Annotated in this window: 97 protein-coding genes and 1 pseudogene (1 of these 98 running past the window's edge); 40 read left to right on the plus strand and 58 right to left on the minus strand. The window is 71.6% G+C overall.

Annotated elements, in window-relative coordinates; translation table 11 throughout:
- Positions 1-131: 131 nt before the first annotated feature.
- A complete protein-coding gene (locus tag ABZ833_RS32535) occupies positions 132-1,496 on the minus strand; it encodes an alkaline phosphatase PhoX (RefSeq protein WP_361054146.1) in 1,365 nt (454 codons plus the stop codon).
- A gap of 93 nt (positions 1,497-1,589) precedes the next feature.
- Positions 1,590-2,681, minus strand: coding sequence for a cell division protein ZapE (gene zapE, locus ABZ833_RS32540; RefSeq protein WP_361054149.1), 1,092 nt, complete (start codon positions 2,679-2,681; stop codon positions 1,590-1,592).
- A 37-nt stretch (positions 2,682-2,718) separates the two neighbouring features.
- Between zapE and ABZ833_RS32545 the strand changes: the two genes are divergently transcribed.
- The 8 genes from ABZ833_RS32545 (at position 2,719) to ABZ833_RS32580 (ending at position 13,087) form a co-directional block, all read left to right on the plus strand.
- The gene (locus ABZ833_RS32545; protein WP_361054152.1) at positions 2,719-3,483 is read left to right on the plus strand and encodes a pyrimidine reductase family protein; all 765 of its coding nucleotides are present in this window, start codon (positions 2,719-2,721) and stop codon (positions 3,481-3,483) included.
- Positions 3,484-3,628: 145 nt separating this feature from the next.
- Positions 3,629-4,102 carry an indole-3-glycerol phosphate synthase gene (locus ABZ833_RS32550; protein WP_249587098.1) on the plus strand — a complete coding sequence of 158 codons (474 nt, stop codon included), beginning with the start codon at positions 3,629-3,631 and terminating at the stop codon, positions 4,100-4,102.
- Between the two features lie 169 nt (positions 4,103-4,271).
- Positions 4,272-5,666: a UDP-N-acetylmuramate--L-alanine ligase gene (murC, locus tag ABZ833_RS32555; protein ID WP_361054155.1), complete on the plus strand. Its 1,395-nt coding sequence runs from the start codon at positions 4,272-4,274 to the stop codon at positions 5,664-5,666.
- 29 nt (positions 5,667-5,695) lie between these two features.
- Positions 5,696-6,103, plus strand: coding sequence for a peptide-methionine (R)-S-oxide reductase MsrB (msrB, locus tag ABZ833_RS32560; RefSeq protein ID WP_361054158.1), 408 nt, complete (start codon positions 5,696-5,698; stop codon positions 6,101-6,103).
- A gap of 100 nt (positions 6,104-6,203) precedes the next feature.
- Positions 6,204-6,590, plus strand: coding sequence for a CU044_2847 family protein (locus tag ABZ833_RS32565; RefSeq protein ID WP_361054161.1), 387 nt, complete (start codon positions 6,204-6,206; stop codon positions 6,588-6,590).
- A 1-nt stretch (position 6,591) separates the two neighbouring features.
- Positions 6,592-8,748, plus strand: coding sequence for a trypsin-like peptidase domain-containing protein (locus tag ABZ833_RS32570; RefSeq protein ID WP_361054164.1), 2,157 nt, complete (start codon positions 6,592-6,594; stop codon positions 8,746-8,748).
- Positions 8,745-9,695: a MoxR family ATPase gene (locus ABZ833_RS32575; RefSeq protein ID WP_361054167.1), complete on the plus strand. Its 951-nt coding sequence runs from the start codon at positions 8,745-8,747 to the stop codon at positions 9,693-9,695. The genes ABZ833_RS32570 and ABZ833_RS32575 overlap by 4 nt, the downstream gene beginning before the upstream one ends.
- A gap of 2 nt (positions 9,696-9,697) precedes the next feature.
- Positions 9,698-13,087 carry an SAV_2336 N-terminal domain-related protein gene (locus ABZ833_RS32580; protein ID WP_361054170.1) on the plus strand — a complete coding sequence of 1,130 codons (3,390 nt, stop codon included), beginning with the start codon at positions 9,698-9,700 and terminating at the stop codon, positions 13,085-13,087.
- Positions 13,088-13,113: 26 nt separating this feature from the next.
- On the opposite strand, the gene ABZ833_RS32585 is transcribed toward ABZ833_RS32580, so the two are convergent.
- From ABZ833_RS32585 to ABZ833_RS32595, 3 genes are all read right to left on the minus strand, one after another.
- Positions 13,114-14,361 (minus strand): M28 family metallopeptidase, encoded by a 1,248-nt coding sequence (locus tag ABZ833_RS32585; RefSeq protein WP_361054612.1) that lies wholly within the window; start codon positions 14,359-14,361, stop codon positions 13,114-13,116.
- Positions 14,362-14,717: 356 nt separating this feature from the next.
- Positions 14,718-15,179, minus strand: a complete 462-nt coding sequence (locus ABZ833_RS32590) for a hypothetical protein (RefSeq protein ID WP_361054173.1) — start codon at positions 15,177-15,179, stop codon at positions 14,718-14,720.
- Positions 15,180-15,272: 93 nt separating this feature from the next.
- The gene (locus ABZ833_RS32595) at positions 15,273-15,683 is read right to left on the minus strand and encodes an organic hydroperoxide resistance protein (protein ID WP_361054176.1); all 411 of its coding nucleotides are present in this window, start codon (positions 15,681-15,683) and stop codon (positions 15,273-15,275) included.
- A 127-nt stretch (positions 15,684-15,810) separates the two neighbouring features.
- Here ABZ833_RS32595 and ABZ833_RS32600 point away from each other — a divergent pair, with 127 nt between their 5' ends.
- Entirely contained in the window at positions 15,811-16,281 is a 471-nt protein-coding gene (locus ABZ833_RS32600) for a MarR family transcriptional regulator (RefSeq protein WP_361054179.1), read from the plus strand.
- Between the two features lie 13 nt (positions 16,282-16,294).
- On the opposite strand, the gene ABZ833_RS32605 is transcribed toward ABZ833_RS32600, so the two are convergent.
- From ABZ833_RS32605 to ABZ833_RS32630, 6 genes are all read right to left on the minus strand, one after another.
- The gene (locus tag ABZ833_RS32605; RefSeq protein WP_361054182.1) at positions 16,295-17,329 is read right to left on the minus strand and encodes an ABC transporter substrate-binding protein; all 1,035 of its coding nucleotides are present in this window, start codon (positions 17,327-17,329) and stop codon (positions 16,295-16,297) included.
- Positions 17,330-17,352: 23 nt separating this feature from the next.
- Positions 17,353-18,132, minus strand: a complete 780-nt coding sequence (locus ABZ833_RS32610; protein WP_361054185.1) for an ABC transporter ATP-binding protein — start codon at positions 18,130-18,132, stop codon at positions 17,353-17,355.
- Position 18,133: 1 nt separating this feature from the next.
- The gene (locus ABZ833_RS32615) at positions 18,134-19,270 is read right to left on the minus strand and encodes an iron ABC transporter permease (protein WP_361054188.1); all 1,137 of its coding nucleotides are present in this window, start codon (positions 19,268-19,270) and stop codon (positions 18,134-18,136) included.
- Between the two features lie 227 nt (positions 19,271-19,497).
- On the minus strand, positions 19,498-20,826 hold the full coding sequence (locus tag ABZ833_RS32620; RefSeq protein ID WP_361054191.1) for an MFS transporter: 1,329 nt from the start codon (positions 20,824-20,826) through the stop codon (positions 19,498-19,500).
- The gene (locus tag ABZ833_RS32625; RefSeq protein ID WP_361054195.1) at positions 20,823-21,650 is read right to left on the minus strand and encodes a DUF364 domain-containing protein; all 828 of its coding nucleotides are present in this window, start codon (positions 21,648-21,650) and stop codon (positions 20,823-20,825) included. The genes ABZ833_RS32620 and ABZ833_RS32625 overlap by 4 nt, the downstream gene beginning before the upstream one ends.
- Positions 21,651-21,718: 68 nt before the next feature.
- Positions 21,719-22,708, minus strand: a complete 990-nt coding sequence (locus ABZ833_RS32630; RefSeq protein ID WP_361054198.1) for a pyridoxal-phosphate dependent enzyme — start codon at positions 22,706-22,708, stop codon at positions 21,719-21,721.
- A 221-nt stretch (positions 22,709-22,929) separates the two neighbouring features.
- Between ABZ833_RS32630 and ABZ833_RS32635 the strand changes: the two genes are divergently transcribed.
- Entirely contained in the window at positions 22,930-23,823 is an 894-nt protein-coding gene (locus ABZ833_RS32635) for a kinase (protein ID WP_361054615.1), read from the plus strand.
- A 28-nt stretch (positions 23,824-23,851) separates the two neighbouring features.
- On the opposite strand, the gene rbsD is transcribed toward ABZ833_RS32635, so the two are convergent.
- From rbsD to ABZ833_RS32680, 9 genes are all read right to left on the minus strand, one after another.
- The gene (rbsD, locus tag ABZ833_RS32640) at positions 23,852-24,241 is read right to left on the minus strand and encodes a D-ribose pyranase (RefSeq protein ID WP_361054201.1); all 390 of its coding nucleotides are present in this window, start codon (positions 24,239-24,241) and stop codon (positions 23,852-23,854) included.
- Positions 24,238-25,191, minus strand: coding sequence for a ribokinase (locus tag ABZ833_RS32645; protein WP_361054205.1), 954 nt, complete (start codon positions 25,189-25,191; stop codon positions 24,238-24,240). Before ABZ833_RS32645 ends, rbsD begins: the two co-directional genes overlap by 4 nt.
- Before the next feature lie 68 nt (positions 25,192-25,259).
- A complete protein-coding gene (locus ABZ833_RS32650; RefSeq protein WP_361054208.1) occupies positions 25,260-27,206 on the minus strand; it encodes a substrate-binding domain-containing protein in 1,947 nt (648 codons plus the stop codon).
- Positions 27,196-28,776, minus strand: a complete 1,581-nt coding sequence (locus ABZ833_RS32655) for a sugar ABC transporter ATP-binding protein (RefSeq protein WP_361054211.1) — start codon at positions 28,774-28,776, stop codon at positions 27,196-27,198. The genes ABZ833_RS32650 and ABZ833_RS32655 overlap by 11 nt, the downstream gene beginning before the upstream one ends.
- Positions 28,773-29,789: a LacI family DNA-binding transcriptional regulator gene (locus tag ABZ833_RS32660; RefSeq protein WP_361054214.1), complete on the minus strand. Its 1,017-nt coding sequence runs from the start codon at positions 29,787-29,789 to the stop codon at positions 28,773-28,775. The genes ABZ833_RS32655 and ABZ833_RS32660 overlap by 4 nt, the downstream gene beginning before the upstream one ends.
- Positions 29,790-29,979: 190 nt before the next feature.
- A complete protein-coding gene (locus ABZ833_RS32665) occupies positions 29,980-30,348 on the minus strand; it encodes a DUF1266 domain-containing protein (protein WP_361054618.1) in 369 nt (122 codons plus the stop codon).
- Between the two features lie 66 nt (positions 30,349-30,414).
- Positions 30,415-31,254 (minus strand): hypothetical protein, encoded by an 840-nt coding sequence (locus tag ABZ833_RS32670; protein ID WP_361054217.1) that lies wholly within the window; start codon positions 31,252-31,254, stop codon positions 30,415-30,417.
- A gap of 111 nt (positions 31,255-31,365) precedes the next feature.
- Entirely contained in the window at positions 31,366-32,670 is a 1,305-nt protein-coding gene (locus ABZ833_RS32675; protein WP_361054220.1) for a cytochrome P450, read from the minus strand.
- A complete protein-coding gene (locus ABZ833_RS32680; RefSeq protein WP_361054223.1) occupies positions 32,667-33,455 on the minus strand; it encodes an alpha/beta hydrolase in 789 nt (262 codons plus the stop codon). Before ABZ833_RS32680 ends, ABZ833_RS32675 begins: the two co-directional genes overlap by 4 nt.
- Positions 33,456-33,657: 202 nt before the next feature.
- Between ABZ833_RS32680 and ABZ833_RS32685 the strand changes: the two genes are divergently transcribed.
- The 4 genes from ABZ833_RS32685 to ABZ833_RS32700 all read left to right on the plus strand — a co-directional run bounded on the left by ABZ833_RS32685 (position 33,658) and on the right by ABZ833_RS32700 (position 39,169).
- A complete protein-coding gene (locus tag ABZ833_RS32685; RefSeq protein ID WP_361054226.1) occupies positions 33,658-35,994 on the plus strand; it encodes a GTPase-associated protein 1-related protein in 2,337 nt (778 codons plus the stop codon).
- A gap of 219 nt (positions 35,995-36,213) precedes the next feature.
- Positions 36,214-36,873, plus strand: coding sequence for a tellurium resistance protein (locus ABZ833_RS32690; RefSeq protein ID WP_249592785.1), 660 nt, complete (start codon positions 36,214-36,216; stop codon positions 36,871-36,873).
- The gene (locus ABZ833_RS32695) at positions 36,870-37,826 is read left to right on the plus strand and encodes a PP2C family serine/threonine-protein phosphatase (RefSeq protein WP_361054229.1); all 957 of its coding nucleotides are present in this window, start codon (positions 36,870-36,872) and stop codon (positions 37,824-37,826) included. Before ABZ833_RS32690 ends, ABZ833_RS32695 begins: the two co-directional genes overlap by 4 nt.
- Positions 37,820-39,169 carry a serine/threonine-protein kinase gene (locus ABZ833_RS32700; RefSeq protein ID WP_361054232.1) on the plus strand — a complete coding sequence of 450 codons (1,350 nt, stop codon included), beginning with the start codon at positions 37,820-37,822 and terminating at the stop codon, positions 39,167-39,169. Before ABZ833_RS32695 ends, ABZ833_RS32700 begins: the two co-directional genes overlap by 7 nt.
- 15 nt (positions 39,170-39,184) lie before the next feature.
- On the opposite strand, the gene ABZ833_RS32705 is transcribed toward ABZ833_RS32700, so the two are convergent.
- Genes ABZ833_RS32705 through ABZ833_RS32745 form a run of 9 tightly spaced genes read right to left on the minus strand, consistent with a single transcriptional unit; the run spans position 39,185 to position 54,618 of the window.
- Positions 39,185-41,299, minus strand: a complete 2,115-nt coding sequence (locus ABZ833_RS32705; protein ID WP_361054235.1) for a hypothetical protein — start codon at positions 41,297-41,299, stop codon at positions 39,185-39,187.
- 3 nt (positions 41,300-41,302) lie between these two features.
- Positions 41,303-41,782, minus strand: coding sequence for a hypothetical protein (locus tag ABZ833_RS32710; RefSeq protein ID WP_361054238.1), 480 nt, complete (start codon positions 41,780-41,782; stop codon positions 41,303-41,305).
- The gene (locus ABZ833_RS32715) at positions 41,779-43,311 is read right to left on the minus strand and encodes a hypothetical protein (RefSeq protein ID WP_361054241.1); all 1,533 of its coding nucleotides are present in this window, start codon (positions 43,309-43,311) and stop codon (positions 41,779-41,781) included. Before ABZ833_RS32715 ends, ABZ833_RS32710 begins: the two co-directional genes overlap by 4 nt.
- A complete protein-coding gene (locus ABZ833_RS32720) occupies positions 43,308-45,122 on the minus strand; it encodes an Hsp70 family protein (protein ID WP_361054244.1) in 1,815 nt (604 codons plus the stop codon). The genes ABZ833_RS32715 and ABZ833_RS32720 overlap by 4 nt, the downstream gene beginning before the upstream one ends.
- Positions 45,119-47,263 carry an Hsp70 family protein gene (locus tag ABZ833_RS32725; protein ID WP_361054247.1) on the minus strand — a complete coding sequence of 715 codons (2,145 nt, stop codon included), beginning with the start codon at positions 47,261-47,263 and terminating at the stop codon, positions 45,119-45,121. Before ABZ833_RS32725 ends, ABZ833_RS32720 begins: the two co-directional genes overlap by 4 nt.
- On the minus strand, positions 47,260-47,721 hold the full coding sequence (gene grpE / locus ABZ833_RS32730) for a nucleotide exchange factor GrpE (protein WP_361054250.1): 462 nt from the start codon (positions 47,719-47,721) through the stop codon (positions 47,260-47,262). The genes ABZ833_RS32725 and grpE overlap by 4 nt, the downstream gene beginning before the upstream one ends.
- Positions 47,722-47,752: 31 nt before the next feature.
- Entirely contained in the window at positions 47,753-48,112 is a 360-nt protein-coding gene (locus tag ABZ833_RS32735) for a hypothetical protein (protein WP_361054253.1), read from the minus strand.
- Positions 48,109-53,889: a CHAT domain-containing protein gene (locus ABZ833_RS32740; protein ID WP_361054256.1), complete on the minus strand. Its 5,781-nt coding sequence runs from the start codon at positions 53,887-53,889 to the stop codon at positions 48,109-48,111. The genes ABZ833_RS32735 and ABZ833_RS32740 overlap by 4 nt, the downstream gene beginning before the upstream one ends.
- Positions 53,890-53,898: 9 nt before the next feature.
- Positions 53,899-54,618: a hypothetical protein gene (locus ABZ833_RS32745; protein ID WP_361054259.1), complete on the minus strand. Its 720-nt coding sequence runs from the start codon at positions 54,616-54,618 to the stop codon at positions 53,899-53,901.
- Positions 54,619-54,678: 60 nt separating this feature from the next.
- Between ABZ833_RS32745 and ABZ833_RS32750 the strand changes: the two genes are divergently transcribed.
- The gene (locus tag ABZ833_RS32750) at positions 54,679-56,178 is read left to right on the plus strand and encodes a hypothetical protein (protein ID WP_361054262.1); all 1,500 of its coding nucleotides are present in this window, start codon (positions 54,679-54,681) and stop codon (positions 56,176-56,178) included.
- A gap of 654 nt (positions 56,179-56,832) precedes the next feature.
- Here ABZ833_RS32750 and ABZ833_RS32755 read toward each other — a convergent pair.
- Together ABZ833_RS32755 and ABZ833_RS32760 are read right to left on the minus strand one after the other, a co-directional pair.
- Complete coding sequence (locus ABZ833_RS32755; protein ID WP_361054265.1) at positions 56,833-57,321, minus strand: hypothetical protein; 489 nt, start codon at positions 57,319-57,321, stop codon at positions 56,833-56,835.
- 124 nt (positions 57,322-57,445) lie between these two features.
- Positions 57,446-58,666, minus strand: a complete 1,221-nt coding sequence (locus ABZ833_RS32760; RefSeq protein WP_361054268.1) for a hypothetical protein — start codon at positions 58,664-58,666, stop codon at positions 57,446-57,448.
- A 294-nt stretch (positions 58,667-58,960) separates the two neighbouring features.
- Here ABZ833_RS32760 and phsA point away from each other — a divergent pair, with 294 nt between their 5' ends.
- From phsA to ABZ833_RS32775, 3 genes are all read left to right on the plus strand, one after another.
- Complete coding sequence (gene phsA, locus ABZ833_RS32765) at positions 58,961-60,847, plus strand: O-aminophenol oxidase PhsA (RefSeq protein ID WP_361054621.1); 1,887 nt, start codon at positions 58,961-58,963, stop codon at positions 60,845-60,847.
- 142 nt (positions 60,848-60,989) lie between these two features.
- Positions 60,990-61,778, plus strand: a complete 789-nt coding sequence (locus ABZ833_RS32770; RefSeq protein WP_361054271.1) for a PDZ domain-containing protein — start codon at positions 60,990-60,992, stop codon at positions 61,776-61,778.
- A gap of 146 nt (positions 61,779-61,924) precedes the next feature.
- Positions 61,925-63,049, plus strand: a complete 1,125-nt coding sequence (locus ABZ833_RS32775) for an aminopeptidase P family protein (RefSeq protein WP_361054274.1) — start codon at positions 61,925-61,927, stop codon at positions 63,047-63,049.
- Between the two features lie 15 nt (positions 63,050-63,064).
- On the opposite strand, the gene treZ is transcribed toward ABZ833_RS32775, so the two are convergent.
- Positions 63,065-64,810, minus strand: coding sequence for a malto-oligosyltrehalose trehalohydrolase (treZ, locus tag ABZ833_RS32780; RefSeq protein ID WP_361054624.1), 1,746 nt, complete (start codon positions 64,808-64,810; stop codon positions 63,065-63,067).
- A 167-nt stretch (positions 64,811-64,977) separates the two neighbouring features.
- On the opposite strand from treZ, the gene ABZ833_RS32785 reads away from it, so the two are divergent.
- Positions 64,978-65,622 (plus strand): DUF1707 and FHA domain-containing protein, encoded by a 645-nt coding sequence (locus ABZ833_RS32785; protein WP_361054277.1) that lies wholly within the window; start codon positions 64,978-64,980, stop codon positions 65,620-65,622.
- On the opposite strand, the gene ABZ833_RS32790 is transcribed toward ABZ833_RS32785, so the two are convergent.
- A complete protein-coding gene (locus ABZ833_RS32790) occupies positions 65,528-66,778 on the minus strand; it encodes a M14 family zinc carboxypeptidase (RefSeq protein ID WP_361054280.1) in 1,251 nt (416 codons plus the stop codon). The genes ABZ833_RS32785 and ABZ833_RS32790 overlap by 95 nt on opposite strands.
- Before the next feature lie 162 nt (positions 66,779-66,940).
- Between ABZ833_RS32790 and ABZ833_RS32795 the strand changes: the two genes are divergently transcribed.
- The gene (locus tag ABZ833_RS32795) at positions 66,941-68,083 is read left to right on the plus strand and encodes a cytochrome P450 (RefSeq protein ID WP_361054283.1); all 1,143 of its coding nucleotides are present in this window, start codon (positions 66,941-66,943) and stop codon (positions 68,081-68,083) included.
- Here ABZ833_RS32795 and treY read toward each other — a convergent pair.
- On the minus strand, positions 68,066-70,507 hold the full coding sequence (treY, locus tag ABZ833_RS32800) for a malto-oligosyltrehalose synthase (RefSeq protein ID WP_361054287.1): 2,442 nt from the start codon (positions 70,505-70,507) through the stop codon (positions 68,066-68,068). The genes ABZ833_RS32795 and treY overlap by 18 nt on opposite strands.
- An 81-nt stretch (positions 70,508-70,588) precedes the next feature.
- On the opposite strand from treY, the gene ABZ833_RS32805 reads away from it, so the two are divergent.
- On the plus strand, positions 70,589-71,875 hold the full coding sequence (locus tag ABZ833_RS32805; protein WP_361054290.1) for an MFS transporter: 1,287 nt from the start codon (positions 70,589-70,591) through the stop codon (positions 71,873-71,875).
- Here the strand turns inward: ABZ833_RS32805 and glgX are convergent.
- Positions 71,850-73,958, minus strand: coding sequence for a glycogen debranching protein GlgX (gene glgX / locus ABZ833_RS32810; RefSeq protein WP_361054293.1), 2,109 nt, complete (start codon positions 73,956-73,958; stop codon positions 71,850-71,852). The genes ABZ833_RS32805 and glgX overlap by 26 nt on opposite strands.
- 158 nt (positions 73,959-74,116) lie before the next feature.
- Here glgX and ABZ833_RS32815 point away from each other — a divergent pair, with 158 nt between their 5' ends.
- From ABZ833_RS32815 to ABZ833_RS32830, 4 genes are all read left to right on the plus strand, one after another.
- Complete coding sequence (locus ABZ833_RS32815; protein WP_361054296.1) at positions 74,117-74,911, plus strand: Tat pathway signal sequence domain protein; 795 nt, start codon at positions 74,117-74,119, stop codon at positions 74,909-74,911.
- Positions 74,912-74,975: 64 nt separating this feature from the next.
- Positions 74,976-76,295: a copper amine oxidase gene (locus ABZ833_RS32820; RefSeq protein WP_361054299.1), complete on the plus strand. Its 1,320-nt coding sequence runs from the start codon at positions 74,976-74,978 to the stop codon at positions 76,293-76,295.
- A 103-nt stretch (positions 76,296-76,398) separates the two neighbouring features.
- Positions 76,399-77,640 (plus strand): SAV2148 family HEPN domain-containing protein, encoded by a 1,242-nt coding sequence (locus ABZ833_RS32825; RefSeq protein ID WP_361054302.1) that lies wholly within the window; start codon positions 76,399-76,401, stop codon positions 77,638-77,640.
- 112 nt (positions 77,641-77,752) lie between these two features.
- Positions 77,753-78,478: a 3'-5' exonuclease gene (locus ABZ833_RS32830; protein ID WP_361054305.1), complete on the plus strand. Its 726-nt coding sequence runs from the start codon at positions 77,753-77,755 to the stop codon at positions 78,476-78,478.
- Positions 78,479-78,505: 27 nt separating this feature from the next.
- Here ABZ833_RS32830 and ABZ833_RS32835 read toward each other — a convergent pair whose 3' ends face one another.
- Complete coding sequence (locus ABZ833_RS32835; RefSeq protein ID WP_361054308.1) at positions 78,506-79,360, minus strand: aminoglycoside phosphotransferase family protein; 855 nt, start codon at positions 79,358-79,360, stop codon at positions 78,506-78,508.
- Between the two features lie 180 nt (positions 79,361-79,540).
- Here ABZ833_RS32835 and ABZ833_RS32840 point away from each other — a divergent pair, with 180 nt between their 5' ends.
- From ABZ833_RS32840 to ABZ833_RS32850, 3 genes are read left to right on the plus strand one after another with little or no spacing between them, the layout of a single operon-like run.
- Entirely contained in the window at positions 79,541-80,464 is a 924-nt protein-coding gene (locus ABZ833_RS32840) for a sugar ABC transporter permease (protein WP_361054311.1), read from the plus strand.
- Complete coding sequence (locus tag ABZ833_RS32845) at positions 80,464-81,297, plus strand: carbohydrate ABC transporter permease (protein WP_249592782.1); 834 nt, start codon at positions 80,464-80,466, stop codon at positions 81,295-81,297. The genes ABZ833_RS32840 and ABZ833_RS32845 overlap by 1 nt, the downstream gene beginning before the upstream one ends.
- Positions 81,297-82,604, plus strand: a complete 1,308-nt coding sequence (locus ABZ833_RS32850) for a sugar ABC transporter substrate-binding protein (protein WP_361054314.1) — start codon at positions 81,297-81,299, stop codon at positions 82,602-82,604. Before ABZ833_RS32845 ends, ABZ833_RS32850 begins: the two co-directional genes overlap by 1 nt.
- Before the next feature lie 61 nt (positions 82,605-82,665).
- Here ABZ833_RS32850 and ABZ833_RS32855 read toward each other — a convergent pair whose 3' ends face one another.
- Both ABZ833_RS32855 and ABZ833_RS32860 read right to left on the minus strand, forming a co-directional pair.
- Entirely contained in the window at positions 82,666-83,424 is a 759-nt protein-coding gene (locus tag ABZ833_RS32855; protein ID WP_361054317.1) for a response regulator transcription factor, read from the minus strand.
- A complete protein-coding gene (locus ABZ833_RS32860; protein WP_361054320.1) occupies positions 83,421-84,629 on the minus strand; it encodes a sensor histidine kinase in 1,209 nt (402 codons plus the stop codon). Before ABZ833_RS32860 ends, ABZ833_RS32855 begins: the two co-directional genes overlap by 4 nt.
- A gap of 215 nt (positions 84,630-84,844) precedes the next feature.
- Here ABZ833_RS32860 and ABZ833_RS32865 point away from each other — a divergent pair, with 215 nt between their 5' ends.
- Complete coding sequence (locus ABZ833_RS32865) at positions 84,845-87,106, plus strand: MMPL family transporter (protein ID WP_361054323.1); 2,262 nt, start codon at positions 84,845-84,847, stop codon at positions 87,104-87,106.
- 88 nt (positions 87,107-87,194) lie between these two features.
- Here the strand turns inward: ABZ833_RS32865 and ABZ833_RS32870 are convergent, their stop codons facing one another.
- Positions 87,195-88,274: a hypothetical protein gene (locus ABZ833_RS32870; RefSeq protein ID WP_361054326.1), complete on the minus strand. Its 1,080-nt coding sequence runs from the start codon at positions 88,272-88,274 to the stop codon at positions 87,195-87,197.
- Positions 88,275-88,355: 81 nt separating this feature from the next.
- On the opposite strand from ABZ833_RS32870, the gene ABZ833_RS32875 reads away from it, so the two are divergent.
- The 3 genes from ABZ833_RS32875 (at position 88,356) to ABZ833_RS32885 (ending at position 91,300) form a co-directional block, all read left to right on the plus strand.
- Positions 88,356-88,802 carry a MarR family transcriptional regulator gene (locus ABZ833_RS32875; RefSeq protein ID WP_361054329.1) on the plus strand — a complete coding sequence of 149 codons (447 nt, stop codon included), beginning with the start codon at positions 88,356-88,358 and terminating at the stop codon, positions 88,800-88,802.
- An 85-nt stretch (positions 88,803-88,887) separates the two neighbouring features.
- Positions 88,888-90,108 carry a macrolide-inactivating glycosyltransferase gene (gene mgt, locus ABZ833_RS32880; protein ID WP_361054332.1) on the plus strand — a complete coding sequence of 407 codons (1,221 nt, stop codon included), beginning with the start codon at positions 88,888-88,890 and terminating at the stop codon, positions 90,106-90,108.
- A gap of 223 nt (positions 90,109-90,331) precedes the next feature.
- A complete protein-coding gene (locus ABZ833_RS32885) occupies positions 90,332-91,300 on the plus strand; it encodes a CDP-alcohol phosphatidyltransferase family protein (RefSeq protein ID WP_249587039.1) in 969 nt (322 codons plus the stop codon).
- 119 nt (positions 91,301-91,419) lie between these two features.
- On the opposite strand, the pseudogene ABZ833_RS32890 reads toward ABZ833_RS32885, so the two are convergent.
- Positions 91,420-91,992, minus strand: a pseudogene (locus ABZ833_RS32890) (MMPL family transporter); the annotation flags it as partial.
- A gap of 382 nt (positions 91,993-92,374) precedes the next feature.
- Between ABZ833_RS32890 and ABZ833_RS32895 the strand changes: the two are divergent.
- From ABZ833_RS32895 to ABZ833_RS32915, 5 genes are all read left to right on the plus strand, one after another.
- A complete protein-coding gene (locus tag ABZ833_RS32895; RefSeq protein WP_361054335.1) occupies positions 92,375-93,583 on the plus strand; it encodes a S8 family serine peptidase in 1,209 nt (402 codons plus the stop codon).
- A gap of 81 nt (positions 93,584-93,664) precedes the next feature.
- The gene (locus tag ABZ833_RS32900; RefSeq protein ID WP_361054338.1) at positions 93,665-94,228 is read left to right on the plus strand and encodes a DUF1697 domain-containing protein; all 564 of its coding nucleotides are present in this window, start codon (positions 93,665-93,667) and stop codon (positions 94,226-94,228) included.
- On the plus strand, positions 94,221-94,604 hold the full coding sequence (locus ABZ833_RS32905; RefSeq protein WP_361054341.1) for a DUF4440 domain-containing protein: 384 nt from the start codon (positions 94,221-94,223) through the stop codon (positions 94,602-94,604). Before ABZ833_RS32900 ends, ABZ833_RS32905 begins: the two co-directional genes overlap by 8 nt.
- Positions 94,605-94,636: 32 nt before the next feature.
- Entirely contained in the window at positions 94,637-95,683 is a 1,047-nt protein-coding gene (locus tag ABZ833_RS32910) for a 2-dehydropantoate 2-reductase N-terminal domain-containing protein (RefSeq protein ID WP_361054344.1), read from the plus strand.
- Between the two features lie 67 nt (positions 95,684-95,750).
- Entirely contained in the window at positions 95,751-96,359 is a 609-nt protein-coding gene (locus tag ABZ833_RS32915) for a DsbA family protein (protein WP_361054347.1), read from the plus strand.
- Here ABZ833_RS32915 and ABZ833_RS32920 read toward each other — a convergent pair.
- The 16 genes from ABZ833_RS32920 to ABZ833_RS32995 form a co-directional block, all read right to left on the minus strand.
- Positions 96,352-96,861: a GNAT family N-acetyltransferase gene (locus ABZ833_RS32920; RefSeq protein WP_361054350.1), complete on the minus strand. Its 510-nt coding sequence runs from the start codon at positions 96,859-96,861 to the stop codon at positions 96,352-96,354. The two genes, ABZ833_RS32915 and ABZ833_RS32920, sit on opposite strands and share 8 nt — an antisense overlap.
- 46 nt (positions 96,862-96,907) lie before the next feature.
- A complete protein-coding gene (locus ABZ833_RS32925; RefSeq protein WP_361054353.1) occupies positions 96,908-97,765 on the minus strand; it encodes a hypothetical protein in 858 nt (285 codons plus the stop codon).
- A gap of 11 nt (positions 97,766-97,776) precedes the next feature.
- Positions 97,777-98,538: a sirohydrochlorin chelatase gene (locus tag ABZ833_RS32930; RefSeq protein WP_361054356.1), complete on the minus strand. Its 762-nt coding sequence runs from the start codon at positions 98,536-98,538 to the stop codon at positions 97,777-97,779.
- A 6-nt stretch (positions 98,539-98,544) separates the two neighbouring features.
- Entirely contained in the window at positions 98,545-99,447 is a 903-nt protein-coding gene (locus tag ABZ833_RS32935) for an ABC transporter permease (protein ID WP_361054359.1), read from the minus strand.
- The gene (locus ABZ833_RS32940) at positions 99,434-100,225 is read right to left on the minus strand and encodes an ABC transporter ATP-binding protein (protein ID WP_249587029.1); all 792 of its coding nucleotides are present in this window, start codon (positions 100,223-100,225) and stop codon (positions 99,434-99,436) included. Before ABZ833_RS32940 ends, ABZ833_RS32935 begins: the two co-directional genes overlap by 14 nt.
- Before the next feature lie 36 nt (positions 100,226-100,261).
- A complete protein-coding gene (locus ABZ833_RS32945; protein WP_361054362.1) occupies positions 100,262-101,392 on the minus strand; it encodes an aliphatic sulfonate ABC transporter substrate-binding protein in 1,131 nt (376 codons plus the stop codon).
- A 230-nt stretch (positions 101,393-101,622) separates the two neighbouring features.
- Entirely contained in the window at positions 101,623-102,996 is a 1,374-nt protein-coding gene (locus tag ABZ833_RS32950; protein ID WP_361054365.1) for a GTP-binding protein, read from the minus strand.
- 2 nt (positions 102,997-102,998) lie between these two features.
- Positions 102,999-103,937 carry a sulfate adenylyltransferase subunit CysD gene (gene cysD / locus ABZ833_RS32955; protein ID WP_361054368.1) on the minus strand — a complete coding sequence of 313 codons (939 nt, stop codon included), beginning with the start codon at positions 103,935-103,937 and terminating at the stop codon, positions 102,999-103,001.
- Positions 103,934-104,527: an adenylyl-sulfate kinase gene (gene cysC / locus ABZ833_RS32960; RefSeq protein WP_361054371.1), complete on the minus strand. Its 594-nt coding sequence runs from the start codon at positions 104,525-104,527 to the stop codon at positions 103,934-103,936. The genes cysD and cysC overlap by 4 nt, the downstream gene beginning before the upstream one ends.
- Positions 104,527-105,240 (minus strand): phosphoadenylyl-sulfate reductase, encoded by a 714-nt coding sequence (locus ABZ833_RS32965; RefSeq protein WP_361054374.1) that lies wholly within the window; start codon positions 105,238-105,240, stop codon positions 104,527-104,529. Before ABZ833_RS32965 ends, cysC begins: the two co-directional genes overlap by 1 nt.
- Positions 105,237-105,416 (minus strand): hypothetical protein, encoded by a 180-nt coding sequence (locus tag ABZ833_RS32970; protein ID WP_249587023.1) that lies wholly within the window; start codon positions 105,414-105,416, stop codon positions 105,237-105,239. The genes ABZ833_RS32965 and ABZ833_RS32970 overlap by 4 nt, the downstream gene beginning before the upstream one ends.
- The gene (locus tag ABZ833_RS32975; protein WP_361054379.1) at positions 105,413-107,110 is read right to left on the minus strand and encodes a nitrite/sulfite reductase; all 1,698 of its coding nucleotides are present in this window, start codon (positions 107,108-107,110) and stop codon (positions 105,413-105,415) included. The genes ABZ833_RS32970 and ABZ833_RS32975 overlap by 4 nt, the downstream gene beginning before the upstream one ends.
- A gap of 116 nt (positions 107,111-107,226) precedes the next feature.
- Complete coding sequence (locus tag ABZ833_RS32980) at positions 107,227-107,310, minus strand: putative leader peptide (RefSeq protein ID WP_323178717.1); 84 nt, start codon at positions 107,308-107,310, stop codon at positions 107,227-107,229.
- Between the two features lie 194 nt (positions 107,311-107,504).
- Entirely contained in the window at positions 107,505-108,068 is a 564-nt protein-coding gene (locus ABZ833_RS32985; RefSeq protein ID WP_361054382.1) for a GNAT family N-acetyltransferase, read from the minus strand.
- 97 nt (positions 108,069-108,165) lie between these two features.
- Entirely contained in the window at positions 108,166-109,458 is a 1,293-nt protein-coding gene (locus tag ABZ833_RS32990) for a GAF domain-containing protein (protein WP_361054385.1), read from the minus strand.
- Between the two features lie 319 nt (positions 109,459-109,777).
- Entirely contained in the window at positions 109,778-111,415 is a 1,638-nt protein-coding gene (locus ABZ833_RS32995; protein WP_361054388.1) for an acyl-CoA dehydrogenase family protein, read from the minus strand.
- 17 nt (positions 111,416-111,432) lie between these two features.
- On the opposite strand from ABZ833_RS32995, the gene ABZ833_RS33000 reads away from it, so the two are divergent.
- On the plus strand, positions 111,433-112,575 hold the full coding sequence (locus tag ABZ833_RS33000; RefSeq protein WP_361054391.1) for a YihY/virulence factor BrkB family protein: 1,143 nt from the start codon (positions 111,433-111,435) through the stop codon (positions 112,573-112,575).
- 84 nt (positions 112,576-112,659) lie between these two features.
- On the opposite strand, the gene ABZ833_RS33005 is transcribed toward ABZ833_RS33000, so the two are convergent.
- The gene (locus ABZ833_RS33005) at positions 112,660-113,520 is read right to left on the minus strand and encodes an NAD(P)H-binding protein (RefSeq protein WP_361054394.1); all 861 of its coding nucleotides are present in this window, start codon (positions 113,518-113,520) and stop codon (positions 112,660-112,662) included.
- 80 nt (positions 113,521-113,600) lie between these two features.
- Between ABZ833_RS33005 and ABZ833_RS33010 the strand changes: the two genes are divergently transcribed.
- Both ABZ833_RS33010 and ABZ833_RS33015 read left to right on the plus strand, forming a co-directional pair.
- Positions 113,601-114,536 carry an AraC family transcriptional regulator gene (locus ABZ833_RS33010; RefSeq protein ID WP_361054397.1) on the plus strand — a complete coding sequence of 312 codons (936 nt, stop codon included), beginning with the start codon at positions 113,601-113,603 and terminating at the stop codon, positions 114,534-114,536.
- Positions 114,537-114,562: 26 nt separating this feature from the next.
- Positions 114,563-115,282, plus strand: coding sequence for a DUF6597 domain-containing transcriptional factor (locus ABZ833_RS33015; protein ID WP_361054400.1), 720 nt, complete (start codon positions 114,563-114,565; stop codon positions 115,280-115,282).
- Positions 115,283-115,317: 35 nt separating this feature from the next.
- Here the strand turns inward: ABZ833_RS33015 and ABZ833_RS33020 are convergent, their stop codons facing one another.
- Positions 115,318-115,343 carry the 3' portion of a VOC family protein gene (locus ABZ833_RS33020; RefSeq protein WP_361054403.1) on the minus strand. Its footprint extends 391 nt past the window's final position, so the window shows 26 of its 417 coding nt (coding positions 392-417); its start codon lies beyond the right edge, outside the window; the stop codon is at positions 115,318-115,320.

A 115,343-nucleotide genomic window follows, 5' to 3' on the forward strand; every position in this document is an offset into this window, starting at 1 on the left:
CACCCGGCGCCACCACCTACACCAACCCCCAACAGCCCCACCAAAACCCCCGCGGGGGGGGGGGGGGCGGGGGGCCCCCCCCCGGGGGGGGGGGGGGCGCCCCCCCCCCCCCCACCCCGCGTCCGGTCGGGTCAGGTCCTGTGCCAGGGCCCCGTCACGGCGAACGTCGTGCCGGGGGTGTAGCAGTTGACGTACATCGTGTCGTGGTCCGGCGAGAACGAGATGCCCGCGAACTCGCCCCATTCGGGCTCCTCCGGGGTGCCGATGTTCTGCCGGCCGCGGGCCATCGCGTAGACGTCGCCGCGGCGCGTCAGGCCGTACACGTGCTGGGCGCCCCCGCCGTCCTCGGCCACCATCAGGCCGCCGCTGGGTGCGAGGCAGATGTTGTCGGGGGACTCGCCGGGCAGCTGGATGTCGGTGCTCGGGCCGAAGACGATCACGAGGGTGAGGCGGCGCTCGGACGGGTCGTAGCGCCAGATCTGGCCGAAGTGGTCGCCCGCCGAGCCCTCCGCGCTGTGCGCGAACGACGACACGAAGTAGACGGACTTCCCACCCCAGTAGCAGCCCTCCAGCTTCTGCGCGTGCGTGATGCCCTTGGGGCCGAAGTCCTGGTCCCTGATGGGCGTTTGGGCGGCCAGCGGGTCAGGTACGTCGACCCACTCGATGCCCTTGAAGCACGCTCCCGTCTCCTGGATCGCGGACAGGTCGGGCACGCCCGGCACCCGCATGGCCTGGAGCTTGCCGCCCGCGCGGAGTGAACCGCGGCCTCCCTCGGGCTTCTTGGGCAGGAAGCGGTAGAAGAGACCGAAGGGCTTGAGGAAGGCGTCCTCGGTCTCGTAGACGACACCGCGCCTGGGGTCGACGGCGATCGCCTCGTGCTGGAAGCGGCCCATCGCGGTGAGCGGCACGGCTCCGGTGCGGTGCGGGTCGACGGGGTCGACCTCGAAGATGAAGCCGTGGTCCTTGGTGTAGCCGTTCGTGCCGGCCTTGTCCTCGGTCTCCTCGCAGGTGAGCCAGGTGCCCCAAGGGGTGGGCCCGCCCGCGCAGTTGACCGCGGTCCCGGCGATCGCGACGCGCTCGCTCAGGACGTTGTTGTGGCGGTCGAGCGAGAGCGCCGTGCAGCCGCCCTTGCCCATCGGGTCGTAGGTGAGGCCCTTGACCGTGGGCACGGGGGTTCTGCCGTTGTGGCGGTTCTCGTGGTTGCGGACGAGGTGGACGCCGCCGTGCTTGCCGCGGAACGCGTCCATGCCGTCGAAGTTGCTCGGCACCTTTCCCTCGCCGGACGGCAGGTCGCCGCCCTCGCGCGAGAGGACCTTGTAGCGGAAACCTTTTGGCAGATCGAGCAGCCCGGCGGGGTCGGGCACCAGCGGCCCGTACCCGGCCTTGCCCTGAGCGGCCGCGCTCCCGGCGAAGAGCTCCGAGAGTGCGCCGGTGAAGGCGATACCCGCACCCACCGCACCGGTGCGGGCGAGTACTTGACGTCGTGTCGTGGACATTACGGTCGACCTCCTGCTGGCGGACAGGAACATGACCGGATGTGTGTACCACGCGCCCAGGCGTGCGGGAACCACGCGCGTAGAGGCGAGTCGCTACGCCCGCACGAGTCCCTTCGCGTCCCGCGCGAGCGCCGTGAGCCGCGAGATCGCCCGGAAGTACTTCTTCCGGTAGCCGCCGTTCAGCATCTCCTCGCTGAACAGCTGGTCGAAGGGGACACCCGAGGCGAGCACGGGGACCTCACGGTCGTACAGCCGGTCGGCGAGCACCACGAGGCGCAGCGCGGTCGACTGGTCGGGGACCGGCGTCACATCGGTGAGGCAGACGGCGTCGAGCCCGTCGGTGAGCGCTCCGTACCGGCTGGGGTGGACGCGCGCGAGGTGGTCGAGCAGCAGCGGGAAGTCGTCGAGGCTCGCGCCCTCGGTCGCGTACGCGGCCTTGGTGACCTGCTCGTCCGAGTACGGGGCGGGAGCCTCCGGAAGGCCCCGGTGGCGGTAGTCCTCGCCGTCGATGCGCAGCGACCGGAAGTGGGTGGACAGACCCTGGATCTCGCGCAGGAAGTCCGCGGACGCGAACCGGCCCTCGCCGAGCTTGCCCGGCAGCGTGTTCGAGGTCGCGGCGAGTGCGACGCCCTCCTCGACGAGCCGCGCGAGCAGCGAGGACACGAGCACCGTGTCGCCCGGGTCGTCGAGCTCGAACTCGTCGATGCAGAGCAGCCGGTGCCCGCTGAGCGTGCGCACGGTCTGCTGGAAGCCGAGCGCTCCGACCAGGTTCGTCAGCTCGACGAAGGTGCCGAACGCCTTCTGCTCGGGCGCGGCGGGCGTCGCGTGCCAGAGGGAGGCGAGGAGGTGGGTCTTGCCCACTCCATAGCCGCCGTCGAGGTAGACGCCGCGGGGGCCCGTGGGGGCGGCCGCCTTCTTCTGGAACCAGCGGCGCTTGCCCGCGCCGGACGCGTGCGCCCCGCCGAGCCCGGCCGCGAAGCCGCTCAGGACCCGCACGGCCTCGGTCTGGCTCGGCTGGTTCGGGTCCGGGATGTACGTATCGAAGCGGACGGAGTCGAAGCGCGGGGGCGGCACCATCTCGGCGACCAGACGGTCGGCGGGGACATGGGGCGCACGGGCGCACAGCGACAGGGGAGCCGCTTCGGCTATGGGGCTCTGCCCGGGGGCGGCGGTGGAGGACGACACGGTTCCTAACTCTAAGCGCCGTGCAAGACTGCTGGACATGCGACGCCTGTTCCCTGTGACCGACCAGACAGACGAAACATCAGTACGAGAGTGGGGGCTGGGGGAGCTGGCCGACGCGTACGCCTATCCCTCGGGCGGCGGCGCCTGGCTGCGCGCCAACATGGTGTCCACGCTCGACGGGGCGGCCCAGCACGACGGCCGGTCGCAGCCCATCTCGAACGCCACGGACATGCGGATCTTCGGCACCCTGCGCGGGATCGCCGACGCCGTGGTCGTGGGTGCGGAAACGGTCCGCCAGGAGGGTTACCGCCCGGCACGCGCGCGTGAGGCCTTCGCCGAGCGCAGGGCCGCCGCGGGGCAGACGGTGGCGCCCGCGATCGCCGTGGTCAGCGCGAGCCTCGACCTGGATTTCACCCTTCCGCTTTTCACCGCGCCGCCGGTGCCCACGCTCGTGGTGACCGGTGCGGCGGCGCCCGCCGAGCGGGTCGCCGCGGCCGAGAAGGCGGGCGCCGTGGTGGTGACCGCGGGGGAGGGGGCGGCGGTCGAGCCCGAGCGGGTCGCACCCGCCCTGGCCGAGCGCGGCCTGACCCGGCTGCTCACGGAGGGCGGGCCCCGTCTCCTTGGCCAGTTCGTGGCGGCGGGGGCCCTGGACGAGCTCTGTCTGACGGTGTCCCCGATGCTCACCGCGGGGGACGCGCAGCGGATCGCCTGGGGGTCCGCGGTGGCGGTGCCGGAACGATTCGCTCTGGCTTCCGTACTGGAGGAGGCCGGGTTCCTCTTCACCCGATACCGTCGAACCTGACAATCAGCGGAATCGACCGTTCCGTTTCGCTTCCGCTGGGCACACTAAAAGTCGCAGACCCCGTGCGGCCACGGGGCAGGATGGTTTCCGCAGGGGCCTGTCGAGACAGACTCTCGGCAGCCCACGGATGAGAAGGGCGCCTGTCGTGTTCACAAGCGTATTGATGATCGAGAAGGCCCTGACCTCCGCCGACGTGGAGTTCGTCACCACCTTGCACGGCGATGAGACGGTCACCTTCCGGGTGCTGCTCCAGCCCCGCGGCGATCAGGCGGACCGCCTGCTGCGGGCCATCGACGACGTGGCTCTCGGGGAGCTCGACGAGGCGGCGAGGGAAGGGGACGTCCCGGAGGGGCAGGACGCGACGGCCCCCGCGCAGAAGGCGCTGGAGGTCTCGCTGATGGCGCTGCACGCGGCGGGCTGCGAGGCGACGGGACAGCTGATCGAGGACCACCCCCTCGACGCGCTCAAGCAGCTGGTCGACGAGGCGGACGCGGACGAGGTCATCGTCCTGACCGACCCGCACTACGTGGAGGAGTTCTTCCACCGCGACTGGGCGTCTCGTGCCCGGCACAAGGTCGGCGTACCCGTCCTGAAGCTGTTCTCGCACACGGAGGACTAGCGTCCCGCTGGGCGCGGTGACGAATCCGCGGGCCCGGTGAGGGCTGGGTGCGCAGCTCCCCGCGCCCCTTACGGGGCACGAGTGTGCCCCCTGTCCGCCCGAGGCAATAGTCTGGGCCCTGCTCAGCAGCTCAGCTGCCGTAACTCTTGGATCTTGGGGAGACACACGTATGGCACCCGGCCTGCCCACCGCCATGGACCGACCGCACTTCATCGGCATCGGCGGCGCCGGAATGTCGGGCATCGCCAAGATCCTGGCCCAGCGCGGCGCCAAGGTCGCGGGCAGTGACGCGCGGGAGTCGGCCACGGCCGAGGCCCTGCGGACCCTGGGTGCCACGGTCCACATCGGCCACGACGCCGCGCACCTCGCCTCCGACGCGACCTGCGTGGTGGTCTCCTCCGCGATCCGCGCCGACAACCCCGAGCTGGCCCGCGCCACCGAGCTCGGCATCCCGGTCGTGCACCGCTCGGACGCCCTGGCCTCCCTGATGGAGGGCCTGCGTCCGATCGCGGTGGCCGGCACGCACGGCAAGACCACGACGACGTCGATGCTCGCGGTCACCCTCTCCACCCTCGGCCTCGACCCCTCGTACGCGATCGGCGGCGACCTGGACGCCCCGGGCTCGAACGCGCTGCACGGCGAGGGCGACATCTTCGTGGCCGAGGCGGACGAGAGCGACCGCAGCTTCCACAAGTACGCGCCCGAGGTCGCCATCGTCCTGAACGTGGAGCTCGACCACCACGCCAACTACGCGTCGATGGACGAGATCTACGAGTCCTTCGAGACCTTCGCGGGCAAGATCGTCCCCGGCGGCACCCTGGTGATCGCGGCGGACCAGTCGGGCGCGGCGGAGCTGACCAAGCGCGTGCGCGACGCGGGCGACCTGAAGGTCGTCACGTACGGCGAGTCCGAGGGCTCCGACCTCCGGATCCACAAGGTCACCCCGCGCGGCCTGACCAGCGAGGTCACGGTCGTCCTGAACGGCAAGTTCCTGACCTTCACGGTCTCGGTCCCCGGCCGTCACTACGCCCACAACGCGGTGGCCGCCCTGGCCGCGGGCATCGCGCTCGGCATCCCGGCGCACAACCTCGCGTCCGCCCTCGGCTCGTACACCGGCGTCAAGCGCCGCCTCCAGCTCAAGGGCGAGGCGAAGGGCGTCCAGGTCATCGACTCGTACGCGCATCACCCCACGGAGATGACCGCGGACCTGGAGGCGATGCGCTCCTCCGCGGGCGACTCGCGTCTCCTGGTCCTCTTCCAGCCCCACCTCTTCTCCCGCACGCAGGAGCTGGGCAAGGAGATGGGCCAGGCCCTGGCCCTCGCGGACGCCTCCGTGGTCCTCGACATCTACCCCGCCCGCGAGGACCCGATCCCCGGCATCACCAGCGCCCTGATCATCGACGCGGCCGTGGCGGCGGGCGCCGACGTACGGGCCGTGCACGACAAGACGGAGGCCGCGGCGGTCGTCGCGGGAATGACGAGGCCCGGCGATCTCGTTCTCACCATGGGAGCGGGCGACGTCACGGACCTCGGCCCGCAGATCCTGACCGAGCTGTCGAAGTAGCAAGCCGAAGCATTAAGGGGTTCAGTCTCATGTCGTACGACGTCGAGAAGCCGGACGAGCAGTGGCGCGCGGAGCTGAGCCCCTCGGAGTACGCGGTCCTGCGCCAGGCCGGCACCGAACCGGCCTTCGTGGGTGAGTACACCGACACGAAGACGAAGGGCGTCTACTCCTGCCGCGCGTGCGGATCGGAGCTGTTCACCTCACAGGAGAAGTTCGAGTCGCACTGCGGCTGGCCGAGCTTCTTCGACCCCAAGGACACGGACGCGGTCGAGCTGCTCCAGGACTCCTCGCACGGCATGGTGCGCACGGAGGTCCGGTGCGCGCGGTGCGGGTCGCACCTCGGTCACGTCTTCGAGGGCGAGGGGTATGCCACGCCGACGGACCAGCGGTACTGCATCAACTCGATCTCTCTGACGCTGGCGCCCGAGGAGGGCTGAGCCACCAGGTCGTCGCCCGCTCGGGAGCCGAGAACCGCGGCGACTGCTCCGCTTCCGCCGAACCCGGTACGCCGTCGTCGCTGATCGGCACAATGTGAAGGTGCCCAACTTCACTGAGCTCGAACTCGCCGACGGGACCGCCATCCGTTTCGAGGTGTTCCCCGCCCAGGGGCAGCCGCCCGTGCCGGGACCGGAGTCGGACGGGGACCTGCCCGACGGCATGGGCCACAGCGTTCCGGTGTCACGAGGCGGCGACGCGGTGGCCGCGTTCGCCGTCGAGGCGCTGCGCACCACCCTGCGCCCGCTGGGCCCCCTCATCCGCGAGGTCCATGACGCGGTGATGGAGTCCGAACGGCCCCCGCAGGAGGCGAGCGTGACGTTCGGCGTGCAGGTCGGGCAGGACCTCAAGCTCGGCATCGTCGGCGGCAGCGCGCAGGCCCACCTCACCGTCTCGGCGACGTGGCAGCGCCCTGCGTCGGCCGGCTGACATGGGCTGGTTCCTGACCGAGGCCGGGTCCCCCTCGGCCGACCCGCGGCACTGCGTCGTCTCGGTGCTGCGCACCCGCGACGTCAAGGCCGCGGGAGCCGGGGTGTTGTTGACCCCGACCCGGCTGCTGACCTGTGCCCATGTCGTCAACGACGCCTTGGGGCGCAGGCCGTTCGAGACCCGGCACCCCGGTCGCGAGACGGTGCACGTGACCCTGCGCGGGCCGTCCGCCTCCGTCAACCACGAGACCAGAGTGGCCCATTGGGTGCCGCCACGCCGTCTCGACGGCGCGGCGGAGGTGCAGGAGAAGAGCGATCACGAATGGCTCGGCGACCTCGCGGTGCTGCGCCTCGACTCGATGCCCCACGAGGCCGTCCCCTCGCCGTTGTGGCAGCCCATGGCGCAGGGGCAGTCGCTGCGGGCCTGGCACGGCAGCGGCATGAGCAGTTCCTTCGCCGACGTGCGGGTCAAGACCTGTGACGACGTGCTCGGGTACGTGGACGGAGAGCCCACCGGGATGGCCATCGGCCCCGCGTTCAGCGGCGGCCCGCTCTGGTCGGTCACCGACAATGCCGCCGTGGGCCTGGTGGTCGCCCACATCATGCCGCCCGCCGACCCTGTCACCGGGGCGCCCAGGCCCTTCAGCTCCCAGCACCTCTCGCGCCGCAGCTGGGGCATCCCCTGGCAGCGCATCGAGGCCGAACTGCGGGCCGTCGGCGCCGATGACCTCCTCGACGTCGCCGTGGCCGACCCGGACGATCCGGCGTTGCCGGTGCTCACCGAACTCCTCGAGGGCGTCATGCCCTCACCCGTGCTGCGCGGGGACCACGCGAGAGCCGTCGCGCGCCGGTGCGGATATGGCCACCCGGGCGGCGAATCCGCCCCCACTCCCGTGGAGTTCGCCCAGCTCCTGGTCACCGAACCCCGCGCGCTCGCGGCGCTCACCGAAGTGCTGCGGCGCCCCGAACCCGCCGCAGTCCGCCCGCTGTTGAACGCCGGACAGTTCTCACCGGTGCCCCGGCTGCTCTCGCCCGACGAGCACCGCAGACTCCACCAGACGCTGAAGGCGGTCCCCGCGGCCACCCTGGCCCGGCTGCCGGAAGCGGTGCGCGCCGCACTGCCCCTGGCAGCCGCCTTCCCCGGGGAGGACTCCACCGACGCCTACCTCGATCACCTCGAATGCCTGCCGGGCGACAGCCGCACGGACGGGGAGGGGTTCCGGGTTCCGGCCCTGCTGCGGGTGATGGAGTACATGGCGGCCCTGTGCCTGCCCGCGCAGTGCGCACGGCTGCGGATGTGGTCGGACGGCGTCGCCAAGCGGCTCGGCATCCCCCGCTCGGCCCTCGCCGAACGCCGTTCCGACGCGGTGGACTGGTCCAGGACCCAGGGTCAACGAGACGTGCCACTGCGGGTGTTGGTGCAGGTGAGCCGCAGCGGTGAGGACCGCTACCGGCTGCGCGTCTGGTGCGACGAGGGCGCCGGGCCCCGTCAGGTGTCGACGGAGGGCGACGTCACGTTCAGCGCGGCGCTGGCCGCGCGGGAGCTGCTGCGGGTCCTGGAGTCGCTGCACCAGGCCTCGCCGAGCGACCGAAGACCCCTCGTGGAGGCGCTGGTCGACCGGGCGGGGCTGAACCTGCCGATAGACGAATGGGAGAGCTTCGGGCCCGACGATCTGGTGCCGGGGGTCATCGGCGCGGAGTACCCACTGGTCGTCAACTGTCCGGAACTCCTGCGCCGCAACGAACGTTTTCTCCCTGACTGGCGCCGCCGCTGGCGCCAGCTCGACACAGGCGTCTCCCTGTTGTTCGCCGACGAATCGCTGGGACGGCGCGAGATCTACGGCGCGTTGATGGACCACGCGGACGCCGTGCGCGTCGCGGTGGACGTCCCGCCGCGTCTGCGCGACGAGGTCGTGCAGGCATGCCTGGTGGTCGGGATCCCGGTGGTCGTGTGGGACCGGGGCCTCGGGCGCGAGTCCCACGCCGTGGAGCGGATGAGCGGCGTGACCACCCGTGAACTCCCCGAAGGCGTGCGGTCGTACCGCGCCAAGACGGTGCACCAGCCCCGCGCCTTCCCCGGACGACCGGTCCTCGCCTGGGCCGACCCGGACCGCACGGTTCCGCAACTGCATCTGTCCGAGCCCCAGGAGGGAACATGAGCACGGACTCGAACGGCAGCTGGCGGATCTTCCGCGGCGACGGCACGCCGCGCCCCGTCACCATGCCGCCCGCCCCGCCCTGGCGCCGGTTCAGCCCGCCGGACGGATCGGCGGCGCCGCTGCCCTATCTGATCGCCCGGGAGCACGCGGACGTGGTCAACGCGGCACTGCATCTGCGCAGGCCGCTCCTGGTGACAGGCCCCGCGGGCACCGGCAAGTCCTCGCTCGCGCGGGCCGTCGCGCACGAACTCAGCCTCGGCGAGCTGTTGCGCTGGCCGGTCAACAGCCGCTCCAGCGTGCAGGACGCCCTCTACCAGTACGACGCCATCGGACGGCTGCGGGAGACCACCCTCAGCCGTGACCGCGGGGACCGCGAGCCCTCCATCGGCAACTTCATCCGGCTCGGTGCCCTGGGCACGGCCCTCGCCCCGACCGGCACACCTCGGGCGCTGCTCGTCGATGAGATGGACAAGGGCGACGTCGACCTGCCGAACGATCTGCTGACCGTCTTCGAGGAGGGCGTCTTCGAGATACCCGAACTGGCCCGGCTGCCAGAGGAGATGGCGACGGTCGACGTCCTGACGGCCGACCACCACGGTTCGGTCGCCGTGGAGCAGGGCCGGGTGCAGTGCGTCGAGTTCCCCGTCGTCGTCATCACCAGCAACGGCGAGCGCGACTTCCCGCCCGCCTTCCTGCGCCGCTGCATCCGGCTCGACCTTCCGGTCCCGGACGAGGACCGGCTGCGCGCCATCGTCTCGGCACACCTGGGGGACGGAGCGCTCCTGGAGGTCGACGACCTGCTGCAGGCGTTCCTGCGCCGCCGGGCCCCCGGCGAACTCGCCACCGACCAGCTGCTCAACGCGGTGTTCCTGCGGGCAGGGGGAGTGGACCTGGACGCCGAAGGGCTGCTGGACGCCGTGCTCCACCAGCTGACGGGAACCCTCTGACCGTGGACCGCGGGGACGACACCCTGGCCGCCGCCCTGCGGGTCCTCAAGGCGGCGGGGCAGAGCCTCGACGTGCAAGAAGTCCTGGACGTGCTGTGGCTGGCCCACCGCCTGACCGACGGCCCCGGAGAGCTGCCGCTGGAACGTGCGAGCCGCCGCGCGCAGAGCCGCCCGGAGCCTTCCCCGCACGCCGAGGCGCCCGAACCGGCCGGGGACGACGGCGAACCCCCCGAACCGGCCACGCCCGACGACGACCTGCCCGACCTCACCACGCCCGAGCTGCACGCCGCGTCCCTGCCCCCTCTCGTTCCCGACCGCCCCGCGCCCCTGCCGGCGGACGAGGAACAGCCCGCCCTTCCCCTGCGTGTTCCCGAGGACAAGGCGCTGCGGCAGGAGCTGCTCATCGGACGCTCGCTGCGCCCGCTGAAGCGCAAGCGGCCCAGCAGGTGGCGTCAGGAACTGGACGAGGCAGCCACCGCGGCGGCGCTGGCCGAGACGCGGCTGCCCGATGTGGTCATGCGTCCGGCACGTGAACGCTGGCTGCATCTGGCGCTTGTCGTCGACGGCGGCCTCTCGATGCTCCTGTGGCACCGGCTCGCCGCCGACCTGCGCACCGCGCTGCAGCGCCTGGCCGCCTTCCGCTCCATCCGGGTCCTCGGTCTCGACACCCGCGGCGCCGACACCCCGGTACTGCACGGCAGACCCTTCGACAGCGGCGGCTCCACCATGTCGCCCAGCACCCTGCTCGACCCGACCGGACAGACACTGGTCCTCGTCGTCAGCGACGGCCTCGGCAGCGCCTGGCGGCGCGGCACCATGCACGACACTCTGCTGGAGTGGGCCACCAGAGGTCCGGTGGCGGTGCTCCACACCCTGCCGCCCGCGCTGTGGGACGGCTCCGGCATCCAGGCCGACCGCTGGCAGGCCACCACCCGCAGGACCGGCGGCGCCAACACGTCGTGGGAGATCACCGACCGGGTGCTGCCCGTGGGCGTCGCCGACTTCTCCGGCGTGCCCATCCCCGTGCTCGAACCGGTGGCGGAGTCGCTGCGGGACTGGTCGCTGCTGCTCACCTCGCCGGGCACCACCGTCGAACTGCCTCTCCTGGCCCGCCCGCAGCGGCTCGCGCCGATCACCCCGGGGCGTGAGGTCCGCGGCATCCAGCACTTCCGTGACGCGGCATCCCCGGAGGCGTACCGCCTGGCCGCGCATCTGGCCGCCGTCTCCCCGCTGTCCGTGCCCGTCATGCGGCTCGTGCAGTCCGCCGTGCCCTGGCGGGCCCCGGCCGCGCAGCTGGCCGAGGTCTTCCTGGGGGGTCTGATGCACCCGTACCCGGCTCCCGTGCCGGGGCCGCTGCCCGCGAAGCACCGCATCTTCGACTTCACGGAGGAGAGCAAGACCGCGCTCCTCGACGCCGTGCCCAGCTCCGAACTGCTGCGCACCGGGCGGGCCATCGGCCGCCGCCTGGAACAACTGGCCGGCCGCTCACCGGACTTCCCCGCCTGGCTCACCCACCCCGAAGGAGCGGACACGGTGCCCGCCGCATTCCACTCCTTCACCGCGGTCGAACGCCGGCTCCTCGCACGGTTCGGCGTGGCGGCGCAGCCCCGTGTCCCGGCCTTCGAGGCGCCGGACGGGCCCCGTGCGGAGCCATGGGCGCCCTTGACCCCGCAGGATCCCACGCGCCTCGGCCGCTTTCAGCTGCTCGGCCGCAGGGCAGGCACCCGCACCTTGGTCTACCGGGGCCGGGACGACAGCGGCGGCGAGGCGGCCCTGCGGGTGGCGCGTCCCGATCTGCCCGTGGCCACCGAGCAGTTGCTGATCACCGAGGCCGAGGCGCTGCGCCGGATGAACGGGCGCTACGCCCCCGAGCTCCTGGCCTCCGGACTCGATGCCCGCCCCGCCTGGCTCGCCATGCGGCTGGTCGCGGCCCCCGGGAACACGGATCTGCAGCCACCCCGGCTCAATGAACTCCTCGCGTACGAAACGCCGGAAGGCACCTCAGCGTTCGACATCCTCACCAGCCTGCTGCTCGCCTGGCATCTGGCGAGCGCGCTGAGCATCTGCCATCTCAACGGGTTGGTTCCGGCCGGTCTCTCCCCGGACTCGGTGATGGTCCTGGAACGGTCCGTGGTGCTCGTCGGCCTCTCGGACTGCGTCGTGGACGGTGAGTTCTCCGGTGCGGGAGCCGCGCCGACGCGTGAGGACAACGTCAAGTCCCTCGGCGAACTGCTGCGGTTGATCAGCAGCAAGCGGCAGGCCTCCCTGCCCGGCCTGCCCGACGGCATGCACCTGTGGCAGGGAACCACCTGGCAGCCCCTGCGCGACATGGTCAAGCAGTGCCTGGACGCGGACCCGGGGAGGCGGCCCACCGCCGCCTCGGTCGCCGACAGACTGGCCCGGTACGTCGCGATCGCGCAGGCCATGCGCGGCGACGGGAAGTCCTCCGGACAGCCGGCGGCCTCCTCCGGCCGCGTGCCTCCGCGCCCGCCCCTGCAGACCGCAGCGAGCGAGCAGAGCGCGCCGGGAACTTCCCGGATCGGCCGTCGCAGCCTCCGCGTGGACCTGGGGATCGGAGGCGCCCGCGCCGCGCACGAGAACCGCCTGTCCCTGGCCCGCCGCCCCCTCACGTACAGCAGACGCGTCACCGTGGTCGGCGCCCACCCGAGCTGCGGCCGGTCCACCACCACGTTCATGCTGGGCTCGCTCTTCGTGGCGGTGCGCGGCGAGCCGGTTCTCGCCTTGGACGGCGCCCCGGTCAGCGGTGACCTGAACGGCTACCTGGTCCGGCAGAACACCGCGACACCCCGCGATCTCACCAGGCTGCCGATGGACGCGGGCCACGCCGACATCCGCCGCCTGACCAGCCTCGCCCCCTCGGGCCTCGAAATCCTCGCGCACCGGGCCAGCTACGCCGTCCGTAGCCCGGCCTACGCCGAGGAGTACCGCCGCATCCTCACGATGACGGCCCGCCACTACCCCGTGATGCTGACCGACTGGGCGGCGCCGCCGCGGGACCCCGCGCTCGACGTGGTCCTGGACATGGCCGACCGACTGATCGTCTGCTGCACGACCTCGGCCTACTCCGTGACGGCCGCCGCCGAGCTCCTCGACGGCCTGCGCGAGCGGGGGCGCGAGGAACTGGCGAGCCAGGCCCTGATCGTCGCGTCCCGCCTCGGCGGCATCGACAAGCCCCTGCGGGACACGGAGGTCGAGGAGCGCTTCACCGACACGTGCGCCGGCACCGTCCTCATCCCCTTCGACCTCCACCTCTCCGAACACCGCGCCAAGGAACTCGCCCGCCTCAGAGGACGCACGGCGGAGGCGTTCCTGGATCTGGCGGCGCGGGTCGTGTCGGGTCCGCGGGAGACGGGAGCTCCCGACGCCGGGTAGGCGCGGGAGCCACCGCCGTACGTGCTCTAGAACGTCAGCTTCCAGCTGTTGATGTAGCCGGTGTCCTGCGATGCCACGTCCTGCACGCGCAGCTTCCAGGCGCCGTTCGCCGCCTCGCTCGACGCGTTGACCGTGTACGTCGCGATGACGTTGTCCGCCGAGTCGTTGCTGCTGGAGTTCTTCAGGCGGTACGCAGTCCCGTCGGGAGCCAGCAGGTCGACCACCACGTCACCGCGCCAGGTGTGCCGGATGTCGACGTCCGCCTTGAGGGTGGCCGGGGCGTTGCCCGTGCGGCCGGTCACGTTCACCGTCGAGGTCACGGCGGCGCCGTTGTCCGGGATGGCGACGTCCGTGGTGTTCTCGTACGAGTCACCGGGCGGGACGGGAGTCTCCGTGCCCAGGGTCCAGACGGCGTGGGCGATGGCGTCGCTGTTGCGGTCCAGGGCGGTGTCGTTGATGTTCGCCGTGGTGTCGCACGACGAGTGGTAGCAGCGGTCGAAGGCCTGGCCCGCCGTGCCGCCCCACTTCTGGGCCTGGGCGCTGGACTTCGTACGGCTCGCGCCGGTGAAGAGGCCGCCGACCGGGATGCCCACGTTCTTGAAGCTGGCGTGGTCGGAGCGGCCGTCGCCCTCGGTCTCTATCTCGGTGGGGACGTTCAGGCCCGTGTAGTAGTCCTTGAAGGTCTTCTCGATGACCGGGTCGTCGTCGTAGACGAAGTAGCCCGGGTTCGGAGAGCCGATCATGTCGAAGTTGAGATAGCCGGAGACCTTCGAACGCTCGGTGGCGGGAAGGTTGTTGACGTAGTACTTCGACCCGACCAGACCCAGCTCCTCCGCGCCCCACCAGGCGAACCGCAGGTGCTTGGTCGGCTGGAGCTGCGCGCGCGAGACGGCGAGCGCGGTCTCCAGGACACCGGCCGAGCCCGAGCCGTTGTCGTTGATGCCGGGACCTGAGGTGACGCTGTCGAGGTGGGCGCCCGCCATCAGGACCTTGTTCGGGTCGCCGCCCGGCCAGTCCGCGATGAGGTTGTAGCCGGTGGCTCCGCTGGAGGTGAACTGCTGCACGGTGGTGGTGAAACCGGCCGCGTCCAGCTTGGCCTTCGCGTAGTCGATCGACGCCTTGTAGCCGGGGCGTCCGTGGGCGCGGTTGCCGCCGTTGGCCGTGGCGATGGACTGGAACTGGGTCAGGTGCGCCTTGACGTTGGCGAGCGGGATGTCGGGGGCCGCGAGCGTCGGGGACGGGGCCGCGAGGGCGGTCGGCGCGGTGACGGCCATCAGCCCTGCGGCGGCGAGTGTGGCGACGCCTGCGGTGGCCCGTCTTATGGCGCGGGGCATGGCGGGTCTGGAGATTCTCATGTGGGGCTCCGTATTCCGAACAGCGAGGGGGACGGAACGTACTGACGCCCTGCGACGCGGGTGCCGCAGGGCGCTGGAGCTGTACTGAGCTGTACTGAGATGTACTGGCTGTACTGGGCTGCGCTGAGCCGGAGTGAGGTGCGTGGCGCGAAGTGCGTTGCCTGATATTGAAGGTGGGACGACCCACCGTCAAGGGAGGAAACCGGTCAGATGCCGGTCAGCCATATTCGGATACCGGACACGCTCCGGACCCCGCGCACGAGGTCCCGCGTGGCTCAGTCCTCGTCCGGCGTCTCGGGGCGCAGCAGCGGGTGCTTCACGCCCGGGAAGACCGTGGCGCGGATCACCGGCTCGGTGGACGCGCCCTGGATCACCGTCTCGGCGACGCCCCACGGGCGGCCGGGCAGGACGACGGTGATCGTGTACGAGGACGAGCAGCCCATGCAGTCGTAGCAGTCGACCCAGGTCTCGACCTCGGTGCGGCTGCCGGGGTAGCGGGCCACGTGGCGGTGGCGGGCGTGGCAGCGGTCGCACTTCTCGCCGGGCTCGCAGGTGCCGCCGCAGGGGCACGGCACGTCCAGGGTCTCGGCGGGCTGCCAGCGCTGCGTGACGACCGCCTCGCGGGTGGCGCCCATGTCCTTCATGGCCTTGAGGTTGCGGGCGGCGACGTTGTACGACTCGCCGGTCGACGTCATCCGGTTCCGGATCACGTCCTTGCGTCCGCGGTTCGTCGTCATGCTGGGCCTCCTGGGGTTCACGCAGCCCACCAGGAGGCCCATGAGATCGGTACCTCTACGGTACCCGCCGTCCGGCCCTCTCTTGTTCGATCCCTACTCGATGACGAGCTCGACCTCGATGTTGCCGCGCGTGGCCTTGGAGTACGGGCAGTACGCGTGCGTCGCCTCGACCAGCTGCTGACCGGTCTCGCCCGCCAGGGAGTCCGGCAGCTCCACGCGCATCACGACCGCGAGGCCGAAGCCCGCGTCGTCCTTGCCTATGGAGACCTCGGCGGTCACCGAGACGTCCTTGGTGTCGACCTTCATCTCACGGGCGACCGCGCCCATCGCGCTGGCGAAGCAGGCCGCGTACCCCGCGGCGAAGAGCTGCTCGGGGTTGGTGCCCTGGCCGTTGCCGCCGAGGGCGGGCGGCATGGCGAGCGCGAGGTCGATCTGGCCGTCGGAGCTGACGGCGCGGCCCTCGCGGCCATTGGCGGTGGCGACGGCGGTGTACAGCGCGTTCATGGGGGTGTCCTCTTCCCTCGGTCGACGAACGAGATGAACGGGGTTCGTTCGCTCGGTCACGTCAGTAATGGTTGCACACGATTTAGTTGTGCACAACTGAATGACGTGTGGCAGGTACCCTGGATCCATGACGCCATCGCCGACCACGGAACCGGGACTGCCCGACGCCGAGCTCCTCCGTCTCGACCACCAGGTCTGCTTCTCGCTGCACGCCGCCTCGCGCGCCTTCGGCGGCGTCTACCGCGACGCCCTCAAGGACCTGGGCCTCACCTATCCCCAGTACCTGGTGATGCTGGTGCTCTGGGAGAGCGGCCCGCAGCCGGTCAAGGCGATCGGTGAGCGGCTGCGCCTGGACTCCGGCACGCTCTCGCCGCTCCTCAAGCGCCTCGAGGCCGCGGGGCTCGTACGGCGTGAGCGCAGCGCCGCCGATGAGCGCTCCGTCACCGTCCAGCTGACCGAGGGCGGAGTGGAGCTGCGCGAGCGGGCCCTGCCCGTGCCGCGCCGGATCCTCGCCTCGACCGGCATGACGGTCGAGGAGGTCCTTGTCCTGCAGGGACTCCTCGGCCGCCTGACGGGCGCCCTCGACGAGGCTCAGTGAGGCGCGGACGGCTTCACCGCTTCAGTTCCCGCACGTACTTCCCGAACTTCTCCAGGCCGTCGATGTTGCGCGGCCCGCTGATGCCCTCGTTGTAGTCGAGCACGAAGAAGTTGTTCTTCTTCACGGCGGGCAGTTCCTTGGTGTGCGGGGACTTCTTCAGGAAGTCGATCTTCTTCTTGGCGGGCATGTCGCCGTAGTCGAAGATGATGACGACCTCCGGCTCGGCCTTGGCGACGGCCTCCCAGTTCACCTGGGTCCACCGCTCGTCCAGACCGTCGAAGATGTTCTTGCCGCCCGCGGACTTGATGATGTCGTTGGGCGGGACCTGGCTGCCCGCCGTGAAGGGCTGGTCCGTGCCGGAGTCGTAGAGGAAGACGGGGACCGGGGTGCCGCCCTTGGGGGCCTTGGACTCGACGGCGGCCACGCGCTTCTTGAGGCCGCCCACGACCTCGTCCGCCTTCTTCTCGACGTGGAAGATCTTGCCGAGGCGGTCGAGGTCCGAGTAGAGGGCCTTGAACGGGGTTACTTTCTGTGGGTACTTGGGGTAGTTGAAGCAGCTCTCCGTGTGCATGAAGCTCTGGATGCCGAGCTTGTCCAGGATCTGTGGAGTGATGCCCCGCTGGTCGCTGAAGCCCGAGTTCCAGCCGGCGACGACGAAGTCCGACTTGGCCTGCACGACGAGCTCCTTGTTGAGCAGGTCGTCGCTGAGCATCTTCACCTTGGCGTACTCCGACGCCCAAGGGGACTCGCTCACCGGCGGGTTGGCCGGTGGCATCACATAGCCGTGGACGTGCTCGGTCAGGCCGAGGCTGAACATCTTGTCCGCGCTGCCGCCCTCGTAGACCACCGCACGTCGCGGGGTCTTGTACGTGACCGGCTCGCCGCAGCGCTCGACGGTGGTCTTCTCGGAGGGGCCCGCGGACTTGGGGTCCGCGTCGACCTCGGCGCCGCAGCCGCCGAGCAGCAGGGCGGCCGCGAGCGCGGATCCGACGGCGGTGCTTGTACGTGTGCGTGTATGTGTGCGCGTACGTGTACGTGTTCCGGGCATGGCCTGGTGGTGCCTTTCGGTGTTCAGAGGGGAGACGAGGGGCTCAGTGCGTAGAGGAGTTGGGGGTCGCCGGTCAGGGGGTGGCTGATCACGCTGGCCTTGACGCCGAACACCTCGTCGACGAGACCCGTGGTCAGCACCTCTTCCGGCGTTCCGGCGGCCACCAGCGCGCCCTGGGACAGCACCCCGATGCGGTCGCACGCGGCCGCCGCGAGGTTCAGGTCGTGCAGCACCACGAGGACGGTGAGGCCCGAGCCCTTCAGGAGCGAGAGGAGCTCGATCTGGTGGCGCACGTCGAGGTGGTTGGTCGGTTCGTCGAGGACCAGGATCCGCGGCTCCTGCACCAACGCCCTTGCCAGCAGCACGCGTTGGCGTTCACCGCCCGACAGGGTGAGTACGCCGCGGTCGGCGAGGCGGGTCAGGTCGAGACGGGCCATCGTCCGCGCGCACAGGTCCCGTTCGCGCGCGCCGAGTGCCTGGTTTCCGCGCAGATGGGGCGCGCGGCCCAGGGCCACGACCTCCGCCACCGTGAAGTCGAGGTCCACCGCGCCGTCCTGGGCCATCGCGGCGACGACCTGCGCGCTGCGGCGCGGCGTCAGGCGTGAGAGGTCGTCGTCGCCCACCCGGACCACGCCGGAGCTGGGGCGCAGCGCGCGGTAGACGCATTTGAGGGCGGTGGACTTTCCACTGCCGTTCGGGCCGACCAGGCCCACGATCTGGCCGTCGCCCACCGCGAGGGACAGGTCACGGACCAGGAGCTTGCCGTCGATCGTCACGGACAGGCCGTCGAGTGCGAGTTCCATCTCAACGCCCCCCGAACATATAGCCCTTGCGCCGCATCAGCGCGATGAACACCGGCACCCCGACCAGCGCCGTGATGACCCCGAGCGGCAGCTCGCGCGGCGCCACGAGCGTCCGCGACACCAGGTCGACCCAGACCATGAACACCGCTCCGACGAGCGGTGCGACGGCCAGCACCCGTGCGTGCGTGGCGCCGACCACCATGCGTACGAGATGGGGCATGACCAGGCCGACGAAGCTGATCGCCCCGCTCACGGCGACCATCACCCCGGTGATGAGGGAGGCGAGCAGGAGCAGGCCCTTGCGGTGCCGGTCGGGGCTGATGCCCAGGCTCGTCGCGGTCTCGTCGCCGAGCGCCAGGACGTCGAGCGCCCGGCTGTACCGGTACAGCACGGCGAGGCCGAGCAGCACGCAGGCGGCCACGACGGGCAGGGCGCCCCAACTCGCCGCGCCGAAGCTGCCCATCGTCCAGTACAGGACCATGCTGGTCGCCTCGCTGTCCGGCGCGAAGTAGATGATCACGCTCATCACGGCCTGGAAGCCGAGCGCCATGGCCACGCCCGTCAGGACGAGCCGCAGCGGCGAGAGCCCGCCGCCGCGGCTCGCGGAGGCGACGTACACGAGAACGGAGGCGACGAGCGCGCCGATGAACGCCCCCGCCGACACCGCGTAGATGCCGAGCGCCGCGAGCCCGCCCGTGACCGTGACGCCGACCGCGCCGACCGACGCCCCGGAGGAGACACCCAGGACGAAGGGATCGGCGAGGGCGTTGCGCACCAAAGCCTGGATGGCGACGCCGACCGCACTGAGGCCCGCGCCCACCAGTGCCGCCAGGAGCACGCGAGGTGTACGGATCTGCCAGATGATCTGATACGTCGTCACCTCATCGGCATCGATGCTCCCGCCGCTCATCGCGGCCCACAGCAGCCGGGCGGTGTCGCCCGGCGTGACGACGGCGGAGCCGAGCCCGATGGCCACGACGACGGAGACGAGGAGCACGGCGAGGAGCACGGCGCACGCCACCGCAAGACCCGCCCGGGAAGCGAGCCGGGTCCGCACGCCCTTGGCCGGTGGATCCGCAGGGGGCGCGTCGAACGCCATGGCATGGGCTGCCGTGGGGGAGGGCGCGGGCGGTGGCATGACGGTCAGCCTTTCGAGGCGGGGATGAAGCGGGTGGCGTGGAGTCGGGGGGCTGGGGTCCGTGGATCGGGGCCGGATGGGTGGGGTGGGGTGCGGAGCAGCTCGGGTGCGGCGGCAGGGCGTGCAGCAGCCTGGGTGAGGCAACGTGAGGGTGAGACGGCCTGGGGTGAGGCCGCCCGCTCGCCGCAGGGCAGGGCAGGGCAGGGCGGACGGGCGGCTGCGAGGCGCTAGGCGGCAGCCCCGGATCCCTTCGCCGGGCTCTTGTCCGCCGGATCCCCGTCCACCGGGCCCTCATCCACGGGCCCCTCAGACACCGGCCCCGCCCGCAGCACGAACACCGCCGCCACCAGCGCGGCGACCACCAGCGCCCCGAAGACCGCGGCGATCCCCGGATAGCCGGCGAGTCCGAGGCCGAGTCCGCCCAGGCCCGCGCCCACGAAGACCCCGAGGCTCATTCCCGCGGCGTTCACGCTCAGGGCCGCGCCACGCTGGGTGCCGCAGCGCCGGACGAGCAGGCTGACCACGCACGCGGCCACCACGGCGTGGCTTGCCGCGTGCAGGGACGTCATGGCGAGCGCGAGCGGCAGCCAGTGCGTGAAGTAGAAGCCCACGACCGAGACGAGCGCGGCGACCAGGCCGATGGCCAGCATCCGTTCCGTGCCGATCCGCGGCTCGGCGGAGTTCGTGATCCGTCCCGTGAGGAGATTGCTCACGAAGAACGAGGCTCCGCTGAGCGTCCACACGAACGCGAAGAGACCGGGGTCGAGTGCGAACCGGTCGTCGTAGTAGGCCGCGAGGTAGGAGAGGTAGCCCATGAACACGGCCGTGCGCAGCAGGGCGATGAGCAGCAGCGGCACGACACCGGGGAGCGCCCCGAGCGCCTTGAACGAGGCGATGTAGCCCAGGCGTTGACCCGCGTCGTTCTCCTCGACCGGCTTGTCCTTGCCGCGCACGAAGAAGACGGCGGCCAGGAGCAGTGATACCCCGGTCACCGCGAACAGGTCACCCTGCCAGCCCCAGAACAGCGCGGGCAGCGCGATGACAGGCGCCGCCAGCATCGCCGTCATCGACTGGGTCGCCGTGACGAGCGTCGCCGCGCGACCCGCGGCCTTCCCGGAGCCGAAGCGGTCGGCGGCGGCCGCCGTCAGCGCCGGGTTCAGGACCGACGTACTCGCGCCGACGAGCAGGCAGAACACGGCCAGCAGGATGAAGTCCCCGCTGGCGCCGAGGGCGGCGGACACGCCCAGCGCGGCGAGTCCGCCCGCGGCGGCCCACTCCTTGCGCACCCGGTCGATCAGCGGGGCGAGCGCGGTGCCCACCAACAGGGCGGCGAGACCGCCGAGTCCGCGCAGGCCGCCCAGCGTGGCGACACTGCTGTCGGCGTCCTCGGCCATGGGGACCAGGTAGGTGCTGAAGACGGTGAACGGCAGCAGGCCGACCGCGGACGCGACCAGGACCGGCCACAGTGTGCGGGCCATCCGCAGGTCGCCCGGCATCGCCTCGTCGTCGGCGGAGTCCCGGGAAGCCACTTCGGAGCCCTTGGAGTCGACGCTCACGCCGCCTCCCGGTAGCGGTAGAGGGGCGTCTCGTCGGCGCTGAACTGGGAGAACGCGAAGGGCTCTGCGGACAGGCCGGTGACCCCCGCGGGCAGGAACGCGCGGGCCACGGCGCTGCCGCTCTGCGCGTACACCACCAGCGGCACCTCGTGCTCGCGGCAGTGCGCGAGGATCAGGTCGAAGGTGCCGTTGCTCAGCGTCATGCCGGTGGCGACCACGGCGTCGGCTTCCTTCAGGACCTCGGTCATGTCGTCGGTGATCTGGTCGCCCCACTGGGTCGTACGGAGATTGAGGTCGCAGGGCAGGCAGACGCCGCCCCGCTCGCGTATCGCCGCGACGAGCGGGTTGACCACGCCGATGAGCGCCACCTTCGCGCCCGGCTCGATGTCGAGCAGCCCGGCGATGGTGGCGTCGCGGGCCTTGGCCCGGACCTCGGGGGTGCCGGTGGGCAGCGTGACGCGCTCGGCTCCCGCGGCGTCCCGGTGCGGGCTCACCTGCGCGAGATAGGCGTCGAGCGCGGCGATGCGCACGGGTGTGGACTCGGCGCGAAGGAGCTTGTCGAGGGTGTGGCCCGAGGCGTTCTCGCAGAAGTCCGGGGCGAGTTCACCGGCCTCGAAGGAGCAGGCGCCGAAGGCCGTGCCGACGCGGAGCAGCAAGTAGTGGTTGTGGTACGTCACTTGGCTGCCCGCGAGGCGGGTCGTGTTGTACAGCCAGAACGCGCTGGTGACGGAGAGATCCTTGGGGTCGGGGCCGTGGTCGCCCGCCAGGACGGCGTCGATGAGCTCCGCGACGTTGTGGGGCGTGCGCGGCTCGGGGTGTGACATGTGGAGTGCTTTCAGAGTGGTGGTGGACGCGGTACGCGGTGGTGACGCGGTATGCGGTGGTGACGCGGTCATGGAAGGTCGGGCCATGAAGTGGTCGACCAGGGATGCCTCAGCTCGTCGAGCGAGGTGATTTCATGCGGCTTCAAGGTGTCGATGTCCGGCGCCTGGGCGTGTTGCGCGTAGGCGCTCTCGACATAGCGGTGGCCCGTGTCCGCCGCGATGAAGACGTACGTACGGGAGTCGTCGCGGCGCTTTTCCCACAGAGCGGTCAGATAGGCGGCCCCGGTGGAAAGCCCGGCGAAGATGCCGCTGGTCCTCAGGAGCGAGACCGCGCCGGACACCGCGCAGTCGAAATTCACCCAGTGCACGCGGTCGTAGGCTTTGTGCCTGACGTTCTTGAATTCGATGGCGCTGCCGATCCCCGCGATGATCATGTCGGGGTCGGCCACGTTCTCCGAGCCGAAGGTGACGCTGCCGAAGGGCTGCACGCCGACGAGCGACACGTCGCGGCCCGCGTCCCGCAGATATCCGGCGATGGCGCCGGTCGACGCCCCCGAGCCGACCCCGCCCACCAGGGCGAGCGGCCCCTCGGGGACCTCGGCCTCGATGGTCTCGGCCACGTCGCGGTAGCCGAGGTAATGAATGCTGTCGTGGTACTGCCGCATCCAGTGGTACGACGGATTCGCCTCGAGTATCTCGGCGATGCGCCGCACTCTCAGCTCCTGGTCGAGCCGGAGATTCTTGGACGGCCGCACCTGTTCCAGGGTGGCGCCGAGTATCTCCAGCTGGATGCGCAGGGTGCGGTCCACGGTCGTGGAACCCACGATGTGGCATTTCATTCCGTAGCGGTGACAGGCGAGAGCCAGGGCCTGTGCGTAGATGCCGCTGGAACTGTCGATGAGGGTGTCGCCGGGTTTCACGGCACCTGAATCCAGCAGGTGACGGACCGCTCCCAGAGCCGAATAGATCTTCATCGTCTCGAATCGGAGACAGACCAAGTCCGGCTCCAGGGATATGAGATCGGGTCTCTTCACCGCTTCGGCTATGTGGTCGTGCATGTCTGCCCTCTGCCCCCTGTGTTCGGTCGCCGAGCCGAGAGCATCACACTAGATGAAAATGATTGTCAAGACGGTTAGGGCTGTGGCAGCCTGTGGGTCCGCAGGGGATGCCGGACGATGAGAGGAGACCTGTGAAGCTGTCCCAGGAGGTCGGACCGCGGCCCCGCCCGGCGGGCGGGAGGCCGGGTGCGGGGCCGGATGCGGGAGCGGCCGGAACCGGAGTGGGCACCGCCTTCGGGACCTTCGGCGAGCTGCTGCAGGGCGTGCTGCCGGAGGAGGACGGGGACTTCCTGGTGACGCTGCCCGTCGCGCGGTGGACGATGGCCACCTACCGGCGGGAGCCCGCCCTCGAAGACGTGGTGGTCCGTCCCGCCGGGAAGACCAAGGCGCTCCGACTGGCCCGTACGATCGGCGAGTTGGCCGAGCGGCAGACCGGCGTGTCGACCGGAGGAGGAACCCTCCACGTCAACAGCGTCATCCCCGAGGGCAAGGGCCTGGCGAGCTCGTCGGCCGACCTGGTCGCGACCGCGCGGGCGGTCGGGCAGGCGCTGCGGGTCGAGATGCCGCCGTCCCGGATCGAGCGGCTGCTCGCGGACATCGAGCCCACGGACGGGGTGCTCTACCCCGCGATCGTCGCCTTCCACCACCGCACCGTGCGCCTGCGCGGCGTCCTCGGGTCACTCCCGGTCATGGCCGTGGTGGGGATCGACGAGGGCGGTTCGGTCGACACGGTCGACTTCAATCGCATCCCCAAGCCGTTCACCCTGGCCGACCGCCACGAGTACGCGCGCCTGCTCGACCGCCTCGCGTGCGCCGTCCGGCGACGCGACCTTGCGGAGGTCGGCAGGGTCGCGACCCGCAGCGCCCAGATGAATCAACTCCTGCGCGACAAATGGTCGTTGGAGCCGATGCGGGAGATCTGCCGGGAGGTCGGCGGCCTGGGCGTCGCCGTCGCGCACAGCGGCACGACGCTCGGCATCCTCCTCGACACCGGCGACCCCTCGTACACGCAGCGTGTCAGTGCGGCGGCGCAGGCGTGCGGGGAGCTCGCGGGCGGGGTGACGGTGTACCGGACGCTGAGTTTCCCCGGGGGTGGGGGAAGAGCCCGTGGTTAGAACGGTCCGGGGCTAGAACGGTCCGGGGCTAGAAGAACACCCCGCACCGCAGCAGCACGTTCGCGTACGGAGTGGCCTCGCCGGTGCGTACCACCAGGCGGGCCTTCGCCGTACGCAGCTTGAGCTCCTCGTGCGGGATCAGGGTGAGGGGCGTGACGCGGGAGGCCAGGAGCGCGGCCGTCGCCGGGTTCGACTCGCGGACCTCGGCCGCCGCTGTGCCGCCCTCCGTGACCAGCTCGGCGAGCAGCCCGTCGAGGACCTCGGCGAAGGGCGGGACGCCCGCGCGGAAGGCCAGGTCGACGACGCGTGGGCCCGGCGGTATGGGCATGCCCGCGTCGCAGATCAGGACCGTGTCCCCGTGGCCCAACTCGGCCAGGGCGCCGGAGAGATGGCGGTTGAGGATGCCGGTCTTCTTCATGCGGACGGCACCTCGGTCTCGGCCTCGGCCTCGGCCTCGACCTCGTCGGACGTGGGGTACGACTCCTGCGCGCCCTGCCGGGTGACCGACGCCGCCCCGACGCGCGCCGCGTACGCCGCCGCCGTGGGGAGGTCGTCGCCCAGGCCGAGGCGCCAGGCAAGGGCTGCCGTGAACGCGTCGCCCGCGCCGGTCGTGTCCACGGCGTCCACCTTCGGGCTGGGGACGGCGACGGGGGAGCTGTCGCCGTCCGCCGTCAGCGCTCCCTCGGCGCCCAGGGTGATCACCACCGAGCGGGGGCCGAGGGCCAGCAACGCGCGCGCCCAGTCGGCGGGGGAGTCCGTGGCGGACGCGTCGTCGCCCAGGATGTAGCGCGCCTCGTGTTCGTTCACCACCAACGGGTCGCAGGCGGCGAGGACTTCGGAGGGCACGGGTGCCGGAGGCGACGGGTTCAGGACGAAGCGGGTGGCCGCCGGAAGGGTGCGTACGAGCTCCGTGACCGTCTCGATCGGGATCTCCAGCTGGGTCGAGATCACCCGGGACGCGGCGAGCAGACTGCCCGCCGCGTGGATGTCCTCGGGGGTCAGCCGGGCGTTGGCGCCCGGCGAGACCACGATGCTGTTGTCGCCCGACGGGTCGACGGTGATCAGCGCGACGCCCGTGGGCGCCCCGCCGACCAGGACGCCGACCGTGTCCGCGCCCGCCGCGCGCTGCGATGCGAGCAGGAGCCGGCCGTGTGCGTCGTCGCCGACCCGGGCGAGCAGAGCGGTGCGGGCGCCCAGGCGGGCCGCCGCGACCGACTGGTTGGCGCCCTTGCCACCGGGATGCGTGGCGAGGTCGGAGCCGAGGACCGTCTCGCCGGGGGCGGGGCGGCGCTCGACGCCGATCACCAGGTCGGCGTTGGCCGACCCGACGACCAGGAGGTCGTACGTGGCGTGGTCGTGGTCGTGCATCTGTGGATCCAGCTCCTGCTCGTACGGGGTGACGGCGACGGCGGGGCTGCGTGCCCCGGGGGTGGGGTTCAGGAGAAGTCGGCCACGTTCTTCTTCGTGACCACCTTCACCGGGACCTTCACCATCGACTCGACGTCCTTGCCGCGCACCGCCTTCACCGCGTTCTGGACGGCGATCCTGCCCAGCTCCTTCGGCTGCTGCGCGACGGACGCGTACAGCGTGCCCGTCTCGACTGCCTTGAGACCGTCGGGAGTTCCGTCGAAGCCGACCACCGAGACCGACTTGCCCGCCTTGCCGCCGAGCGCCTTGGCGGCGCCGAGGGCCATCTCGTCGTTCTCGGCGAAGACGCCGTCGATGCCGGGGTTGGACTGGATCAGGTTCGTCATGACGTCCAGGCCCTTGGTGCGGTCGAAGTCCGCGGGCTGGGAGGCGACGACCTTGATGCCGGGGTACTCCTTGATGCCCTCGGCGAAGCCCTTGCCGCGCTCACGGCTCGCCGACGTGCCCGCGACGCCTTGCAGGGTGACGATCCTGCCCTTGCCGCCCAGCTTCTCCGCGAGGGTCTTCGCGGCCAGCTTGCCGCCCGCCACGTTGTCGGAGGCGACGAGCGTCGCCGCCTTCGCCTTGTTCACGCCGCGGTCGGCGGCGATCACCGGGATGTCGGACTTGTTGGCGCCGCGCACCGCCGGGCCCACCGCGTCCGAGTCGACCGGGTTGACGATGATCGACTTCATGCCTTCGCCGGTGAAGTTCTGGAGTTGGTTGGTCTGCTGCGACGCGTCGTTCTGCGCGTCCGTGACCGTGAGGTCGATCCCGGCCTTCTTGGCCTCCGCCTGCGCGCCCTCCTTCATCTGGACGAAGAAGGGGTTGTTGAGGGTGGAGAGCGACATGCCGATCTTCGTCGACGTACCGGACGAACCGTTGTTGAAGAAGGAGACGGCGCCGACCACGGCCGCCACGAGCACGGCGGCGATCCCGAGCTTCAGGACCTGTGGCCCCTTCTTTCCGCCTCCGGCCGCCGCGCCGGTCGAGGCGCCCGGAGTCGCGCCCGCCTTGCGGCGCAACGTGTCGAGGAGCACGGCGAGCGCGATGACGACGCCGATCACGACCTGCTGCCAGAAGGCGGACACCGAAAGGAGGTTGAGGCCGTTGCGCAGGACCGCGAGGATCAGCGCGCCGATCAGGGTGCCCGACGCCTTGCCGACACCGCCCGCGAGGCTCGCGCCGCCGATGACGACCGCGGCGATCGCGTCCAGCTCGTAACCCTGCGCGGCCTGCGGCTGCGCGGAGACCAGACGGGACGCCAGGACGATGCCCGCGACGGCGGCGAAGAGGCCGGAGAGGCCGTAGATGACGAGCTTCTGCCGCTTGACGCGCAGGCCGGAGAGGCGGGCGGCCTCTTCGTTGCCGCCGATCGCGTACATGGAGCGGCCGATGTAGGTACGGGCCAGGATGACGGCCGTGATCAGACCCATCGCGATCATCACGATGACCGGGACCGGCAGCCAGCCGCCGATCGTGTCACCGAGGTTGGAGACAGAGTCGGGGAACGGGATCGGGCTGCCCTGCGAGATGACCAGGGAGAGACCACGGGCCACCGAGAGCATCGCCAGCGTCGCGATGAACGGCGGGAGTTTGCCGTACGAGACGAGAAGTCCGTTGACGAAACCGCACGCTATGCCGGTCCCGACGGCGAAGACGATCGCCAGCCAGACCGGAAGACCCTGCGAAGTCGCCGTCCAGGCAAGGACGGTGGCCGACAGTGCGGCCACCGAACCGACCGACAGGTCGATGCCCGCCGAGACGATGACGAAGGTGACACCGAACGCCAGGATCGCCGTGACGGCGGCCTGCACGCCCACATTGAGCAGGTTCTGGGTGGTGAGGAAGTCGCCCGACAGGAGCGACATCGCCACCAGGAGGACGACCAGGGCGCTCAGGGCGCCATTGTCGAGCAGCACGCGGCGCAGACCGGTGGCGCCACCCGCGTTGCTCTTCAGCGTTTCAGTGGCCACGGGAGGCCTCCCCTTCGGTTGTTCCGTTCTCGACTGCTGCCTGAACTGCCGTACTGCTGACGGCGAGTGCCATCACCGCGTCCTGTGTCGCGTCGTCCGCCGCGAGTTCGCCCGCGATGCGGCCCTGCGCCATGACGAGCACGCGGTCGCTCATGCCGAGGACCTCGGGCAGATCGCTTGAGATCATCAGGACCGCGTGGCCCGAGGCCGTCAGTTCGTTGATGAGCTGGTAGATCTCGACCTTCGCGCCCACGTCGATGCCGCGCGTCGGCTCGTCGAGGATCAGGACCTTGGTGTCGGCGAGCAGCCACTTGCCGATGACGACCTTCTGCTGGTTGCCGCCGGACAGCGTGCGCACGTGCTGGCCGATCCCGGCCATCCGCACGCCCAGCTGCTCGGCGATCCGGGCCGCCGCCACGCGCTGGCCCTTGAGGTCCACGAGCCCGGACCGGGTCGCCGAACGCAGCGTCACCAGACCGAGGTTCTCCTGCACGGAGGCGTCGAGCAGCAGCCCCTGGCCCTTGCGGTCCTCCGGTACGAGGCCGATGCCCGCGCCCATCGCGGCGATCACGTCATGCCGGGGCAGCCGCTCACCGCGTACGTCGACGGAGCCCGCGTCGTACGGATCGGCGCCGAAGACGGCGCGCGCCACCTCGGTCCGTCCCGCGCCGACGAGCCCCGCGAGGCCGACGACCTCACCGGCCCGCACCTCGAAGCTGACGTCGCGGAAGACGCCGTCGCGGGTCAGGCCCTTCACGGTGAGCAACGCACCCCCGGTGTCCGGGCGTTCGCGCGGATACTGCTGCTCGATGCTCCGGCCCACCATCAGGCGGACGAGCTCGTCCTCCGGGGTCGAGGCGGGCACCTGGTCGACGCTGCGGCCGTCGCGCAGGACGGTGACGCGGTCGCCGAGCGCCGCGATCTCCTCCAGGTGGTGGGTGATGAAGACGACGCCGACACCGTCCGCGCGCAACTGCCGCACGATCGCGAAGAGCTTGTCGACCTCCTCGCTCGTCAGGACGGCCGTCGGCTCGTCCATGATCAGGACGCGGGCCTGAAGGCTGAGCGCCTTGGCGATCTCCACCATCTGGAGCCGGGCGATGCCCAGTTCGCGCACCTTGGCGCGAGGCGACACCTGGACGCCGACGCGCTTCAGGAGCTTCTCCGCGGCCTCCTCCATCGCCTTCCGGTCGATCATCCCGAAGCGGCGGGGCTGCCGGCCCAGGAAGATGTTCTCGGCGACGGTGAGGTCGGGTACGAGGTTGAACTCCTGGTAGATCGTGGCGATGCCGAGCCGCTCGGCGTCCTGCGCGCCGTGGATGCGGGCTTCCCTGCCGTCCACGAGGATGCGGCCGCTGTCGGGGCGGTAGGCGCCGGAGAGCATCTTGATGAGCGTGCTCTTGCCCGCGCCGTTCTCGCCGAGCAGGACGTGCACCTCGCCGCGGCGGAGGTCGAAGTCCACGGAGTCGAGCGCGACGACGCCGGGGAAGGTCTTGCGTATGCCTTCGATCCGCAGCAGTTCGGCCGCGTCGTGCTCTGTGGCGCGCGGCAACTCGTCCTGGTTGCTCACGTGGTGCTCCTCTGGTCGGTGGGGGACTCGCCGCAGGAGCGGCGTACGACGAGACGTGCGGGCAGGGTGACGGACCGGGGGCTTCTGCCCTCGATCCGGTCGACCAGGGCCTGCACGGCGGCGCGGCCCAGATCGCCGGTCGGCTGGGCGATGGCGGTGATCGGCGGATCGGTGTGCACGAACCACGGGATGTCGTCGAAGGCGGCGAGCCCGATGTCGTGCGGGACGCTCAGGCCGTGTGCGCGGATCGCGTCGAGCGCGCCGAGCGCCATCAGGTTGTCCGCGGCGAAGATGACGTGGGGCGGCTCGGGCAGCGCGAGGAACCGCTCGGTGGCCCGGCGCCCGCTGTCGGCCTGGAAGTCGCCCTGCCCGATGTGGTCGTCGGGCAGCGGCAGCCCGTACGCCCCGAGCGCCTCGCGGAAGGCCTCGACGCGCTCGCTGCCCGTGGTGGTGGCCGCGGGCCCGGCGATGATCGCGAGCCTGCGGTGGCCGATGCCGTGCAGGTGGGCGACCAGGTCACGGACGGCCGCGCGGCCGTCGGCGCGGACGACGGGGACGTCCACGCCCGGGATCCAGCGGTCCACGAAGACCATCGGGGTGCTGGAGCGCGCGGTGTCGAGCATCAGCGGGGAGCCGCCGTCGGTGGGGGAGACCAGGAGCCCGTCGATCCGGCGGTCGAGGAGCGTGCGGACGTGGTGGTCCTGGAGCTCGGGCCGCTCGTCGGCGTTGCCGATGATCACGCTGTAGCCGAGTGCGCGGGCCGCCTCCTCGACGGAGCGGGCCAGGGCCGTGAAGTACGGGTTCAGCACGTCGCTGATGACCAGGCCGAGTGTGCGGGTCTGGGCGGTGCGCAGCGAGCGGGCGACGGCGTTCGGGCGGTAGCCGAGGCTCTCCGTCGCGGCGAGCACGCGGGCCCGTGCGGCCGGGCTGACCGAGGGGTGATCGTTCAGGACGCGGGAGACCGTGGCGACGGATACGCCTGCCTCGGCCGCGACGTCCTTGATGCTCGCCATCGCCGGTCCACCTCCTTGTGGAATCGATTACACGGAGGATTGGAATCGATTACACGGGTGGGTGGCAAGACCCTGGAGGGGCAGTGAGACCAGATTGTGATGCGGGGTGCTCAGGTGAGCGGAGGGGTCACGTCCGGCGGCGGAGGGGTACCGGATCAGAGGGTGGTCACCGGATCAGAGGGTCACCGGATCACGCGAACGGCACCGTCAGCCACGGGCTGTCCGGATCCGAGACCAGCTCGCGATGGGCCTGGAGCACCGTCGTGTACCAGTCGCCGAACTGCTCCTCGTCGAAGTGGAGGCAGCGGCCCAGGACGTAGCCCGCGGAGAACTCCTCCCACGACGTGTACGCCGACCGTGCCTCGCGGCTCGCGCGCTCGATCGCCGTCTCCAGCTCCGCGTGGGACGCGTACCGCGCGCCCCGGCCCCAGCGGGCCATCTTCGACGCGCGGCCGATGTCCCAGGCCGCGACCGTGCGGACATGGCCGTCGGGCGGCAGGAGGTCGTCGGCGCGGAACCGGGACTCGTAGCGGATGACCTTCCCGACGAGACCGCGCAGCGCCGCGACGAAGTCGTCGAGGTCGGGGTCGTCGCCCGGCTTGTGCGGCGACTCGGGCCCGCCGCTCTAGGCCATGCGGTTGCGGATCGTCACCTCCACGCACTGGCGCCACAGCTCCGGGTCGACGCGCGGGCCGAACTGCTCGATCAGCGACGTACGGGCGCCGAGCACGAAGTCCCAGTACCACGGGCTGACTTCACGGCTCAGGAGCCGCTCCTGCGTGCCGAGCCAGTCCTCGCGGCTGTGCACGCCCCACCACTCCGCCAGGCGCTCGACCTCGGAGTTGTGGCCCGCGCCGTGCCAGTCGAGGGTGTTCCAGGCGTCGCCGTTGGCGAAGCAGAGATGGGCGCCGCAGGCCAGTCCGTGCAGCAGGACCGGGGACTCGGGGGCGCCGGTGCGGCGCGTGTCGATGCGGTCGTGCAGGCGGCCGTCGACGTAGTGGTCCGCGTGCAGGTCCGCCCAGACGTCCCGCTCCTCCTCGGTCGTCAGGTAGAACTGCTGGCAGGGCGTGGCCGCGTTGACCACCAAGATGTCGATGTCGTCCGGCAGTTCGGCCGCGAGCGTGCCGAGCGTGACGAACTCGTACACCACCTCGGGGTGCGGGCGGGGGAGCAGCCCGACGGTGTACATCTGCGCGATGCGGCGGCCGTCGGGGAGGTCGACGGTGAGGACCGGGCGGTCGGTCGCGCCCGGCTCGATGTCCGCCACCGACACCGGGCGGTACAGGCCGGTGATGGCTATCGCCCGCAGATACGTGTACCCGTCGTCGGCCTCGCACAGTTCGTACAGGTGCTCTTCGAGGTCGGCGGGCGCCTGCCAGGGGGTGCCGTCGTCGGGGGCGTCGACGTTCGGGAAGACGTCGTCGTGGTACTCGTCCTCGGCTGCGGGGGCGGCTGCGCCGTGCATGCGGGGTCTCCGTCGTGGGTGGCGCGCGCGGGTGCGCGCGGAGGGCATCGGGGCGGATCTTGAACCGTATCCGATGTCTCCGCGGGGCCATTCGCGTGCCCGCATGCGCGTCTACATCTGTACCGGCACCGACTTGAGGCCGTTGATGAAGTTGGAGACCAGGCGCCGGGGCGGGCCCGCCAGTTGGGACGGAGTGGGCCGTGCGGCGCGGAACTCCTCGTACAGGACGCCGAGTTGGAGACGGGCGAAGTGTGCGCCCAGGCAGACGTGCGGTCCGTCGCCGAAGGAGACGTGGGGGTTCGGGGAGCGGGACAGGTCCAGGCGGTGGGGGTCCGTGAAGACGCGTTCGTCGTGGTTGGCGGAGGCGTGGAAGACGACCACCTTGTCCCCGGCGCCGATGGCCCGGCCCGCCAGGGTGGTGTCCCGGGTGGCCGTGCGGCGGAACGTGAGGACGGGCGGGTGATGGCGCAGGAGTTCGTCCACGGCCGTGGCGACCGGGGTCTCGCCCGCCTGGAAGCGGCGGTACGCGTCCGGGTGCTCGGCGAACGCGAGCAGGCCGCCGGGTGCCGCGCTGCGCACGGTGTCGTTGCCCGCGACGGTGAGCAGGAAGAAGAACATCTCCAGCTCCGGGCCCGTCAGTTCGGGATCCGTCGCGAGGGTGGTCATGATGTCGTCGGCGGGCTCGCGGCGCTTGTGCGCCGCCAGGTCCTGCGCGTAGGCGAACATGTCGCGCAGCATCGCGGGTGAGCGCGGATTGACCGGCCTGCCGTCCGGGCCGCGGACCGACTCGCCTGCCTCGTCCGGGTCTTGGTAGCCGATGACGCGCTGCGTCCAGTGCAGGAGCATGCCGCGATCGCTCTCGGGGACGCCGAGGAGATCGGCGAGATTGAGCAGTGCGTAGTCGTCGGTGACGGCGGTGACGAGATCGCAGGTGCCGTCGGCGTCACGGGCCCGGTCCGCCGCCGTCGCGAGCAGGGCGCGGGCCCGGTCGCGGGCCAGGGACTCGAAGCGCTCCACGCGCCTCGGCGTGAAGGCGCGGCTGACCAGGCGCCGCAGCCTGCCGTGGTCAGGGCGGTCCTGGTTGAGCATCATGCGGCGGATGAACGGCAGGTCGTCCGGGTCGGGATCGCGGATCTGCGTGGCGCCCAGGTGGGAGGAGTACGTGGTGGAGTCCCTCAGGACACGGACGACGTCCGCGTGCCGCGTGACCGCCCAGAAGCCGGGTCCGGACGGCCAGTCGAGCACCCGCGGCTCCTCCTGCCAGGCGACGGGGTGCAGGTCCCGGAGCAGGCGGTAGCGGTCGTGCGGGACCCCGGCCGCGTACTGCCGCGGGTCGAACACGTCGGGGATCGCGGCGACTTCACCGCCTCGGGACGAGGTGCCCGCGTTGCCTCGGGACGAGGTGCCCGCGTTCATGACGCGCCGCTGCCCCCGCCGTCCGCCCGCAGGAAATCCTCCACCGCGCGGATGAGGGCGAGCGGCGTCTCGTCCATCGCGTAGTGGCCCGACGCGGGGAGTTCGGTGAGTTCGGCGCGCGCGTACCAGCGCAGCCACGTCCGGCGCATCAGATCCGCACCGAGCGCGGGGTCGAGGGCCCCGACCACCGCGAGCGCCGGCACGGTCGAGCCCTCGATCCGGTCGTGGAAGTCCTCCCGCGCCCAGGAGTCGAGCCAGCCGCGGAAGGCCTTGGCGTCGCTGACGTCCAGGGAGCGCGCCACCATGCGGTCGAGCCAGGCCGCGGGCCGTACCCCGCCGGTGGTGATGTCGATGATCGCGCGGCGGTTCTCCGGCAGCCGGTCAGCCTCGGAGAACAGCTCCCACTGCTCGGGCGGCAGGTCGAGGCCGGACGCGGGCACGGGCGAGACGCCGACCAGCCTGCGGATCCGGTGCGGGGCGATCGCGAGGACCCGCTGGGCGACGCTCGCGCCCATCGAGTGGCCGATCAGCGAGAACCGGTCCCAGCCGAGTCGATCGGCCAGGGCGACGACATCGGCGGCCCCCTCGGAGGCCGTGTACGCGCCGCCCGCGTCCTTCGCCTCCCCGTACCCGCGCAGGTCGGGCACCGCGTACTGGAACGAGGCGAGGTCCAGGTCCGCGAGCACCGGCGCGTACGCCGAGCGGTCGGCCAGCCAGCCGTGCACGGCGATCACCTTGTGCGGGCCGTCGCCCAGGAGGGTATGGGGAAGCGCGAAGGAGGCCACGTCGACTCCGATCAGGGTCAGCGTCAGGAGACGGGCCGTTCGGTGGCGGCCCGCGCACCACCGTGGCCCCAACGCCCCCGTACCGCAAGAGCGCATGGCGTCAACCGGATGCGGGGCGCGGGGGAGCCGGGTGAATCCCCGTGAAGAGGGGAAACTTGGCGGACGGCCTGCGATCGGGGCATGCGGTTGGTCAGAATGTGGCATGGCCATCCGCCGACTCAGCTACCGGCTCGACGAGGAGCCGGACACCGGAGCCGTCCGTCTGATCCCCGCACCGGCGGGACCGCAGGAGCAGGAGAAGGAACAGACCCTCGAATCCCCGGAGTTGACGGCGTTCGTGCTGGCCGTCGGACACCGTCAAGGTCTCAGCCGCAGCAGACTTCCGGACGGCGCGGGGCTCCTCTGTCACACCGTCGCCGGGCCACCCGGAAGCACGCCCGCCGGGCACCGCGTCGACGTGGCGTACGCGGACGGCACCGATGAACTGCCCCTGTCCCTGCCCCTGGGCGATGTCGCCCCCGAGGGACTGGTCGTCTTCGCCCGCGCGCACGCTCCCCGCGTCGAACCCTTCCTCGCCGACGTACGCCGTCTGTTCGACGAGCGGGCCGGTCGGCAGATCGTCATCGCCGAGTCCGCCCCCGAGACCGTGGCCTGCTGGGTCGCCCTCGCCTGTGCCTCGCTGCCCGACGGGTACGCCGCATCGCTCACGTTCAGTACGTGGACCGCACAGCCGCGCAGAGCGCCTCAGCAGATCCTCGGCATCGGGCCCGACGCGGACTTCGACCGGTTCGACGGGCCCACGCTCGATCACTTCTACCGCGTGCACGACGGGCTCGGCGGCCAGGGAAGCACCCCGATCCCCGACCCATGGGCCGAGGTGACCGCCCGGCAGTGGATCGAGGGGACGCCGCCCGAGCCGCCGTGCGAGGGCGACGACCCGTTCGCCCTGACCCGTCCGACCCTCGACATGCGGCAGTTGGCGGCCCTGTCGGACGACACCCGCCGGGACGTCGTGCGCGCCCATGCGGCGGCCGTGGCGCAGGAGGACGCGGGCAGCCCTCTCGTCGACGAGCTGTACGGACTCTGCCGTGCGCTCGGGGCCGAGGACCCCGAGGCGGCCGAACCGCTGGCCCTCGCCCTGGTCCGGCACTACGTGGCGGTGGCCGAGCAGCAGGGCACGCTGCCCGACCTCGCCGCGTGCCGACGGCTCCCGCTGGACGCCGACGCCTGGCAGCGGCTGTGCGGGGACTTCGGCAGCCGCGCGGACGACACCCTGCGGCGCGGCCTCCATCAGCCCATCGGCGCCTGGACCGAACCGCTGCGGCTGGTGCTCGCCCTGGGCGTGGACGCCGGGCGCGGCCTGGACAAGGCGACGGAACGGCTCGCCAACGCGCTGCTCAACCCCGGGCGGCGCGCGTGCGCGGAGGCCGTCGAGGTCCTGGAGGCGCTCGGCCACACGGGGCTGAACCGGCAGGTCCTGAGTCTGCTCGGCGGGGGACTCACCGAGGGCAAGCTGGGCAAGCTCCGTGACTTCGCCAACTCGCCCCAGGGGGAGTGGCTCCGGCGGCGCGTCGAGGCCGGCGAGGCGCCGCTCGTGCTCCGTCTCGCCGAGGCCGGTGCCCGCTTCCAGCGGCAGCCGCACTGCCTGCGGGGCGCCCGGCTCTTCGCCGCGCTCGTGGAACTGGTGCCGGGCCGGAAGGTGACCGACCCCGTGACGCTGAAGCGGCTGTGGCGGATCGTGTGGGGCGGCAAGCAGCCCGACCCCACCGACCTGGCGGAGCTCGCCCGCACCTGCCCGACGCGGCTGTTCGTCGAGGCGGGTCACGTCGTCCCGCTCGCGGTCCTGCTCAGGTCGCCGGAGCGGGTCGACCACGACCTGGTCCAGTTCGCCAGGGACCTGCGGGCGACGGGGCAGCTGACCGCGCTCCAGCGCGCCACGGCCGAACTCCTCATGACCTCTTACGAGTTCGCTGATGGGCACCTGTCCCTGCGCACCGCCGTCGAGCGCCTGCGCGTCCAGTCCGAGCAGGCCTCGCCGCTCGGTGCCGTCCTGAAGGAAGGGACCGGTGCCTGGGTCGGCCGGGGGTTCGCCCTGGCGGCTCCCGTCGAGTTGTGCCACCGTCCGGCCCTGGACTTCCTGATGAGCACGGGCCAAGACGTCCTGCGGCCCTATCGCGAGATGTTCCTCGACGAAGGCGCATGGGAGCGGCGGTTCCGCGAACTGCCGGGCCGGCCGGCCGATGTCGCCGCGTTCTACAACATCTGGCGTCCCCGCCACGGGCACCCGGTCACCAAGGAGTGGCAGCGGGTCGCCGACGAGCTGCTCACCCGCGTCCTCGCCCCCGTGGTGCCGTACCTGGATGCCTGGACGCTCGGAGAGGTCGCCACGGAGATCGCCCGGCAGCCGCACGGGCGGGGGTCGCAGCGGGTCCAGGAATGGAACGCCTGGCGCAGCCGGCAGGCGGGAGCGCAAGGGCCACCCAGACCCGGCTCCGGTCCAGGCCACATCCCTGGCCACGGCCCTGGCCACTGCCGCTGACCCGGCAGCCCGGACCGCGCACCTGGGCCAACGCCCCGCCGAGCCGTCGACCCCCTGAGCCACCGACCTCCCGATCCATCGACCTTCCGACCCACCGATCTTCTGAGCCACCGATCTCCCGATCCACAGACGCGCGAGAGGACCAGCGTGAGGAACACCAGCGACACCAGTGTGACCGTCGAGGCCCATGCCGCCGCCGACAATTTCCCCGGCGGCAGCATGGCCAACCGCCCCGTCCACTTCATCTGGATGCTCGACTGTTCGGGCTCCATGGGCGTGAACGGCAAGATCGGCGAACTGAACTTCGCCATCCGCGAGGCCATCCCCGAGATGCAGCAGGCCGCCGAGTCCAACCCGGCCGCCTCCCTGCTCGTACGCGCCATCTCCTTTGCCAGCGGCGCCAGTTGGCACGTGAGTGAGCCCACCCCGGTGGACCGCTTCGCCTGGGAGGACGTGCACACGTACGGCGGCACCGACATGGGCGCGGCGTTCAAGCTCGCCGCGGGCGCCCTGCAGACGCCGCCGATGCCGCAGCGCGCGCTGCCTCCGGTGCTCGCGCTCGCCTCCGACGGGCAGCCCACCGACGACTGGCGCGCGGGCCTGCGCGAGATCGACGCGACGCCGTGGGGCAAGCGCGCCGTGCGGGTCGCCGTGGCCATCGGTGACGACGCGGACAAGAGCATGCTCAAGGAGTTCCTCGCCAACCCGGAGCTCGAGCCCCTTCAGGCGAAGAACCCCCGCCAGCTCGCCGCGGCCATCCGCTGGATGTCGACGGCCGTCGTGAAGGACGCGTCGACGCCGAAGGTCGAGGACGCCAGGCCCGCGTCCCCGCTCGGACCCGCGCCGCTGACCAAGGACGACGAAGACGACATCTGGTGAGCGGGCCATCGACACCGGCACGGACACGGGCCACGACCGGCGGGTGGGCCATCCTCGGCGCCACCGTCAAGGGAGTCGGGAAGAAGTACAGCCAGGACAGCTGCGGCACCCTCTCCGTGGCCCAGGGGCGCGCCGCGGTGCTCACGGTGGCCGACGGGCACGGCTCCGCCGCGCACTTCCGCAGCGACCTCGGCTCCTGGTGGGCCGTCGAGGAGTTCACCGCGTGCGCGGAGGGCTTCGCGCGGGAAGTGGTGCGCGTCGGCGACGACGCGACGGGCTGGACCGGCCTGCGCGCCGAGGCCCGCAGGCTGCCGCAGCAGGTGGCGCACCGCTGGCGCGAGCGCGCGCTGCTGCACGACTGGAACTCCCCTGCGCACGGTGGACTCCGGCTGCCGGGCGCGGTCGGCGGTGGGCCCGACCTCGCCGTGTACGGCAGCACCCTCATCGGTGCCGTGCTCACCGAACACATGCTCTTCTGCTGGCAGTTGGGCGACGGGGACATCGTCCTCGTCGACGCGGACGGCACCCCGCGCACACCGCTCTCGACGGGGCCCGACATGGGGGACGAGACGGACTCGCTGTGTGAGCCGGAGCCATGGCGCAAGATGCGGTCGCACTGGCAGCCCTTCACCACGGGCCCGCCGCCGGCCGTGCTCATCTCCACCGACGGGCTCTCCAAGAGCTTCGCCGACCACCAGGGGTTCCTGGACTTCGCCACCGGCGTCACCGAGCGCGCCGCGGGGCAGGGCGTGCCCGCGGTGCAGGCACAGCTCGCGGACTGGCTGGAGCGCGCCGCCAAGTACTCCGGTGACGACACGACGTTCGTGGGCGCTCTCGCGGCCACGGCACCCGCTGAGCCCGAAAGCGCAGCCGATCGCTCAGCCGAAAGCGCAGCCGACCGCGCAGTCGATTGCTCAGCCGAACAGGAAGCCGAGAAAGGAACCGCATGGTGAACGGCATGCTCGCCGCCGGAAAGACCCTGGTGGCCGAGTCGGGGGAGAAGGTCAAGGTCGCCGAGCTCTTCGGCTCCGGCGGCCAGGGCGAGGTCTACCGCGTGACGACGCCGCAGGGCGATCGCGCGCTGAAGTGGTACTACCCGCAGCTGGCCGACGCCCGCCAGCGCCAGATCCTCGAAGGGCTCATCGCACGGGGCTGGAGCGACGACCGCTTCCTGTGGCCCACCGCCATAGTCCTCGACCCGGAGGGCAAGGAGCCGGGCTTCGGCTATCTGATGGACGTACGCCCCGGACGCTTCCAGGACCTGCCCGCGCTCTTCCGCCGCGACCCCTCGGTGTCCGCCGCGACGATGCGCACGCTGGTCACCGTGGCGCTGCACACCGTCGAGGCGTACAGATCGCTGCACTCCAGGGGCATCGCCTACCGCGACATCAACTGGGGCAACATCTTCTTCGATCCGCGCACCGGGGACGTCCTGGTGTGCGACAACGACAACGCGGTGGTGGAGGGCGAGTCCGCCGCCGTCGCCGGGACCATGGACTTCATGGCGCCCGAGCTGGTCCGCCGCGACAAGGGGGCCCAGCCGGGCACGCAGACCGACCTGCACTCGCTCGCTGTGCTGCTCTTCCTGCTCCTCATGAACGACCACCCGTTCAACGGCGCGCAGGCCCTGCAGATCCGCTGCATGGACGAGGCGGCCAAGCGGCGTCTGTACGGCACCGACCCGGTCTTCGTCTACGACCCGTCCGACGCCCGCAACCGCCCCGTGCCCGGCGAGCAGCCGACCGTGGTGGCCACCTGGGGCGCGCTGCCGCAGATCCTGCGCGACCTGTTCGTCCGTACCTTCACGGAGGGGGTACGGACCCCGGTCAAGCGGGTGCGCGAGTCGCAGTGGTGCGACGCCCTGAGCCAGGTCCTCGACGCGATCACCCAGTGCGGCTCGTGCGGCAAGCAGAACCTCACGCAGCCGGACGGCGCGGCCCCCGACTGCTGGAGGTGCGGCCGTACGCTGGTCCTTCCGCCGCGGCTCGAACTGGTCACCGGCACCGGGACGTCGCGCACCCGGCGCGGCATCAGGCTCGCCCCGAGCGCGCGGGTCTACGCCCATCACCTGGTCGAGTACCCCGACCGGCACGACTTCCGGGCCGTCGTGGGCGAGGTGACCGAACACCCCCAGAACCGGGGCAGGTTCGGGCTCACCAACCACACCAAGGACGTGTGGACCGCGCGGAAGGACGACGGGACGGTGCGCGACGTGGAGCCCGGGCGGACGATCGCGCTGCGGGCGGGTCTGCTCCTGGAGTTCGGGGGTGGGGCGGAGGCGGAGGTGCGGGACTAGAACGCAGGTGCTGGGCTAGAAGGGGGCGGGCGTCCGCTGCGAACGCCACCGCTGCCACCACGTCCGCCACCAGGGGGCGGCCACCGGCGGCGCTGTCGGCGCCGGTGGCGGCTCGGCGGGCAGCACGGCCCGCGCCGACGGTGCCCCGATGGCCACGGCGTCCGGCCGTGGCAGCGCGGTCACGGTGAACCGGCACTCCGCCGGGGAGACCTGGAGCGCCACGGCCTGCCCCGCGACATGCTGGCTGCGCGCCACGCGCCGCTCACCGCCCCGCGCGCCGTCCTCCCAGGAGATGAGCGTGAGCACGGCGGGCTCGGGCCACTCGAACCGCAGCTCCGCGCGGTCGGCGGCCACCCGCCGCACCTCCAGGTCCCGTACCTCCCCCTGGTGTTCGACGACCACGTTCGGTCCCGAGACGGCGCGGTCGCCGAGCACGCTCACCGCCGTCATCCGCAGCCGCTCACGGGGCGGCGGCAGCACGTCGACGGAGGTCGGCGGTGCGCCGTCGGGCGGTGCCAGCCTGCCGACGTACTCGGACACGTCCGCGCCGGGCGGCACAGGGTGCGCGAACCACGGCACCAGGTGGCCCTCACCGCGCGACGGCGGCCGCCACGCGATGCGGACACGGCCGTCGTCGAGGCGCCGCACACTGAGCTCCTCCACCGGTGAGGGCCAGCGCTCGACGCGGGCGGTGATGGTGCGCCCCGGCGACTGGACCAGGCGGCCGGCGGGCCCCGAGTAGCAGCAGCGGACCTCGTAGACGTACGGGCCGACGGCGAGCGGCGCGTCCAGGAGCTGGTCGTGCTCGCAGAACACCCGCTGCCCGGGGCCGTCGTCGCCGTAGGCCGTGCGCACGACACGCACCTCCAGGGTCGAGGGGTCGGGCCGCCACCGCAGCCGCACGCCGTCCGGCACCGCTTCGACGCGCAGCTCCGAGACGTCAGGGGTGAGCAGTACCTGCCGGGTGACGCGCGGCACCCCGGCGATGCGGCCTTGGCGCACCGGGAACACGGCGTAGCGCAGGGGGCGTCCGGTGGGGGCGTCGAGGTCGACCGCCGTGCGGGTGGTGTCGCCCGCCGACACCTCGACGGCGAGCTCGGGAGCGTCCTCGAGGTACCGCAGCACGCGGTACGTCACCGTGTCCCGGCCCTCGCTCGGGGCGTGCCAGGACAGCCGGACGGTCCGGTCCTCGACGGCGGCCGTCACCTCCGACTCCTCGGCGGTGAGGGGGTCGTCGGCCAGGAGCGCGGCCACGCGCAGGAGGCCCGCCTGCGCGTCCACGTCGTCGCGGGCCTGCCGCAGCGCGCCGAGCCAGGCGGCCGCCGCGGCACGGAGGTCGCCCCGGTCCGCCAACTGCTCGGCGGTGAGCGTCAGTTGACGGATGGCGTCGGACCGGGCGTGGAGCGAGCCGAGCACCGCGGCGAGTACGTGATCCGTGGGCGCCGGGGGGATCAGCTGAGCGAGCCGTTCGGCCTCGCGCAGCCGGGTGCCCGGCCAGATGTCGTGGAGGGTCTCGGCGGCGTGCCGTGCGGCACCGGCCGCGGGGAAGCGGACGGCGGTGATGGCGGCCACGAGCAGGTCGGCCTCGCTGCGGTGGACGCCGAGGGCCACGGCGTGCGCGGCGGATGGCGGCGTGTAGGCGGCCTTGGCACCTCGCCCGTCCTTGGCTCCTCGCTCCGCGGCGCCGTCGCTCAGGCGGCAGCACAGTTCCCACAGCACGATGCGGCGCAGGCCCATCGGGTCTTCGAGCAGGACGGATTCCAGGACGGTCACGACGGCGGCCGCGTCCATGGCGCGCGGATGGTCGGAGGCGATCCACCGGGCGCCGCAGTCCTGGACGTACGCCCGGTCGACCCGCTGCCACAGGCCGCCGCGGGCAGGGAGCCACAGGCCGTCGAGGACGCGGAACCCGTCGTCGGCTGCCGCCTTCGGCAGGGCCCCGAACAGGGCCTGCGTCGACTGCCGGGGCGCGGGGGCACGGAGGGCGTCGGCCGCATGACGGAAGCTCAGCTTCTGCAGGACGTCGCGCAGCGCCTGATAACCGCTCATCGCCGGGGTGGCGGGCAGCACGGGCAGGGGCAGGCCCGCCGCGTCGTCCGGCGGGCGCTCGCCGGGGTGCCAGTTCGTCATGGCTCAGCCGCCCGGCGTCGTGTAGAAGTACACCCGGACCGTCGCCGTCGACGCGGGGTCGCCCAGCTTGTGGAAGTCGTCCGTCGCCGTCTTCTTGGTGAACATGCCCGGACGGCCCTTGCCCAGCAGCGAGTTGACGCGGTGCGCGTACGCCTCGCCGTTGCGGGAACCGCCGAACGTCAGCACCAGCGCCGCCTCACGGCCCGCCCACTTCCCGGTGTTCTTGTGGATCTGCCGGGCGAGATCACCCTTGTCCGCGCCCTTGACCCGGAACTCCTCCGGTTTCAGCTCCACCGAGCGCGGGCCCGTGGGGGGCTTGGACGGCGGTGGCTTCGATTCCCTCTCGGACGCCTTGGGACGGTCGGCCAAGGGGTCGGGGCGGTCGGCCATCGACACCAGGGCGAGGACGAGGAGCAGATCGGCGAAGAGCCACCCCGCGAGGACCACCACGCTGATCCGCCCCCGGCGCCGCGGTCGGCTCACGCGTCGCTCCCGCCGGGCGGCTGGCTCCGGGGTTGCGGCGGCGCGTCAACAGGGCCCGCAGGGGAGGGGATGTGACGCCCACGGACGGGCAGCACACGGGTCGCTTCGCTCCGGAGCTCGTCGTCGGGACCATCGGGACCATCGGTGTGACCGGTGTGACCGGTGTGACCGGTGTGACCGGTGTCGCGGGGGTCAGCGGCGGTCCGCCCGTCGCCGCCGCCGTGCCCGTTGGCCGGGTAGCCGTGGCCACCGGTCGGATCGCCGTGGCCAACGGTCGGATCGCCGTTCGAGCCGCCCCACGCATGTCCGTTCCCGTCGGCGCCCGCCGACGCGGGCACGGTCCGTGTCCCCAGCAGGGCCGACGCGGGCACGGTGGCAGAGCCCGGCAGGCCTGATGCCCCCACCAGCGCCCCGATCCGTGCGTCGAGCCGTGCCGCCGCGTCCTGCCAGTGCGCCGCCGCCGCGTCCCACCGCTCCGTCGCCTCGCGCATGCCCTCCACCGCGTCGCCCGTGCGCCCCGTGCTGGAGACCAGCGCCTGCGATGCCCGGTCGGTGGCCGCCGCCACCGACTCCGACTTGGTGACGAGCGACTGCTGGGCCGCGATCAGGGACTTCAGGGAGGCCTCGACCGTGTCGCCCGCCGCCTTGACGCGGTCGGCGATGCCGCGCGCCGCGTCCGCTCCTGCCGCGCTCGCCTTGTCCGCCGCCGTCCTGCCGTCGCGCAAGGTCTGCTCGATGCGGGACGCCGCGACGCCCAGCTTCGGCACCTCGACGGTGAGCGCGTCCGCCGCGGCCTTCAGCGCGTCGATGGACCTGCTCACCGCCGTCGTCGTGCCGGTGAGCGCCTTGTGGCTGGTCTCCGCCTTCGACGCGAGCTGCCGCATCTGGGTGGCGGCCTTGGTCAGCTCGGAGGTGAACTGCTGGGGCGACGCGCTGCGGTGCGGGGCGAGCACCATCTGCGTACGCGTGAGGACGGACGCCAGTTCGGCGAGCAGGCGCTCCCGCTCGCTCTGCTGCTCCGCCTCCTCCCGGTCCGTGCGCGCCCGTACCCTCGCGTGCCACACCGAGAGCAGGACGAGGAGGGCGATCAGGAGCACCGCCATCAGCGCGACGTTCTCGAAGCGGCCGAGGGCCGACAGATGCCCGCCGAAGCCGGACTGCCACAGCTGGAGGAAGGGCCGCGTCGACTCCTTGGGATCCTCCTTGCTCAGCTCCCCGTACGCGCGCACCGCCTCCCGCAGCCCGAACCACGTCACCAGGAGCGGGATGAAGACGAGGATCCCCAGCGCGGCCTCGAGGCGGCCGTCGTGCCGCCCCGCCTGCCCGACGGGCGGAGTGACCACGCTCTCGGGACGTACGTAGGCGTCCACGAGGTCCACCTCGGCCCACCGGTCGAGCTGGTGGGCCGGTTTCAAGTCCTGGGCGAGTACCGCCAGTTCGGCCGAACGGGGTGCGAGTGATGGATGGGCTGCCAGACGCTGCAACTCGTCGACGAGTTTCTGCTTGTCCAGCAGTTCTGCGGGCGTCAAACGCTTCCCCCTGCTCTCGGGCCTCGCCGGCTCCTTCCGTCGCGGTTCAACCGCCGCAACAGGGCCTCGGCATCGGCGTGTTCAGGATCCCATGTGAGGCACTTCCCCAGGGCCTCAATCGCCTCATCGCGTCCCCCGAGACGCTGCACTTCGACCGCGTGCCGGTAGGTGCGCTCGGCGAGGAGCCCGCGCACGCGTTCGCTGGTCGGGTCATGGCTGTACGCGCACCGCAGCCACCGCTCGGCGTCGGGGAAATGGCCGGGCGCCGAGTCGGCCATCGCGGCCGCGCAGTGCACGTCGATCATCGCGTCGAGCACGTCGGCGCCCGCGGCCTTGGTGGCCGCTCCGAGCCACGCCGCGTGCGAGGCCTGCACGGCATCGTCGTACCGTCCGAGTTCCAACAGGCTCTCCGCACGGGCGAGTTGCCGCATCGCGATCCGGTCGGCGGGAGGCGGGGTGTCGGACTCGGCGGCCACCGGCGGTGCTTCCGGCGGCGGCTGCGCTGCCCCCGCCGCCTTCGCCGCCTTCGCCGCCTTCGACGTGAGCGTGTCGAGCAGCGCCCCCGCCTCCGCGACGATCCCCCGCAGCAGCGCCACCGCCTCATCCGTGCGCCCCTGCCCCGCGAGCACCCGCGCCCGCTCCACGTCCCGGCTGGGCGGCGCGCCCCCGCCCCCGACCAGCGTGGCCGTCAGGGCAGGCGGGTCCGAGAGCGTGTCCTCGGCGGGGTCGGCGGGCTGCAGCGGACCCTCCTCAAGGGCGGCGGATCCGGCCGCCGCACCGCCCGCGAGCCGCACCGCGTGCTTCAGCGCCCCCAGGGCGAGCAGCTCGGGCGGGGCCTGCACCCGGTGGGCGCCTAGCTCCGCCACCCCCGAACTCACCTGCTCCATAAGGGTGTTGCCGCCGGTGAGGAGCAACGTGTCGACGTCCGCCGGCGTCATCCCCGACTGGTCGAGCAGCGACCGCGCGCGGTCCACCGTGCGCCGCACATGCAGGGCGAGGAAGGCGTCCAGATGGGGCCGGGTGATCCGCACCTCGAGCGGCGGCCCCGTGCCCACGTCCAGGGACAGCTCGGCGGCCCCCGCGCTCCCCGGCGTGCTCAGCGCCTCCCGCGCCTCCTGCGCCCGCGCCCGCAGCGCGAGCCACACCTCCGGGGCCACCCCCGACACCGATCCGGGGCCCCGGTGCCTGCGCAGCAGCCGTACCGCCGACGAGAGCACCTCCCCGTCGAAGGCACGCCCGCCCGAGGTGACCGCCCCCTCGTGGCCGAGCGCGCGGTAGTGCCCCCGCACACCGCGGACCAGGCCGATCTCGAACCCCTCGTACCCCATCCCGTACACGAGGAAGGTGCCGCTCTCCCGCTCCGAGGCGTGCCCGACGACCGCGGCCATCGCGTCGCTGATCAGCCGCGCGGGCGCGAGCCCCGCCTCCCGCGCCGCGTCCCGCAGCGCCGAACGCTGCACCGACTGGTAGGCCGCGGGCACGCTGATCACGGTCTGCGCGACCGTCCCCGAGGTCTGCGCCTCGACACGCTCCCGCAGCTCCCGCAGCATCCGGACCACCAGATGCTCCGGCGGGAGCGACGCCCCCCGCACCAGGACGGGCCGCCCGCTGCCGAGCCGGCTCTTCACACTGGGGAAGGTGACGGGCAGTACGCCCGCAGGGGCGGGCTCGCACAGCGGCCACGGCCAGTCGCCGGCCGCGTCGTCGAGCCGTCGCGCCGCCTCTCCGGGCAGCGCGAACAGCGCGCGCACACCCGTGCTGCCGAAGTCGAGCCCGAGGCACACAGGGGTGCGCCCCACCGCCGCGGTCATCCGTCGACCGTGTCTTCCCCGACCTGGAGGATGCCGCCGTAGTCGGGCCGGTCGGGCAGCGACTGCACCCGGCGCTCCGACTGGGCCACCGCCACCAGGCTGCGGAGGTTGCGGGCCTGCTGCGCCGTCTGCACCCGATTGCCCTGCCGGTGGGCCTGCTTGACGTAGTCGACCGCCTCGTTGATCTGCCGCACCGTGTCCGGCGGCGCGCCCTCCGACGCCAGCTCGGCCTGCCGGAACTGGCTCGCCAGACCGCACTGGTGGAACACGTCGTCGAGCAGCAGCTCGGTGAGCCGCTTGTACTCGCCGCTGTCGCCCATCGCCGCCGCCCGCTGGGCCTGCTCGATGTCGCGGCGCACCTTCATCGCCTGCACCGGCTCGATGTACGTGCCGTACCGCTTCAGGAAGTGATCGGCCTCCCGCTCGGCGTACCCCAGCTCCTCGCGCAGCACATGGCTGTCGACCTCCGCTCCCGTCTCCGGCGGCGGGGTCCTCGGCCGTTCCCGGTTCGGGGTCGCCTCGAGCGTCATGTCCGTGCCGCGCACACTGATGCGTACGGTGATGATGCGGTCGGCGGAGTAGTTGAACGACACGTCCACGTGCCGGTTGACCTCGATCTCCTGCGGGAGGTCGAACTCGACGACACCTTGCTCGTGGTTCTCGCTCGCCACCTGGCTGTCGCCCTCGTAGACCGGGACGCGGATGCGGCGGCTGTCGGTCGCGTGGAAGGTGCGCCGGCGCGGCTCGGGCAGCGGATAGGGCGAACCGGCCGGGATGATCTCGACGAACACATCACGCTGATCGCCCTTGACCGCGGCGATCCCCATCGCCATGGGTGTCGACTCGTAGAGACCGGTCGAGCCGACAGGGCGGGCGTTGACCAGGCTCTCCGCGCAGTCCTCACAGGTCTGCGCCGAGTCGTCGTTGATCTTCGCGCACTGCGGGTCGGGGCACTCCACGCCGTCCAGGGTCTCGGCGAGCACGCCCGCCCCGAACGCGACGCACTCCATGGGGTTGATGTTCCTGCGGACCTTCTCCTTGCCGAAGTACGCCTCGACCGCTTCGTAGACGGGCCGCGTGAGCGTGCCGCCGCCCACCAGGAGGACGTCGGAGATTTCCGTGGGCGCCAGTTCGTAGCGGCCGAGGGTCTCCGTGACCAGGCCCATCGTCCGGGACACAAGGGGGGCGATCATCGCGTTGAACTCGCCCTGGGAGAGCGTCATCTCGACGTCGACGAGGACGCCCTTCTGGCTGCGGTGGGCCGCCGGGATCACGATGTACGTCTCGTCGAGGTCGTTCAGCTCCCGCTTGGCGCGCTCGGCGGCCTTCTTCGCCTGGAAGAGGAACGCCTTGTCGCCCGACGGGTCGACCTGGTGCTCGTCCTTCATCCACTGGATGATCCGCTCGACGATGGCGAGGTCGAAGTCGTCGCCGCCGAGCCAGATGTCGCCGGCCGAACGCAGCACCTGGAACTGGCTGTTGCCCTCCCGGTCCTTGACCGCGTTCAGGACCGAGATGTCGAAGGTGCCGCCGCCCAGGTCGTAGACCAGGACGCGGCTGCGCTCGCCGCCCGGCTTGTGCAGGCCGAAGGCGACCGCGGCGGCCGTGGGCTCGTCCACGATCTTCTTCACCACCAGACCCGCACGCTCGGCCGCCTCACGGGTCGCGGCCCGCTGGGCGTCACGGAAGTACGCGGGCACGGTGATCACGGCGTGCGTCACCTGCTCGCCCAGGGTCCGCGTCGCGTCCTGGACGAGCTTCTCCAGGATCATCCGCGAGACGTCGGCGGGCGTCAGCGTCCTCTCGCCGAGCACCACGTGCGCGCGCGGGTCGTCGTCGGGGCCCGCGACGATCTCGTAGCTCAGCCTGCCGCGCGCCTCGGCCACCGAGGTGTCCGCGAAGTCGCGGCCCATCAGGCGCTTCACGGACACCACCGTGTCCTTGGGCTGCCTGATCGCCCAGTTCAGCGCGTCCTCGCCGACCAGCGGCTGGTGCGGGCGGTCCTGCCGGGCCAGGCCCACCACGGACGGGGTGAGCCGCTCGCCCTTGCTGTTGGTGAGCACCGCGATGTCCGCGCGGTGCGGGTCGTGGGCCGCCACCGCGCTGTTCGTGGTGCCGAGATCGATGCCGATGGCCTTCATGAACGCTCCGTTCCCTGCTCGGCGCCGCCGGTCACGGCGACAACTACCCGGGCGGCGCGCAGGACGTGCCCCCGGTATCGGTATCCGCGCTGCAGAATCTCCAGGACCTCGTCGTCGGCCGCTCCGGGCGCGGTGCGAACCTCGGTGACGTGGTGGGTCGCGGGATCGGCGCGCTCGCCGACCCGGCCCACGGGCTCGACTCCCTGTCCCGTCATGGCCGTCTCCAGCTGCCGGGCGATCAGTTCCAGGCTTCTGCGGTACGCCTGCGGGTCGACGTCCGCCCCTTCGGCGAGCAGCCGGTCGAAGGAGTCCAGGGTGTCGGCGAGCACGAGGAGCAGCTGTTCGGTCAGCGCCCGGTGGGCGGCGTCCCGCGCGGTCAGCGCCAGGGAGTTCTCGTAGGCGAGGCGCGCGGCGGTGGCCGTCGTCGCGGGGGGCGGGTGCGGGTCCTGCGTGCTCATCGAAGGCGGGCTCCTCGGTGTCGCGGGGGCGTCACGTGTCGAAGGTGATGAGGGCGTCGAGGAGGCGGGCGGTTTCCTCCGGGAGTGGGAAAGCGGTCGCCTCGGGGCGCTCGGCGGTGGCGAGTGCGCGGTCGAGCGCGGCCTCTGCCGCGGGGGCGTCGGACTCCAAGTCCACGTCGTACAGGAGAAGTTCGGCCACCATCCGACGGCGTACGACGCGCAGCTCGTCCCATGCCTGCTGGGTGACCGGGGTCATCAGGCGCCGGGCGAGCAGCTCGAAGGAGACGTCCTGGAGGTCGGCGTGCGACGTCCGGGGGGTGACGCCCACGTCGACGAGCGCGTCGTAGGGGAACGGGCCGCCGTCCCAGCCCGTCGACGGGTCCTTGATCACGGAGCCTCCTCCTGTGTGTCCTGCTGTCCGCCCGTGTCCTGCGGCCCGCCGCCGTCCGTCAGCGCGTCGAGCCTGCGCTGGACGGCGTCGAGCAGCGCGCGCCGGATGCGGCTGTTCGTCGGGTCGGCGCGGGTGGCGCGGATCAGATGGTGCAGGGTGCGCTGGATGTCGCCCGCGCCGAGGGACTCCTCGGCGCGGTCCGTCAACAGACCGGCCCAGGCGGCCAGTTCGCTCTCGTCGGGCGGCGTCTCCTCGCTGTCGCTGCGCATCAGGTCGCGCAGTCCGTCCACCCCGAGATCCCGGGCGAGCAGCCGCTCCAGCTCGTCGAGGGCCTCGCCGAGCGTCTCGCGGTAGCCGTGCGTCAGGGCCTGCCCGAGGCCCACGTCGAGGAGGCCGAGCGCCTCGTGGAGGATCTTCAGGCGGCCCGGGATCGTGTGGGTGTGCGCGTCGAGGGTGAAGACCAGGGCGCGCGCCAGGTTGTCGCGGGCGTGGCTGGACGCCGGGTTGAGCGTCAGGGCGCGGCGCAGGTCGGCCTCGGCTCCATAGGCATCGGAGCGCATGCCGTACTTGGTGCGGGTGTAGCCGCGCCACACGCCGCGCATGGACAGCAACGCCGAGAGCTTGGTGTTGAGTTGGTCCACCAGGTCGCGGTCGAGCGGGTGCAGGACCGGCGGCACGGCCTCGACGAGCATGATGGCTTCGTCCAGGCAGTCGCCGCGCTGGGCGCCGCCCCGGTCGACCAGGGCCTCGACGCGGCCGAGCACGGTGCCGACCACCGCCTTCTTGCTGCGGGCCTGCATTCCGGCGCGCCGGGACACCCTGACGAGCTCGGACCACTCGTCGAGGGCGCGCGCGAGGCCGCCCGCGCCGTCGGTGAGTGCGGTGCGGGCGAGGGCGAGGCGCACGCGCACGGCCAGCTCGACGCCGTCCTGGAGCAACTTGGTCTGCCGGTCGGGCAGTTGGACGTACGCGGGATTGCGGCGCAGGAAGTCCTCGCAGTGCGCGCAGGCCTCGACGTGCGCGGACGGCGCGGGCCCTGCCGCCGGGCCCGCGCAGTCGGCGGGCAGCGTGGTGAGGGTGGCGAAGGCGGGCAGCGCGCGCAGGGCGGGCCCGAACTTGTGGACTTCGGAGAGGACGAAGCTCTGCGCCAACTCCGAGAAGGCCCAGCGCAGTTCGCGTACCGCGTAGACGCCGGGGTCCTTGCCCTGCTCGGCCGCCGCGTCCAGGGCGGCGGCGAGCGTGCCGAGCGGTGCCTCCAGGTGGAGCAGGCGCAGGTAGCGGGGGCCGCAGGCGAGCGGTGCGGCGCCCGCGCCCGGCACGTCACGCAGGCCGCCCATGTCCTTCAGGACGCGGGCCGCGCCCAGCTCGGCCTCCAGGAGGGCGGCCAACTCCTGGTAGGCGGCGGCCTGTTCGGGGCGCTCCTGCTCGGTGTGGCGCTGTTCGCAGACGGACAGCTGCCCGAAGAGGTGCTGGCTCAGTTCGAGGCGCAGCTGGGCCATGTCCTCGCCCGGCAGATCCCGTGCGTAGCAGGCGGCACGCTCGGCGCGCCAGCCGTCCCAGTACTCGTCGTCGCTCAGCAGCGTCGCCCAGTAGGCGAGCGCCGACTCCCAGGCGGTGACGGCGTGCTCCCAGGCCCCGCTCTGCTCAAGCTCCTGCGCCTGCCAGAACCGGGCGGCGGCGAGTCCATGCACGACGGCCATGTCCCCCGGAGCCGCCGCGAGCCGCCGCTCCCACTCGGCGGCGGCCGCCTCCCGGTCCCGGGCGAGCAGCAGCAGGAGGGGCGCGTCCTGCGGAAACCGCTCGCACAGATCGCCGATGAGCCCCGCCCCTGCCCCCTCGTCCGGCGAGAGCCCGGCCATCGCGTCGCGCAGCGCGGCGGGGGAGTGCCACCGGTACAGGAGGGCGTCCAGCTGGAGCCGCCGCCCCGGAAGCCGCAGCCGGTCCCAGGCGACGCGCTCGGACCATGTCATGCCGCCGCGTTCGAGGAGCGTGTACGAGGCGTCGTTGACGACGTCCATGGTGGCGCCGGGGTCGACGCCCGCGTCACGCAGCGCGAAGTACGGGTACGTGCGGTCGCTCGACGCGAAGGGGTCGGCCACCAGCGGGGCGCTGGTCAACCCGTCGGCCCACGGCAGCAGTTCGAGGAGCCGCCGAAGCCTGCGGCACCGCGCGTCGGCACGGTCGAGTCCGCCACCGGCCCGCTCGTACGCGGCGACGGCATCGCTCCACCGCCCGTCCGCCTCCAGCAACCGCCCCTGCGCATAGGCGAGATGAGCCTCGGCATCCCGATGCCGCAGGCACCCACGGAAGGCGTCGACGGCCTGCTGCCACTCCTGATGGGCGTCGGCCAGGCGCCCGCGGGCGTAGGCGGCGAGCGCGGCGGCATCCCGGTGATCCCCGAGCGAGGCGGCCTCCTCCTGGACGCGGTCCCAGTCCCCCTCGGCCTCGGCGAGCCGCACCAGGGCGTACTTCCGCCGTGCGGCGGCGTCCCCGAAGGCTCCGGGTTCCACGGCACTGAAGGCGGCCACGACGGCACGCCACTCCACGGCACTCGCGGCGCCGGCCTCGGCGATCCGCGCCCGCGCGTACCGCCGCCGCACCACGACATCGCCCCAGCTTTCGGGCAGCGCCTCGTAGCCAAGACAGACATCCCCCCACGCACCGGCGAGCTCGTGGGTGCGGGCGAGGGCGTAGCGGTGGAGGTGGCGGAGCTCTTGGCGGGGGTCGTCGTGGGGGCCGGTCTGGTTGTGGCCGGGGTCCTGCGCCGCAGTGGCCTCCGCCTGGCTGTTCCTCGTATCGGCATCCTCCGAGGCAAGCGCCCGTGCATAGATCTCGCAGGCTCCGGCCCAGTCGCCCGCCGCCTCCGCGAGTTGGCCCTCCGCCTTGCGGCGCAGGGTGCCGACCGCGCCGGTGCGGCCCGTGTCGGGTACGTCCGTGAGCAGGCTCAGGACCGCTCCCCAGTCGCCGCGCAGTTCGGCGGCGACGCGGGCGCGGGCGTAGCGGCGGCGGTCACGGACCTCGCCGTGGGCGTACGTGTCGGGCAGTCGGCCGAAGCCGTCGATCACACCGGCCCACTCGGCGCGGGCGTCGGCTGCCCTGCCGCGTGCGTACAGGAGGCGGTCGGGCACGTCGAGGAGGTCCGACGACAGCCGGGTGAAGCAGGCGAGCGCGTCCTGCCAGCGCGACTCGTCCTGGCAGCGGCGCCCCTCGGCGTACGTCCGCAGCGCGTCGGCGTCGTCGAATCCGCAGCCCGCGTCGGCCGGGCCCGCGGCGACGCACTCCCCGAACGCGTCCGCCGCCTTCGGCCACTCGCCACCGGAGGCCGCGACCTGGCCCTGGACGTAGCACTTGCGTGGCCCCACGTCGCGGTAGCCAGGGGGCAACAGGCCGAGGTCCGCCAGCGCGTCCGCCCAGTTCCCGGCCCCGGCCGCGTCCAGCGCCCCTCGGTAGGTCCGTTCCCGCAGCCCGCTCAACCACGGCTCCGTGTCCCACCCTTGAGCGGCGGCGGCCTCCAGGTCGACAAGCGCCTCGGGCCAGGCTTCCCGCTCCGCGGCAGCCAGGCCCCGCGCGTACAGCAGCCGTACGCCCGCGTCCAGGAAGCCGTCGGCACCGGCGAACCCCTCGACGGCTTCGTCCCAGGCACGCTCGCCCTCGGCGACTCGTCCGGAGGCGTAGGCGTGCCAGGAGGGCAGGTCGGGGCCGGGGCTCCCCTCAGGGGCTCTTTCGGGGTCTTCTCCGGGGGCCTCTCCGGGGTTCTCGACTGTCCGCCGCGGGTCGCCACCCTCCGCCCTCAGCGCCACCGCCTCCGCGAACCCCGCGTACGCCGCCCCCCATTCCCCCGCCTCGGCCGCCCCCCGCCCCCGGACGTACGCCGCCCGCGCCACGGCATCCGCGAGCCCCGCGCACGCCACGTACCCCGCCTCCGCCGTGCCCCACTCCCCGGCGTCCTGCGCGACCCGGCCGCCCACGTACGCGGCGCCCGCCCTGGCACCCCCATGGTCGGAGCGCCGGGCGACGACATCGGCGTACGCGGCTGCGGCGGTCGCCCAGTCGGTGCGGAGGCGGGCCCGCTCGGCGGTGGCGAAGGCCTCGGCCACGTGGAGTTCGTCGCGGGCCGCGGCGAGGCGGGACGCCGCGCCCCTGATGCCAGCGGGGTGAGCGGCGAGCAGCTCCTCGTACCGCGCGATCGCCTCGCCCCAGTCACCGGCCTCCTCGGCGGCACGCCCCCGCTCCGCGAGCCCCGTGAGGTGCCGGAGCCGCTCCACCTCCGCCGTGAGGCAGGCCGGCGGCGGGCAGGGCAGCAGCGCGTCACGCAGGGACGCGAACTGGTCGACGACGGCGTCCGCGTCCCCCTCGGCGGCCAGCAGAGCGCAGAGCTTCTCCAGCTCGTCCCAGGCGAGTTCGAACGCCGCCTCCGCCCGCAGCCGCCGCTGCTCGTCCTCGAACTGACGGGTCTCGGCCCGCAGTATCCGCTGCACCTGCGCCCACTGGCCCAGATCGCGCTGGTACCGCGCCGCACCGATCAGGACCGTCGAGTCGACGTGCCCGACCGGGCTCTGGAAGGCCCGCAGCGCGTCCGCGCCCTCGCGCAGCGGATCGGCGACGGCGCCGCCGTCGTCCCGTACCTCCCGCGCCTTGAACAGCCAGCCCTGCCGACAGGACTCGTGCAGGAACAGAGCGGGCGTCGCCCACTCCACCGCCGTGTGCCCCGGCAGATGCGAGATGCGGCGGCGCGCGGCGCCCATGGCCTCGTCGATGGTGCGGTTCGCCGCGAGCCCCTTGAACAGCTCCGGGCTGAACTGCCCCGCCGACACGTCACTCACCCGCCCCCGCATCGCCACCACGGCGGGCACCCCTCCGCCGATCAGTGCCTGGGCGAGCCCGGAGAACGGCTCGGCGAGCGAACTGTCCGCCCCGGAACAGAGATTGAGCGTCACGAGGCGCAGTCCCGGCGCCTTCAGGAGGATCCCGCTGAGAAGGTCCGCGGGCACGCGGTCGACGCCGCCGTCCTCGGTCTCCAGGGCCACCACGCCCTTGCCGAGTTCATGGTCGTACGTCCCGTGCGCGATGAGCAGCAGCGCGGTAGGCAGCGGGGAGTGGGCGCCGATGGCCGCCTCCAGGCTCTTGCGCGTCGCCCGTCCGAGCACCGTGGTCTGCACGGCGACCTCGGGCAACTCATGGCGTAGTGCGGCCACTTCGGCGTCGGGGCGCAGCGGCGGCAGGCCCGCGCCGACGGGCGACGCACAGGCCACGAGCAGTCGGATCAGGCTCGGCTCGTCCGCGGGCTCGGGAAGGCGCTGGCCCAGCGGGCCACCGGGCAGCGAACGCACCAGTGAGTAGCCGTGGTTGAGGGCGAGCGACTGCTGCGGCTGCCCCGGCGGCGCGCACAGCGCCTCCAGCGGGAGGTCGCGCAGCTCCTCCGGCACGTCGAACCGGATCCGCAGCCCGCGCGCGGGCCGCATCCGCTGTGCCCGCTCCAGCGCCAGGCCGACGCACGCACCGACGCCCTCCGGATGCCGCTCGCCTTCGCCCGCTCCGAAGAGCAGGCGGAAGACGCCGCGGCCAAGGCCCCTGAGCTGCGCCACCGTGTGCTGCTCGCCCATGGGGGACAGGCCGAGCTCGGCGGAGATCAACTGGTCCCACTGGGCACGGAACGCGGCGGGTTCGCCGTTCACCGCGATCACTTCGGCGGCGGTCGCGGGGCCGTTGGCGGTGACGAGACAGCGGGACATGCCGATCGGGCGGATGCGGATGCGGAGTTCTTCATAGGCGAGCATCGGCCACCGTCACCTCCCGCTCTCTTGCTCTTGCTGCTCTGCCGAGACGTGATCCAGGTCGGCGACGGCCGCGTCGCGCTGCTCGGTCAGCTCGGGGTCGTCGGGGAAGTGGACGAGCGCCGCGGCGAGTTGGTCCAGTGCTTCCCGCAGGGTCGCCCTGGCCCCGGACACGCTCCCCGAACGCCAGCGCCGCGCCGCGAGCCCGCGCAGTACGACACCGAGGCTGACCTGTGCGCGCAGCAGATGCGGGTTGAAGGCGACGGATCGCCGCAGATCCTCGGCGGGCGCGTCGAGCGAGGTGCCGTCCCGGTTGACCGCCGAGATGCCCCGGTCGGCGAGCAGCCGCGCCAACTGGCCCTCCAGGCGCCCTCTTTCATTGGCTCCGGTGATGGCGTGCACCGCGTCGAGCGTGGCCACGGCTCGCGTCGGATCTCCCGCGCGATGCGCCGCCCGCGCCGCGCCGAGCGCCAGGTCGACGACGGCTGCCTGGGTCTCGCGGTAGCGCTCGAGCTCCCTGCTGTGCACGAGGGCGCGCCGCCAGGAAGCCGCCGCCGCTCCGAAGTCGGGCCGCTCAGCGGTGAGTTGACCGCGCCCCAGATCGAGGCGGGCTCGCAGCGCGAGGGCGCGGGCGTCGCGCGCGAGGCGCTGGTGTTTGTCGGGGTGCCCGGCGTAGGAGGGGTTCAGCTCGTCGAAGCGGCCGCAGTCCGGTTCGCAGATGGCGGCGGCCACGCGGGGCGGACTCGCGGCGTCCTTGCGCGGGGATGCGCTCGCCTGAGTTGTGGTCGTCCGGTGGCGGCATCTGCGGCAGCGCAGCTCGGTGAGGGCGGCGAGAGCTTCGGCGGGCTTGCCCTGCTTCAGCAGGAGCTGCGCGAAGCCGAGTTCGGAGAAGGCGTACGTCAGTTGAGTCCTGCCATCGGCATCAGTGCCTGCGCCTGCGCCTGCGCCTGCGCCTGCGCCTGCGCCTGCGCCCGCACCGGCGCCTACGCCTGCGCCCGCACCGGCGCCTACGCCTGCGCCCGCACCGGCGCCTACGCCTGCGCCCGCACCGGCGCCTACGCCTGCGCCAGCACCGGCACCTACGCCTGCGCCAGCACCGGCGCCTACGCCTACGCCTGCGCCAGCACCGGCGCCTACGCCTACGCCAGCACCGGCGCCTACGCCTGTGCCAGCGCCCGCACCGGCGTCTGCACCGGCACCGGCACCGGCACCCGCACCGGCAACGGCACCCGCACCGGCAACGGCACCCGCACCGGCACCCGCACCGGCAACGGCACCCGCACCCGCACCAGCACCCGCACCGGCGTCTGCGCCAGCACTGGCACTGGCACTGGCGCCTGCACCGGCACTGGCGCCCGCACCGGCGCCTGCGCCCGCGCCGGAATCAGCGTGTGCGCCGCCGCTGGTCGCGGCGAAGGCCCCGAAGTCGTCGACCAGGCCAAGCCCCACGACACGCAACGGCCCGCACACCAGGGCCTCACGACCCCGCCCGGCCGCGAACCCGCCCACCCCGGCCAGGATCTTCGCGGCGTCCGCCTCCCGCTGAAGCAGCGCCCCCGGCGGCACACGGCCCCCTGCGTCGCCCTCCAGCATCCGCCGCTCAAGCAGCTCCCGCAGATCGGCCCGGAGCCCCGCGTCGAGCGCCTCCTCCACGGTCACGCCGAACCTGGCCCCGGCCGATGCGCGCCGGTGTTCCCAGAAGGCGTCGTCGTGCAGGAGCGCGCCCCAGGCGGCGACGCACCGCTCCCAGCGTTGCGCGGAGTCATCGTCCGTACGGCCTTGCACGTCGGCCGAGTTGAGCAGGGCGAGGGCCAGCGTGTGGGTGATCCGGTGGTCGGCGGGGTCGCGTCGCGCGGCGTCCTCCAGGAGTTCGACGGCGGCTTCGCGGCGCCCGCCGAGTACGAGGACGACCGCGTAAAGCGGCACGAACTCACGCTCCACCGGACCGGACAGCCGCCGGGAGGCATCGATCAGGTGGGCGGCCCGATCCCGAGCCCCATCCCGGTCCCGGTCCTGGTCCCGGTCCTGGTCCCGGTCCCGGTCCTGGTCCCGGTCCCGATCCTGGTCCCGGTCCCGGTCCCGGTCCCGGTCCCGATCCTGGTCCCGGTCCCGATCCTGGTCCCGGTCCCGGTCCCGGTCCCGATCCCGGGCCCCATCCCGGTCCGCATCCTGGGCCCCATCCCGGTCCCGAGCCCCACCCCGGTCCCAAGCCTGAGCCCCATCCCAAGCCCCATCCCAAGCCCCCTCTCGCCCCCGATCCCGCCCTGCCCCGGACTCCCCACACCCCCCTGATCCACCCGGCATCCCGGCCAGCGCCGCCTTCCGCAGCAACAGGGCAAGCTCACCCGACGCGCCGCCACCGGACAGCGCCTCCATCACCCAGCGTGCGTCGGCGTCCAGCGCGTCCTTGTCGCTCGCCGCGCGCAGATCGTCCAGCGCATCCGCGTACCGCCCCAACCGCACGCGCGCGTAAGCCCGTTGGACCAGCGACCGACGGTGGGGTCTCGCACACGCGAGGGCCGAGGTGAGGTGCGCGTCCGCGGCCTCGTACGCCGCCCGGTGTGCCGCCGCGCACCCCAGCCAGTGCAAGGGCTCGGCCTCGTCGGGCCGCAACTCGTGCGCCCGCTCGAACTCGACGGCGCCCCGCTCGGCGTCCCCCGCCGCGAGACGGACCCGCCCGAGCCCGACATGGACGCGGCCCAGGAGAGCCGCGCGACCTCCCCCGTCGTCGTCCACCCTGTCCCGGCCCTCCCCGTCCCGGTCCCCGACCAGGGCGAGCGCAGCCAGGAAGTCCCGCTCGGCGGCGTCCCCGTCGCGGCGTGCCAGGCTCGACTCACCCCTGGAACACGCCTCTTCCGCCCCGGACCACGCCTCTTCCGCACGGCCCAGGTCAGCATCCGGCCCCACGTCACACCACCCCCGTTCCCCGTTCCCGTTCCCGGCGGGTCAGCCGGCCGCTTCGTCCAGCTCGGAGCGCCAGCGGCCCTGCGCGCTGTCGTAGTGCAGCGGCCCCTCGCTGAACCGTGCCAGGTCGAGGCCCAGGAGCTGCTCGTACGCCTCGCCCGGCAGCCCCGGCTCCAGGACCACGCGCAGTCCCGTACGCCGGTCCTGGAGCACCAGCGGCCGAGGGGCGGGACCGGCGGGGTCAGCGGCATGAGCTGGATCCGCCGCGCGCGACGACCGGCGTACGACATCCTTGAACGCCGTGTACGAGTCCTTGACCGCCTCCGCGCCGAGCCCGCTCAGGAACGCCTGCAGGGGCAGGGACGCCAGCATGATCCAGGGGATGTCCGCCGCGCCCCGGTGGTCGACCGCGCGGCGCACCCGCTCCGTGTGGACGCCGAGGCCCTCCAGCGCGGAGACCAGCTCCCGCCGCAGGTCGTCGGAGGCGTCCCGGTCGAGGAGCAGCTCCGCGGGCAGCGGTGCGTCGGTCATGTGGGCGGTCCTTCCCGGAGGTGATCTCGATCCCCCGCCCGGAGCCGATGCCGTACTCCCGCTCCTGCCGAGCTGATCTCCGTTCCGCAGCCTAGAGGCGGCGGTCGCACCGGTGCGGGAAAATCTACGATTCCGCCGCTGCCGCTTCCACGGCCCTCCGCTCCAGCTCGGCGAGGCGCGCGTCGGCCGCCGCGCGGCCCTCGTCGGTGTCCTGCAGCGAGCGGTGCAGACGCTGGGCCCGTATCGCCTGGGTGTAGTCGCCGATCAGTGCCAACTCGTCGCGCAGGACGGCCAGTTGTGCCGCGTCGGGACCCGTGTCGTCCAGCTCGCGGATCAGATAGGTGCGGGCGGCCTCCACCATCCCCTGGTCCCGTGCGAGTTCGAGCCAGGTGGATTCCGGTTCGTCGTCGGGATCCATCCCATAGTTGGAATCGTCGAACGAGCGAGCCCACTCCTGGACTTGACCGGCCTCGACCGGGAGCCCGGCGAGGCCGCACCAGGTGTCGTACGTCGTCTCGTGGACCTCGCGCAGCAGCGGCAGGTCCTCGGCAAGGCCATGGAGCCCCACCAGGACGACGGCGAGCCGCAGTTCGTCGGACATGGGGGCGTCCGCCTCGTGCTTGAGGAGGTGGCGCAGGAGTGCGCGGTCGGTGTTCCGCCGGTCGTACTGCGCGGCGCGCAGCGCCGCCACCCTGCGCGGCCGGTCCCCGGCGACGCCGTCCCAGACCGTGCGGTCGCCCGTCCGCAGCAGGGCCAGGTCGGTGCGGCCCTTGGCGAGCACCTGTTCCCACAGCGGCGGGCGCGGATGGGGATCCAGGCGCTGGTACGCCAGGTGCTCGACGGAGTTGAGGAGGAGGTGGTCCGGTTCGGTGCGCAGGAGCGCGGTGTGCAGTCGCGCGACAAGCTGTGCGGGGGAGCGCTCGGGGAGCCCGAGCGCGGCTCGCAGTTCGGTGCGGCGCGCGTCGAGATCGGGCACGCAGTCCTCGCGGAAGTCACCCTCCGTGTCGGCGATCTCGGCGAGTATCCGCGCCTCGCCGTCGGTCGGCGACAGACCTACGTAGTCGTGCCAGCCGGGCAGGCCGACGAGGATCTCCAGGGCCTCGTCCACGCTGTCCCCGATGGTCCCCGCGGACCCCTCGGAGTCGGCGTACAACACGGACCCGTCCCCGCACACGAAATACGTGCCCCCGGAATCGTCCCCCGCGATCGGTTCGAGCGGCCCGCCCGACGCGAGGCGGACCTCTTCGACGTGGTCCGCGCGGGACAGGTCGAATGCGAAAGGGAACGCGGCCAGCTCGGCCAGACGTGGGTCCTGTCGCAGCAGACGGAGTGCACGTTCGGTCATGCTCCGAAAGTAACAGCGGTCACTGACGGCAGACCCTCAACAGGACTACCCGATTCCATATGCGGTTTCCGATACTTTTCTTACGGAATGAGGGATTCGCGGAACTTGGCTGAGGCGCCGCGAGTCTTCTGAAGTAGGGGGGCGGCCACTGACCGGGCCGTTCAACCGGCCGCACACCAGCGGCCATTGCACTGCTTTGCATCGCGTTCTTGCTTTGCATTGATCAACACGGGGGTGTTCATCTTGACCGACATCATCGAGCGCATCACCGACCGCCTGACGGGCCCCGCCGACGTGGACGCGACCCCGGCACCGGCACCGGGGGAGCTGACTCCGTACGTCACACCGCTGCCGGTGCCGCCGGTCCTGCGGCCGGACTCCGTCGACATGCGCGACGGGACCGACGTGCCCGCGGAGACCGAGATCGCGTTGCGGCCGGCCTGGATCAGGCTGCACCCGCAGCTGCCGCCGACCCTGATGTGGGGGTATGACGGCTGCGTGCCGGGCCCGACGATCGAGGTGCGGCGCGGCAGGCGCATCCGGATCGCCTGGACCAACCGCATCCCGAAGGGCAGCGAGTATCCCGTCACCTCCGTGGAGGTGCCGCGGGCCGACCCGAGCCCCGCCACGCTGCCGGGCCGGGCGGGCGTCGCACCGAACCAGGACGTGGCCGCGCTGCCGGCCTGGTCGGTCACGCATCTGCACGGCGCGCAGACGGGCGGGGGCAACGACGGGTGGGCTGACAACGCGGTGGGGACCGGCGACGCGCAGCTCTCCGAGTACGCGAACGACCACCAGGCGGTTCAGTGGTGGTATCACGACCACGCCATGAACATCACGCGCTGGAACGTCCAGGCGGGGCTCTACGGCACGTATCTGGTGAGGGACGACGAAGAGGACGCGCTCCATCTCCCCTCCGAGGAGCGGGAGATCCCGCTCCTGCTCGCCGACCGGAACCTGGACACGGACGAGGACGGACGTCTGAACGGCCGCCTGCTGCACAAGACCGTGATCGTCCAGCCCAAGAACCCGGAGACGGGCAAGCCGGTGTCGCTGCCCTTCACGGGCCCGTTCAGCACGGTCAACGGCCGCATCTGGCCGTACGCGGACGTCGACGCGGCCTGGCACCGCCTCCGCCTGGTGAACGCGTCGAACGCCCGGATCTACGACCTCGTCCTGGTCGACGAGGACAACAACCCGGTGCGGGGCGCCCTGCACCAGATCGGCAGCGACGGCGGCCTGCTGCCGCGCCCTGTGCCGGTCGACTTCGACGAGGCGCTGCCCACGCTCACCGTCGCCCCGGCCGAGCGGATGGACCTGCTGATCGACTTCCGCGCGCTCGCGGGCAAGCGGGTGCGTCTGGTGAACAAGGGCAGGGGGCAGGCCCCCGGGGTGCCGGACCCGGCGAACGACGTTCGCTACCCCCAGGTCATGGAGTTCCGCGTGCGGGAAGCCGGGTGCGACGACCCCTTCTCGCTCCCGGAGATCCTCTCGGGCTCGTTCCGCCCGCTGAGCCACGACATGGAGCACGGCCACCGCCTGGTCGTCCTGACGCCGCCCGCCACGAAGGGCGGCGGGGGCCACCCGGAGATCTGGGAGATGACCGAGATCAAGGACGCGGGCGACATCCGCGTGCCGACCGAGGGGATCATCCAGGTCCGGGGTGCGGACGGCAAGACCAAGACCTATCGCCGTACCGCCCGCACCTTCAACGACGGCCTGGGCTTCACCATCGCCGAGGGCAGCCACGAACAGTGGAGCTTCCTGAACCTCGCGGTGGACCCGCCGGTGACCCACCCCATGCATATCCACCTGGCCGACTTCCAGCTCCTGGGCCGCGACGCGTACGACGCGTCAGGCTTCGACGTCACCGTGGGCGGCACCCGGGCCCCGGTCTCCTTCGACCCGAAGACGGAGATCCCCCTCGCTCCGAACGAGCGGGGCTGGAAGGACGTCTTCCTGGTCCCGGGCGGCCAAATGCTGCGCGTGATGGGCAAGTTCGACGGTGCCTACGGCCGCTTCATGTACCACTGCCACCTCCTGGAACACGAGGACATGGGCATGATGCGCCCCTTCGTGGTCATGCCGAAGGAGGCCCTGAAGTTCGACCACGGGGCGGGGCACGGCGGCCATGACGGGGGCCACGGCGGGAGCGGGCACGAGGGAGGTCACGCGGGCTGAGGAGGCCGCGGGCTGTCGGAGACCGCGGGCGGCCGGTATCCACGGGCGGTCGGTGTCCGCGTCGGCCGCACACGTGGACGTCACTCGTTCGTGAATCGTCACGCCGGGTCACGCCGGGTAGGGCTGTGGCCGGAGGCGAGCCATGGAACAGACTGCGTTGCGTCCCAAGCCGATGCCCGGACAGGATTCCGGCGGAGGCGTCAAGTTCGGCATAGGCCGGAAGCTCGGCATCGGCCGGAAGTCCGGCAGAGGCGGCGGGCTCGGCATGGCCCGGAGGCTCGGCATGGGCCGGAAGGCCGGTGCCCGGCGGACATCCGGCACGGGCCACAGATCCGGTCCCGGCCACCGCCCGCACGCCGCGCGGCGGCGCGGACGGCGGCTGATCACCCTGCTCCTCGGGCTGCTCTTCTCGGCCGTCCTCGTGCTGTCGGGGGTGGGGCTCGGCACCGTCAGCGCCACGGTCATCGGCATGAGCAAGCTCGCCGACATGCAGAAGCAGGCACAGAAGCAGGCCCAGACACAGGGCGGCGCCAAGGGGCAGGCGGGACCAGGAGGACCGGCGGGGCCCGGCGCTCCGGGCACCGCGTCCAAGCCCGCCGCCCCGCCGAAGCCGTCGAAGCCGCCGGGGAAGGAGCCGGACAAGGCCGGGGAGCGGGCTGCCGCGCGCCCCGCCATCGGCGTGGAGGCCGTCGACGCCCCCGCGGGTTCAGGGGCCCTGCTCGTCGGCGTGCACAGCCCGGGTCCAGGACACACCGCGGGTCTCGTACGCGGCGACGTGGTGCTCGCCTTCGGCGGGACCCGCATCGCTTCGGCCAAGGCCCTTGCGGCCGCGGTCGCCGCCGCGGCCCCGGGAAGGAACGTCACTGTGAGCGTCCGCCACGAGAGCGGAGGGCGGCAGTCCCTGTCGGTGACGCCGGGCTTCGTGACGTGAAGGCACGTGAACGTGAAGGGACGTGACGGGGGCCGCCGTAACCCGGTCGCGCACGCGCGGCGGTGCGGGCAGGATCGGCTTCATTGGCAGCGCGCCGTACGAGCAGCAGGCCGTACGCGCACCAGTGAGCAGCCCTGGAGGCCCCCATGACCGGCACCCCCGCGCCCTTCACCGCCGACGACTACAAGGCCCGCATGGACCGCGCCGCGGCCACTGCGGCGGACGCGGGGCTCGCGGGACTGCTCGTCGCACCCGGCCCCGACATGGTCTGGCTCACCGGCTACCGGCCGACCGCCGACACCGAGCGCCTCACCGTCCTCGTGCTCGCCGCGGGCCAGGAGCCGGTGCTCGTGGTGCCCACCCTTGAGGCCCCCGATGCGCAACGGGCGGCGGGCGCGAGCGCGCTCTCGCTGCGCGACTGGACCGACGGAAAGGACCCCTACGCCGCGACCGAGCCGCTCCTGGACGTCGACGGCCGCTTCGGGATCAGCGACAACTCCTGGGCCATGCACCTGCTCGGCTTCCAGAAGGAGCTGCCGAACACCTCCTACGTGTCCCTCACCGAAGCGCTCCCCATGCTGCGCGCGGTCAAGGACGCCGCGGAGCTCGAGCGCCTCGCGGCGGCCGGTGCCGCCGCGGACTCGACGTACGAAGAGATCAAGAAGGTTCCGTTCGCGGGCCGCAAGGAGACCGACGTCGCCGCCGATCTCGCCGGTCTGCTGCGGCAGTTCGGGCACTCCCAGGTCGACTTCACCGTCGTGGGCTCCGGCCCGAACGGCGCCAATCCGCACCACGAGGCGGGCGAACGCGTCATCGGGCACGGCGACATGGTCGTCCTGGACTTCGGCGGCCTGCTGCACGGCTACGGCTCGGACACCTCGCGCACGGTGCACGTGGGCGAGCCCGACGCCGAGGAGCAGCGGGTCCACGACATAGTCCGCGAGGCGCAGGAGGCCGGCTGCCGCGCGGTGCGGCCCGGCGCCGCCTGCCAGGACGTCGACAGGGCGGCGCGGGCGGTGATCACCGAAGCCGGGTACGGCGAGCACTTCATCCACCGCACCGGGCACGGCATCGGCGTCACCACCCACGAGCCGCCCTACATGATCGAGGGCGAGGAGCTGCCGCTCGTGCCCGGGATGTGCTTCTCCGTGGAGCCCGGCATCTATCTGCCGGGCCGCTTCGGAGTGCGCATCGAGGACATCGTGACGGTCACCGATGACGGCGTACGCCGCCTCAACTCCACCCCGCGCGAGCTGGCGATCGTCAACTGACCTCTGCCGTTCGCCTCATGGCGTCGCGAGCACCGCGCACGACTCGGCGGGCAGCCGCAGCAGCCCGTCCGCGCCCGGCGCGGTGACCGGCTCCCACGCCGCGAGCACCCGCGCTCCCCGGCCGCCCAACGGGATGTCGACCGCCTCCTTGCCGATGTTCACCGCGATCCGCAGATCACCGCGCCGGACCGCGAACCAGCGCGCGCTCTCGTCGTACGCGACCCGCAGCGCCGCCAGATCGGGGTCCAGGAGGTCGCCGCGGGCGCGGCGCAGGGCGATCAGTTCGCGGTACCAGGCCAGCACGCGCGCGTGCGGGTCGGTCAGGGGCTCGGCCCAGTCGAGACAGGAGCGGGTCCTGGTGGCCGGGTCCTGCGGATCCGGGATGTCGTCCTCGGCCCACCCGTGCGCGGCGAACTCCCGCCGCCTGCCCCGGCGCACGGCATCCGCGAGCTCGGGATCGGTGTGGTCCGTGAAGAACTGCCAGGGCGTGGCGGCGCCCCACTCCTCGCCCATGAACAGCATCGGCGTGAACGGGCCGGTGAGAGTGAGCACGGCGGCGCAGGCGAGCAGGCCGGGGGAGAGGGAGGCGGAGAGGCGGTCTCCTTGTGCGCGATTGCCGATCTGGTCGTGGGTCTGCGTATAGCCGAGGAAGCGGTACGCGGGCGTCCGGGCGCGGTCCACGGGACGGCCGTGCCTGCGCCCCCGGAAGGTCGAGTACGTGCCGTCGTGGAAGAAGCCGCCCGTGAACGTCTTGGCGAGCGCGGCGAAGGGGGCGTGGGCGAAGTCTTCGTAGTAGCCGTGCGATTCGCCGGTGAGCGCGGTGTGCAGCGCGTGGTGGAAGTCGTCGTTCCACTGCGCGTGCAGGCCGAGCCCGCCCCCCGCGCGCGGGGTGACGACCCGCGGATCGCCCTGGTCGGACTCGGCGATCAGCGAGAGCGGCCTGCCGAGTTCCTCGGCCAGCTCGTCCACCGCTGCCGACAGCTCCTCCAGGAAGTGGCACGCGCGCGTGTCCCGCAGCGCGTGCACCGCGTCCAGGCGCAGGCCGTCCAGACGGTAGTCGCGCAGCCACGCGAGCGCGCTTGCGATCAGATACGCGCGTACCTCGTCCGAGCCGGGGGCGTCCAGGTTGACCGCGGCGCCCCACGGCGTGTGGTGGGTGTCGGTGAAGTAGGGCCCGAACGCGGGCAGATGGTTGCCGGACGGGCCGAGGTGGTTGTGGACCACGTCGAGCACGACGCCCATGCCGTGCGCGTGCGCCGCGTCGACGAATCGTTTCAGCGCCTCGGGGCCGCCGTACGGCTCGTGCACGGCCCACAGGGACACGCCCTCGTAGCCCCAGCCGTGCTGCCCCGGGAACGGGCAGACCGGCATCAGCTCCACGTGCGTGACGCCCAGTTCGGCGAGGTGGCCGAGCCGCCCCGCGGCCGAGTCGAGCGTGCCGTCCGGCGTGTACGTCCCCACATGCAGCTCGTACAGGATCGCGTCCCGCACCCCGCGCCCCGCCCAGGGCGCACGCCACGCGTACCGGTCGTGGTCGACGACGGCGCTGAGCCCGTCGGGGCCGTCCGGCTGGCGCCGCGAGCGGGGATCGGGCAGCACGGGGCCGCCGTCGAGCGAGAAGCCGTAGCGCGCCCCGTCGGCGGCGTCCGCCTCCACCGTCCACCACCCGGCCCGGCCGTCGGCGCGCTCCAACGCGCGCGTGGTGCCCTCGCACAGCAGCGCCACGCGCTCCGCCCCCGGTGCCCACACCTCGAACTCCACTGACAGTTCCCCCTTGTCTGTCATCCGCTGCCGGTCATCCGTGTCGATCTGTCTTCTTTCGTACGTCATCAGTGGTGACGCCCGTCCATCGTGCTGCAGAAGTGATCGGTCCGGGGTCGTTCCGCGTTTTCTGGACACCCCGGCCGAGCTGACCGACAATCAGCAGGGTGACGTCGTCCTTTGAGATCCACACGTACCCCGCGCGGCTGACCGACGCCGAGCGCGACAGGGCACTTGAGGTGCTCAGGGAGGGCGCTGCCCTCGGCAAGCTGTCGCACGACACGTTCGTGCGGCGCATGGAGCTGGCACTCGCCGCTCGCCAGCCCGACGAACTCGCCGCGCTCACCGCCGACCTGCAGACCGAGGGGCGCTTCTCGCGGGCGGTGTTCGGCACCGTCGGCGCGGTCTCCGGGTTCACGGTCAGGCTGCGCAGGGCCTGGCAGGCCGAGAAGCTGCCGAAGCTGCTCCTGCCGGTGCCGACGAACCCGCATCCGCTGCGGATCGGCCGCGACCCCGCGAACGGGCTCAGGCTCAGCCACGAGACCGTCTCCCGGGTGCACGCCGAGCTGAGCAGGCAGGGCGGCATGTGGGTGCTGCGCGACCTCGGCTCGACCAACGGCACGTCGGTGAACGGCCGCAGGGTGATCGGTGCGGCCGTCGTCCAGGACGGCGATCAGATCAGCTTCGGGAAGATGGGCTTCCGGCTCTCCGGTGTGGTCAGTCGCCCCGCACGCGCGCGTGGCGCGCGGCCGCGACCGTCGTCCGTGACTGGTGCTCGACCTGGTCCTCCAGCGGCACCCAGCGCGCCCTGAATCGCTCGGCGAACGCGTCGCTCCAGTGCAGGACGAGCCGTTCGAGGCGGGGCGCGGCCCGGTCACCGGCCGCGTCCAGGACCCGCAGCAGCATCGCGGCGGCCCGCAGCGGAAGGCGGCGTCCGAAGGCGTCGACGCTGCCGATGTACGCCATCGACGTCCCGGCGGGCGGCAGCCCCGCCCAGTCGTCGGCGAGGCCGGGAACCAGGTCGAGTGCCCAGCGCGCCGCGCGCAGCAGCGGCCCCTGCGCTTCGGGGAGCCGCGGCAGCGCCTCCCTGAGGATGTCCTCGACCAGGCGCGCGTCATGGCGCAGTCGCTCCGCGAAGCCGCGCAGCGCGAGCACGGGGGAGGGATGGACGGTCAGGTCGTCCACCAGGTCGCTGGCCCACATCGGGACCTCGACGATGGCGGTCAGGCCGCCGTACCGGTGGGCGTGGTGCCAGGTGGTGTGGCGGGCGTCCTCGGGGAGGCTCGGATAGGCGGCCGCCGAACCGGGGCCCGGCAGCACATGCACCCCCGGCCCCGAGACCGGCCAGCCCGCGGCGTCCGAAGCCCCCGTCTCCACCGGGATGTGCAGCTCCGCCGCGGACTTGGCGAACGGCTCGGCGAGCCCCGGTATGTCCCGCGTCAACTGCACCCAGCTGCCGCCGAGATCGGTTCCGTGCAGGGACACCTGCAGATAAGGCCGCAGCTCGTCGATGACGCCCGTCAGGGCGCGGGTCTCGGGCGGCAGCCGGTCGGGCGGCAGCACCGAGGGCGACCACTCCGGCTGCTCGGGGCCCGCGGGGCGGAAGAAGTGCCGGTGGTAGTCGAACAGGGTGCGCGGGGCGGGCGTGCGGTGCAGGTTCGCGCCGTCCGGGTCGGCGCACAGGAGGAAGTGCCAGGAGGTGTCCGAGCGCAGGTCCTCGTCCCGCAGGGCCCACTCCGCGAGGTTGAGCAGCGTCGAACCGCCGGTCGGTTCGTTCGAGTGCGCGCCGGCGACGATCAGGACGGCGCGGCGGGAGCGGCCGACGGACAGCAGGTGCAGTGGCCTTCCTGCGCGCGATGAGCCCACCTGGCGCAGGGTGCTGAGATCGGGGCGGTGGGCCACCAACTCCCGCGCGGACAACACAAGTTCGGCCACATTGGGATACCTCTGCTCCGCCAGTTGACTCACCCCCGTCTTGTCCGCTGACGCAATCCGCAGTACGCCACGCAGTAGGGCAGGTGTCAAGCGCGCGACCCAAGGGATGTCATCCCGCGGCGGCCTTGTCCCACAGCGTCACCCGAATGGGCGTATGGAACTGCGCAAGGGGCCCTCCAATGGTGCCCTGAAATCGTGTCAACGAGCTCGGCCCCCAGCGGGCACCGCCTGTCACCGGCTCCGCCGGGCTCGTCCCCGATCGCCGGACGTGCCGGGACCGCCTCGCGCGCCGTGCTGCCCAGTCTCCTGGCCCCCGGCGTGGAGCGTGACCCCTATCCGGTCTATCGCGCCCTCCGTGAGGACTTTCCCCTCTTCCGCGACGAGCTCCTGGGGGCCTGGCTGCTCAGCCGGTACGCGGATGTGCGGGCCGCGCTGGGTGACGTGCGGCTCGGGCCCGCGGCCGACGGACCGGGTCCGGCCTACCGGAGGCTCATCGAGCCCGTGCTGCGGGCCGCCGCCGAGCGCACCGCCCATGTCCTCGCCCGGCGCCTGGCCGGGCGGCGCGAGGTCGATCTCGTCGCCGAGTTCAGTGCCTGGCTGCCCGCCGCGGCCGCCGTCGCCGCGCTCGGGCTGCCCTGGGAGGACGCGGCCCGGGTGCGGGAGTGGTGCCGTACGGGAGGGCTCGCGCGTCCTGTCGGCCTTCACCCGGAGCTGAACGGCCTCCTGCGGCCCCACGTCACGCGGCGGCGCGTCCACCCCGGCGCGGACCTGCTCTCCGTGCTGTGCGGCGCCCGGGTGGACGGGCAGGCCCTCTCCGACGATGCCGTCACCGGCCTTGCCGGGACGCTCCTCACTGGCGGCGGCGAGGCCACCGCCCTCGCGCTGGCCTCCTTCCTGGCCAACCTCCTCGACCACCCGGCCCAGTTGGACCTCGTGCGCACCCGTCCGGGGCTGATACCCGCCGCCTGGGCCGAGTCCCTGCGCCGGGATCCGCCCACCCCCGTCGTGCTGCGCCGCGCGAGCGCGCCGGTGGCCCTGGGCGGCACCACACTGCCCGCGGGAGCCGTCGTCGCCTGCCTCATAGGCTCCGCGGGACGCGACCCGTTCCGCTTCGCCGACCCCGACCGCTACGACATCTTCCGCGCGGACCCGGCCCACCTCGCGTTCGGCGCCGGACGGCACTTCTGTCCGGCCGCCACCCTGGCGGGGCTCGCCGCCGAGTGCGGCCTGCGGGCCCTGCTCGACGTCATGCCGGGCCTGCGCTGGGCGCCCGGCTTCCGGCCCGCGCCCCAGGGGCTCATGGCGCGAGCCCCGCGCCTGCTACTCGTCCATCCCTGAGGCAGCGGGGTCAGCGGACACGCGCTCCAGAAGCACCACCGGCAGCTCCCCGAAAAGCTCCTCCACGCGCGCGTGCCCCGTGAACTCCCGCCCCCGGGTGAGCAGATCCGCCCACCGCCCCTCCGGAAGCGCCAGTTCCGTCGTACGCCAGCCGCCCGCATCGGCCAGGCGCAAGGAGAGCCGGGTCACCGCCGCGATCACCTCTCCGGAGCGCGCGAAAGCCACGCAGTGCGCCGCGCCGGGGCCCCGCGCCGCCAGCGGCTCGTACGTCGCCGCGCCGCCGAACAGCTCCGGGCGGCGCCTGCGCAGCCGCAGCGCGGTCGCCGTGAGGGCCAGCTTCTCCTCGGAGAGGTCCCAGCGGTCACGGTGCTGCTCCAGGTACTCCAGGACATGCGCCTGGAACCGCACGGGCCGCCGGTTGTCCGGATCCACCAGGGCCCGGTACTCGCCCTCGGTGCCCTGGTAGAGGTCGGGCACCCCCGGCATCGCCAGCTGAAGCAGCGTGGCCCCCAGGACGTTCGCCCGCACATGGGGCCGCAGGGCGCCCGCGAACTCCGCGACCGTGTAGAGCGGCGGCCCGCAGGGACCGGCCTCCACGAACGCCGTCACCGCCTTCTCGTACGCCTCGTTCGGCTCGGTCCAGCTCGTGTGCAGGCCCGCCTCGCGCACGTGCTTGAGCAGGGCCTTCTGGAGCCGTTCGTCGTAGGGGAAGCCGAAGCCGACGGCCGTCTGCCAGGCCGCCCAGGCCAGTTGGGGATCCGGCGCGCTGGTGCCGCCCACGCGCGCGGTCTGCTCGGTCACGTCGACCAGGAGGTCGGCCCACCGCTCCGGGCACTGCGTGAGCACGGCGATGCCCGCCCGTACGTCCGCGCTGCGCTTCGTGTCGTGCGTGCTGAGCACCGTCCCCGCGTACGGCCAGTCGCGCTGCACGCGCGCGCAGTAGGCGTGAAAGGCCTCCGGGGTCACCGCGGGACGCTCGGGAGAGCCCCCCACCTCGGCCGCCGAGAGGAGCGGCGCGTGCCGGTAGAACGCCGTGTCCTCGACCGCCTTGGCCCGCAGCGCCGACGAGGTCTGCGCGAAGCGCGCGCGGAAGCCGTCGAGCGCGGGCCCGGACCCCAGGCGCCCCAGGACCAGGTCGCGTACGACATCGACCGCCTCGGCCTCCTCCCGCACCGCGAAGGCCGCCTTGGCCTCGTCGGCGGCCCTCACCGTGAGCACCGAAGCCGGTTCGACGCCCCCGGAGACGTAGGGCCGGTAGACGGGAAGCCGCACGAGCAGTTCCAGGAGCGCGGTGCGCAGCGCCCACGGCGCGTGGTCGCGCAGCGCGGGGTCCGGGGCGCACAGCGCGGTCGCCTCACGCGTGAGGCGGTCGGTCTCGGCGGCCAGCTCATGGGTGAGCACCTTGTACGCGGCGCGCCGCACCGTCGCCCCCCAGTCGCCGCCCCGGTCCACCGCGGGCGCCGCGAACCTCCGGTACTGGCCGAGGAGTTCACCCGCCCCCGCCGGGTCCGTGAAGAGGCCGTCGAGGTGGCGCAGCGCGTCGTACCCGGTGGTGCCCGCGACGGGCCACGCGGCGGGCAGCTGCTCCCCGTCGCCGAGGATCTTCTCGACGACCGTCCAGCGCCCGCGCGTGGACTCATGGAGCCGCTGGAGGTACGCACCCGGGTCCGCGAGCCCGTCGGGATGGTCGATCCGCAGCCCCTCCACGACCCCTTCCCGGAGCAGTTCGAGGATCTTCGCGTGGGTCGCTTCGAAGACCTCGGGGTCCTCGACGCGCACCCCTATGAGGTCCGAAATGGTGAAGAAGCGCCGGTAGTTGAGCTCCGTGCGGGCCAGGCGCCACCACGCGAGCCGGTACCACTGGGCATCCAGGAGCTGAGGAAGCGGCAGCTCCCCGGTGCCTTCGCGGAGGGGGAACGCGTGCTCGTGGTAGCGCAGCTCGTTCCCGTCGACCCGCAGGCGCTCCAGCTCGTCCCCGACCCCGCGTCCGAGCACGGGAAGCAGCACCTGCCCGCCGCCCGCGTCCCAGTCGATGTCGAACCAGCGCGCGTAGGGCGATGCGGGGCCCTCCCGCAGCACCTCCCACAGGGCGTGGTTGTGGCGCGGCACCGCCGCCATGTGGTTCGGCACGATGTCCACGACGAGACCCAGACCGTGTACCCGCGCGGTGCGCGACAGGGACCGCAGCCCGTCCTCGCCGCCCAGCTCGTCGCGCACGCGCGCGTGGTCCACGACGTCGTAGCCGTGCGCGGACCCCGGAACGGCTTCGAGCACCGGCGACAGATGCAGGTGCGAGACTCCCAGCGAGGCCAGATACGGGACGGCCGCCTCGGCGGCCTCGAACGGGAACTCCGGCTGGAGCTGCAACCGGTAGGTGGCGGTGGGCGGTGGTGGCACGGCGGGCTCTGAGCGCTCAGGCGTCATGCGAACGTACGTACCCGCCTGGCGGGCTTTCGTGCCATCGACTCATGCGTGTGTCCGGCCGGGCGTCGTTAGCGTCGGACGATGGCGACAAAGGAACAGACCGGACGGGACGAGTCCGGCGCACGGGGACTTCTGGACACCTACCGGGAAGTGATCGGGCACACCGGAGCGCTCCTTCCGGTGATCTCGTTCCTCGGCAGGCTCCCCGTGGCCATGATCCAGTTCGGCAGCGTCCTGCTGGTCACGGAGACCAGCGGATCGCTCGCCACGGGCGGCGTGGTCGCCTGTGCGCTCGCGCTCGGCCAGGTGACCATGGGCCCGCTCGTCGGCCGCCTCGCCGACCGCCGCGGCCAGCGCGCCGTCGTCCTCGGCTTCTCGCTGCTCAACGCCGTGGCCATCGCGGCGTACACGCTCGGCGCCCTGCTCGAGCTGCCCACGCCCGCCCTGATCGTCCTCGCCGTGCTCGCCGGCGCGAGCATCCCCGGGATCGGCCCGCTGGCCCGCGCACGCGCCGTCCCGCTGGTGCGCGGGGCGGGCGGCGACGGCCGTCTGGTCAACACCGTGCTGTCCCTGGAGAGCACCATGGACGAGCTGTCCTTCGTGCTCGGCCCCGCCCTGGTGGGCCTCGCGGCCGTGGCCGGCCACCCGGCGTACGCCTTCGGGGCGGCCGCGCTCCTTGTCGCCGTCTGCGGCTCCGGCTTCGCGCTGCACCCCACGGGCCGGACGGCCCACACGGCGGAGCGAGCGCCACGCGCGCGTGGCGGCCGGGAACGGCTCCCGCGCCAGGTCGTCGTCGTACGCGTGGGGCTCGTCTTCGTCGGCGTCCTGCTCGGCGCCTGTGGAGCGGGCATCACGGCCCTCACCGAGGAGTTGGGGCAGCCGGGCCAGGCGGGGCTCGTCTACGCCGCCATGGGCGTCATGAGCGCCGTCGTGGGGCTCTCCATGGTCGCGCTGCCCGAGCGCTTCGGCCTGTACGCGCGCTGGCGCGTGGCGACGGCGGCCGCGGCGCTGCTCTCGCTGCCGCTGGTGTGGACGGACAGCATGACAGGCCTGTATCTCGTGGTGACCGTGTTCGGCGCCATCTTCGCCCCGAACCTGATCACCGGCTTCGCGCTCACCGAGCGCTCCTGCCCGCCCCGGCGGCTCGCCGAGGGGATGACGTGGGCCGCGAGCGCCTTCGTCGGCGGCCAGGCGGTCACGCTCGCCGTGGCGGGGCGCCTGGCCGAGTCCCACGGCCCCGGAGCGGCGTTCGCGCTCGGCAGCGCGGCCGCCGTCGTCGCGTTCCTCGTCGCGCTCGCCGCCCGCCCTGCGGCGGACGACAGCGCGCACGCCACCTCCTTGGTCACGCAGGGCGCTGCAGGACGGTGAGGCTCCGGTCGGCGAGCGTCAGGCGCTCGCCGGCTCCCGCCTTCGGCCCCGTGTCCGGCGGCACACCCTCCGCCCGGGCGGTGTCCACGACCACCTGCCACTGGCGGCCGTGATTGACCGGAATCACGAACTCCAGCGGCTCGGCCGACGCGTTGAACATCAGCAGGAACGAGTCGTCGGCGATCCGCTCGCCGCGCGTGCCCGGCTCGGAGATCGCGTTGCCGTTCAGGAACACCGTCAGCGCCCGCGCCTGCGAGGCGTCCCAGTCCTCCTGCGTCATCTCCTCGCCCTCCGGCGTGAACCAGGCGATGTCCGAGAGCTCGTCGTGCGTGCCCTCGACGGGGCGGCCGTGGAAGAACCGCCTCCTGCGGAAGACGGGGTGGTCGCGCCGCAGCCACGCCATCGCGCGCGTGAACTCCAGTTGCGTGCTCTCGCCCTCGGGCCAGCGCACCCAGGCGATTTCGTTGTCCTGGCAGTAGGCGTTGTTGTTGCCCCCTTGCGTCCGGGCGAACTCGTCGCCGTGGCTGAGCATCGGGACGCCCTGGGAGAGCATCAGCGTCGCGATGAAGTTGCGCATCTGCCGCGCGCGCAGCTCCAGGACGTCCGGGTCGTCGGTCTCGCCCTCGGCGCCGCAGTTCCAGGAGCGGTTGTGGCTCTCGCCGTCCTGGTTGTCCTCGCCGTTGGCGTCGTTGCGCTTGTCGTTGTACGAGACGAGGTCGTGCAGCGTGAAACCGTCGTGGCACGTCGTGAAGTTGATCGATGCCAGCGGGCGCCGCCCGTCGTCCTGATAGAGGTCCGACGAACCCGTGAGCCGTGAGGCGAACTCGGCGAGCGTGCGCGGCTCGCCCCGCCACATGTCGCGCACCGTGTCGCGGTACATGCCGTTCCACTCGGTCCACAGCGGCGGGAAGTTGCCGACCTGATAGCCGCCCTCGCCGACGTCCCACGGCTCGGCGATCAGCTTCACCTGGCTCACCACCGGATCCTGCTGCACGAGGTCGAAGAACGACGAGAGCCGGTCCACCTCGTGGAACTGGCGGGCGAGCGTGGCCGCGAGGTCGAAGCGGAAGCCGTCCACGTGCATGTCCGTGACCCAGTGCCGCAGCGAATCCATGATCATCTGGAGGACGTGCGGCGACCGCATCAGGAGCGAGTTGCCGGTCCCCGTGGTGTCCATGTAGTAGCGGGGATCGTCCGTCAGGCGGTAGTACGAGGCGTTGTCCAGGCCCTTGTAGGAGAGCGTCGGGCCCAGGTGGTTGCCCTCGGCCGTGTGGTTGTAGACGACGTCGAGGATCACCTCGATGCCCGCCTCGTGCAGCGCCTTGACCGCCTGCTTGAACTCCAGGACCTGCTCGCCCCGGTCGCCCCAGGAGGCATACGCGTTGTGGGGCGCGAAGAAACCGATGGTGTTGTAGCCCCAGTAGTTGTTCAGGCCCATGTCGACCAGACGGTGGTCGTTCACGAACTGGTGCACCGGCATCAGCTCGAGAGCCGTCACCCCCAGTTGCGAGAGGTGGCCGATGACCGCCGGGTGCGCGAGCGCCGCGTACGTGCCGCGCAACTCCTCGGGAAGATCCGGGTGCTGCATGGTCAGGCCCTTCACATGGGCCTCGTAGAGCACGGTTTCGTTGTACGGGGTGCGCGGCGGGCGGTCGTCGCCCCAGTCGAAGTACGGATTGACCACCACGGAGGTCATCATGTGCGGCGCCGAATCCATGTCGTTGCGCTTGTCCGGGGCGCCGAAGCGGTAGCCGTACACCTCCTCGCCCCAGTCGATCCGGCCGCTGACCGCGCGGGCGTACGGATCGAGCAGCAGCTTCGCCGAGTTGCAGCGGTGCCCCTGCGCGGGGTCGTACGGACCGTGCACACGGAAGCCGTACCGCTGGCCCGGCATCACGCCGGGCAGGTACGCGTGCAGCACGAACGCGTCGGACTCACGCAGCTCGACGGCTGTCTCCGAGCCGTCGTCGTGCAACAAACAGAGCTCTATGCGGTCGGCGGCCTCGGAGAAGACCGCGAAGTTCGTGCCGGCGCCGTCGTACGTGGCACCGAGTGGATACGCCTGCCCTGGCCACACCTGCATGCATACGACTCTTCCACTACCGCCCCCTCGGCCCGGGGTCACATTGGTCAGAGTCTCCCCGAAAGTGGGGCAACCACGCGGGAGTTGAAGCCGTCTAACCGACCGACCACATACTCGGTATGCCCCTTCTTGGGGCTCGTGGGGGAAAAGGGGAGTAAGTGCGAGAGCTAGTCAGACGCAACCTGGGCAAGGTGATGGCGGGCGCGGCAGTCGCGGTGGCCGCCACCGCGGTGCTTGTGGGCGTCACACTGCCGGGGGCGGGCGAGTCGGGGGGCCGCCAGGCCAACGCGGCGGACGCGAAGCAGAACGCGATCGCGAAGGACGGCGTCGTCGAGGCGGCGCCCGAAGAGGGTGACAAGGGCATAGGCAGCGACCCGCTGACCGACGCCGAGATCGAGCGCGCCGAGAAGGCATCGGTGTCGGGCGCCATGCGCTCCAGCGCCAGGGACGTCGAGGGCGACCGCGGCCCGCAGCTCCTTTCGACGAACCTCAGCGAGCCGGACCCCAGTGACGCGGGTGCCGCGGGCGCCGCGGCTCCGCGCCGTGCCGAAGTCGTCTACTACGACTACAAGAAGGACGCGGTCATCACCAAGACGGTCAACGTGGAGACCGGCAAGGTGGAGGACTCGAACACCACGCAGAACGTCCAGCCGCCGCCCAGCCAGGAAGAGCTCGCCGAGGGCGCCCAGCTGCTGATCGCGGACCCGCTCGGCAAGGGCCTGAAGCAGGACTTCAAGCACGCCACGGGCAAGGCGCTGACCGGCCCGGGACAGCTGCAGCTGAGCGGCATGGTCTTCCGCAAGGAGACCGTCGAGCGCGTCCCGTCCGACCTGACCGAGTGCGGAAAGCACCGGTGCCTCCAGGTCGTCACCAAGGTCAAGAACGGCCCGTGGATCGACACCCGGTCCCTCGTCGTCGACCTGAGCACCCGCTCCGTGGGCCGCCTCGGCTGATTTCGGCCGCTCGCGCACGACACCACACTTCTGCTTCTCCTCGTACGAGGGAGTTCACACCGCAATGCACGTCAACAGACTTTCGCGCGCCCGCACCAGGGTCACCAGGGCCCTCGCGGTCTCCGCGCTGATCGGCGGCGTCGTCACCGTCGCCTCGCCCGCATCGGCCGCCCCCCAGGCGCCGAGCGCCCCCGCGGCGCCGGCCGCCGACTGCAGTGACGCCTACAAGATCGAGCAGACCGTCGACGGCGGCACGACCTGGCGCATGTGCTGGCACTACAACACGCTCTCCGGGCTGATCCTCGACAAGATCAGCTACCAGCCCAAGGGTGAGGCGAAGCCGATACCCGTCCTGACCAGCGCCCGGCTCGCGCAGGTCCACGTCCCCTACGACGACGGCGAGGCCGAGTACGACGACGTCACCGGCACCGACTTCGGCCAGGCCCTGCAGAACCTGAACCCCGGCGAGTGTCCCGGCGGCACCATCAAGACCGTGAAGGTCCCGCAGCGGGGCGACGTGAAGGGGCTGTGCACCACCACGCGCGCGCGTGGGCACGCGTACCGCCTCAACGACGACGAGAGCACCGGCGGCAACGGCAAGGTCTACACCGGCCAGGGCAAGGACCTGCTCGTCTACACCGTGAACAAGGCCTCCTGGTACGAGTACATCACCGAGTGGCGCTTCTCGTCGGACGGCACCATCACCTCCCAGGTCGGCGCGACCGGCAGCCTCTCGCCGTTCGACTACGACGGCGGCGACAGCCGCGGCTGGCCCATCGGCAAGGGCGACCAGGCCAAGGCCGAGAGCCACGCCCACAACGTCTTCTGGCGGCTCAACTTCGGCCTGGACGGCTCCCCGAAGGCCAAGGTCGAGCAGTACGACTCCAAGGTCACCCCGCCCACCGGCCAGGGCAGCCCCAAGACGAAGACCACCCGCACCAAGGTCACCAAGGAACTCGCCGGTGACAGCAAGGACATGCGCTGGTGGCGCGTGGTCAGCGGGGCGGGCAAGAACGCGGACGGCCACCCCCGTTCGTACGAGATCGTGCCGGGGCCCAGCACCAAGCACGCCGGACGCCCCTTCACCAAGCACGACGTGTACTTCACCGAGTACAAGAAGTGCGAGCAGTACGCGAGCAACAACCCGGGGTGCGCCAACGGAGCACCGACGAGCGTCGACAAGTGGGTGAACGGTCAGTCCCTGACGCATCCGGTCACCTGGGTCCACGTCGGCTTCCACCACATCGCCCGTGACGAGGACCAGCAGCCGATGCCGGTCCACTGGCAGGGCTTCTCGCTGGCCGCGCGCGACGTGACCGCTATGAGTCCGCTCACTCCGCAGGACCTCGCCGGCCAGAACGGCCAGCCGCCACTGGGGGGTTGAGAAACCACCCTTGCCATCCGGCTGCACCGCCCGCCGCTCCCGGAGTACCCTTCCTTGATCGTTGAACGGGGGAGTGCTCGGGGGAGCGGAAGGGGTGCGCTGGGTGAGCTCGGGAGGGCGGGAACTGCCCCCTGGTGACGAGGGTCACGAGGGGGGTTCCGCGGACGGCCCGCCCGGAGCGGTGTCCCTGGCGCGGCCGATGGAGATGGGATCTCAGATCGGACCCGAACTGGACTGGGGCGCCGACGCCTGGCGCGAGGTGCGCACGCGCGCGCAGCGCGCCGGGCGGGCCTACATCTGGCTGAATCTCGTGGAGCAGCGGCTGCGCGCGGTCGTGGCCGCTGTTCTGCGACCCATCTACGAACCGGTCCACGCCGACGACTGGGTGGTCGCCGCCGCAGGTCCCGCGGGGCAGGAGTGGGTGCAGCGGGCCGTCGCCGTACGCGAAGTGAGCCGGCGCAAGGGCTACTTGCTCGACCCGGCCGACGACAACGTCCTCAGCTTCCTCACGCTGCCCCAGCTGCGCGAGCTGATGGTGCAGCACTGGCCGTGCTTCGAGCCGTACTTCGACGACCGCAGGGACGTCGAGCTCGCTCTGGACGAGCTGGAAGTGACCCGGAACGTCGTGTCGCGCAACCGCGCCCTGTCCACCGCCGTGCTCGCCCAGGCGGAGCGCGCCTCGGCGAAGCTCCTGGACATACTCGGCACGGGCACCGACACGCCTTCCGTGCGCCGGTTGCCCGTCGACGCCGTCGAGTCCCTGGTCGGCGACCGGTACGCCGACGTGGTGGGCGTCCACTCGGACCGCGTGCGGCTGCTTCGGCAGTTCCCGGCCGAGGACATCTTCGGCGGGGCCCGCCGCCTCGACGCGATCGGGATAGGCCTGAACCTCCTGGTCCAGAACTTCTCCGGACGCCGTCTGGTGCGCCTGGCGGAGTCCGGCTGCCGGGTGCGGCTGCTCTTCCTCAACCCGGCGAGCAGCGCGGTCAAGCGCAGGGAGCGCGAACTGGGCCTGAAGCGGGGCGAGCTGAGCCGCAGCGTCGAGATGAACATCCTGCACATGCGCCGGGTGCGGGCCCGCCTGCGTGATCCGGGCGCCTTCGAGATCCACGTCTTCGACGAGACGCCGCGCTTCACCGCGTATCTGGTCGACGGGGACGGCGCGGACGGCATCGCGGTCGTCCAGTCGTACCTGCGCAGGACGCGCGGGATGGAGGCGCCGGTGCTCGTCCTTCGCGGTGGCCGCCGGGTGGTCAAGGCGGACGAGCCGGACGAGAGCGGACTCTTCGAGACGTACCGGGAGGAGTTCGAGCTGGCCTGGGCGGACTCGCGGCCGGTCTCCTGAGCCGTCCGGGGCGCCCGCCAGGGCGGCAAGCGGAATGCGAGCCTCGGATTGTCAGTGGTGCGTGGGATCGTGGTGGTCAATGGGGGAAAGCACCACAGAGAAGGGGGCGGCCATGGGCTGGCACCGGGAGCTGCTGATCGGGTTCGACCTGGAGACGACCGGGACGGACCCGCGCGAGGCGCGCATCGTCACGGCGGCCGTGATCGAGGTCAGAGCCGGCGAGACGCTGGGCCGCAGGGAGTGGCTCGCCGACCCGGGGGTCGAGATCCCCGCGGAGGCCGTGGCGGTGCACGGCATCTCGAACGAACGGGCCGCAGCGGACGGCAGGCCGGCCGACGAGGTCGCCGACGCGATAGCGGCGGTGCTCGTGTCGTACTGGCAGTCGGGCGTCCCGGTCGTTGCCTACAACGCGACCTTCGACCTGACCCTGCTCTCCGCCGAGTTGCACAGGCACGGCCTGCCGTCCCTGCGCGAGCGTCTGGGCGGCGCGCAACCGGCCCCGGTCATCGACCCGTACACCATCGACCGCTCCGTCGAGCGCTACCGCAAGGGCAAGCGGAACCTCGAAGCGGTCTGCACGGAGTACGGCGTGCTCCTGGAGTCGGCCCACGACGCCACGTCGGACGCCCTGGCCGCGGCCCGCCTGGCCGCGGCCATAGCCGACCGCCACCCCAAGCTGGCCGCGTTCGGCCCGGCCGAGCTGCACCGCCGCCAGATCGACTGGTATGCGGAATGGGCGGCGGACTTCCAGAAGTTCCTGCGGAAGAAGGGCGAGACGGACGCGGTGATCGACGGGACGTGGCCGCTGCGCGAGGAGTTCAGCGCGTCCGGCGTCTGAGGACGGCAGGCCGCGGCTCGGCGACGCTCAGAAGGGGTACCACCGCACGGCCGGATCCCCGTCCCGGAGCGAGGCCACCCGACGGCGGAACTCGGCCAGGGCCTTCGGATTGCTGGGGGCGTGCTGTGCGACCCACGCACAGCTCGCCGTCTCCCGGGCACCCCGGAGCACCGCGCACCCCTCCCACTCCCGCACGTCCCAGCCGTACTCCGCGACGAACCCGTCGTACGCGTCGGCGGGCAGTCCGTAGCGGTCCCGCGAGAGCGCGAGCACCACGAGGTCGTGCTCCCGCAGATCGGCGGAGAAGGTCTCCAGGTCCACCAGGACCGGGCCGTCCGCGCCCACCAGGACATTCCGGGGGAGGGCGTCGCCATGGATGGGTCCGGGGGCAAGGCGGGGAGTGAGCGCCGATGCCGCCGCCTCGAACCCGTCCCTGCGCTCCCGCAGATAGTCCGCGTCCTCGGCGTCGATCGCGTCGCCGGCGAGCCGCAGCCAGCGCTCGACCCCGCCGAGGAGCTCACGCCGGGGCAGCTCGAACCCGGGCGCGGGAAGCGCGTGCACGAGCCGAAGCAGCGGGGCGAGGTCACGCGGCTCGGCAGGGCGCACGGCATCCGGCAGCCGGTGCCACACCGTCACCGGATGCCCGTCCACCAGGCGGGGCTCCTTCTCGGCCGCCCGCACCGAGGGCACGCCCGACTCCTCCAGCCACCGGGCGACCCTCAACTCCCGCCGCGCGCGGTCCAGAAGCTCCGGCGCCGCACGCCCGACCTTGACCACCGACCCACCGCTGCCGAACACGGCGTTCTCGCCCAGCGCGAGCAGCACCGCGTCCCGCTCAAGACCCGCAGCGCCCAGTACGTCCCGTGCCCGCGCCTCGTCCATCCATTGCCTCCCGCACCGCTCGCTGCGTCCGCCACGTTTGCCGGCACAGTCTCCCATTCGCACAGGCCAAGCGGCTGCGGGGCCTGCGCAGCTGCTTGACGTATCAAGATCCCATCAGCACGATGACGGGGGCCGCCTGGGCGGCCAAACCCCGATGAGCCGCCCAAAGGAGCCGATTCCGTGACATTGGCGACCGCAACGAAGCGGTCAGCGAACGGCGCGTCCGCCCGCAGAGGCGCGGACCACGGCGCCTGGTTCCTGGTGCTTCCCGCGCTGATCCCGATCCTGATCCTGAGCGTGGGCCCGCTCCTCTACGGCATCGCGCTCGCGTTCACCGACTCGCAGTCGGGCCGCACCGAACCGACCCAGTGGGTCGGCGCCCTCAACTTCCAGGATCTGCTGCACGACACGCTGTTCTGGGACTCGTTCCGGATCGGCCTGATCTGGGCGTTCGGCGTCACCGTGCCGCAGTTCTTCCTCGCGCTCGGCCTCGCCCTCCTGCTCAACCAGCCGCTGCGGATGCGCTGGCTGGCGCGGGCGCTCGCGATCATCCCCTGGGCGATGCCCGAAGTGGTCGTCGGCATCATGTGGCGGCTCGTCTACCACCCGGACGCGGGCGTGCTCAACGAGACGCTCTCCAACCTCGGCCTCGGGGAGGGCAAGGACTGGCTGACCGGGACGGCCACGGCGCTCTTCGCCGTCATCGTCGTCGGCGTCTGGGCCGGCATGCCGCAGACCACCGTCGCGCTGCTCGCCGGGTTGCAGAACACCCCGCGCGAGCTGCACGAGGCCGCCGCGATGGACGGCGCGGGAGCATGGCGCCGCTTCCGCACCGTCACCTGGCCCGCGATCAAGCCGATCGCCCTCGCCATCACGGCGCTCAACTTCATCTGGAACTTCAATTCCTTCGCCCTGGTCTACGTCCTGACCCAGGGCGGCCCCGGCGGCCGCACCCGCCTGCCCATGCTCTTCGCCTACGAAGAGGCCTTCCGCTACGGCCAGTTCGGCTATGCCGCGGCCATGGGCTGCGTGATGGTCGCGGTGATCTCGGTGATCCTCGCCTTCTACCTCGTCGGCCGCCTGAAGGGAGGCGACGAGTCATGATGCGTACGAAGAAGTCGACGCGCGCCGCGCAGTACACGGCTCTCGCCGCCTATCTCGTCTTCCTCGCCTTCCCGTTCCTCTGGCTGATCTCCACGGCCTTCAAGCCCGCGCGGGAACTGGGCAGCCTGCACCCCACCTGGATCCCCAAGGATCCGACCCTGGAGAACTTCCGGCAGGCCTTCGACGAGCAACCGCTGCTCCAGGCCGCGGGCAACTCCCTGATCGCGGCGCTCAGCGCGTCCCTGATCGCGGTCGTCATCGCGACCCCCATGGCGTACGTCATGGCGCGGCACCGCAATCGCGTCTCGAAGGCAGCGACGGGCTGGGTGGTGATCAGCCAGGCGTTCCCCTTCGTCCTGATCATCATCCCGCTGTTCCTGATCCTGAAGAACCTGCACCTGATCAACTCGCTGCTCGGCCTGATCATGGTCTATGTGGTGTGGTCGCTGCCCTTCGCGCTGTGGATGCTCGTCGGGTACGTCCGTGCCGTGCCCACCGAACTGGAGGAGGCGGCGGCGGTCGACGGCGCGAGCAAGGTGCGTACGTTCGTCTCGGTCGTCGCGCCGCTGCTCGCCCCCGGCATCGTCGCCACGGCGATGTTCGCCTTCATCACCGCATGGAACGAGTTCTTCTTCGCGCTCGTCCTGCTCAAGACCCCGGAGAAGCAGACCTTGCCGGTCATCCTCAACCGCTTCATCGGCTCCGAGGGCGTCGCGGACCTCGGGCCGCTCGCCGCGGCGGCTTTCCTCGCGACCATCCCCTCGCTCGTCATCTTCGCGATCATCCAGAAGCGGATCACGGGCGGCATGCTGGCAGGGGCGGTGAAGGCCTGATGCGCACGGCACCACGCCTCGGCCCACGTCTGGTGACCGCCGCCGCCACCGCCCTCGCGCTGCTGCTCACCGGCTGCAGCGGTGACTCCGGGGGCGACGACGGGAAGATCACCCTTCAGTTCCAGTCCCTTGCCTGGCAGAAGGAGTCCGTCGACGCCAACAAGGCGCTCGTCAAGGAGTGGAACGCCACCCACCCCGACGTCAAGGTCGAGTACGTCCAGGGGAGTTGGGACAGTGTCCACGACCAGCTGCTCACCTCCTTCGAGGGCGGAGAGGCGCCGGACATCATCCACGACGCCTCGGACGACCTCGCCGACTTCGCGTACGGCGGCTATCTCGCGGACATCGGCGACCTGCTCCCCGAGCGGCTCAAGTCCGACATCCCGAAGCGCAGTTGGGAGACGACGACCTTCGGGGGCAAGGTCTACGGAGTGCCGTTCCTCCAGGAGCCGCGCGTCCTGATCGCCAACGCGAAGTGGCTGAAGAAGTCGGGCGTCCGGATTCCCACGCCCCAGAAGCCGTGGAGCTGGGCGGAGTTCCGGTCGGTCAGCAAGGAACTCGGCGACGGCACGGACGGGAAGTACGGGGTGGCCTGGCCGCTCAAGGAGCCGGTGTCCGCGACGCTCAACCTCTCGCTCTCGACCGGCGGAAAGATGTTCCACCGGGGCGCGGACGGCAAGGTCGACGTCCGCTTCGACGCGGCCGACGAGATCATGCCGCGCACGGTCCACGACCAGGTCAACACCGACAAGAGCGCGTCCGGTACGACCCTGGGCATGGGCGGCTCCGACACGCTGCCGGGCTTCTTCGGCGGCAAGTACGCGATGGTCCCGCTCGGCTTCTCCTACCGCCAGCAGATCGTCCAGCAGGCACCCAAGGGCTTCGACTGGCAGGTGCTTCCCGCCCCGGCGGGAGCGGAGGGGCTCGCGCAGGGCGTCAGCCCGCAGACGCTGTCCGTCTCCGAGGACAGCGCGCACAAGAAGGAGGCGGCCGAGTTCATCGACTTCTTCCTCCAGCCGGACAACATGGTGAAACTCGCGCGCGGCGACTGGATGCTGCCTACTGGCGCGGAGGCCCTGAGGGATCCCGCCCTGCGGACGAAGAAGGACGACTGGGCGGCGGGCACGGCGCTCGCGGAGCACCTGCGCCCGGCGCCCGCGCAGTCGGTGCGGGGGTATCCGGAGTGGAAGGACAAGGTGGCGACCCCGGCGCTCCAGGAGTACTACAGCGGGGCGATCGGCCTGGACGAGCTGCGCAAACGGCTCGTGAAAGACGGGAATCTGGTGCTCAAGAGGTACCAGCGGTAGGCCGTCGCCGGGAGTTCAGGGACGGGACGCCTCAGGGACGGGGCGCCTGAGGGACGGGGCCTCAGGGACGGGCCCCGTTCCCCTGCCCCGCCCGCACGAGCCCCGACTCGTACGCGGCGATGACCGCCTGCGCGCGGTCACGGACGCCCAGCTTGGCGAAGACGCCGGTGGCGTGGTTCTTCACGGTCTGGACGCCGATCTCCATCCGCTGTGCGATCTCGATGTTGTCGAGGCCCGCGGCGATCAGGCGGAGCACGTCGACCTCGCGCGGGGTGAGCCCGGCGAGGTCCGCGGCCGGCGGGTGCGATGCGGGAGCCGGGGTCACGAAGGTGGCGAGCAGCCGGGTGAGCAGCCGCGGAGCGACCACGGACTCACCGCGGTGGACGGTGCGCAGCGCGGCCACCAGCTCCTCGGGGGAGACGTCCTTGGGCAGGAACCCCGAGGCTCCCGCCCGCAGGGCACCGACCACGTGCTCGTCCATGTCGAAGGTGCTGAGCGCGAGGACCCGGCACCCGGGCAGTTCGGCGGTCAGCCGCTCGGTCGCCCTGACGCCGTCGAGGACGGGCATGCGGATGTCCATCAGGACCACGTCGGGGCGGAGTTCGAGGGCCGACGCGACGGCCTGCTCGCCGTCGCCCACCTCGCCGACGACCCGGATGGCGGGGTCGGAGCGCAGGATCAGGGACAGGCCCCGGCGCACCAGCGGCTGGTCGTCCGCGATGAGGACGGTGAGGCCGTCGGACTCGGCCCCGGCCCCGATCCCGGGCGTGGGTGTGGGCGCGGGTGTGGGTTCGGGCGGGGGTTCGGCGGAGGATGTCATCGGATCCTGTCCTTCTCGTAGGTGTCGGTGGGCAGCGGCACGCTCGCGACCACCTCGAACCCGCCTTCCGCACGGCCCCCGACGTGGAGGGAACCGTCGTGCAGAGCGATGCGTTCCCGCATCCCCAGCAGACCGTATCCGCCGCCCGCGAAGCTCCCGCCGGGTGCCTTGCCCTCACCGGTGCCGTCGTCGGCCACTTCGACGGTGACCCGGTCCTGGAGGTACGCGAGCCGCACCGTGGCGCGGGCCGCGGGGCCCGCGTGCTTGCGGGCGTTGGTCAGCGCCTCCTGCACGATGCGGTAGAGGGTGAGGCCGACCGTCATCGGCAGCGCCACGGGCCGCCCGGTGACGTGGAGTTCGGCCGGCAGACCCGCGGCGGTCGAATCGGCGACGAGCCGCTCGATGCCGTCCACCCCTGGCTGGGGTTCCGACGGCGTCTCCTCCAGCGTGTCGGTGCTGCGCAGGACCCCGAGGAGCTGACGCATCTCGTGCAGCGCGGTGCGTCCTGACTCCTCCAGGGTCACCAGGGCCTCGCGGGCCGTCTCGGGATCACGGTCCAGGGTCGATCTGGCCCCGCCGGACATCAGGTACATGGTGGTGATGTGGTGGGCCACGATGTCGTGGAGCTCCCGCGCGATGCGGCGCCGTTCCTCGGTCACCGCGCGGTCGGCCAGGAGCGTGCGGTTGATGTCCAGCTGCCGCTTCCACTGCCGCACGGCCAGGCCCACGGCGACGATGAGGCAGGGCGTGAGCAGCACGTCGGTGATGCCCATGCCCAGGAACGGTATGTCGTTGTGCAGATAGCGCACGAGCTGCACGGGCGCGGTCGCCACGACACCCAGCGCCACGGCGCGCGGCCCGCTGTACCTGGCCACGGTGTAGAGCGCGACCGCGACAGCGCCTCCGTAGCTGTTCGACATCGGGGCGCCCGGGTCGACGACGAGACCCAGATTGACGGCAAGCTGCACGACCAGGACCGCGCCGAGCACCGGCACGGGGTGATGGCGCCGGAAGAGCAGCGGGAGCACGGAGGAAGCGACCAGCAGGACACCGAGCACGGTGACCGGCGCCCCCGGGCCCTCATCGCCCGGGGCGAGGTAGGCCAGGACGTCGAGCCCCACCGCGACGACGGCGACCGCCACGTCACCCGGCGTCGGCCGCGCCCTGCCCGTGGGCGGTACGGGAGGGAAGAAGTCGCGGCCCATCCGGGCGCCTCCAAGAAAGCCGGTTCGGCGGGCCCTGTCGTCCCGCCTTTACGCCCCATTACATCCCGGCGCACGGGGCCATGAATGGCCGCAGGGGCGGTTCTTCCACCCAGTACCGGAGTACTGCCCGCGACGAAGTACCGGACCAGGGTCAGGGGTGCGTCCCCTTCCGGCGGCCGACGCTCTCAAGGGGCCCCGCGTGATGACCTGTTGGCATGATCCGCAAGCTGACCTCGTTCTCCACCCGGCATCGATGGCTGACGGTCGTCGTCTGGACCATCCTCGGAGCGGCACTGTCGTTCGTGGGGAAAGCGATGATGTACGACGTCACCGACTCCCAGGCCGGGGACTTCCTGCCCAAGAAATACGACTCGGCCGTCGCGTTGCGCATCGCGGAGGAGGAATTCGGTGCCAAGCCCGACCCCAATGCCCTGACCGTGCTGGTCGCCAGGGACGACGGCGGCAGGCTCACGGCGGGCGACCAACGGCACATCACCGCCACCGCGGCGGACCTGGGCCGGGAGCGGATCGTCGCACCGAAGCCCGAAGAGCTCATGAAGGACCATTCCCAGACCCCGCGCGTCTCGCCGGGTGCCGTGGCCCCGGACAAGAGTTTTAGGCTCCTCACGGTCTCGCTCGACGGAAATCCCAACGACCCGGGTCTTCAGGACGTCTACAAGGAATTCCGTGACGGCGCGAAGCACGAATTCGCCGCCGACGGGCTACGGGTGGGCTTCACCGGCGGACTGGCCTCCACGGTGGACAACACGGACGCCGAGGAATCCACGGGGAAAGTCGTCGGCATGCTGACGATGGGCCTCATCGTCCTTCTGAACGTGCTGGTGTTCCGCAGCCTGGCGGCCGCGTTCGTGCCGCTGATCGCGGTGGCGCTGATCGGCGGTGTCGCGTCGGGAGCGGTGGTCGGCGCGGCGAAGCTCTTCGGCATCGGCCTCGACCCGTCCACTCCCTCGCTGATCGGTGTCGTGCTCCTGGGAATCGGCATCGACTACTTCCTCTTCCTGATGTTCCGCTTCAGGGAGCAGCTGCGGAACCATCCCGAGCAGAACGCCCGGACGGCCGCGGCCGAGACGACCGGGCGTGTGGGCAACGCGATCACGTCCGCCGCCCTGACGATCGTGGCGGCCTTCGCGACCCTCGGCCTCGCGAGCTTCGGACAGTTCCGGGTCCTCGGCCCCGCGATCGCGATCTCCGTACTCGTGATGCTCCTCGCCAGCCTCACGCTGATGCCCGCGCTTCTCGCCCTGCTCGGGCGCGGAATGTTCTGGCCCGCACGTGCCTGGAAGAAGGAGCGCACCGGCGGCGTCAGCGCACGCCTGGGGCAGGCGGTGAGCGCCAGGCCGGTGCGGTACGCCCTGGGCAGCCTGGTGCTCCTGGGCGCCCTCGGCGCGGGCGCGGTCGGCATGAAGATGAGTTACGACCAGCAGGGCCTGCCCGAGACCGCGTCGGTCAGGACGGCGGAGCAGATCGCGCGCAGCCTGCCCGCGGGCGTGTCCGACCCGCACAGCGTGTACGTACGGAGCACGAACGGCTCCGGCATCAAAGAGGGTTCGCTCACCGGGATGACCCGTGCCCTCGGCAAGGCGGAGGGCGTCGGGGAGGTCGGCGAACCCGTGCTCAGCAAGGACCGCACGGCCGCGCGGGTCGATCTCTTCCTGAGCGTCGAGTCCGATACGCAGAAGGCGCGCGACCTGGTCTCGGGACCCGTCAGGGACACGGTGGCGCGGACCGCCCCGGAGGGCACCGAGGCATACGTCACGGGAACGGCCGCGCTCTTCGCCGACATCTCGACGGCCGTGGAGAAGGACCTGCGTCTGGTGTTCCCGGTCGCGGCCCTGCTGATCGCGGTGATCCTCTTCCTGCTGCTGCGCTCCTTGCTGGCACCGGTCGTGCTGCTGATCGCCGTGGGGCTCGGGTTCGTGGCCACCCTCGGCGCGAGCACGCTGGTCTTCCAGCACGGCCTCGACAGGACCGGGGTCTCGTTCACGCTGCCCCTGGTGCTCTTCCTGTTCGTCGTCGCCCTCGGCACCGACTACAACATCCTGATCACCGACCGGATCAGGGAGGAGATGCAGAAGCCGGTCCCGGCAAGGCACGCGGTGGCCGAGGCGGTGCGGCACACCGCACCCGCCGTCGCCACGGCCGGAATCGTGCTCGCCGGTTCCTTCGCCAGCCTGGCCGCGAGCCCCGCGACCCAGGAGATCGGCTTCGCGACCGGCCTCGGGATCATCCTGTCCTCGCTCGTGCTCTCCCTCGTCCTCGTGCCCGCCCTCGCCGCGATCCTCGGCCGCGGGCTGTGGTGGCCACGCAGGTCGGGCCGGACGCCGGGCCGCCCTCACACACCGGACGGGCCGTCAGCCGCTGAGCGGCACCGGCCGTATGAGGGCGACCCCGCGTACTCCGCACACCAGCCGTATGCGGCCGGTCCGGCGTACCCCGAGGACCGGGTGGTGCGGTGACAGAAGGGGCCCCGCGTACGGATCCGTACGCGGGGCCCCTTCTGTCACATGCGTGGCCCCTGCTGTCACTTGGGCCGGAGTGCCGCGGTCACACCGCCACCGACTCCTCCATCTCCTCCTGCTCCTCCTGCTCCTGCCCGGCCTCGGGCGGGAGCGGGACCGCCCGCCGGCGCCGCTCCCAGAGCGCCGCGATGCCGGTGATCACCAGGCCGAGCAGCAGCCACGCGGCCAGCGTCCACACGTGCTGGGCGAGGCCGTGGCCGCCGAAGTACAGGTGGCTGCGGATGCCCTCGACGAATCCGGCGCCGTTCCAGAAGGCGTGCAGCGAGCCGAAGAAGCCGTTCTGGAGCTCCGGCCTGAACAGGCCGCCGGACGACGTGAAGTTGAGCATGACGAAGAGGACCATCATCGTCAGCGTCGTCCAGCGCTTCAGGAACGTGTGCAGTCCGATGCCGATGAAGAGGATGCCGGCCGCGTAGAGCCACGCCATGGCCCACACGCCCCACAGGCCCTGGTGCACCAGCTGGAAGACGGGCCCGGCGAGCGCCGCGCCGATCAGGCTCACGGCGAACGAGACGCCGAGGGCGAGCGCCGCCCGGCCCCGCATCCGCATTCCGGCCCCGGCGGCGCCGAGCGCCGCCACCGACGCGTACGAGCCGATGCTCACCGCGACGAGCAGGAAGAACAGGCCCTGCCCCGTGGGGTCGTCGTCGACGGTCGGCGCCACGTCGCTGACCTTGAGCGGGACGCCCTGCTCCGCCGCGGCCGGCGTGAAGATCTTCTCGACCGCCATGGCGCTCATGTCGGAGCCCGCGGTGGCCACGATCACCTCGGGGGTCTTGGCGTCGGGGACGTAGGCCCCCGATATGTCCATCGACTTGAGCTCGTCGACCGCCTGGGCGCGTGAGCCGACCGTCCGCACGTCGAGGGCATCGCCCGCCTTGTCCTTGACGGTCTGCGCGAGGGCCTGCGTCTGCTCGCCCGAACCGACGACGGCGATCGGCAGGTCGTGGGGCTGCGGGGTGACGAACGCGCCCATGTAGGCGAGGCCCATGCCGAGGCACATCAGCAGCGGCGTCACCAGGTGGAGGAGGACGTGGCGGAGCGGTCCAAGGGCGGGTGCCGGGCCGGCATGTGCCTTGTGGGCGGGCGCCGAGGTGGCGGTCATCGGAAGACCTCTCGCGATAGTTGGCTTATACACTCATTCTCGGTGTTGTACTGTACAACCATTCGTGGAGAGGGAGAAATCGTGGCCGACCGGGACGCGTCCATCGAGATCATTCAGCGGGAGATGACGGCGTTCGCCCGGCGGGCCCGCGCCACCGCCGCGCGAATGCACCCCGAGCTCTCGCTCGTGTCGTACACACTCCTGAGCCACCTCGAGTACCAGGGCGGATGCCGGGCCACCGATCTCGCGGCGCACTACACGCTGGACAAGTCGACGATCAGCAGGCAGGTGGGCGCCTTGGAGAAGGCCGGACTGGTGGAGCGGCGGCTCGATCCGACCGATCACCGGGTGCACGTGCTGCACCTCACCGACCGGGGCATCGAGGTGCTCGCGCAGGTCACCGACGCGCGACGGGTCGCGTTCCAGGAGCGGCTCACGGGGTGGGGCGGGCCGGATCTGGAGAAGTTCGCCGAGTGTCTGTTGCGCTACAACGACGCCGCGTCGCGCAGCGGTCTTGACGTCGAGTAGGTCGAGCGGGTCCGGAGGCGGGGTGGGCCGAGCGGATCCGGGAATGAGGTTGCACGAGACGTATCGTCTCGCTTAAGGTCTGGGCATGACCTCACGCCAGCGTGCCCATATCGCCATGTTCTCCATCGCCGCGCACGGGCACGTCAACCCGAGCCTCGAAGTGATCCGCGAGCTCGTCGCCCGCGGCCACCGCGTCACGTACGCGATCCCGCACCTCTTCGAGGAGAAGGTCGCCGAGACCGGTGCCGAGCCCGTCCTCTTCACGACGACGCTGCCCGGCCCGGACGACGACCCGGAGGCGTGGGGGACCGAACTGATCGACAACATCGAGCCGTTCCTCACCGAGGCGATCGAGACGCTGCCGCAACTGGCGGCGGCGTACGAAGGGGACGAGCCGGACCTCGTCCTGCACGACATCACCTCCTATCCCGCGCGCGTCCTCGCCCGCCGCTGGGGCGTGCCCGAGATCTCGCTCTCGCCGAACCTGGTGGCCTGGGACGGGTACGAGGAAGAGGTCGCGGAGCCGATGTACGCCGGCCTGAAGGAGACCGAGCGCGGCAAGGCCTACTACGCGCGCTTCCACGCCTGGCTTGAGGAGAACGGGATCAGTCAGCACCCCGATCCCTTCGTCGGGCGCCCGCCGCGCTCGCTCGTCCTGATCCCCAAGGCGTTCCAGCCGAACGCCGACCGGGTCGACGAGACGGTGCACACGTTCGTCGGCGCCTGTCAGGGCGACCGGTCGGCGCAGGGCGACTGGGAGCGTCCCGCCGGCGCGGAGAAGGTGCTGCTCGTCTCGCTCGGCTCGTCCTTCACCAAGCAGCCCGGCTTCTACCGCGAGTGCGTCAAGGCGTTCGGGGATCTGCCCGGGTGGCACGTCGTGCTTCAGGTCGGCAAGCATGTCGAGGCGAGCGAACTGGGCGACGTCCCGGGGAATGTGGAAGTCCGTCAGTGGGTGCCGCAGCTCGCGGTCCTCAAGCAGGCCGACGCCTTCATCACGCACGCCGGTGCGGGCGGCAGCCAGGAAGGGCTCGCCACCGCGACGCCGATGGTCGCCGTGCCGCAGGCCGTCGACCAGTTCGGCAACGCGGACATGCTCCAGGGGCTCGGGGTGGCCCGGCACGTACCGATGGAGGAGGCCACCGCCGAGACGCTGCGGGCGGCCGTGCTCGGCCTGGTCGGCGACCCGGAGGTGGCGCGTCGACTCGCCGATGTGCAGGCCGGGATGGCGGGGGAGGGCGGCACGAAGAGGGCGGCCGACCTGATCGAGGAGGAGCTCGCGAAGGCGGCCGGGAGGGCCGGGGCGTAACACTCCGCGAAGCGTTTCTGTTACGAACTGGTCATTTTTGTTACGACCCGGTCATTCGGTAACGCTCAGGTAACGCAGGGTGGTTCTGGCATAGGTATTGACTCGTCCTGAAAGGTTGACCGTTACCCCCCACCAAAGGTTGCACACTCAGGTTCTTGTTCCTTGAACCAAGGTCTTCTTAGCGTGAGGTGAACGTTCCGCGAACGCCAGGAAGTTGACCCCCATGCGACGAGACATACCGCCCCTCGACGAGGTGCGCCGCATCACCCAGAAGAAGCGCGATGCCTGGTGGACCGTGATTCTGGTCGATCCGGTCGCCACGCCGCTCGTGCGGTGGACGGCGATGCGGACCAGAATCACGCCCAACCAGATCACCTGGGGCGCGTTCTTGCTGGGGCTCGTCTCCGCGGCGTTCTTCGCGCTGGGTGACTGGCAGTGGCTGGTCGCCGGTGCCGTCGTCTACCACTTCAGCTTCATCCTCGACTGCATGGACGGCAAGGTCGCCCGCCTCACCGGCACCGGTTCGGTGTTCGGCGCGTGGCTCGACTTCGTCTTCGACCGCATCCGCGTCATGGCGTGCGCGGTGGCCCTGATGGGCGGTCAGTTCCACCGCACCGGGGACGCCTTCTACATCTGGGCCGCGGTCGCCGTGGTCGCCCTCGACACCCTGCGCTACATCAACGGGCTCGAGATCTTCAAGATCCGTCACACCATGCGCAAGCAGATCAAGGTCCGCATGAGGGCGGCCCGCCGGGCCGAGAACGAAGCCGAGCTGGCCTTCATGGAGGACCTGCTCCGGGACAACCCCGAGGCCGACATCGAGCAGGACATGCAGAAGGCGCAGTCGGAGCAGGGCGTTCCGGAAACCCCGGAGGCTCCGGAGCCCGTGTCCAAGCGCCAGGTCATCGACCTGCACCAGGAGTTCCGCCACAAGTTCCCCGCCTACCTGCGGGCGCGGTCCTTCCTGCTGCGGCACCGGATCCGTACGCACCTGGTGAGCGGCATCGAGTTCCAGATGGGCGTCTTCATGATCGGCCCGCTGTTCGACGTGGTGCTGCCGGCGACGATCGTCTCCGGTGCGCTGCTCCTCGTCTTCGAGCTGGCCATCATCTACAAGCTGCTCCTTTCGACGCGGGACTTCACGCGGACGATCGACTCCTTCGAGGAGCGCAAGCTGATCGCGGCAGCGTAGGGGCAGGCCCTGCGGGGCTTTCCCCAGTCCCGCCCCTTCCCGAAACTGGGGCACCGCCCCAGACCCCGGCCCTCAAGCGCCGGACGGGCTGAAAGATTCCCCCGGACCGGCGGGAAATCTCAGCCCGTCCGGCGTTTGAGGACGAACTCGGCGGAGCCGGTGATCGACGGTGCGGAAGGCTGGGCCCGCACCCGATCGCCCTCCCGCGGAGAAGCCGGAGCCACCGCCACGGGCTCGTCGTGGGTCAGATCCGGCAACCGGCCGAGCCACCGCGGCAGGTACCAGTTCCGCTCCCCGAGCAGCGCCATCACCGCCGGGAGCAGCACGCCGCGGATCACCGTCGCGTCGATCAGGACCGCCGCCGCGAGGCCGACGCCCGCCGTGGTCACCACTCCGTGGCTGATCGCATCCCTCGTCGTACGCCCCTGAAGCCGCGCCTCCCGGATCCGCGACACGACGAACACGTGGTAGTCCATCGAGAGGCCGAACAGGATCACGAACAGGAACAGCGGCAGCCACGCGATGATCGCGCCCACTCCCTCGGCGCCCACCAGCGACGCGCCCCAGCCGTGCTGGAAGACCATCACGAGGATTCCGTAGGCCGCTCCCACCGACAGCAGGTTGAGGACGATCGACGTGACCGCGATCGTCAGCGAGCGGAACGACAGCAGCATCAGCACGAACGCGAAGACTCTGATTCCCCATGGCTCGAAGCTAGGGCGGGGCCGGGAATCGCTCGTCGTGCTTGCCGGTGAACCGGGTGGGCGCGCTCTCCTCCTTGCGGACCGGAGGACCTCCTCGTCAAGAAGGAGTCAGGCCGTCACAAGCCCCTTACATCTATGACGACTTGAGGGGATTGGGCCGCGCGGTGTCCGATCTGCCGACGGGGGCCCGTTTTGTTATTACAGAACCTTGTTGAACAAGTCACAGGTGTATGTAGGTATTGATCTGCGCGCGTCAATCAGACATGGTTTCGTCCCAACGCCCGGAGATCTTCCGGATCTCAGGGGTCGTTGCAGTGAAGTTTTGAAAACCCCCACATCCCCCCACATCACCACGAGGAGATCCCTCTTCATGGCAACACACAAGCGTGCACGCTCGGTGAAGCTCGTCTCGGCGATAGCCGCGACCGCCACCGCGGTCGGCGTCACCGTCTTCGCCACCTCGTTCGCCGGTGCGGCAACCCCCGCCGAGGGCAAGGTCTACGGAGCCGACGCCAAGGGTGCCGTCTCCGGCAGCTACATCGTCATGCTCGACGAGAAGGCCGACAAGGGCGCCAAGTCCGACCTCGCCGAGGAGTACGGCGGCGAGCTGAAGCGGAACTACTCGTCCGCGATCAACGGCTTCTCGGCCAAGAGCCTCAGCGAGACCGAGGCCAAGCGCCTGGCCGCCGACCCGGCCGTCGGCAAGGTCGTCCAGTCCAAGAAGTTCAGCATCGACGCCACCCAGGACAACCCGCCGTCGTGGGGCCTGGACCGCGTCGACCAGGCGGACACCGCGGGCGACAAGAAGTACACGTACCCGGACGCGGCCGGTGAGGGCGCCACGGCGTACGTCATCGACACCGGCGTCCGCGTCAGCCACAAGGACTTCGGCGGACGCGCCACGTCCGGCTTCGACGCCGTCGACAACGACGACAACGCGGACGACGGCAACGGCCACGGCACGCACGTCGCCGGCACCATCGCCGGTGAGGCGCACGGCGTCGCCAAGAAGGCGAAGATCGTCGCGGTCCGCGTCCTGGACGACCAGGGCTCCGGCACCACCGAGCAGGTCGTCGCGGGCATCGACTGGGTCACCAAGAACCACGAGGGCCCCTCGGTCGCCAACATGAGCCTCGGCGGCGGTGCCGACGAGGCGCTCGACGCGGCGGTCCAGAAGGCGATCGCCTCCGGCGTCACCTTCGCGGTCGCGGCCGGCAACGAGTCCTCGGACGCCGGTCAGGGCTCTCCGTCCCGCGTGAAGGAGGCCATCACGGTCGCCTCCTCCACCAAGGACGACGAGCAGTCGGACTTCTCCAACTTCGGCTCGGTCGTGGACATCTACGCCCCGGGCTCGGACATCACGTCCGCCTGGAACACGGACGACGACGCCACCAACACCATCTCCGGCACGTCGATGGCGACCCCGCACGTCGTGGGCGCCGCCGCCATCTACGTCGCGGCCCACCCGGACGCCAAGCCGGACGCCGTCGCCAAGGCGCTGACCGACGGTGCGACCCCGGACAAGATCTCGAACCCGAGCGAGGGCACGCCCAACAAGCTGCTCAAGGTCGTCGAGTAACACCTGCCGGGCAACACCCACTGAACCGACGGCCGTCGCGCCCACCCCCACGGGGTGCGACGGCCGTCTTATGGTGTGCGGATGACGGTCAAGGCATACGCGGCGCTTCTTCGCGGCATCAATGTGGGCGGCAACAGAAAAGTGCCGATGGGGGAGTTGCGCCCGCTCCTCTCCGCTCTCGGATTCGGCGACGTACGCACCCATCTGCAGAGCGGCAACGCGGTCTTCACCTGCGAGGCCGCCGACGAGGACGCCCTGGCCGCGCGGATCGGCGAGGCCATCGAGCGGCACTTCGGCTTCGACGTGGACGTCCTGGTGCGCGACGGCGCGTATCTGAAGGCGGTCGCCGACGCCTGCCCCTTCCCCGCGGCCACACTCGAAGGAAAGCAGTTGCACGTCACGTACTTCTCCGAGCCGGTGGACGCCTCCCGGTTCGACGCGCTCGACCGGGCGGCCTTCCTCCCCGAGGAGTTCCGGCTCGGAGACCGCGCCCTCTACCTCTACGCCCCCGACGGCCTCGGCCGCTCCAAACTGGGCGAGGCCCTGTCACGTCCCGCCCTGTTCAAGGGTGTCGTCGCCACCTCCCGCAACTGGAACACGGTCTCCAAGCTGGTCGAGCTGACGCAGGAGCCGAGCCGTGGCTGACCGCACGCCCGCCGTCGAGGCGGCCATCGAGGCCGAACTGCGCCTGCTCGCCCCCGAGGTCCGTGCGTCGCCCGAGCTGCTCGGGGAGCTGCTGCACCCGGAGTTCACCGAATTCGGCACCTCGGGCACCCACTGGGACCGCGCGTCGATCATCAAGGCCCTGACCGAGAGCACGAACAGGACCGGCCGCCCGATCATGACCTCGCGGATGCGGGGCGTCCAGCTCGCCGACGGCGTCGTGCACCTCACCTTCGACACCGAGAGCAACGGCCGTCTCGCGCACCGCAGTTCGCTGTGGAGGCTGTACGAGGGCGAGTGGCTGCTCTGGTTCCACCAGGGGACGCCGTTCAGCGTGGAAGCGCCGCCGGAAGCCTGATCCTCGCGGCGTGATGTGCGAGGCTCGGCCCCATGCGCTACATCATCATCGGAGCAGGGGCGATCGGCGGCACCGTGGGCGGACGCCTCGCCGAGAGCGGACATGACGTGGTCCTCGTCGCGCGGGGTGCGCACTACGAGGCGGTACGGGAGAGCGGGCTGCGGGTCAAGACGCCCGACGGGACGGTGACCCACCGCCTGCCCGTCGTCCAAGCACCCGCCGAACTCGGCGAGTTGAGGGCGGACGACGTGCTGTTCCTCGCCGTGAAGACACAGGACTGCGCGGCCGCTCTCGACGCCTGGAGCGGGCGTCCGGTGGCGGGCGGCGGCACGGCGGGCGAGGTCCTTCCGCTGGTCTGCGCGCAGAACGGCGTGGAGAGCGAGCGCATCGCGCTGCGCCGCTTCCGCAGGGTGTACGGGATGTGCGTCTGGCTGCCCGCGACCCATGTCGAACCAGGCTCGGTCTCCGCGGCGGGTGCCCCTTACACCGGCATCCTGCACCTCGGCCGCTACCCGCGGGGCACGGACGACACCGCCCGTCTCATCTCCGCCGACCTGGAGAAGTCGAGGCTGCTCTCGCCCGTCGTGGCGGACGTGATGCGCTGGAAGTACGGCAAGTTGCTCGCCAACCTGGCCAACTCCATCGAGGCGGTCACGGGCGTGCTCAGCGGCAACGAGGCCATCGCGCTCTACCGGCGGGCGCGGGTCGAGGGCGAGGCGGTGCTCGCCGCCGCCGGCATCGAGGCGGTGAGCGAGCAGGAGCAGAAGGAGGCCCGCGGCGACCGCATCCGCTTCGAGCCCTTCGACGGCGCGGAGCGCGGCGCCGGCTCGTCCTGGCAGAGCCTGAGCCGGGGCACGGGCACCATCGAGGCGGACTACCTCAACGGCGAGATCGCGCTGCTCGGCCGCCTGCACGGAGTGCCGACGCCGGTGAACGACGCCTTGCAGGGCGTGGCGAACGCGTTCGCGCGCGAGCGGCGCGATGCGGGGTCGATGCCGGTGACCGAACTGCTGGGACTCGTGGCGAGGGCGGAGGAACGGGCGGCAGCAGAGGAGAGGGCGGGGGAGCGGTCCTCGTAAGTGGCCCGTCGGCAGGGAGGGTGAATGGCCCACAGACGTGCGCCATTTGCTCACTAGGGTCGAAGACATGACGACGACCCGCATCGACTTCTACTTTGATCCGGCCTGCCCCTTCGCCTGGATCACGTCCCGCTGGATCCTGGAGGTCGAGCGCGCCCGCGACCTCGACCTCCGCTTCCACGTGATGAGCCTTTACCTCCACAACACCGGCAACGAACTGCCCGACTGGTACCGGGAGCTGGTCGACAAGTCGATCCGTCCGGTCCGCGTGGCGGCCGCCGCGGCCGAGCAGCACGGCGACGCTGTGCTCCGGGACCTCTACACGGCCTTCGGCACCCGTATCCACCAGGACAAGAACGAGGACTTCGACCAGGTCATCGCCGAGTCCCTGGCCGAGACCGGCCTGCCCGCCGCCCTCGCGGACGCCGCGGACGACCCGGCGTACGACGACGTGGTGCGCCGCAGCCATGACGCGGGCAAGGACCCCGAGCAGGGTGCCTACGTCGGTACGCCGACGATCCACGTCGACGGCACCGTCTGGTTCGGTCCCGTGCTGCGGGCGATTCCGCGCGGCGAAGAGGCGGTGCGCCTCTTCGACGGCTTCCGGGCGATCGCGGGCTGCCCGGACGTCTTCGAGCTGAAGCGCACCCGCACCGGAGGCCTCGACTTCAGCTGAGCACCGACGTCATGAGGAGCGTGGTGCGGCCGTTGTCCTCCGGGACCGCGCGGCCCTGCGTGAAGCCGAGGCGCTTGAGGATGGTGAGGGACGCGATGTTCTGCGCGTCCACGGTCGCGTGCACCTCGGTCAGGGCCAAGGTCTCATGGCCGTACGTGGTGAGGAGCCGGGCCAGCTCCGTGCCGAGGCCCTTGCCCCAGCTGCCCCGGAAGAGGCCGTAGACGATCTCGTGGCCGTCGAGCCACTTCTCGGGCGACGGCTTGATCTCGGCGTGGCCGACATAGTGCCCCTCGTGCCGCACCGCCCAGACCGGGAACTGGTTCTCGGCGTACACGAGGCCGAATATCCGGCGGAACAGGGCATGGGTCTGCTCCACGCTCTGCATCCCGTCCCCGAACCAGCGGCCCACGGCCTCGTCCTGAAGGAGCGAGACGAACTGCTCCTCGTCGGCGGCGACATAGGGGGTCAGGCTCAGACGTTCGGAACGGAGTACGGGGGTCATCGGCGTGACGGTAGGGGCAGGAACGGTACTTCGGCAACCGGATTGACTAACCCGTGGGCTGCGGAAGGCCGATGGGATTGGGGAAGGGGACGACGTCCGCCGCCAGGATGTGCCGCACCGGACGCTCCAGCGCCGCAAGGAGCGTGTCCGCGTCCCGCGCGGCGAGCGGGCGCAGCAGGCGTGCCGACAGGCGGTCCGTGTCGTCCTCGATCAACTCCCGCTCCGTGCGGCCGCGCTCGGTGATGTGCCCGTCACCGTCCACCAGGCCACGCCCGCGCAGCCGGTCCACCGCGTGCGCCCAGTCCTGCTCGCTCCACCCGCGGTCGTGCCGGATGGTGTCCGGGTCCACGCGGCCCGTGGCGGCGGCGAGCACCAGCGCCTCGCAGGCGTCGAGGCCGTGGTCGGCGAGTGCGGCCACGTGCGCGTCGCCCCTGAACTCCCGGACGCAGGTGACCAGTTGCCACAGCCGCTGCACCGGGTCGGTCCGTTCGCTCACGTCACGGTTCGCCGTGAACAGCGGGCGGGCGAGCGAGGGGGCGTCGTCGACCATCGCGGTGAGGGGCGGACAGAGGGCGATGGCCTGGTCGTCGATGCCCGGCACCAGGGCGCGCAGGGCCCGCGCCGTGTACGCCGCGCGCTCCTCCACGATCCGGCCCGGCGACACGTACTGCCAGGCGGAGGGGAGGGCCCGCTCCACCATGCCGGGGGCGAAGACACCGAGCGCCGCTGTCGCGGGGCCCGACTCGACCGGGCCCATGGGAGCGGTGCGGGCCGCGAAGTAGCCCATCCAGAATCCCTTGAGGCCCAGCGCCCTGCCCAGATCGCGGCAGTGCTCCTCGAAGTAGATCACTGCGTGCAGGGGCTCGGTCCGCAGCCAGAGCGTGCGGGATCTGGTAAGGGTCATGAACCCACAAACTAGGCCAGCACGGGAACCCGCGCCACCCGCCCGACCGCACCGGACTCGGCACGTGCCTCGTCGTAGCGCTGCACGAGCAGCCGCGCCAACCCCGCCGAAGGGCCGAGCACTTGGGCCGTGACGTCCGCTTCGGCCGCGCCCCGCGCGATGCGGTCCGGCAGGAAACCGGGCGCGATGACGTACGGCGCCACCGCCACCCGTCCCACACCCAGGTCCCGCAGCTCCCGCACGGCGTCCTCCGTGCGGGGCAGAGATGCGGAGGCGAACGCAGGCCGCACGGCGCACCAACCGGTGTGCCGCCACTCCCGCGCGATTTCAGCGATCACTGCGATCGCCTCCGGGTCCGATGACCCCGCCGAGGCCAGCACGACCCCGGTCGAGGACTTGTCGGCGGGCGTGAGGCCCGCCTCGTACAACCGCTGGTCCAGAGCGGTCAGGAGCAGTGGTGAGGGGCCGAGCACCGCCGCCTGCCGGATGCGCAGGCGGGGCGGGGCCTGGCTCAGGACCGCGGGGATGTCCGACTTCGCGTGGAACGCCCGCGTGAGGAGCAGAGGGAGAGCGATCACGTCGCGTACCCCCTCGGCGTCCAGGGACTCCAGGACCTCGGGGACCGAGGGCGAGTTGAAGTCGAGGAAGCCCGTCTCCACCCGCAGCCCCGGCCGCTGCTCCCGCACCCGGCGCACCAGGGCGCGCACCGTCGCGGCATGCCGCGGATCGCGGCTGCCGTGGGCGATGACGAACAGGACGGGACGGCCGTACATGGTGGGTCAGCTCCTCACGAGAAGTCCGCGGCTGCGCAGGACGCGCCGCTCGAGCGGGCTGAAGATCAGCAGGTCGATGGCGATGCCGACGATCAGGATGAGCAGGATCGCGAAGAACACCTGCGACATGCTGCTGTTCGTGCGGCCCGCCTCCAGGAGCTGGCCGAGGCCCATGCCCAGGTCGGGCGACTGCGCGATGATCTCCGCGGCCATGAGCGAGCGCCACGAGAACGCCCAGCCCTGCTTCAGCCCCGCGAGGTAGCCGGGCAGCGCCGCCGGCATGACGATGTGCCAGGTGTGGCGCAGGCCCGTCGCACCCAGGGTGCGGCCCGCCCGCAGGAAGAGCGGCGGCACCTGGTCGACGCCCGCGACCAGGCCGTTGGCGATCGAGGGGACCGCGCCGAGCAGGATCACCGCGTACATCATCTGGTCGTTGAGCCCCAGCCAGATGACGGCGGGCGGCACCCACGCCACCGAGGGCAGCGACTGCAGACCGGACAGGATGGGGCCGATCGCGGCCCTGACGAACCGCACCCGGGCCACGATCAGACCGAGCGGCGTGCCGATCACCAGCGCCATCAGGAAGCCGAGCAGACCGCGCGACACGGACGTCCAGATGTACTCCAGGAGCGTGCCCTGCAGCCAGGCCTCCTCCACCTCGTCCCAGACGGCGGACGGCGCGGGCAGCTTGTAGGAGTCGGTGACCTTCGCCCACACCAGGACCTGCCACACCACGAGGACCAGCACGATGGCGGTCACCGGGGGCAGGATCTTCTGGACTAGGGTCTGGCGGAAGGGCGTACGCCGGGTCTGGACCGCGTCCAGGGCGTCGAGGCCCGCCTCCAGACCGGCCAGGTCCTGGCTGCTGTCCCTCTCGGCCTTGTCGACCGGAGTGTCAGTGCTGGCCATGTCGGCGGATCTCCCCACGCAGTTGTTCGGTGATCTCGACGGACAGTTCCGCCACGGCGGAGTCCTCGATGCGGCGCGGGTGGGGGATGTCCACCCGCCACTCGTGCGCCACCCGGCCCGGACGCGACGAGAGGAGCACGACGCGCTCGGCGAGGCGGACCGCCTCGCGCACGTTGTGCGTGACGAACAGGACGGAGACGTTCGTCTCGCGCCAGATGCGGGTCAGCTCGTCGTGCAGGACGTCACGCGTGATCGCGTCGAGCGCCGCGAACGGCTCGTCCATCAGCAGGATCTTGCTGTCCTGCGCGAGCGCGCGGGCCAGGGCAACGCGCTGGCGCATGCCGCCGGACAGCTCGTGCACCCGCTTGCCGTACGCCCCTTGGAGCCGTACGAGGCCGAGGAGCTCCTCGGCGCGCTCGCGCCGCTCCGCCTTCGCGACGCCGCGCAGCTTCAGGGCGAGCTCGATGTTCTTGCCCGCGGTCAGCCACGGGAACAGCGCGTGCTCCTGGAACATCAGGGCGGGGCGGCCGTCGGTGGCGATGTCGCCAGCCGACGGCTTGTCGAGCCCCGCCACCAGATTGAGCAGCGTCGACTTGCCGCAGCCCGAGGCTCCCAGGAGGGTGACGAACTCGCCGGGAGCGACATCGAGCGTGATGTCATCCAGGACGAGCTGCTGCCCGGCGGGCGTGGCGAAGGACTTCGAGACATGCTCGATCCGGGCAGCGTGCGGGGCGGCCGTGATGTCTTCCGCCGCCTTGGCGAGGGTGGTCGTCGCCATGGTCGTCACCTCCTGGGAACTGGTCTGAGTCCGGGGTTACTTGACGCCGAGGCCGGCGTCGTCGACAGCGGGCCTGCCCTCGGCCTTGAGGACCTTGTTCAGCGGCTTCAGGTCGTAGATGCCCTTGAGGTTCGGCTTCTCCAGGAGGCCCGCCTTCACGGCGTGCTTGGCCTCCGAGTCGAGGGTGCGGGCCAGGGGGTCGTCCGTGGTCTGGATGGACTTCCACGCCGGGTCGATGACCTCGGCGGGCAGCGCCTTGCCCGACGCCTCCTTGAGGGCGGCGTTGGCGGAGGCCTTCGCCTTGTCGGGGTTGTCCTTGATCCACTGGTTGGTCTTCACCGAACCGCGCAGGACCGCCTCGACGACCTTCGGGTGCTCCTTGAGGAACGACTGCGACACGATGATGTTCGTGATCACGAACTTCTTGTCCGGCCACAGGTCGGCCTCGTCGAGGATCACCTTGCCGCCGTCGGCGACCAGCTTCGACGCGGTCGGCTCCGGCACCCAGGCGCCGTCGATGGAGCCGGACTTGTAGGCGTCCGGGGTGATCTTGTTGTCCGAGCGGACCACCGAGACGTCGCCCTTGCCGCTCTCCGCGTCGACCTTCCAGCCCTTCTCGGCGATCCAGTTGAGGAAGGCCACGTCCTGGGTGTTGCCGAGCTGCGGCGTCGCGATCTTCTTGCCCTTGACGTCGTCGAGGGACTTGATCTTCTTGGGGTTGACCACCAGCTTCACTCCACCGGACGCCGAGCCGCCGATGATGCGCAGGTTCTTGCCCTGGGACTTGGTGTAGCCGTTGATCGCGGGCGACGGGCCGATCCAGCCGATGTCGATGGACTTCGAGTTCAGCGCCTCGATCTCCGAGGGGCCCGCGTTGAACTGCGTGTACTTCGCCTTCGTCGCGCCCAGTTCCTTCTGGAACAGGCCCTCCTGGTCACCGACGAGCGCCGTGGCGTGCGTGAGGTTCGGGAAGTACCCGATCTTCACCTCGTCCAAGCCCTCGATCTTCTTCGCACCGGCGGCCACCTTGGCCTTGTCGTCCTCCTTGTCGGCGGAGGATCCGTAGCCGCAGGAGGTGAGCACCACGGCGAACAGCGGCAGGGCGGCCACGGCGGCCAGGGCGCGGCGGCGGCCGGTGGTGCGTGGTGTGCGGAAGCTGGCAGGCACGGGAGGTGGTCCTCTCGTTGGCCCGGCTCTCACGCCCTCAGGGCGCGGCCGGGAGATCGGCAGGTTTTCGTCTTCGCAGGTCGAACTCGCGGGGGGTGTGGGCGCGCAAGCGGTGCGCGTACGTCATCACGCACATCGCCCCACCCCGCCCTGACCGCTGCCGAGGGCGCCGCTGCCGACGCGGCCGCCCTCCTTCGCGAAGGTCGAGAAGTAGTCGATCGAGGTCATGGTCAGAAGTCCCAGCCCTCTTCGTCCGCGACCGGCGCGGCCTCTTCGGCCGGCTCGGAGACGGTGGCGAACGCGTCGCCCGCCATGCCCGCGGCGAGCGTCGTGCCGTCCGCCGGGTCGATCAGGAGGAACGAACCCGTGCGGCGCGACGCGGCGTACGAGTCGACCGCGATCGGCTCTGCGGTGCGGATGACGACGCGGCCGATGTCGTTGGCGACCAGCTGTCCGGGGTCCGGGTGCTGGGAGAGGTCGTCCAGGGTGAGCCGCGAGGGGATCTCCTTGACGATCGCCTTGACCGTGCGGGTGGTGTGCTTGAGCAGCACCCGCTGGCCGACGGCCAGGGCGGTGTCCGCGACATGGCAGACCGTCGCCGTGAGGTCCTGCGAGATCGGCGGCTGGTCACCGCTCGGCACGATCAGGTCGCCGCGCGCGATGTCGATGTCGCTCTCCAGGAGCAGCGTCACGGACTGCGGCGTCCAGGCGACGTCCACCGGCTCGCCCAGGAGGTCGATCCCGGCGATCTTCGACGTCTTGCCCGAGGGAAGCACGGTCACGGACTCGCCGACCCGGAAGGTGCCCGCCGCGATCTGTCCCGCGTAGCCCCGGTAGTCGGGGTGCTCGGCGGTCTGCGGGCGGATCACGTACTGGACGGGCAGGCGCGCGTGGCAGGAGGTCAGGTCGTGGCTGACCGGGACCGTCTCCAAGTGTTCCAGGACCGTGGGGCCGCCGTACCAGTCCATGTTGGAGGACGGCTCCACCACGTTGTCGCCCGCGAGGGCCGAGATCGGGATCGCGGTGATCTCCGGGACGCCCAACTCACTGGCGTACGCGGTGAATTCCTCGGCGATCTTCGCGAAGACGGTCTCCTCGTACGCGACGAGGTCCATCTTGTTCACGGCGAGCACCACGTGCGGGACGCGCAGGAGCGCGGCCACGGCGGCGTGCCTGCGGGTCTGCTCGATGACGCCGTTGCGGGCGTCGACCAGGACCACGGCGAGGTCGGCGGTGGAGGCGCCGGTGACCATGTTCCGGGTGTACTGCACGTGGCCCGGGGTGTCGGCGAGGATGAACCGGCGCTGCGGGGTCGCGAAGTAGCGGTAGGCCACGTCGATGGTGATGCCCTGCTCGCGCTCGGCCCGCAGACCGTCGGTGAGCAGCGCGAGGTCGGGCGCCTCCTGGCCGCGGCCCAGCGAGACGCGCTCCACGGCTTCGAGCTGGTCGGTGAGGACCGACTTGGAGTCGTGCAGGAGCCGCCCCACCAGGGTGGACTTGCCGTCGTCGACGGACCCCGCGGTGGCGAACCGCAGCAGGGTGGTGGCCGACAGCTGCTCGGTGGAGAGCGGCTGCGCCTTGTCGGGTTCGGTGGTGCTGGTCATGTTTAGAAGTACCCCTCGCGCTTGCGGTCTTCCATCGCGGCCTCGGACATCTTGTCGTCGGCGCGGGTGGCGCCGCGCTCGGTCAGACGGGAGGCGGCGATCTCGGTGATGACGGCGTCCAGCGTGGTGGCGTCGGAGTCGACGGCACCGGTGCAGGACATGTCGCCGACCGTGCGGTAGCGGACGAGCCGCTTCTGAGTCGTCTCCTCATCCTTGGGGCCGCCCCACTCGCCGGCGGTCAGCCACATGCCCGAGCGCTGGAACACGTCCCGCTCGTGCGCGAAGTAGATCTCGGGGAGCTCGATGCCCTCGCGGGCGATGTACTGCCAGACGTCCAGCTCGGTCCAGTTGGAGATCGGGAAGACGCGGACGTGCTCGCCGGGAGCGTGGCGGCCGTTGTACAGCTGCCACAGCTCGGGGCGCTGGCGGCGCGGGTCCCACTGCGAGAACTCGTCCCGCAGGGAGAAGACGCGCTCCTTGGCGCGGGCCTTCTCCTCGTCGCGGCGACCCCCGCCGAACACGGCGTCGAACTTCTCGCTCTGGATCTTCTCGGTGAGCGGGACGGTCTGGAGCGGGTTGCGCGTGCCGTCGGGCCGCTCGCGCAGCTTGCCCGCGTCGATGTAGTCCTGCACGGAGGCGACGTGCAGCCGAAGCCCGTGCTCGGCGACGACGCGGTCGCGGTATTCAAGGACCTCGGGGAAGTTGTGCCCGGTGTCCACGTGCAGGAGGGAGAAGGGAATCGCCGCGGGGGCGAAGGCCTTCAGCGCCAGGTGCAGCATGAGGATCGAGTCCTTGCCGCCGGAGAAGAGAATCACCGGCCGCTCGAACTCGCCCGCCACCTCGCGGAAGATGTGCACCGCCTCGGACTCAAGGGCGTCCAGGTGGGACAGCGCGTACGGGCTGTCCGTCCCCTCGGTCACGGTGGCCACAGTGGTCGTCATGCCAGACCCCTCTCGATGAGCAGCGCGCGCAAGGCCGCCGCGGACTCCTGCACGGTCTGGTCCTGGGACTCGATGCGCAGATCGGGTGACTCGGGTGCCTCGTAGGGGTCGTCGACGCCCGTGAGTCCGGAGATCTCGCCGGCCGCCTGCTTGGCGTACAGACCCTTCACGTCGCGTACGGAGCAGACCTCCACCGGCGTGGCCACGTGGACCTCCAGGTAGGGCGTGCCGCCCGTCTGGTGGCGCTTGCGCACCGCCTCACGGCTGTCCGCGAACGGCGCGATCACCGGCACCAGGACCTTCACGCCGTTGCGCGCGAGCAGTTCGGCGACGAAGCCGATGCGCTGCACGTTCGTGTGCCGGTCCTCGCGGCTGAAGCCGAGGCCCGCCGAGAGGAACTCGCGGATCTCGTCGCCATCGAGCACCTCGACCCGGTGGCCGTCCTCGCCGAGCCTGTCGGCGAGTTCGTAGGCGATCGTGGTCTTGCCCGCGCTGGGCAGACCCGTGAGCCAGATGGTGGCTCCGGTGGTCACGTGCTTCTCCGATACGTGTCGGGGCTCCGCTGTCTGAGGCCCTGTCAGCTCTGTCATCAATGGATCCCGCACTCGGTCTTGGCATTGCCCGACCAGCGTCCGGCGCGTGCGTCCTCGCCCTCCAGGAGACGGCGGGTGCAGGGCGCGCAGCCCACGGAGCCGTAACCATCCATGAGGAGGGGGTTGGTGAGGACGCCATGCTCCAAGACGTAGGCATCCACATCGTCCTGCGTCCAGCGAGCGATCGGGGAGACCTTGACCTTCTGGCGCTTCTCGTCCCAGCCGACGACCGGGGTGTCGGCCCGGGTAGGGGACTCGTCGCGGCGCAGGCCCGTCGCCCACGCGGCGTACGAAGTCAGGCCCTCCTCAAGGGGCTTGACCTTCCGCATGGCGCAGCACAGGTCGGGGTTCCGGTCGTGCAGCTTCGCGCCGAACTCGGCGTCCTGCTCGGCGACCGTCTGCCGCGGCGTGAGCGTGATGACGTTGACGTCCATCACGGCGGCGACGGCGTCACGGGTGCCGATGGTCTCGGGGAAGTGGTAGCCGGTGTCGAGGAACACGACGTCCACGCCGGGGCGGGCCCGCGAGGCGAGGTGGGCGACGACGGCGTCCTCCATGGAGGAGGTCACGCAGAAGCGCTCGCCGAACGTGTCGACGGCCCACTGCAGGATCTCCAGCGCGGACGCGTCCTCCAGATCCCGCCCGGCCTGCTCGGCGAGAGCCTTCAACTCGTCGTTCGTACGCTGCTCTTGGGTCTGAACGGCTCTCATATCTCTTCCCCTCCACCGCTGCTGCGCTGAACTCCCTGGGCGAGGAGCCCGAGGAACTTCAACTGGAAGGCTCGATTGCACGCGGCGCATTCCCATGCGCCGTGACCGGTCTCGTTCGGGCGCAGGTCCTCGTCACCGCAGTAGGGGCAGTAGAAAGGGGCGGCACGTTCGCTCACTTCAGTGCCTCCTCGCTCGCACGGGCCACCCAGGTGGCGAAGCGCTCGTCGTCCGCGCGCTCCTCCTGGAAGCGCGTGAGGACCCGCTCGACGTAGTCGGGCAGTTCGGCCGAAGTGACCTTCAGGCCGCGGACCTTGCGGCCGAACCCGGCCTCGAGGCCGAGCGCGCCGCCCAGGTGCACCTGGAAGCCCTCGACCTGGTTGCCTTCGTCGTCCAGGACGAGCTGGCCCTTGAGGCCGATGTCGGCAACCTGGATGCGGGCGCAGGCGTTCGGGCAGCCGTTGATGTTGATGGTGATCGGGTGGTCGAACTCCGGGATGCGGCGCTCCAGTTCGTCGATGAGCGAGGCGCCGCGCGCCTTCGTCTCGACGATCGCCAGCTTGCAGAACTCGATGCCGGTGCAGGCCATGGTGCCGCGCCGGAAGGGGGAGGGAGTGACCCGCAGATCGAGGGCTTCGAGCCCGGCGACGAGGGACTCGACCTGCGCCTCTTCGACGTCGAGCACGATCATCTTCTGCTCGGCGGTGGTGCGGAGGCGGCCCGAGCCGTGGGCGGCGGCGACGTCGGCGATCTTCGTGAGCGTCGTGCCGTCCACGCGGCCGACGCGGGGGGCGAAGCCGACGTAGAAGCGGCCGTCGTTCTGCTTGTGCACGCCGAGGTGGTCGCGCCAGGTGCCGGTGGGCTGCTCGGGCGCGGGCCCGTCGACGAGCTTCCGCTTGAGGTACTCGTCCTGAAGGATCTGCCGGAACTTCTCCGGGCCCCAGTCGGCGACGAGGAACTTCAAGCGGGCGCGGGTGCGAAGGCGGCGGTAGCCGTAGTCGCGGAAGATGCCGATGACACCGCCGTACACGTCCGGGACCTCGTCCAGCGGCACCCAGGCACCGAGCCGCACGCCCAGCTTCGGGTTGGTGGAGAGGCCGCCGCCGACCCAGAGGTCGAAGCCGGGGCCGTGCTCGGGGTGGTTGACACCGACGAACGCGATGTCGTTGATCTCGTGCGCGACGTCGAGCTGGGGCGACCCGGAGATCGCCGTCTTGAACTTGCGCGGCAGGTTCGAGAACTCGGGGTTGCCGATGAAGCGGCGCTGGATCTCGTCGATGGCGGGGGAGCCGTCGATGATCTCGTTCTCGGCGACACCGGCGACGGGCGAGCCGAGGATGACGCGGGGCGTGTCACCGCAGGCCTCGGTCGTGGAGAGCCCCACGGCTTCGAGCCGCTCCCAGATCTCGGGAACGTCCTCGATGCGGATCCAGTGGTACTGCACGTTCTGCCGGTCGGTGAGGTCGGCGGTCCCGCGCGCGAACTCCTGCGAGATCTCGCCGATGACGCGCAGCTGCTCGGTGGTGAGGCGTCCGCCGTCGATCCGCACCCGCAGCATGAAGTACTCGTCGTCCAGCTCTTCCGGCTCAAGGATCGCGGTCTTGCCGCCGTCGATGCCCTGCCGGCGCTGGGTGTAGAGCCCCCACCAGCGCATACGCCCACGAAGATCGTTCGGGTCGATGGAGTCGAACCCGCGCTTGGAGTAGATCGTCTCAATGCGTGTCCGCACATTGAGACCGTCGTCGTCCTTCTTGAACTGTTCGTTCCCATTGAGCGGCGTGAAGTGGCCAACGGCCCACTGGCCCTCACCACGGTGACGGCTCGCCTTGCGCCGGGGCGCGGCAGTCGTGGGTTTTTCAGGGGTGGCAGCCATGGCTATACGTCCTTCAAGGCGGGCTGAGGGCGGCTCTGACCTGCACACTTCGCGCTAAGGGCGCGGCGGTGCGCAGATAAGTGGTCAAGCAGAGAGAGTCGTCGGCGCTGGTGCTGTCAGCTCGCCGGACACATGGCGCTGGACATGCGGCAGAGATCGACGTGACGCCGACTCACCAAGGCAATTCCAGTGCGATCCATGACGGAAGCGTGTCACGGGACTTTCGGCCCAGTCCACCATTATCCAGAATGTGGACTGAGTGGTCTCGCGATGCGAGACGGTGTGGTGCCGGTCACTCCTCAGAGGCCCGGGATGGCGCCCCGAAGGGGCGCGGGGAACCGCGCGACCAGCCACGACGGATTCGCAGCCCAGAACGCATCCCCCGCGCGGAGCGCTACGCGCCGGGCCAAGGCCCCGGAGTGGCAACATCCGCCTCCTGCGAGACCTCCGTGTCGAAGAGCTTGAAGCCGCGCCGCAGGTAATTGTCCATGGCGTGCTCGCCGTCCTTGGAGCAGGTGTGCAGCCACACCCGCTTGGTCGGGGTGAGCTCGGGCCAGCGCTCGGCCAGGTCCCAGGCCCGCCGCACCCCGTACGAGAGCAGATGCCCGCCGATCCGCCGCCCCCGGAAAGCGGGAATGAGCCCGAAATACACGATCTCGACGACACCGCCCTCCTGCGCCGCCAGCTCCACGTACCCGGCGGGAGTCCCCTTGTCGTACGCGACCCAGGTCTCGACGCCCGGCTTCCCGAGCTCCTCCTGCCACTGGGCGTAAGAGAGGGAGAGCCGGTCCGTCCATCGGATGTCGCCGCCGACGGAGGCGTAGAGGAAGCGGCTGAACTCGGGGGAGGGGACCTCGGCCCGGACGATCCGTACGTCGTCGCCTTCGGGGGCGGCGGCAGGCAGCAGATCGGTGGGAGCGGTCTGCTCCAGGGACCAGGTGGTGACAGTGAGGCTCATGCAGGTCAGAGAACCATGGGGCGGGGGTGAGGGCCAAGGCGGGCCTGCCTCGACGCCGTCCCGGGGCGGCGGTACGACTGCCGGTGGTCAGCCGCACTCAAGGCTCCGGCACCCTCCGTGCCTCGCGGACCGCGGGTGCCGTCGAATGCGGCAGTAGGTTCGCGGGGTGCTCGGGCAGGATCACGTCCACGTCCACGTCCTCGGGGAAGCGGTAGGGGCGGTGGGCCAGGAGGTCGCCCAGATAGCGGCGGACCCGGGAGAGTTCGGCGCGGACCGTCACCGTGCGCGCCGGGTCGCCGAACATGTCCTCGGCGAGGCCGGAGGCGCTGCGGCCCCTGGGGTGGGTGGACAGGAGATAGAGCAACTCCGCGTGCCGCGGGCTCAGTTCATGCGTCCAGCCGCCCGCGCCACCGCCCTCGACGGTGACCGACCAGCGGCGCGGCCCGCTCACGTCAAGGACCACGCGGGTCGGGGTCAGCGGCTGCGGCTCCTCCTCGACACGCAGCAGCCAGCCGCCTGGCAGCGGCTCCACCGCGCAGGTGCCGAGCGAGGGCAGCCACATGTGCCCCGCGGCCGGCTGCTTGGGCAGGGCGAGCCGGTCGGTGTGCGGAATTCCCGTGACCGCCGCAGTCCAGCCGTGCGAGTCCACCGCGACGGCGCGCCCCTCCAGGCGGGCGAGGACCGGCGCCGCCACCGAGCGCAGCCGGTCCAGCGCCGTCAGATGGCTCTCGCGCAGCCGGGCCTCGGCGAGCTTCGCCACCGTGTCGACCAGGGCGAGCATCGCCGGATGCATCGTGTTCAGCGGACCGCTGATGTCCACCACGCCGAGCAGGCGGCCGTCACGGGGATCGGTGATGGGCGCGCCCGTACACGTCCACGCGTGATGCGTCTCCACGAAGTGCTCGGCGGAGAACACCTGCACGGGCCGGCGCACGACGAGCGGTGTCCCTATGCCGTTCGTGCCGACGACGCTCTCGGCCCAGTCAGCGCCCAGCTCGAAGCCGAGCGAGTCCGCCTTGCGCAGCACCGTGGCGTTGCCCTCGCGCCACAGCACCCGGCCCTCCGCGTCGCAGACGACCATGATGTGGTGCGCGGCGTCCGCCACCGAGACGAGCGCGTCCCGCAGCACCGGCATGATCTCCGTCAGGGGCGAGGCGCGGCGCCGCTCCTCCAGCTCCTCGAAGCTGAGCAGCCGGGAGCGGAAGTCGTGGTCCGGATCCACCCCGTCGAGCAGCATGCGCTCCCAGGACTCCTCGATCACCGGACGCGGAAGCACGGGCGGCTGTTGTCCGGTGAGCGCCGCGTGGCGGACCCCCGCGAGCAGTCGCGCGGCCCGCGCGGAGTCCATGGTGGAGATCTTCGCGAGGCTGATCGTCGAAGTCGCGTTCATCACCGGTCCTTCCCGAGCGGGGCCTGTGCGCCGGGGCATCCACCCATCGTGCCCCCTCGGCGCACGTAAGGGTATTAGTTCAGTAATGAACCGATGTAGTTCAGTAGTGAACCGATGTAGGTCGGTGATGAACTGATGGTGGCTTGCAACGGTCTGCAACTCTCGCGAACAGCAGTGCGGCGGTCGAAGCTGATGTCAACGCCGCTCAGGCGGCGTTCATGCTCCGCAACGGGGCTTGAAAGCGGGGGTGGTGCCGTGTCGGCGCAGCACCACCCCCGTGACTCCCTCCAGTCCCTGTGACTCCTCCAGTCCCTTCCCGCTAGCCCCTGCCGGGAGCGGCCCGCTCCACCACGGAGGCCAGATCGAGGGTGTGCGGCAGCGTCCCGAACGCCGAGCCCCAGTCCCCGCCGAGCCGCGAGGCACAGAACGCGTCGGCCACCTCCGGGGGCGCGTACCGCACGAGCAGCGAACCCTGGAGCACCAGCGCCATCCGCTCCACGAGCCGCCGCGCCCGCGCCTCGATGCCGTCCAGATCGGCCAGTTCGGTGAGCAGCCCCTTGATCGCGCCGTCCAGACGGTGATCGGCGCCGCGCGCGAGACCGACCTCCTGGAGGAAGGCGTTCAGGGCCAGCGGCTCGCGCTGCAGCGCACGCAGCACGTCCAGGGCCTGTACGTTCCCCGAGCCCTCCCAGATCGAGTTGAGCGGCGACTCGCGAAGCAGCCGCGGCATGCCCGACTCCTCGACATAGCCGTTGCCGCCGAGCACCTCAAGGGCCTCCACCACGAGCGGCGTGCACCGCTTGGTCACCCAGTACTTCGCGGCGGGCACCGCGATCCGCAGGAACGCCCGCTCCTGCTCGCCCCCGTCGTCGTACGCCGCCGCGAGCCGCAGCGCGAGCGTCGTGGCCGCCTCCGACTCCAGGGCCAGATCCGCGAGGACGTTGCGCATCAGCGGCTTGTCGACGAGCTTGCCGCCGAACGCCTCGCGGTACGTGGCGTGGTGCACGGCCTGTGCGACGGCCTGCCGCATGATCGCCGCCGAGCCCACCACGCAGTCGAGCCGGGTGGCCGCCACCATCTCGATGATGGTGCGCACCCCGCGCCCTTCGTCGCCGACCCGGCGCGCCCACGTCCCGTCGAACTCGACCTCGCTCGACGCGTTCGACCTGTTGCCCAGTTTGTCCTTCAGGCGCTGAATGGCGAAGGCGTTCCGGGTGCCGTCCTCAAGGACACGCGGCACGAGAAAGCACGTAAGTCCGGCGTCGGTCTGCCCGAGCACGAGAAAACCGTCGGACATGGGTGCGGAACAGAACCACTTGTGCCCCGTGAGTTCATAGGTGCCGTCCTCCGTGAGGGCACGCGCACGCGTCGTATTCGTGCGCACATCGCTGCCGCCCTGTTTCTCCGTCATTCCCATCCCGAAGAGCACTCCGGCCTTCTGGGACGCGGGCCGAAGACCTTCGTCGTAGACGAGAGAAGCGAGCTTGGGCTCCCACTCGGCGGCGAGCGCGGGATCGGTCCGCAGCGCGGGCACCGCCGCGTGCGTCATCGACAGGGGGCAGCCGTGCCCCGCCTCGACCTGCGTCCACACCAGGAATCCGGCAGCGCGCCGCAGATGACCGCCCGGCCGCGACCAGGCGGTCGTCAGACCGTGCGAAACGGCCTTGCCGAGCAGCCGGTGCCACGAGGGATGAAAGGCGACTTCGTCGATGCGATTCCCATAGCGGTCATGGGTGTGCAGAACGGGCGGATTCTCATTGGCGAGCACTCCCCATTCCTGCGCCTGGGCCGATCCCGCCGTGCGCCCGAGTTCGGAGAGTTGCTCACGAGCGGTACCGAGAAGGGCGGGATCGAGATGCCGTTCGACTCCCTCTGTGAGAGCGCGGTCTGACGTAAAGACGTCATATCCCACCAGGGGCGGAGCCTGGTTGGTCACTGTGTGGGTGGTGGCTGCCATGCCGCTACGGTAAGGAGGTGCACCAGGCAAATGAAACACCCGGGAGGCCGTCCGGCCGCTGGCACCGGGCCCGCGCTCTCTACAGCAACGTCTCCAAGCGCAGGACTGCCTGGCTGCTGCTCAAGGACACGGTCAACTCGTGCGTGGAATACCGCATCCTCGGTCTCGCGGCCGAGGCGGCGTTCTTCACGCTCCTGTCCGTGCCGCCGCTGCTCCTGAGCCTGATCGGCCTTCTCGCGTACGTGGACCGCTGGACCGGCGCGAACACGATCGCCAGCGTCGAGAACAACATCCTCGAGGCGTCCCGCACGGTCCTGTCCGACAAGGGCGTCAGTCAGATCGCGCAGCCGATACTGGAGGACGTGATGCGGGTCGGCAGGCCCGACGTCATCTCGATCGGTTTCCTCTTCGCCCTGTGGTCGGGCTCGCGCGCCGTGAACGTCTTCATCGACACGATCACGGTCATGTACGGCCTGGACGGCGCACGCGGCATCGTCAAGACCCGGCTGCTCGCGTTCGGCCTGTTCATCGTGGCCCTGCTGATCGGTTCGGTGGCGCTGCCGCTGATGGTGGCGGGTCCTGACGCGGTGGTGAAGCTGGTGCCCGGCTCCACGACGGTGGTGCAGGTCCTGTACTGGCCGGTGGTGACGCTGCTGTCCGTCGTCTTCCTGACCACGCTGTACCACGTGTCAGTGCCGGTGCGCTCGCCCTGGGTGGAGGACATGCCCGGTGCGCTGATCGCCCTGGGGATGTGGGTCCTGGGGAGCTTTCTGCTCCGGATCTACCTGACGAGCACGGTCGAAGGGCCCACGATCTACGGCTCGTTGGCGGCGCCCGTCGCCGTGCTCCTGTGGATAGGTGTGTCGGCGTTCGCGGTCCTGGTGGGAGCCGCGGTGAACGCGGCGATCGACCGCGTGTGGCCCTCCGTCGCCACGGCGGCCGCGCGAGCGGCCAACGACCGGATCAGGGAGGCGCGGGCGGTTGAGGTGGTGGCCCGCGCGGCCGCCGCGCGGGAGGCTTCCGCGGACCCGGACGACCAGGACATGCCGTCCGAGTTCCCCGAGCGCTGGTCGCGGTTCCTGCCCCCGGACGACGTCTCCTCGCGGCTGCGGACGCATGTGAAGAAGAACGGGGGCGGCGAGGAACCGCCGCCGGAGTAAGGGAAACGCCGGCCGGGCTGGAAGTATCCAGCCCGGCCGACGTCTTTCAGCCCGTCCGGCGTTTGCACCTTGCGCCAGAGCCACTCACACCTTCCAGACGCCGGCATGCTCCCGGGCGAAATCGGCGAAGTCACGCGGCTCCCGCCCCAGGATCTCCCGCACCCCCTCGGAGAGCCGCGCGTTGCGCCCGTCCAGGTTCGTCTCGAACAGCTCGATCAGGAACTCCGTCTCCTCCTCCGGAACCCCGAACTCGGCGAGCGCACCCCCGTACTCCCTCGCCGATACGGGGGCGTACCGGATCTCCCGCCCCGCGGCCGCCGCAATCTCGGCCACCGCGTCGCGGAACGACAGCAGGCGCGGTCCCGACACCTCCACCACCCGTCCCGCGTAACCCGAGTCGGGGCGGAGCACCGCCACCACCACGTCCGCGATGTCCCGCGTGTCGATGAACGGTTCGAGCACCTCCCCGCCGGGGAACACCAGTTCCCCTTCGCGCATGCCGTCGAGGAGATGGCCCTCGCTGAGGTTCTGGGCGAACCAACTCGCCCGTACGACGGTCCACTCCGCCCCGGACTCCCGCACCGCCCGCTCCGTGGGCTCCGCCTGGTCCTCGCCCCGTGCGGACAGGAGCACGATCCGCCGCACACCGAGCTCCACCGCCTGCCGGGCCAGCGCGCCCACCGCCTCGCCCGCGCCCGGCGCGCCGACGTCCGGCTGGTAGGCGAGGTACGCGGCGTCCGCGCCCCGCAGCGCGTCCTCCCACGTCGAGGGGTCGTACCAGTCGAACCGCACCGCGCCCGACCGCGAAGCGGCCCGCACCGTGTGGCCCGCCGCCTCGGCGGCCTCCGCGACCCGGCGCCCCGTCTTGCCGGAAGCGCCCGTGACCAACACCGTCATGCTCTGCGTGCTCTTCGTGCTCTGTGTGTTCACCGCGTTTTCTGTCATGACTTCAGTGAACTGGCCCGCGCCACAAGGAGCCATCCGTCAGGGACTCACCCCCATACGCGTGCGTCTACGCTTCCGGTATGGACGTACTCGCAGGCTTGCTGGAGGGCCCCCGCGCGCGAGGAGCCTTCATGATCCGTGCGTGTTTCGACCCGGCCTGGTCCGTGCGCATCGCGGACGAGGCACCGCTCTCGGTCATGATCATGGTGCGGGGCACCGCCTGGATCGTGCCCGACCACGGCGAACCCCAGCTCATCCGCCCCGGAGACGTCGCCGTCGCGCGCGGCCCCGACCACTACACCGTCGCCGACGACCGGACGAGGAAGCCCCACGTCGAGATCCGGCCCGGCGAACGCTGCGTCCCCCTCGGCGACACCCCGCCCGAGCAGTACCGCGACCTCGGCCAGCGGACCTGGGGCCAATCGCCCGACGGCGCCTCGGAGATGCTGATCGGCACGTACCAGGCGCGCGGCGAGATCACCGGGCGGCTCCTCGACGCGCTGCCCCCGCTCCTGATCCTGCCCACCGAGGTGTGGGACTGCCCGCTCACCCCGCTGCTCGCCGACGAGATCGCCAAGGACGAGCCGGGGCAGGACGTCGTGCTCGACCGGCTGCTCGACCTGCTGATGATCGCCACGCTGCGCGCCTGGTTCTCCCGGCCCGAGGCGGAGGCCCCCGCCTGGTACCGGGCGATGGGGGACCCGGTCGTCGGGCAGGCGATCCGGCTGCTCCAGGACGACCCCGCGCACCCCTGGACCATCGCGGTGCTCGCCGCGAAGGCGGGGGTGTCGCGGGCCGCGCTCGCCCGGCGGTTCACCGAGCTCGTGGGCGAGCCGCCGATGGCGTACCTGACGGGCTGGCGGCTCGCGCTCGCCGCCGACCTGCTGCGGGACACCGAGCAGACGATCGCCGCGATCGCCCGCCGCGTCGGGTACGGCAGTGCGTTCGCGCTGTCCAGCGCCTTCAAGCGGGTGTACGGGGTCAGCCCGCAGGAGCACCGCTCACCGGCCGCGTAGCCCCCGGGCGGCGTAGCCTGGAAGGCGTGTCGCACGAGACCGTCGAGTACGCGGAGCGGCCGTCCCGGGTCCCGGGCGCGGTCCTGTGGACGCGTGCCGGCGGCGGTGCGGACCGCGCCGTGTACCCCGTGCTGCCCGACGGCTGCATGGACCTGCTGTGGACCGGCGGCAAGCTCCTGGTCGCGGGACCCGACACCCGCGCGTACCGCCCCGATGCGGACCCCACCGCGCGGTACGTGGGCATCCGCTTCTATCCCGGCACCGCCCCCGCCTTCCTCGGCGTGCCCGCGCACGAGCTGCGCGACCGGCGCGTCGACCTCGCGGACCTGTGGCCGTCGGCCGACGCGCGCCGCCTGACCGAGCGCATGGACGCGGCCCGCGATCCGGCGGCCGTCCTGGAGTCCCTCGCCCTGGCGCGCGCGGGCGAGAGCGAGCCGCCCGACCCGCTGCTCGCGCACGTAGTCAAGGCCCTGGAAGCGGGGCGGTCCATCGCGTCGACCGCCGAGGAGGCGGGCATCAACGCCCGCCTCCTGCACCGGCGTTCCCTGGCCGCGTTCGGCTACGGCCCCAAGACGCTGGCCCGTGTCCTGCGCCTGCAGCGCGCCCTCGCCCTGGCCGGGGGAGGCCTGGCCTACGCGGAGACCGCGGTCGTCGCGGGCTTCGCCGACCAGGCCCATCTGGCCCGCGACGTCAAGGAGTTGGCGGGCATGCCGCTGAGCGAACTGCTCAGCCGGCGGCCGGACTAGGCGGCCGGACTAGGCGGCCGGACTAGGCGGCCGGATCAGGCAACCGGGCCGGGCAGCGGCG

This window comes from Streptomyces sp. NPDC047525 (genome assembly GCF_040643025.1).
Classification (GTDB): domain Bacteria; phylum Actinomycetota; class Actinomycetes; order Streptomycetales; family Streptomycetaceae; genus Streptomyces; species Streptomyces durmitorensis.

Excerpts from the sequence above, each read along its gene's own strand:
- ABZ833_RS32595 (WP_361054176.1), bottom strand. The coding sequence starts at position 15,683 with ATGAACGCGCTGTACACCGCCGTCGCCACCGCCAATGGCCGCGAGGGC.
- ABZ833_RS32915 (WP_361054347.1), top strand. The coding sequence starts at position 95,751 with ATGACGACGACCCGCATCGACTTCTACTTTGATCCGGCCTGCCCCTTC.
- ABZ833_RS32900 (WP_361054338.1), top strand. The coding sequence starts at position 93,665 with ATGACGGTCAAGGCATACGCGGCGCTTCTTCGCGGCATCAATGTGGGC.
- ABZ833_RS32705 (WP_361054235.1), bottom strand. The coding sequence starts at position 41,299 with ATGACGAACTGGCACCCCGGCGAGCGCCCGCCGGACGACGCGGCGGGC.
- ABZ833_RS32685 (WP_361054226.1), top strand. The coding sequence starts at position 33,658 with ATGGCCATCCGCCGACTCAGCTACCGGCTCGACGAGGAGCCGGACACC.
- ABZ833_RS32940 (WP_249587029.1), bottom strand. The coding sequence starts at position 100,225 with ATGGCGACGACCACCCTCGCCAAGGCGGCGGAAGACATCACGGCCGCC.
- ABZ833_RS32570 (WP_361054164.1), top strand. The coding sequence starts at position 6,592 with ATGGGCTGGTTCCTGACCGAGGCCGGGTCCCCCTCGGCCGACCCGCGG.
- ABZ833_RS32930 (WP_361054356.1), bottom strand. The coding sequence starts at position 98,538 with ATGTACGGCCGTCCCGTCCTGTTCGTCATCGCCCACGGCAGCCGCGAT.
- ABZ833_RS32690 (WP_249592785.1), top strand. The coding sequence starts at position 36,214 with ATGGCCAACCGCCCCGTCCACTTCATCTGGATGCTCGACTGTTCGGGC.
- murC (WP_361054155.1), top strand. The coding sequence starts at position 4,272 with ATGGCACCCGGCCTGCCCACCGCCATGGACCGACCGCACTTCATCGGC.
- ABZ833_RS32990 (WP_361054385.1), bottom strand. The coding sequence starts at position 109,458 with ATGAACGCGACTTCGACGATCAGCCTCGCGAAGATCTCCACCATGGAC.
- ABZ833_RS32830 (WP_361054305.1), top strand. The coding sequence starts at position 77,753 with ATGGGCTGGCACCGGGAGCTGCTGATCGGGTTCGACCTGGAGACGACC.
- ABZ833_RS32545 (WP_361054152.1), top strand. The coding sequence starts at position 2,719 with ATGCGACGCCTGTTCCCTGTGACCGACCAGACAGACGAAACATCAGTA.
- ABZ833_RS32675 (WP_361054220.1), bottom strand. The coding sequence starts at position 32,670 with ATGAACGCGGGCACCTCGTCCCGAGGCAACGCGGGCACCTCGTCCCGA.
- ABZ833_RS32805 (WP_361054290.1), top strand. The coding sequence starts at position 70,589 with ATGGCGACAAAGGAACAGACCGGACGGGACGAGTCCGGCGCACGGGGA.
- ABZ833_RS32770 (WP_361054271.1), top strand. The coding sequence starts at position 60,990 with ATGGAACAGACTGCGTTGCGTCCCAAGCCGATGCCCGGACAGGATTCC.
- ABZ833_RS32935 (WP_361054359.1), bottom strand. The coding sequence starts at position 99,447 with ATGGCCAGCACTGACACTCCGGTCGACAAGGCCGAGAGGGACAGCAGC.
- ABZ833_RS32585 (WP_361054612.1), bottom strand. The coding sequence starts at position 14,361 with ATGGCCGTCACCGCGCCGACCGCCCTCGCGGCCCCGTCCCCGACGCTC.
- ABZ833_RS32965 (WP_361054374.1), bottom strand. The coding sequence starts at position 105,240 with ATGAGAGCCGTTCAGACCCAAGAGCAGCGTACGAACGACGAGTTGAAG.
- ABZ833_RS32835 (WP_361054308.1), bottom strand. The coding sequence starts at position 79,360 with ATGGACGAGGCGCGGGCACGGGACGTACTGGGCGCTGCGGGTCTTGAG.
- ABZ833_RS32605 (WP_361054182.1), bottom strand. The coding sequence starts at position 17,329 with ATGCCCGGAACACGTACACGTACGCGCACACATACACGCACACGTACA.
- ABZ833_RS32820 (WP_361054299.1), top strand. The coding sequence starts at position 74,976 with ATGCACGTCAACAGACTTTCGCGCGCCCGCACCAGGGTCACCAGGGCC.
- ABZ833_RS32720 (WP_361054244.1), bottom strand. The coding sequence starts at position 45,122 with ATGACCGCGGCGGTGGGGCGCACCCCTGTGTGCCTCGGGCTCGACTTC.
- ABZ833_RS32925 (WP_361054353.1), bottom strand. The coding sequence starts at position 97,765 with ATGACCCTTACCAGATCCCGCACGCTCTGGCTGCGGACCGAGCCCCTG.
- ABZ833_RS32755 (WP_361054265.1), bottom strand. The coding sequence starts at position 57,321 with ATGACCGACGCACCGCTGCCCGCGGAGCTGCTCCTCGACCGGGACGCC.
- rbsD (WP_361054201.1), bottom strand. The coding sequence starts at position 24,241 with ATGAAGAAGACCGGCATCCTCAACCGCCATCTCTCCGGCGCCCTGGCC.
- ABZ833_RS32950 (WP_361054365.1), bottom strand. The coding sequence starts at position 102,996 with ATGACCAGCACCACCGAACCCGACAAGGCGCAGCCGCTCTCCACCGAG.
- grpE (WP_361054250.1), bottom strand. The coding sequence starts at position 47,721 with ATGAGCACGCAGGACCCGCACCCGCCCCCCGCGACGACGGCCACCGCC.
- ABZ833_RS32870 (WP_361054326.1), bottom strand. The coding sequence starts at position 88,274 with ATGACCGCCACCTCGGCGCCCGCCCACAAGGCACATGCCGGCCCGGCA.
- ABZ833_RS32535 (WP_361054146.1), bottom strand. The coding sequence starts at position 1,496 with ATGTCCACGACACGACGTCAAGTACTCGCCCGCACCGGTGCGGTGGGT.
- ABZ833_RS32600 (WP_361054179.1), top strand. The coding sequence starts at position 15,811 with ATGACGCCATCGCCGACCACGGAACCGGGACTGCCCGACGCCGAGCTC.
- ABZ833_RS32660 (WP_361054214.1), bottom strand. The coding sequence starts at position 29,789 with ATGGCGAGCATCAAGGACGTCGCGGCCGAGGCAGGCGTATCCGTCGCC.
- ABZ833_RS32700 (WP_361054232.1), top strand. The coding sequence starts at position 37,820 with ATGGTGAACGGCATGCTCGCCGCCGGAAAGACCCTGGTGGCCGAGTCG.
- ABZ833_RS32865 (WP_361054323.1), top strand. The coding sequence starts at position 84,845 with ATGATCCGCAAGCTGACCTCGTTCTCCACCCGGCATCGATGGCTGACG.
- ABZ833_RS32845 (WP_249592782.1), top strand. The coding sequence starts at position 80,464 with ATGCGTACGAAGAAGTCGACGCGCGCCGCGCAGTACACGGCTCTCGCC.
- ABZ833_RS32760 (WP_361054268.1), bottom strand. The coding sequence starts at position 58,666 with ATGACCGAACGTGCACTCCGTCTGCTGCGACAGGACCCACGTCTGGCC.
- ABZ833_RS32895 (WP_361054335.1), top strand. The coding sequence starts at position 92,375 with ATGGCAACACACAAGCGTGCACGCTCGGTGAAGCTCGTCTCGGCGATA.
- ABZ833_RS32885 (WP_249587039.1), top strand. The coding sequence starts at position 90,332 with ATGCGACGAGACATACCGCCCCTCGACGAGGTGCGCCGCATCACCCAG.
- ABZ833_RS32975 (WP_361054379.1), bottom strand. The coding sequence starts at position 107,110 with ATGGCTGCCACCCCTGAAAAACCCACGACTGCCGCGCCCCGGCGCAAG.
- ABZ833_RS32630 (WP_361054198.1), bottom strand. The coding sequence starts at position 22,708 with ATGCACGACCACATAGCCGAAGCGGTGAAGAGACCCGATCTCATATCC.
- mgt (WP_361054332.1), top strand. The coding sequence starts at position 88,888 with ATGACCTCACGCCAGCGTGCCCATATCGCCATGTTCTCCATCGCCGCG.
- ABZ833_RS32590 (WP_361054173.1), bottom strand. The coding sequence starts at position 15,179 with ATGACGACGAACCGCGGACGCAAGGACGTGATCCGGAACCGGATGACG.
- ABZ833_RS32855 (WP_361054317.1), bottom strand. The coding sequence starts at position 83,424 with ATGACATCCTCCGCCGAACCCCCGCCCGAACCCACACCCGCGCCCACA.
- ABZ833_RS32920 (WP_361054350.1), bottom strand. The coding sequence starts at position 96,861 with ATGACCCCCGTACTCCGTTCCGAACGTCTGAGCCTGACCCCCTATGTC.
- cysC (WP_361054371.1), bottom strand. The coding sequence starts at position 104,527 with ATGACAGAGCTGACAGGGCCTCAGACAGCGGAGCCCCGACACGTATCG.
- ABZ833_RS32645 (WP_361054205.1), bottom strand. The coding sequence starts at position 25,191 with ATGCACGACCACGACCACGCCACGTACGACCTCCTGGTCGTCGGGTCG.
- ABZ833_RS32670 (WP_361054217.1), bottom strand. The coding sequence starts at position 31,254 with ATGCACGGCGCAGCCGCCCCCGCAGCCGAGGACGAGTACCACGACGAC.
- ABZ833_RS32725 (WP_361054247.1), bottom strand. The coding sequence starts at position 47,263 with ATGAAGGCCATCGGCATCGATCTCGGCACCACGAACAGCGCGGTGGCG.
- ABZ833_RS32985 (WP_361054382.1), bottom strand. The coding sequence starts at position 108,068 with ATGAGCCTCACTGTCACCACCTGGTCCCTGGAGCAGACCGCTCCCACC.
- ABZ833_RS32910 (WP_361054344.1), top strand. The coding sequence starts at position 94,637 with ATGCGCTACATCATCATCGGAGCAGGGGCGATCGGCGGCACCGTGGGC.
- ABZ833_RS32775 (WP_361054274.1), top strand. The coding sequence starts at position 61,925 with ATGACCGGCACCCCCGCGCCCTTCACCGCCGACGACTACAAGGCCCGC.
- ABZ833_RS32850 (WP_361054314.1), top strand. The coding sequence starts at position 81,297 with ATGCGCACGGCACCACGCCTCGGCCCACGTCTGGTGACCGCCGCCGCC.
- ABZ833_RS33010 (WP_361054397.1), top strand. The coding sequence starts at position 113,601 with ATGGACGTACTCGCAGGCTTGCTGGAGGGCCCCCGCGCGCGAGGAGCC.
- ABZ833_RS32860 (WP_361054320.1), bottom strand. The coding sequence starts at position 84,629 with ATGGGCCGCGACTTCTTCCCTCCCGTACCGCCCACGGGCAGGGCGCGG.
- ABZ833_RS33005 (WP_361054394.1), bottom strand. The coding sequence starts at position 113,520 with ATGACAGAAAACGCGGTGAACACACAGAGCACGAAGAGCACGCAGAGC.
- ABZ833_RS32995 (WP_361054388.1), bottom strand. The coding sequence starts at position 111,415 with ATGGCAGCCACCACCCACACAGTGACCAACCAGGCTCCGCCCCTGGTG.
- ABZ833_RS32610 (WP_361054185.1), bottom strand. The coding sequence starts at position 18,132 with ATGGAACTCGCACTCGACGGCCTGTCCGTGACGATCGACGGCAAGCTC.
- treY (WP_361054287.1), bottom strand. The coding sequence starts at position 70,507 with ATGACGCCTGAGCGCTCAGAGCCCGCCGTGCCACCACCGCCCACCGCC.
- cysD (WP_361054368.1), bottom strand. The coding sequence starts at position 103,937 with ATGACGACCACTGTGGCCACCGTGACCGAGGGGACGGACAGCCCGTAC.
- ABZ833_RS32980 (WP_323178717.1), bottom strand. The coding sequence starts at position 107,310 with ATGGATCGCACTGGAATTGCCTTGGTGAGTCGGCGTCACGTCGATCTC.
- ABZ833_RS32625 (WP_361054195.1), bottom strand. The coding sequence starts at position 21,650 with ATGTCACACCCCGAGCCGCGCACGCCCCACAACGTCGCGGAGCTCATC.
- ABZ833_RS32575 (WP_361054167.1), top strand. The coding sequence starts at position 8,745 with ATGAGCACGGACTCGAACGGCAGCTGGCGGATCTTCCGCGGCGACGGC.
- glgX (WP_361054293.1), bottom strand. The coding sequence starts at position 73,958 with ATGCAGGTGTGGCCAGGGCAGGCGTATCCACTCGGTGCCACGTACGAC.
- ABZ833_RS32740 (WP_361054256.1), bottom strand. The coding sequence starts at position 53,889 with ATGCTCGCCTATGAAGAACTCCGCATCCGCATCCGCCCGATCGGCATG.
- ABZ833_RS32615 (WP_361054188.1), bottom strand. The coding sequence starts at position 19,270 with ATGCCACCGCCCGCGCCCTCCCCCACGGCAGCCCATGCCATGGCGTTC.
- msrB (WP_361054158.1), top strand. The coding sequence starts at position 5,696 with ATGTCGTACGACGTCGAGAAGCCGGACGAGCAGTGGCGCGCGGAGCTG.